Raw genomic sequence first — 112,788 nt, 5'->3', positions numbered from 1 at the left:
AGCTCCCCCGAAGAGCGGCAGGAGCTCGTGCAGGTGATTCACGACGAATCGCTGCGCATGGGACGACTGGTGAAGGATTTACTGGATCTGGCCCGGATGGAAGCCGGACATATGGAGATGAATCCGGTTCATGTCGACTTGTCGGCGCTGCTGCGCCGGGTTCACCGGAAGTTCAACGTGTATGCCAAAGAACGGGGCATCAAGCTGGAATTGTCGATGGACGAGGAAGAGCTGGATATCCAAGCAGGAGACGAGGATCGGCTGGAGCAAGTGCTGACCAACCTGTTGGACAATGCGTTGCGGCATACGAGCGCCGGGGCGAACATCCGACTGACTGGCAGCTATACCGTCCTGGAAGGCAAAAGCTGGGTGTCGTTAGGCATAGCCGATGAAGGCGAAGGCATTCCTGAAGAAGATTTGCCCTTCATCTTCGAACGCTTCTACAAGGCGGATAAAGCCCGCAAGCGCGGAGCTACGTCAGGCGGCGGTGGCACGGGGCTTGGCCTGGCGATCGTCAAGAACATTATCGAGGCGCATCGCGGCAAGATCGAAGCCCGAAGCAAGATCGGCCAAGGAACCACCTTCACGCTGCTGCTTCCTGTCGAAGCGACTTAGAATTTGTTTAAGCACACCGATTCGGTGTGCTTTTTTTGTTGAAGCAAGCCGACAAATCTTGTTCGGCCAAAACGTCGACACCAGCACCCCGACAAACTCTGCCACCATCCGGGCGGGGGGGGGGGGGGGGGGGGCGAATTCTCCGCTTGATATGTCAAAAAAGCGCCGTCTCGGAGGAGACAGCGCTCGGCACAATGCCATATGAAGAATTAGTAAAGAGTGATCTCTTTTGCTTTGTTCAAATCCGGCAATGCCGTAACTTCGGCGAGCAGTTCCTTCGGCGCCGCTTTGTCGACGGTGAGCACCATGATGGCGCTGCCGCCGGCGAGCTGACGGCCAACTTGCATCGTGGCGATGTTGACGTCGTTGTTGCCGAAGAGCGTACCGATTTTACCGATGATGCCCGGTTTATCGTTATGCGAGACGAGCACGAGATTGCCTTCCGGCGCGACGTCGACCGGGAACTTGTCGATTTGCACGACGCGCGGACCGTAACCGGTCAGCAGCGTCCCGGCGACAAGACGCTCTTCGGCCTTCGTGCGAAGGCTGACGGAGACCAAGTTCGTAAAGTCGCGCGATTCTTTCGTTTTGTTGACGATGATGTTGACGCTGCGTTCCTTCGCCAGGTGCATCGAGTTGACGACGTTTACCTGCTCGCGACCGAGGTGGTGAGCCAGCACGCCGCGCACGATGTAGCGGGTAAGCGGCTGCGTATCCACGTCCGCCAGTTCGCCGGAGTAGCTGACTTTAATCTCCGATACCGCGCCTTCCGTCAGCTGGGCCGCGAAGCTGCCGAGCTTCTCGCCGAGTGCGAAGTACGGCTGCAGCGTCTTCAGCAGCGTTGCGGGAATCGGAGGCATGTTCACCGCGTTCGTGAACGGCGCGTCGCGCAGAATGTTCAGCACTTGCTCGGATACGTCGATCGCAACGTTCTCTTGGGCTTCCACGGTAGAGGCGCCAAGGTGCGGCGTCACGATGATTTTCGGATGATTCAGGAACGGATGGTCGGCAGCAGGAGGCTCGACTTCGAATACGTCGAATGCCGCGCCGGCCACGATGCCTTGGTCGATCGCTTCCACGAGCGCGAGCTCGTCGATGATGCCGCCGCGCGCGCAGTTGACGATACGCATGCCCTTCTTCATGACTTCGAATTGGGCGCTTCCGATCATATGCCGCGTCTCAGGCGTGAGCGGCGTATGTACCGTCATGAAATCAGCGTTGCGGACGATATCGTCTACGGTGGAGAGGCGAATGCCCAGCTGCTCCGCGCGTTCTTCCGTCATGAACGGGTCGTAGCCCCAGATGTCCATGCCGAACGCTTTGGCCCGCTTGGCGACTTCGCTGCCGATGCGGCCCATGCCGAGTACGCCCAGCACCTTGCCGCGAAGCTCGACGCCGACGAACGATTTGCGGTCCCATACGCCGCCGACCGTCTTGAGATAGGCTTGAGGAATATGGCGCGCAACCGCCATCATCATCGCGAAGGTGTGTTCACAGGTCGTAATTGTGTTGCCATCTGGCGCGTTGATCACGATAATGCCGCGCTGCGTTGCCGCTTCCAGGTCGATATTGTCGACCCCGACGCCAGCGCGTCCGACGACCTTCAGCTGTTTGCCTGCTTCCATGACGCGGGCGGTTACCCGTGTTTGGCTGCGGACCAGCAGGGCGTCATATTCGCCGATAATGGCGATGAGCTCATCCTCGCTAAGGCCGGGTTTTTTGTCAACAGCGACGTCGGTAGCTTCCACAAGCTTCTGGATCCCGAGATCGCTGATCGGATCTGATACCAATACTTTGAACATGTGAACGTGCCTCCTGAGCGTTATTCCCGCGTCCCGGCATTGCTTTGACCGATTAACGATTTAAAGCAAGCGAGTCTGCGGATTGATTCGGGTGCGGCGGAGTCGCATATGCTAAAAACCCTCGCAAGCCGCTATGTAGAGCGGGGCGAGAGTCTGGCATGCTATCCACTTCAATCATGACCGTAAACTCGAACGTTTTGGCGAAAGATGCCGAGAATGTTCGATTTTACGAACACCGAACTGCTATGGTCTCTACTATTTTATAGCAACCTTGTGGATAAAATCAATGCCGAAACTTGCCCATTTGTGAAAATTTCGTTATGATCAAGGGCAAATGAAGGCTAAAAACCGAGGTGTTTCGCATGGCAGAATGGCTGCAAATCAGTTCTGAAAAATTTGTCGAATCGTTGGAAACGGGCGAAATCAAACGTTCGCGAATTATCGACGTACGCGAGAAAGAAGAATGGGATTACTATCATTTGGAACAATCGACTTGGATACCGATGCAGACGATCCCGGTCCGTCTTGACGAATTGGATCCGGAGGAAGAGTTATATATAATCTGCGCCCATGGAATCCGGAGCGACCGCGTCTGCGCTTATATGAGCGAAAAAGGCTACAGCCGCCTCCGCAACGTTGAAGGCGGAATGGCGGCCGTAGCCGAACTTCTGGGATTTCAATACGATTGAGCGATCCAATGCATCAGTTTTCTTCCGGATAGAAGAAGGGGAGCTGGGGGATCGTTTCCTTCCCGTATACTTTCGCTTTGCTGCTCAGGAAATCGCCTGAACGAACGGCGTTGGCGTTGACGAGCAAATCGACGACGGCATCGACCGATTTCATTTTCATTTTGGCCGCTTCGCCCGACATAATGTAGTCATCGACCGCGGATACCAGATCCTGCGGATAATACGACGTCATGAGCATTCTCGCTTTCATGTGATCGGCCATCAGCTTGTTCTTCACCGTAAGGGGGAGCGTTTTCCACTGGTTAATGCCGAGAATCGACGCAGGCTCGTAGGTAGCCGGAATTTTCTTGTTCACCGTGTTGCTCCAACGGAGCATGGACTGGTAGTAGTCCAGCTGGCCGGACATGAGTTGCTCGACGCCTTCCTTATAGTAGGAGTCTTTCTTGAGCGCGACGAGCAGCTCGTCCGTCTCGACGTCCTTGGACGACACGGCGCCGCGGCTTGCGGCTTCGCCGAGCAGCTTCAGCCCTTTCAGAATCTCGACCTGGGCTTGCTGCAGAAGCGGGGAAGAACTGGCGACGGAAGCCGTCTGGGCTTGCGCGTATTTCTGTTTGGCGAGGCTCGAGAGCTCCTTTAGCGCCGATGCCGGCTCGGCGAGCTGGCCGGAGTTCATCTTCTCCATCGTCTTATACCACTCGGATTGAAATTCACGATAAGGTAAAAATACAGTATGATAGAAGGAGACCAGATCTTGCTGAGGGTACGAGCCAGGCTTTGCCGCGGCGCCGGTGAGATGTTTCGCCTGCTCTACATACTTCGCTTCGGTCTTCTCGGCGCCGATCTTGGCTCCGTAGAAGAAAGCGCCCACGGCTACGACGAGCATAAAGATGAAACCGAGGCTAAAAATGAGTTCTGATCGGGTTAGTCGTTTCTCCATGGTAATCTCCTTCGTCCCAATTTTCGCCAAATTTCGCGGCAGCAATTGTCCTACTAGTATAGGGGAATTCAAATCAAAAGAAAATACGAACCTACTTAGACAGGCGGTAATGTATGAAAAAGCTGGACCTGAGCAAGTTCAAATTGCGGACCGTCTCCATTGACGACATCGACGACCGCATGCTGCTCATCAATTTGTACGCCACGCAAGCTGTTACTTTTATTATCGGTTTGATATGGGTATTTTTTCAGCGGGGAAACCCATTTTTATTATTTTCCAGTCCGGGTGCTTGGGATTTCCTTTATTGGGGAGCCGGCTTGGCCGCGGCGGTGCTCGTCGTCGATTTGCTCGTCTCGCGATTCGTCCCCGAAGAGGTTGGCGACGACGGCGGCGTGAATGACCGCATATTTAGAAACCGGGCGGTCTGGCACATCGTACTGCTGTCGTTTATTGTCGCCGTTTGCGAGGAAACCTTATTCAGGGGAGGCGTGCAGCATCTCATCGGTCCGTATTGGACCAGCATTGTATTCGCCGCTATTCACGTTCGCTATTTGCGGCATTGGATTCCGACAGGGCTGGTGTTCTCGATCAGCTACGGCTTAGGTTGGATTTACGAGCAGACGGATACGCTGTGGGCGCCGATAGCGGCGCACTTCCTGATTGATACTGTGATGGGTTTGATTATCAGGTTTCGGAGGGAACAGTAGGCATGAGCAGAGTGGAGAAATTCGGCAGGAAACGCCCGCTTGAACCGGAAACGAAGCATAGACAACGCCCCACGGATACGGAAGCATCGGCCGAGATCGCGGCCGCTTCCGCGGATCTGAACGGCTGGCAGGCGGAGGAAGGGGAACTCCCTTCGCGCCGCGACTTGTATCCGTCCCATCGTTACAAAATCACGTACTGGTTTTACCGTGTCCTTATCTTTTTGTTTATTATGCTGGCGGCAGGCCTGCTGATGTGGGGGAAGAAGCGATATGGTCTATAGCTTGGCGATTGCGGCCGCGACGGCTGTCATCGGGTTGTCGGTGGCGATTTATGCCATGTATCGATATGCGCATCGGTATCAAGTGGATGAGCAGACCATCTCGTCAAGCAGGCTGCCTGCCTCCTTTGACGGCGTGAAGCTGCTCTTCGTCTCGGATATTCACGGACACCGGATTCCGCAAACGGTCGTGGATGCGTGCACCCAATACGGCGATATCGGACTGGTGTTGATCGGCGGCGATTTGCGAGAAGGCGGGGTTCCGCTGGAAAGAAGCAGGGGCAATATTCGCGCGTTGCGGAATATCGCCCCTATTTATGTAGTCTACGGCAATCATGACTACGACGATGATATTCGTAGTTTGGAAGTGATGCTGCGGGAAGAAGGCGTACGGTTGCTGACTAACGAAGCCGTCTTGCTGGAGCAAGCGGAAGGCGGCGCGATCAGGTTGGCAGGCGTAGACGACCCGCGCACGAACCGAGAGGACGTTCGATTGGCGTTAGGCGGCGATGGAGCGAATGACGACTTGTTCACGCTGCTGCTGGCGCACGATCCCGTCATCGCGGATAGACTGCTCCCGGAACAGGCCGCCCGCATCGATTATATTTTGGCCGGACATACGCACGGTGGACAAATCGTCCTGCCAATTATCGGTCCGCTGGTCACATCCAAGAATGTACGGACGTATTTGAGAGGTTGGTACAACAACGGGGAAGAACGACGAACATCCGAGACGGCGTCGCCCCGGATGTTCGTCAGCTGCGGCTTTGGCACCTCGAAATTCCCGCTCCGTCTTGCGGCCCCTGCCCAGGTTCATATCGTTACTTTGCGGGCTTTGTCGTAGGAGTCGTGTCGATTGTGGCAGGATCGATGAAGGCATAGCCTTTGTTTTTGAGCTGCGTAAGCAAATTGTCCAACGCGTCCTTCGTCCAAGGCAGTTCGTGCATGAGGATGTTCGCGCCGGGATGGAGTTGTTCCATGACGTTGGCAATGACTTTCTCCGGCTTATCCTTCGTGCTCGCATCCCAATCCAACGACCCGTTAGACCAGGTCATGAACAACAGCTCGGATTCCGCGGCGATCTTCTTGACGAGATCGCCCCCGGAGCCGAAGGGCGGACGGAAGAATCGCGGCGTTAGACCCGTTGTTTTCTTGACGATTTGTTGAACGTCGCCGATTTGTTTGCGAACCGTCTTTTCGTCCTCTTTCTTCAGATCGACGTGATCCCAAGAATGGTTGCCGATTGTCTGGCCGCGGCTGGCAATCAGTTTCAGCAGCTCAGGCTTCGCTTTAACGCGGTAGCCATTGACGAAGAAGATCGCTTTCGTATGGTGTTTATCCAGCGTATCGAGCATCGCCTTCAGCGTCGTCTCGTCCTTCGGCCCATCGTCGAACGTGAGCAGTACGGCCTTCTTTGCAGCCTCGGATCCCGCGATGGGCTCGAACCGATATGCGGCATTCATGGTATATTGCAGCGTCGTCTGCTTCGTACCCTCGGGAACCTCAGGCTGAAGGGTAATCGTCTCTTTAGTGGAAGTGGGAGCGCCATCGCGAACCGGGTCATTACTCCTCGCGGCGTTGGAAGACGGCGTAACCGCGTTTGCATTTGACGGAGCCGCGCTGATTTCTTTGTTGGGTTCGGCGGAAGATGAGGCATTCGCGCGAGACGGGTCGACTGTCTGCTCGGCCGGGCTGCCGCAAGCGCTTAGAATCGCGACGAACGCGAGGATTGAAGTGAATTTACTCATATATGTAGGCATTTGCATGGTATATCCTCCCGAAATGCGATTTTTCGTGACAAGTTATTTTAATGGAATACCCGTTCGGCCCCTCCTTGTATCATATTTCGAAAATACGCGCGTATACGCGGGCGCTCCTTCCTGAATTTGTGGCGGATGCGCAGCTTTCCGCCGCGGTACACTAATCGCGTATCCCAGTTATCGAAGGAGGACTAGCGCAGATGAGAATGACGGGCTTTATTATCGGTACAATTACGGGCATGGCCGCAGCCGCATACTTGTCCAAGAAACGTCCGGGCATGGTCGCTTGGGCCGGTGCGGCAACGGGGGATATCATTTCATCCGTGAAAGGCAAAGCGATCGGCGCCGTGATGAACCGCAAATTCGGTCAATCCCAGTCTGTTCAGCCGACATCGGCAAGCAGCGCAGGAACGGCCAATTCCGCGGAATCTTGGGGACAGATCGAGATGCTCGTGAATAGCGATCCGGAATTGAAAAGACAGGCCGAAGAGATCGCCAGCGAGACGCCGACCACGCATTAAGCTTGTATAAAAGAAGAATCGTTAGGGCTGCTGCCGCGTAAGATAGGGCAGGGGCCTGGACGATTCTTTTTTTGTCCGAATTAGTGCATTCCCTGTACGAAAATGATAACATAGGTACATAGCACGAATTAAGCACACATTGCTCGCTGTTTCATACGCTGTTACAACAGATACTGCCGCGTTAAGCGCCATATAAGTAGCTGTTTGGTTCCGCGAAACGAAGCAGATGCTTTCGAAGAGGAGGATCCTAACATGAAAATCGAACGACTCAATCAAGACAAGATACGAATTTTTCTGACGTTCGACGACCTGCTGGAGCGTGGGATCCAGAAGGAAGACATGTGGCGCGAAATTCCCAAGGTGCACGAGCTGTTCAGCGAGATGATGGACCAGGCGTATACCGAGCTTGGATTCGATGCAAACGGACCGCTTGCGGTGGAAGTGTTCGCGCTGCCGGCTCAAGGCATGGTCGTCATCGTCACGCGGGGGAAAGTAGGCGCACGTCCCGAAGAACGAGCCATGGAGGAAGAAGAGAACGACGAGGACGTTTACGAGCTTGAAGTCACGATGGAACAAAGCGACGTCGTCCTATACGCGTTCCGTGATTTTGAAGACGTTATCGCAGCATGCAAACAATTGAACACGGCCGGTTTGTCCGAGGATGGACGGCTGTACGTATACAACAACAAATATATGCTGGCTTTCGAACCGGCTGGTTTGGAACTGGCGCGTTATCAGGCGCTGATCGCGCTGCTTGCCGAATACGGGGAAGCGGCATCCGTCACGACCGCGGTGCTGGACGAATACGGCAAAGTGATTATCCCCAGCAAAGCGGTTACGGAGATTTGCGTTCATTTTTAACCGAAACTGAAGGCTTCCGGAGCATCAAGCAGCGGGTCCACCGTTTTGCGGGATGCTCCTTTTATTGTGTCCGGGAATGCCGAACTTATGAGAATCTCGGCGACGGACGGCCATCCGCATAGAGAAGCGGGATCCCGCCCATATTATGCATTGAAAAGGTGGTGACGTTTCCAATGAGTGGAACAGAATCGCAGGATGTCCTGCTATCAACGCAAATCGTAATCGAGGAAGCGTTGCGCAAGCTCGGATATGCCGACGAAATGGTGGAGCTGCTGAAAGAGCCGATCCGGCTGCTTACCGTGCGCATTCCGGTCCGAATGGATGATGGGAAAACGAAAGTATTCCACGGATTCCGCGCCCAACATAACGATGCCGTCGGCCCGACCAAGGGCGGCGTGCGGTTTCATCCGGACGTGAACGAAGCGGAAGTCAAAGCGCTCTCGATCTGGATGAGCTTGAAATGCGGAATTGCCGACCTGCCGTACGGCGGCGGCAAAGGCGGCATTATTTGCGATCCTCGCAAAATGTCGTTCCGCGAGCTGGAACGGTTGAGCCGCGGCTATGTTCGCGCGATTAGCCAGCTTGTCGGCCCGACGAAAGATATCCCGGCGCCGGACGTGATGACCAACTCCCAAGTCATGGCTTGGATGATGGACGAGTATAGCCGGATTCGCGAATTCGACTCGCCGGGCTTCATAACCGGCAAACCGATCGTGCTCGGCGGCTCGCAAGGCCGGGAGACCGCGACTGCTCGCGGCGTCGCCATCATGATCGACGAAGCGATGCGGAAGAAAGGAATCGGGATTCAGGACGCCCGCGTCGTCATTCAAGGTTTCGGCAACGCCGGCAGCTACTTGGCCAAATTCATGCATGAAGCCGGTGCCAAAGTTATCGGTATTTCCGATGTGAACGGCGCGTTGTATAATGAGAAGGGACTCGATATCGAATACTTGCTCGATCGGCGCGATTCGTTCGGAACGGTGACGAATTTGTTCCGCGAGACGATCTCGAACGACGAGCTGCTTACGCTCGATTGCGACGTGCTCGTGCCGGCGGCCATCGAGAACCAAATTACGTCCGACAATGCCGAGCGTATCAAAGCTCAAATCATCGTCGAAGCGGCCAACGGGCCGACGACGCTGGAAGCGACTCGCATCGTCACCGAGCGCGGCATACTGCTCGTGCCCGATGTATTGGCGAGCAGCGGCGGGGTGATCGTGTCGTATTTCGAATGGGTGCAGAACAATCAAGGCTACTATTGGTCGGAAGCCGAAGTGGACGAGAAACTTCGGCGGATGATGATCCGCGGCTTCAATCAGGTGTATGAACAGCATCTGACCCGCAAAGTCGACATGCGCCTGGCCGCCTACATGGTCGGCGTGCGCAAGATGGCGGAAGCTTCGCGTCTGCGGGGCTGGGTTTAAAATACATCGGTAGCGCGTCCGCTGCCGCCAAATGGAGGTGAGAGATTAGAGGATGCTGCTATTATCGATATTGACGGCTGCCGTTGCACCGGGCATTTCTCTGCTCATGTACTTCTATTTGAAGGACAGGTACGATGCGGAACCGATTTCGATGGTCATTCGCGTGTTTTTGCTTGGCGTGCTGATCGTCCTGCCGATCATGGTCATCCAGCGGGGGCTGCTGATCTGGTTGGGCGATCACAATTTCCTCTTTGCGTTCGGGATTTCCGCGGGCGTCGAAGAGCTTGTCAAATGGTTTGTGCTCTACCACATCATTTATAATCATACGGAATTCGATGAACCGTACGACGGGATTTTGTACGCGGTCGCGATCTCGCTGGGCTTCGCCACGGTGGAGAACGTGCTGTACGCTATCTTCCAACCTGCCTCCTTCGGCTCATTGTTCGTGCGCGCCTTGCTGCCGGTATCGGGACACGCGCTGTTCGGCATCACGATGGGCTACTACCTGGGCAAGGCGAAATTCGCGCAGGGCGCCCGCGTCAAACAGTTTATTTTCCTGTCGTTATCGTTAGCGATTGTCGAGCATGGCGTGTACGACTGGATCATGGGCTCCGGCACGGTCTATTGGATTTGGTTCATCGTCCCGTTGATGGCGTACCTTTGGGTCAAAGGCATGCGCAAAATCAACCGGGCAAACGCCAGGTCGCCGTTCCGGTTGCTGCGTCGCGAGGAAGAGGTTAAGCTTTGATCGATCCGTCCATAATAAGGAAGTGGGTTCACGCGAGAATAGACCATTTCCTTTATGGAGGGACATCATGACGCCAAGGGTTAAAGTCACGATACGATGCAACCGGTGCGGCGAGAAATTCATTCTTCGGGGACGCCGGGAGAAGGGCAAGGTCGATACGGGATTCAAGCAATGCCTGTGCGACAACGCGAACGACTTCGAAGTGGAAGAGCTCGCGCTCTGACGGCCGCCGCGCCGAGGCAATTCCAGATGTTGAGGAAACATGCATAAAGCTCCTTCGGGCAAACCACACTAATGTCAGGGTTTGCATACGAAAGGAGCTTTTGCCTTATGTACCATCGATTAAGCGCCGTGCTGTTCCCCGTGATGACGCTGATGTTCATCGGGTCGATCTACTGGGGCTATCAGGAGCATCAAGAGAAGAACTCCATTCTCATCAAGGCCGAAAACCAATACCAGCGCGCGTTCCATGATCTCTCCTACCATGTGGAGCAGCTGCACAAAGAACTCGGCAGTACGCTGGCAGTCAATTCAACGTCGCAGGCGTATCAGCGCAAAGGCTTGGTGAACGTCTGGCGGTTAACCAGCCAAGCGCAGAACGAAATCAACCAGCTGCCGCTGACGCTGCTGCCGTTCAATACAACCGAAGAGTTTCTCTCGAAAATCGCGAATTTCGCCTATAAGGCATCGGTGCGGGATTTGGCGAAGCAGCCGTTGTCGGAGGACGAGTATAAGACGTTGAAGACGCTGTATAAGAACTCGGATGAAATCGCGGGCAATTTGTTGAATGTGCAAAGCAAGGTGCTGGCGAACAATTTGCGCTGGATGGACGTGGAGTCCGCGCTCGCGACGGAAAAATCGGCGCAGGATAACACGATTATCGATGGCTTTAAGACCGTAGACAAGAAAGTAAGCGAATATCCGGAGATCAACTGGGGACCGTCCGTGGCCAGCATGTATCAGAAACGTTCCGTTCAGATGCTGGGCGGCAAGAAGATGACGGCCGAGGAGATCAAGAAGCTGGCTGCCGAATTCGCGAGCATCAAGGACCCGTCCGTGATACGCGTCGTCGAGAACGGCAAAGGAACCGAGTACGAATCCTTTTCCGTCTCCGCGCCGATCGCCGGCAGCGACCGGATGATCCAGATGGATTTCACCAAGCAGGGCGGACAGCTCGTGTGGTACATGAATCCGAAGGACGTCGCCGCAAGCAAACTCACGGTCGACAAGGCCGAGAAGAACGCGACGCAGTTCTTGAACGCCCACGGCTACAAAGGGATGAAGCTAACCAATTACGACGAATACAATAACGTTGTCGCGTTCACGGCGGTCGGCTCCCAGCAAGGCGTATTGATTTACCCCGAGAAGCTGATCGTGAAGGTGGCGCTTGACGACGGGGAGGTCACCGGCTTGCAGGCGAACGACTACGTCTACGAGCATCACAAGCGCAAAATCGCCAAGCCGAAATTGTCCTCGGCGGAAGCGAGAAAAGCGCTGAACCCGGGCTTTAAGCGGACGAACGAAGGACTGGCGATCATCATGAACGATTTGGGCAAGGAAGTGCTCTGCTACGAGTTTTCCGGCAAAATAAACGGCGGCAAGTATCGGATTTACATCAACGCGGACAACGGGACCGAAGAATCGATCGAGCAGCTTCCCAAATAATATCGGTACAGTCGGGGCGGGGGGCGCAGGCATGCGCCTCCCGCTTTATTTTGTCGCCACGATTCGACAGCCTGTGCTATAATCGGGGGAAACGGGAGGAGTCACCATTATGCTGCCGAAAATCAATCAATTAATCTACTTGCAAGTTGCCTCCTCCGACGAAGAGGAAGCGTCTATCGAATACAAAACGCGCATTGCCGACGAAACCGAGGATGAAATGCTGATCGAACTGCCGGTCAGAGAAGGGACCAGCCGGTACAAGCGGCTGTTCATCGGCGACGAACTGAGCGCGTATTACGTGTCCTCCGACGGCGTGAAGCATTATTTCAACTCGCATGTCTTGGGATACAAAGAGGATGTAATCCGGCTCGTCCGCATCCGCAAGCCGGAACCGGACTCCATCACGAAGGTGCAGCGGCGTAATTTTCTTCGCGTCGGCGCCGAGCTGGAGATGGCGGTGCATTTCTCGGGCCTGCGTTTCTTGGTCGTGACGGATGACTTGGGCGGCGGCGGCGTATCGTTCCTGAGCGATGGCAAGCGTCCGATTAAGGACGGACTTGAGATGGAATGCTGGCTGCTGCTCCCTTACCGCAACGGCAGCGTCGATCACGCGCACTTTAAAGCGGAAGTCGTGCGCCTGAAGAAGCTGGAGTCCGGCAGATTGCAGATTATGTCGAAGTTTACGAGGATCTCGGAGAACGAACGGCAAAAAATCATCCGCTACTGCTTCGAACGCCAGTTCGAGCTGCGCAAGAATTAGTCCCACTTTCGGAATTCTGCACGTAAAGCGAAAACCGTGCCGGGAATCATGCATAAACGCGCGAATCATCGAAAACACTACTCCCAAGCAAGCGGAAAGGGAGTTGCAGGGATGAAGGTCAGCCAATGGTTTTCGCGAAAAAACAAGGTGTCCGGCGGTCGGACGAAACGTTTGATACGTATCTCGGACGAGGTGTCGAAATTGCTGCAAAAAATCGTAATCACGCTGTTGATTGCCGCCGTGTTAAGTCAATTGGCGCTTCAATCGGCCCCGATAAGAAGGTGGGTGACCGGCGTAGATCGGCTGGAAGGGATGCCTTTTCAGTAGATGTACGTTCTTTGCATCTGCCTCTTTAGTGTGGTATAATTTTCACATTCGCAGGCAGAGCCTGCTTTTTTCTTGACGACTTGGAGCTTTCCCTCTTTCTGGGAGCGGGGCATGCAGGTCAAGTATCGGTCCCCAAGGAGGTTTAACACCGTTGAGCAAGGATGAGAGGGTCCGCACGGAAAGAATGAATGTGGCAATCGACGGGCCAGCGGGTGCGGGCAAGAGTACGGTCGCAAGAAGAGTGGCCGGCGAACTCGGTTACGTATACGTGGATACCGGCGCCATGTACAGAGCGGTTACGCTCGCGGCGCTTCGCCAAGGCATTGAGCCTGACGAAGCGGACAAGCTGAAGGCGCTCGTCGCCTCGATCCGGATCGAACTGAAGCCGGGCGAGCAGGGACAAACCGTCTACTTGAACGGGGAAGACGTCACGGAAGCGATCCGCAGCCGGGAGGTCACGCTTATCGTATCGCCGCTCGCGGCGAACGAATCGGTGCGCGCGAAGCTCGTGGAATTGCAGAGAACGATGGCATCCGAGCGCGGCATTGTCATGGATGGACGGGATATCGGCACGCAAGTGCTGCCTGACGCCGAATTGAAGATCTTCCTTACGGCAAGCGTGCAAATTCGGGCGCAGCGCCGCTATCAGGAACTTCCCGAGGGACAGCGTATTCCGCTGACGCAGCTGGAGGCGGAGATCGCCGAGCGCGACCGAAGCGATGAACAACGCGAAATCTCGCCGCTCATTTGCGCGAAGGATGCGATCGTGGTCGATAGCAGCGAGCTTACGATCGATGAGGTCGTAGCCGTTATTATCGATCTAAGCAGATCCAAATTAGCGGAGGCGAAATAAGCGATGTTGTACGTTGTTGTCCGGGGCTTGCTCCGCATGTTTTACACGATTGTTTTTCGATTTAAGGCAGTAGGACTGGAGAATATCCCCTCAGAGGGACCGGTTGTGCTCTGTTCCAACCATATCAGCAACTTTGATCCGCCCACGGTTGGCATTAAGGTGCCGCGCAAAGTGCACTACATGGCGAAAGCCGAATTGTTCGATATTCCGGTATTCGGGCCGCTGATTCGAGGCCTGGGCGCATTCCCGGTCAAACGCGGCGGCGTGAGCAAAGACGCCATTCGCAGCGCGATCGCGCTTTTGGAGAACGGCGGCGTCATGGGGATTTTTCCGGAAGGCTCGCGCAAGGCTCCTTCAGGAATGGGCAAGAAGGGCGCGGCCATGATTGCCATGCGGAGCAAAGCAACTGTTATCCCGGTTGCGATCATAGGATCTTATAAGCCTTTCCGCAGAATGGTCATCCGTTACGGCCAGCCGATCGATATGTCGGCCTTTATTCAAGATTCTTCCTCCGATGTGCTGGAGCGGGTAACGGACGAAATTATGGCGAATATCCGGGATATGGTTCGCGAAGGCTATTAACAAATGTTTTAGGCGGTATGCGGGCCTTGGTGTTTCAAAGCGCTCGGATACGTTTAAATAAAGTTGGGGTATGAATTGAGGAGGTTATTTCAAATGTCAGAAGAAACAAAAGTGCAAGAAAATCAACAAGAGGCCATGGACAATCTTGTGTCCTTAAAGAAGGGCGATACGGTAAAAGGAACGATCGTCAAACTCGAAGACAACCAAGCTTTCGTAAGCCTTGGATATAAATACGACGGCGTCATTCCGCTTCGCGAGCTTTCCTCCATCCAATTGGATAACGCAGCCGATGCGGTTCAAGTGGGCCAAGAAATCGAGCTGAAAGTCGTATCCATCGATGACGAGAAAGAGAAACTCGTTCTTTCGAAACGCGCGATCGACGGCGAACGCGCTTGGGACGATCTGCAAGCGAAATTCGAGAGCGGCGAAGTTATTGAAGTCACAGTCGCAGACGTCGTTAAAGGCGGTCTGGTGGCTGATATCGGCGTGCGCGGTTTCATCCCGGCTTCGATGGTAGAGCGCCACTTCGTTGAAGATTTCAGCGATTACAAAGGCCGTACGCTTCGCGTGAAATTGAAAGAAATCGACCGTGAGAACAACAAAGTAATCCTCTCCGCGAAAGAAGTGCTTGACGCGGATTTCGAGCAAAACAAACAAAAAATCATGTCCGATCTGCAAGTCGGCCAAGAAATCGAAGGCACGGTTCAACGCCTTACGCCGTTCGGCGCGTTCGTGGACATCGGCGGCATCGACGGCCTGGTACACGTTTCCGAGCTTTCGTGGCAGCATGTCGCGCATCCGAAAGACATCGTGTCCGAAGGTCAAGCGGTTCGCGTGAAAGTACTGAAGGTCGATCCGGCTGCAGGCAAAATCAGCCTGAGCATGAAAGCTGCGGAGCCAGGTCCTTGGGAATCGGCTAACGGCAAATTCAACGCGGGCGACATCGTAACAGGTACAGTTCGCCGTATCGTAAGCTTTGGCGCATTCGTGGAGATCGCTCCAGGCGTAGAAGGTCTTGTTCACATTTCCCAGCTGGCGCACCGCCACGTGGCAACGCCGCAAGAAGTTGTGCAAGAAGGCCAAGAAGTCAAAGCGAAAGTACTCGACTTCAACCCAGCCGAGAAACGCGTCAGCCTCTCCATCAAGGAGACGGAAGAAGCGCCTGAACAACCAGCTAAATCGGAGCGCGCGCCTCGTGACCGCGACAACCGCGACCGTGGTCCAAAAATCGACAAAATCGATAATCCGAACGTTAGCTTGAGCGGACAAAGCATGAGCTTTACGCTGGCTGAGCGTTTCGGCGACAAACTGAGCAAGCTGAAATAATGATTTAACATTATAGACCGTTTACGATTCGCCTCAAGCGATTCGTGAACGGTCTTTTTCGTTTTACAAGAAAAACGACGTAAAGCGTGTCCGCGTAAGCGGACGTAGCGAAGGCCAGCACTAGAAGCCGGAAGGCGCGCAAAGCAGTAGAATACCACCAAGGCAAAACGTCATGAACGAAGCGCATACTCAGAGCTTTGTCCAATGGACAAAAGCGGGCCCGACTCGAAGGACACATCAATGACGGCCGCGTAGAAGGCTCGCTTACTTCGGGAACCAGAGGGACGAATCCCTCTGGTTCCCCTTCAATGGAGGGGCAATGCTGTCAGGTTAAGGAAAAACGGCTGGTGAAGCCAGCCGTTGCTATAGTTGATCGGCTTACGCACATGCATATGTCTTAGGACGAACTTCAAAACCCACTGAAGCTTTGTCCGTCAGGACAAAAGCGTGCCACACACAAGCCTTCCCGCCGACCACGAACAAACATGCCAGCACGAAAACTTGAGTCCAGAGGGCTAAGCCCTTTGGAGCCTCCTCGGCGGAGGAGGTGGGAGGAGGGAGCAACAAAAGTGGGGTCAAAAGGGCGGGGCCCTCTTAACCTGACAGCATTGCCTTAGGAGGGGGAAGGGGCGAGGACAAAAATAGGGATCAAAAGGGCGAAGCCCTTATTACTCCTTGGAATGTAAAGGAAACTTCCCGCGCATACTAAACCATCGAGCGAGGTGATCAAGATGGGGATGAATGGCGGAATAACGGCCATGTGGCTGCTGGCGATGGGAGGTATTCTCTATCTAACGGGCTGGCAAAGACAGGTGGCGGATGATGTGCCAGGCTGGAAAATCGTGGTCGTGCTGGCTGGAATTGTGCTGTTGCACCATTACCGAATTCCGATCGGCTGGAGAGGGATTGTGGTATACGGCAGCGCGGCATGGGCAATGGTCTGCGCGCTCGTCGCGTTGGCGGCATCGCGCAGCGTGACGCAGTCGTTATTCGCCTCGCTATGCGCATTGCTCTCCGGGACCGTATGGCTGTGGGTACGGTATATGTACGAGTCGGATCCGGTGTTCGTGTTTTTGCGTCCCGAACTGGATGGGCCGGTGCTGGCAGGTTTTTTGGCCGGTATGTTAACGGAGACGATCGGCATGCATCTATTCGTCGTCACGGCGGCGGCCGCGATCGCGCCGATGGCGGCGTTTTATTTACCTGCGGCCGCGGCGAGAATTGAAATCGGTTCGCTCGTCTGGTGGGATGGCATGGCCGTGTCGCTCGTTGGCGCGCGATTAACGTGGAATGTGAAGGACGGTTTACGGGCCATTGCCAAATGGCTGGGCGAAGGAAGATCCGGAGAGCGGGGAGGGAGCGTTTGAACATGTGGGATCATCATCATTTTGGCCAGCCGCATCATGTGCTGTACGGCATTTTGCTTGGCGTGGCGTTCGGGATTACGGCAAGGTTGCTGATGCTGCGGACGGATTATCGGCAATATCCGACCTATCCGCACGGGCGAATCATCCATATTTCGCTTGGCGTCATCGCGGCAGCGTTGGGCGCCGTGGCCGTGCCGGCTTTATATAAGAAAGACTACACGGCGATTACGTTTCTGACGCTGGCCGCGCAGCAGTTCAGGGACGTGCGTAACATGGAACGCAACACGCTGACGAAAATCGACAGTCTGGAGCTGGTGTCCCGAGGCGCGGCTTATATTGAAGGAACGGCCATGGTATTCGAAGGTCGCAATTATCTGGTCATTCTCAGCGCGCTGTTGACGTCGCTCGCCTCCATTTCGCTCGGGCTTCCTTACGGGGTAATAGCGGGCATTGGATCCTTGCTGATTGTCCGCGCTTTAAAATCGGGAAAGTCGATCTCGCATATTGCCAATGCCGTGATCGCGCCGGTGAAGGTGGATGGCCCGGATTTGTTCGTCGGCGACATCTACATCATGAACGTCGGCCTCTCCTCCAATCAGCAGCTGATCGCGGAACGCGGCATGGGCATTATTCTGGAGCCGTTTAATCCGAACGGCAAAGCGACGCTCAGCAATTTGGGGCAGCGCCAAGCGATTTTGTTCGATCTGTGCACGATATTAGGCGTTTATCGCGACGACGGCGAACCGGCGCTCATTCCAATGGCCAAGCTGGATATGAAAGACGGTCGACTGGCAATCTTTCTTCTTCCGCAGGAGCAGGATACGTCGAAGGCGCTGGCCGTCGTCCAGCGGGTGCCGATTCTCGAATCCGCCGTACGGATGCCGACGGAAGCCAGCGTGAACAAAGGAGAGAACAAGCAGCATGGCTAAAATCGTAGCCGTCGTCACGACCAAAGGCGATGCCGTCGCGGGCGGCGCCCCGATATTTGTGGAAGTCGACGCGGAAAAGCGCGAAATGACGGCTTTCTTGCTGGAAAAGATACTCGACGCCACGGCGCACGATCTGAAGAACGGGTCATTTATACTGGTCGATCACCGTGACTAATGAAATGTTAGCCAAGGCCGCTGTTTTTTGCTATGATGAAAGGCGTGAGTATTTTGATAAACAGACGTATGCATTACGTTGCGGCTGTTTACGCTTGAGGAGTGAAATCAATGTCTAAACCCATCATCGCCATCGTAGGGCGGCCGAATGTGGGGAAATCTACAATTTTTAATCGTGTCATTGGCGACCGGTTAGCGATTGTGGAGGACAAGCCTGGCGTTACACGTGACCGGATCTACGGCTCCGGCGAGTGGAACGGCACTGCCTTCAGTATTGTGGATACTGGCGGTATTGAAATTGACGGAGAAGATGAAATCATGAAGTCGGTCCGCATGCAAGCGGAACTGGCGGTTGAAGAAGCGGATGTCATCATTTTCATGGTCGATGCCAAAGCCGGGTTGACCCACGCGGACGACGAAGTCGCGCAGATGCTGCTGCGTTCGAGAAAGCCGATTGTCGTCGCCGTTAATAAAGTGGACAATTTTAACCGGCGTGACGATATTTATGAATTTTACAACCTGGGCTTCGGCGATCCGATCGCGATATCGGGCTCGCACGGCACCGGCATCGGCGATCTGCTGGACGCGGCCGTCGAGCTGCTGCCCGAACCCGAAGAAGAGGTATACGAAGACGACGTGATCCGCGTCGCGCTCATTGGCCGTCCGAACGTCGGCAAGTCGTCGCTCGTTAACGCGCTGCTTGGCGAAGAACGCGTCATCGTCAGCAACGTGGCGGGTACGACCCGCGATGCGATCGATACGCCGTTCGAGAAAGATGGGCAGAAGTACGTACTCATCGATACGGCGGGTATGCGCAAGCGCGGCAAAGTGTACGAATCGACCGAGAAGTACAGCGTCATGCGCGCCTTGAAGGCGATCGAACGCGCCGACGTCGTGCTCGTGCTCATCAACGGCGAGGAAGGCATTATCGAACAGGATAAGCATATCGCCGGTTATGCGCACGAAGCGGGCAAGGCGTCGATCTTCGTCGTGAACAAGTGGGACGTCGTCGAGAAAGACGACAAAACGATGCAGCAATTTACGAGCATGATTCGGGATCACTTCCTGTTCATGACGTACGCGCCGATCGTGTATTTGTCCGCGAAGACGAAGTCGAGGCTGCACAAGCTGCTGCCGGTCGTGAACCACGTCTCCGAACAGCATTCGCTGCGCATCCAGACGCATCTGCTCAACGACGTCATCTCGGACGCGATCGCGCTGAATCCGCCGCCGACGGACAAAGGCAAGCGGCTGCGCATCAATTACGTGACTCAGGTGGCCGTTAGACCGCCGACGTTCGTGTTATTCGCGAACGATCCGGAGTTGATGCATTTCTCGTATGAGCGCTATCTCGAGAACAAGATTCGCGGAGCGTTTAATTTCGAAGGCACGCCGGTTCGTATTTTCACCCGTCGGAAATCCGATGAAGATTAGGTCGACGATGCGTCGGCCTTCTTCTTTATGCAGGAGGCATCTTTTTAGACGGAGCCATGCGGCTTCCGCCCAAGCAGGAGGAAACCAGATATGTTAGAAGCAGCAGCCATTCTAATCAGTTATCTCTTAGGTTCGGTCTCATTCAGCATTCTTATCGCCAAATGGGTCAAGGGCATCGATATTCGCAATCACGGAAGCGGTAATGCGGGCGCAACAAATACGCTTCGCATCTTGGGCAAAGGACCGGCGATTGCCGTGTTCGCCCTGGATATCGCCAAGGGCGTGGCCGCCGTTTTGCTGGGCAAATTCATGGTTGGCGGTGACTGGCTGCCGGTGCTTTGCGGACTCGCGGCGATCGCCGGGCATAATTGGCCGGTCTGGTTCGGATTCAAGGGCGGGAAAGGGATCGCGACGACGGTCGGCGTAATCGCGACGCTCGCTTTTTTGCCGGCGCTGATCGCCGGTCTGATTGCCATCGCATCCATCGCGCTCACCAGGTTTGTATCGCTCGGCTCGTTAATCTTCGCCGCGCTGACGCCGATATTTATTTGGCTGATGGATCGCCCAATGGCCCTGCTGTGGGCGAGCTTGGTCATCTGCGTATTCGCCTTCGCCCGACACCGCAGCAATATCGTGAAGCTGATGCAGGGAAGGGAAAACAAACTCGGCGCTCGCAAAGGGTAAGGAGGCAGAAACATGACGACACGCAAAGCGGTCGTACTGGTCGCCGGCAGTTGGGGAACCGCGTTAGCCTCGGTGCTGGCCGACAATGAATATGACGTGCGCCTGTGGTCGCGTAACGCGGACCAGGTCGCGGAGATCAACCGATTACATACGAACAACCGGTTTTTGCCGGGGATTACGCTGCCGGAAGGCATCCGCGCAACGGATGACATCGCGGACGCCGTCACGGGCGCGGAGCTCGTCCTGTTCGCCGCGACTTCCGCTTCGATGCGGGAAGTGGCGGCGAAGGCGGCGTCTTACATATCGCCGGAGACGCTGATCGTGCACGCGACCAAAGGATTCGAGACGGGCACGCTGAAGCGCATGACGACGGTGCTCGCCGAAGAACTGCCCGTCGATCCGAAGCGCCTCGTTGTGCTGTCCGGTCCGAGCCATGCGGAAGAAGTCGTGAAGCGTCAGCCGACTACGGTCGTCGTCGCGTCGGAGTCGTTGGAAGCGGCGGAACACGCGCAGGATGCGCTGATTACTTCGTTCTTCCGCGTCTACACGAATCCGGACGTCGTTGGGGTGGAGGTTGCCGGCGCGATTAAGAATATCATCGCGCTCGGCGCCGGTCTCACCGACGGGCTTGGCTTCGGAGACAACGCGAAGGCGGCGCTCCTCACGCGCGGGCTGTCGGAGATCACGCGCCTCGGTATGGCGATGGGCGCGAATCCGCTTACGTTCTCCGGACTTGCCGGCGTTGGCGATTTGATCGTGACGGGGACGAGCAAGCTGAGCCGGAACTGGCGGGCAGGTTCGATGCTGGCCGAAGGCCTGCCGCTGCAAGACGTGCTGGATCGCATGGGCATGGTGGTCGAAGGCGTACGCACGACCAAGGCGGCCCATGAGCTGTCCCGCACGTATGGCGTCGTCATGCCGATCACGGAGCAGCTGTACCAGGTCCTCTTCGAAGGCAAACAGCCGCGCAAGGCGGCCGAGGACTTGATGGGACGTCTTCGCAAGCACGAAATGGAAGATATCGCCGCGCCGTAAGCCTACACCAATCCCGCTTTCGTCTCATATGATGCTAGCAGCACCATGATACGCGCCGTCCAAGGCGGCGGTCTTCTTGGCTAGCAAGCACGAGCGGGAGGGATGAACGACAATGGCGGACAAAAATATATCCAAAGATGTGCTGAACATGGTCAACAAAAAGACCGGCAAACCGATCTCCGAGAATGCCGTGAAAAAATTGGCCAGCGGCGTCACTTCAGATACCGTTCAGAACGAAACGGAATTGCGCAAGCTCATCAAGCAAGTCTCGACGATCGCGAACGTGCCGGTCTCGGAACAGACGATCAACGATATCGTGGGCGCGGTACAGAAGAGCGGACTCAACATGAACAACATGGAGACGCTAATGAAAATGATGATGAAGAAATAGGCAATCACGAACAGATGTAGGGGTCGCGTTCCTCTTTGCGGGTCGCGCGGCTCACGCATCTGTTCCTTTTTTGTGTCAAAATCGGTAACCCGCAGCCGCGAAGTAGCCGGGAATAGGCTCCGAATGTTATAATGGAACGAATATTTTGTGGGACAAGGCAGGTGGTCGGTCATGGATCCTATGACAAAGATGTGGGTATCGTTTATCGGTATCGGACTGATGGCAATATCGGCGGTGCTTATCACCGTAGCGAGATACAAGTTGAAGGGAATACTGAAAGCGGTGTTATCGGGGGTAGCCTTCGTTTCTTTAATCCTCGGCGCGTTGTTCGGATTTATCTCGGTTGCCTAGTCGCTAATTAGCCGGCTGGGATAACGGAAGCGCTACATAAGAAAGGGGTCGTTGTACGATGATTGAGTTGGTGACGCGGACGAGAACGGCGGAGGTAGAAGCGGAGGAAGGCATGTCGCTGCTCGACTTGGCTGTTAAGCATAAGGCGGATTGGTTGTTTTCCTGTACGCGGGGCACATGCGCCCGCTGCCGCTGCTTGGTAGAGGAAGGCGGGGAGTTTCTCGAAGAGGTGACCGACGCCGAGTGGGACCGCATGGAGCCGGAAGAGTTCGATCAAGGCTACCGGCTGGCATGCCAGGCGATCGTGAAGCCGGCGGCAGGCCGGATTAGAGCCGTGAACAAGCCTTATTTCTAGAAGGAAGGTGACGGCCGTGAGCGACGAAGAGACGGTCCGCCGGGCGCTGACGAGTGTCGCGGCAAGTATTGAGGGAACGGGAGCGAAGTGGCTCGTCGGCGGCAGCGCTGGTCTCATGCTTCGCGGCTTGCGGCTCTCGCAGCCGCCACGCGATTTGGATTTATATGCGGATTTGGGTGAAGCTCGGTTCATCCACGAAAGGTTGGAACGCTATGCGCTCGACCAACCGCACGAGAGCGTGACGGGCATGTACCGGTCCGTGCTCAGCCATTATGAGATCGAAGGCGTTGCCGTCGAGCTAGTCGGCGGGTTTGAAGTGCACGCGGGCGGAGGCAGTTATGTAGTGAAGATTAACGAGCTGCTGTATCGGCACCGGCACGTTGTCGCGTGCGGGGGATATCCGGTGGGGATCGTGCCGCTCGCGCACGAGCTGTGGTTCAACGTGCTGCGCGTCAGAGAGGACCGAACATCGTTGATCATGGAGGCGATTCGGCGCAATCCGGCGCCGCACATGGCGGGACTGCGTGCCGTGGAGCATGGCGGAAGTTTCAAGGACAGCATCGTCGCGGATGTACATCAGCAATTGAATTTGCCGGAATGGGGAACGTTCGATGAGCGCTAAAGTTCCCTTGACTTTTATGCCGGATAACAAAACGATTCAGGTTCGCGTCGGGATATCGGTTCTCGAAGCGGCGAGAAGAGCAGGGGTGCCGATTCGTACGCGCTGCGACGGGAAGGCAGCCTGTTTGATGTGCAAAGTCACGACGGACGGCCAAGGGTTATCTCTGATCCAACCGATGGAACAGCGTAAGCTGGCCGGATTGGACGCAGAGGGAGCGAGACTTGCCTGCCAAGCGCGAGTGAATGGTCCCGCCGTCGTTACCGTGCCGGAAGATCCGCTGCGCGCGGCGGTGCGCAAGCAACTGCAGCGACAGGAAGAGGAGCCGCTGTGGTAGCGGCTGGGCGGTGTGAAATGAAGGGAGGAAACAGACAGATGAATAGATGGAGGAGCTCGCGTCTAGCGGCCGTCATGGTCGTTATGGCGGTTCTGCTGTCCGGATGCTTGTATCCGGATGAGGAGCGCGCGGCGAGCCAATTGCCGGCCAAAGACGAGGTCATGAACGTGCAAACGGTCATCGACCAGTATCAGAAGGACACCGGCTTGCTGCCGATTATGAACAGCGAGCCTAATACGCCCGTATACGAGAAGTACCTGATCGATTTCGGCAAACTGACGCGCATGAAATATTTGAGCGATATCCCCCCTGCGGCGTTCGAGAAGGGCGGGAACTACTATTTTTTGATTATTAACGAGGAGACCGATCCTACGGTCAAACTAATGAATCTAGCGGTCTATCAGCAGGTGAACGACGTCCAACGTGAAGTTTCTTCCTATCAACGTACGAAAGGCGCGCTCCCGAGAGGGGAAGAGGTCTATCCGGGCTATTATCGGATCGACTATTCGGCGCTTAACGTTCGCGAGCCTAAACTCGTCAGCATATTTACCGGACAGACGCAGCAAACGATGATGGACGCGGGCGGCAATGTGTACGTCGATTATACGGCGGACATGATGCAGGCGATTCAGAAGTCGGGCGAGTCTCCTTCGCCGGATCAAGATTTACGGGAACTGCTCGCCAGCCGCTCCGATTTCGTGCCGGTGAAGTCGCCGGCGTATCGCTTTATTAACAACGAGCCGAAGCCGGTCGCGGCGAAGTAACGACCGGACTCTTCACGACGCAAAGACCTTTGAGATAGGCAATATGCTGCGTTTCCGTTCGGAAAAGCAAACCAATTGCCGTGGATGAATGCTGCGTTTCTTAACCGAAACGCAAGCCAATAATCCGTTGGCAATATGCTGCGTTTTCTTACCGAAACGCAAACCAAATTGCCGTTCCTAAAGGTTTTTTTGCGTTTTTCTCCTTTCCTGTCATACCCCTTTCCTTTCTCTCATATATCTCAATCTTGGAAGGAGCGAGTGCGGGGAAAGTACGGGGTTTAAAAGATTTCCTCGCGCGGTCGTCATAATCGCGGCTTTGGCCTAATAAGCTATTACTAGTCCAAATTCATGTACGAGTTGCGTCGCTTGCCTGCTCCGACCGGCGGATGGCGGCGAACCCTGACGACTACACAGCAGGAGGAAACGCGGCAGTAACGGTACGTCCATGTACTGGCGAAATACGATTGGGAGGGGATATCAGTGGAGAAAGTGGACATTTTCAAGGACATTGCCGAACGAACCGGCGGGGATATTTACCTCGGCGTCGTCGGCGCGGTCCGCACGGGCAAATCAACCTTCATCAAACGGTTCATGGAGACGGTTGTGCTGCCAAACATCACGAGCGAAGCCGATCGGGTGCGGGCAATCGACGAGCTCCCGCAAAGCGCCGCAGGCAAAACGATTATGACGACCGAGCCGAAATTCGTGCCGAACCAAGCCGTGCAGCTTCGCGTCGCGGAAGGGCTGGACGTGAACGTCCGTCTCGTTGACTGCGTGGGCTACGCCGTGGAAGGCGCGAAAGGTTACGAGGACGAGAACGGGCCGCGGATGATCACGACGCCATGGTTCGAGGAGCCGATCCCGTTCCAAGAAGCGGCCGAGATCGGCACGCGCAAAGTGATTCAAGAACATTCGACGCTCGGCATCGTCGTCACGACCGACGGTACGATCGCCGAAATTCCGCGCAGCTCCTATGTCGAAGCCGAAGAGCGCGTCATCAACGAGCTGAAGGAAGTCGGCAAGCCGTTCGTGGTCATCGTGAACTCCACGAAGCCGCGCAGCGAAGAGGCGCTTCAATTGCGCAGCGAGCTGCAAGCGAAATATGATATCCCTGTACTGACGCTCAGCGTTGCGCAAATGGGCGAGGAAGACGTGACGTCGGTGCTTCGCGAGGTACTCTACGAGTTCCCGGTTCACGAAGTCAACGTCAATTTGCCGAGCTGGGTCATGGTACTCAACGATAATCACTGGCTGCGCACCAATTACGAAAATTCGGTTCGCGATACGGTGAAAGATATTCGCCGTCTGCGCGACGTCGATCGCGTCGTCAGCCAGTTCGTCGAATATGACTTCATCGACCGCGCGGGACTGAGCGGCATGAACATGGGGCAAGGCGTCGCCGAGATCGATCTCTACGCGCCGGACGAACTGTACGATCAAATCCTGATGGAAGTCGTCGGCGTCGAGATCCGCGGCAAGGATCACTTGCTGCAGCTGATGCAGGAATTCTCGCATGCCAAACGCGAGTACGACCGCTTCCAAGAAGCGCTCGAAATGGTCAAGACGACGGGCTACGGCATCGCGGCGCCTACGCTGGCCGAGATGCAGCTGGATGAGCCGGAATTGATCCGACAAGGCTCGCGCTTCGGCGTCAGATTGAAAGCGACCGCCCCGTCTATCCATATGATCCGTGTAGACGTGGAATCCGAATTCGCGCCGATCATCGGCACGGAGAAGCAGAGCGAGGAGCTCGTCCGCTACCTGATGCAAGATTTCGAGAACGACCCGATCAAGGTATGGGATTCCGATATGTTCGGCCGTTCCCTGCATTCCATCGTGCGCGAAGGCATCCAAGGCAAAATCGCCATGATGCCGGACAACGCCCGCTACAAGCTGCAGGAGACGCTCGGGCGCATCATTAACGAAGGCTCCGGCGGGTTGATCGCCATTATTCTATAACGCCCAATCTCGAGAGACGCGCCATAGCGGCGCGTCTTTTGCATGCGCGCGCACCACTTTAGTGAAATTAACCAAGCCAGCCTCTTGAAATTCTAAAGGCCCTGTATTACTATAAGTTTGTTCGTTCTTTAACAGGGAATGGCTCCGCGATGGGTTGTAATCTACTGCGGCGACTGGCGTTTCGCTAGCTTCCATTCGCGAAATTGCCGATATATCCGGATGTTAGGTATATTTTTCGTCGTTTTGTGATAAACAGAATGATAATGAAGCGAGTTTACAATTGCTGTAAGGGGAGGTGAAAGATATGAACAAAACGGAACTTATCGCGAAAGTGGCAGAACTAACCGACCTTTCCAAGAAGGACGCTTCGAAAGCAGTAGATGCTGTGTTCGATGCGATCTCCGATGCGCTGCAAAGCGGCGACAAAGTACAACTGGTTGGCTTTGGCAACTTTGAAGTGAAGAGCCGCGAGGCTCGCAAAGGACGCAATCCGCAAACGGGTGAAGAGATCGACATCCCGGCAAGCAAAATCCCTTCCTTCAAAGCGGGTAAATCGCTGAAGGATCTGGTATCCCAAGAATAACACCGCGGCCTTAGCCGCTAACGTCCGGGCGAACTTGCCCCGGGCGTTTTTTAAAATACAAGCACGTATAAGCTTCACGCTTATCCATCATTTTGTATTTCTCGCTCGCTGAATGCTGCATTCCCAATCTTCCGATTGTGAGCGCAAACCTATCAGCTTATCCGGAATGGAACGCGCCTCGCCACCAAAGGAGGCGACAGCCGTTTCAACTTAATCAAAACGCTCCCGGTTTCTATTGACTTTGGGTAATAAATCCAGTAGAATACTTTTGCGGTTCCAGCGGCAGGTATCGATGATCCGATTCCGTGCGCTACCGCATCTCGGGTGTTAGCTCAGCTTGGTAGAGCGCTACCTTGGGGTGGTAGAGGTCGCCAGTTCAAATCCGGTACACCCGACCAAGAAAGACGCCATGACTGCTGCCCGGTTCATCGGTTGAACGGGCGGCAGTTTTTTTCGAATACGAACCAGGAAGAGGGGGAGACGAGGGTGAGCGAGAACAGCGAGTACATCGTCATCAAGGCGAAGGCGCAAGGCGTTCAGGTCATTGGACTGACGCGGGGCCAGGATACGAAGTTCCACCATACGGAGAAGCTGGATAAAGGCGAAGTGCTGATCGCTCAATTCACCGACCACACGTCCGCAATTAAAATCCGCGGGAAGGCGAGCGTCATTACGCGCCACGGCACGGTCGAAACCGACGAGTAGCTCCGGAACCGATTGCACGAAATCAATCATAAACGAGCGTCCAAGCAGGCATAGCCTGCTTTTTTTCTTTGTACAATAGAATAGCGAACGATTGTACAAGGAAGGCGGGATGGACATGACCGTGTGGAAAAGGCTGCTCGGGGCTGTGGGGGCGGCGCTCGTCGTAACGGCGCTGCTGACGCTGCTGCCGATCGCGGAGCGTAGAATGCAAAACTCGCAAGAGGGAATCGCGGTATTCCGCGCTTCGCCGATCCACAAACTCGAAACCCGTAATCTGGTCGATTCGATGATCGCCCAGAAATTAAAGCTGCCGATCCGGAAGGCGGACTGGAAGGAAGGGGTCTTATCCGTCGACCTAGCGGTGGACGGCATGCCGGGACGAATCGATCTGTGGATGCGCGATCTGCAGCAGCTGGCCGATTTGTCCTATGTCCAGACAAGCAACGTCAACCGGCTGCTCGTCCGATTCGTGAAGGCCGATGCAGCAGGCGGGCGATCGACCGTCATGCAAGCGGCTGCCGATATCCGCCGTACGGATGAATGGTTGGCTGGCGCGTTAACCGAAGTCGGAGGCGCGCGACCGGACCTGGATCCGGTGTGGCGAGAGCGACTGCGCATGTCCTTCGTCCGTTAATGGCCACGTTGCGCCGGTAAGAGAGAGAGACGAGGGCGCGGTTCTATGGCGGAATCAACAACGAGGTGCTATAATAATTTAGATTATGAACAGCAAGAGTTTTCGCTGCTGTGCCCGGAGGCTTGACCGATGAACGCTTACACAATTGCTGATATCGCCCGGAAATACGTGGATTACGATATGATCCAGTCGCATACGGAGCTGCCTTTCTATCCCGATTCACGGACAAGGCTGCTTTTCGCTTTTCTGGCGAATCCAAGCGCGCCGAACCCGCACGGCGAGCTTTATGCATTGGTCACCTCGCTCGTTCAGCTCGGCATGGACATTCATGACCGGATCGACAACGAATCCGGACCGCGGACCGAACGCGAGATGAGATCGCGTCAGCTGAAGGTGTTGGCCGGCGATTATTACAGCAGCCGGTTTTTCCATCTGCTGGCTCAGGCGGGGCAAGTTCACATGATTCGGCTGCTCAGCGAAGGCGTGTGCGAAGTGAACCGGCTGAAGATGAACTTCTATATGCGGATGAAGCAGCGGAAGTTGACGGCTGAACAATATTGGAGCGAACGCGTAGATATCTCGACCGAGTTGTTTACCGTTTTTACGGGCATCCTTGACGACAAGAGCGCCGGGTTATGGACCGAGCAGCTGCTGGAAGTCGGGCGATGCGAAGTCGCCGTATCCGAGCTGAGCCGCTGCGGACAACCCGAGCTTTTCGCGGAAAGCTGGGGGTATTGGCACGTTCTTGAAGCAGGTAGCGGCGAAGAAAGAAGCCGGCTTGCGGATATGAGCGAACCCGATTCGGCATTTATCCGGTCGCTTATCGAGAAGTACGACATTGTTAATTTGTTGCATGAGAAGCTGACGCAGTCCGCCCAACGCATACAACGGACAGCGGAGGGTCTCGGTTCCGGCATGCTCGCAAGCGAGCTGGCGGAGATCGGGGAATCGTTCCTGCTGCCGCCTGCGCCCGCAGCTTCGCTATTGGGCGAGAGAAGGTGAGAACACGATGCAGTCGAAACCGAAAGAACAGCATGTCCATTCCGTGTTTGAGAAGATCGCGCCCAAATACGATTTAATGAATGACTTGCTAAGCTTCCGCAGACACAAGGCATGGCGGAAGTTTACGATGAAGAAAATGAACATGAAGCCGGGCGATACGGCGGTCGACCTGTGCTGCGGCACTTGCGATTGGACGATCGCCATGGCGCAGGCCAGCGGGCGAGGGCATATCGAAGGACTTGATTTTAGCCAGAACATGCTGGCCGTCGGTCAGACGAAGATAAGCGAGCTGGGGCTGGACAAGCAGGTTACGCTGCATCACGGCAATGCCATGGCGCTGCCATTCGAGGATAACAGCTTCGACTACGCGACGATCGGCTTCGGGTTGCGCAACGTGCCGGACTTGGTCCAGGTGCTGAAAGAGATGCAGCGGGTCGTGAAGCCAGGCGGCAAAGTGGTATGCCTGGAATTATCCAAGCCGACGTGGCAACCGTTCAAATCGATTTATTTCTTTTATTTCGAACGGATCTTGCCAACCTTGGGCAAACTCTTCGCCAAGAGCTACGAGCAGTACAAATGGCTGCCCGATTCACTCAAAGCCTATCCCGACATGCATCGCCTAGCCGAGATTTACCGCGAGATCGGCCTCCGGGACGTGAACGTATATCCGCTGACCGGCGGAATCGCCGCGCTCCATATCGGCACGAAGGAGGCGGAGCGGGAATGAGATTCGGAAGGTTGGGGAAATTCGGCGTTTTCTTGGAAATGATCAAAATCGAACACACGATCTTCGCGCTTCCGTTCGCGTTCATGGGAGCGCTGCTTGGCGCGGTCGTCATGGAGAAGCGACTTCCCGAGTGGAGCGAGATCGGCTGGATATTATTGGCCATGATCGGCGCCCGCAGCGCCGCGATGGGGCTGAACCGGGTCATCGACCGGGCGATCGACAAGCGAAATCCGCGGACCGCCATGCGGGCCATCCCGGCGGGTCTGCTGCGCGTAAGAGAAGTTATTGTTTTTATAGCGGCTTCCTTTATCCTGCTCTTCATTGCCGCATCGCAGCTTGATCCGATTTGCATCGCGCTTTCGCCGATTGCCGTATTTTTCCTTGTTTTTTATTCGTTTACGAAACGCTTCACCTGGTTATGCCACGTCGTGCTCGGTCTTACGATCGGCCTTGCCCCGCTGGGCGCATGGGTTGCGGTTACCGGCGAATTCGGCACGGCGGCTTGGCTGTTGTATATTGCCAATGTATTCTGGCTTGCGGGTTTTGATATTATTTATGCCTGCCAAGATTTCGACTTCGATCGCGGCAACCGGGTGCATTCGATACCGGCGCGCTTCGGGCTTACGGGCGCGTTGACGCTCGCGAGGTTGTTCCATGTCATAACGGCGGTTTGCTTGCTGCTGCTGTTCTGGACGACGAACCTGAGCTGGATTTATCTCATCGGGACGATCGCGGCCGCCGCGTTCTTATTCTACGAGCATTGGATTGTTAAGCCGAACGACATCAGCCGGGTGCAGACCGCGTTCTTCACGATGAACGGCGCGCTCAGCACGGTCGTGCTCGCCGCGACGCTGTTCGACCTGGTGGTGCTTCACCGATGGTAAAGCCGAAACGGTCGAGATGGGCGGTCGGAATTACGGGAGCAAGCGGGGCGATCTACGGCGTCAGGCTGACGGAAGTGCTGCTGGCAAGCGATATTGACGTCCATCTCGTCGTGACGGATGCCGGCTGGAGAGTCCTCAAGGAGGAGCTCGGCTGGACCGCCTCCAAACGGCTAGACGAGCTGGACAACCGATTTCCCGGCATGCTGGCGAGCGGCCGGTTAACGTATCATCCTAACGCAGACATCGGAGCCTCGATTGCCAGTGGCTCCTTCTTCATTCAAGGCATGGTCATTATGCCATGCTCCATGGGCACACTAGCATCAGTCGCGCATGGCATCTCGGACGACCTGATGACCCGCGCGGCTGACGTCATGCTCAAGGAAGGGCGCACGCTGCTGCTCGTTCCGCGGGAGACGCCGCTTCATGCGATTCATCTGGAGAACATGCTGACGCTGGCCCGAATAGGCGTGAAGATCGTGCCGGCGATGCCGGCATTCTATTATGGGCCGCAGTCGCTGGCCGACATGGTCGATTTTCTGGTCGGCAAAGTGCTGGATGGCATTCATATCGAACACGATTTGTACAGAAGATGGGGAGATGATTCATATGGGGCTGCAACGCCCGATCACCATCGGACGGATTGATTACGCGAACGCATGGCCGCTTTTTCATTTCACGGACCAAACCTTGCCGGAAGACCGATTCACGATCGTCAAGCGTGTACCGTCGCTGCTCAATCAAGCTATGCGCAAGGGCGAGCTTGATTTAACGGCGATGGCCGCTTTTGCCTATGCGCAGCATGCGGACGATTATCTGCTGCTTCCCGATCTGTCCGTCAGCGCCCGAGGCCGGGTCAATTCGATCCTGCTGTTTCTGAAAGCGCCGCTCGAAGACGTGTTGAACGGCGGGACGATTGCCGTGACGAACACTTCCGCGACTTCGATCAACCTGCTGAAAATCATTATGGGTCTTTATTACGAAGCTTCGCCGGTTTACGTCACAACCGAGCCGAACCTGGACGCGATGCTGGAGCATGCCGACGCGGCGCTCTTGATCGGCGACCCCGCCATTCAGTCGTCATGGGATTGCAGCGGGCTAACCGTCTTGGATTTAGGCGAACTGTGGCGCAGTTGGACCGGCTTCGGGATGACGTTCGCGCTCGTCGCCGTTCGCAAAGAAGTGGCCGCCGCGGCGCCGGCCGAGGTCGCCGCCGCATGGAAGGCGATGACCGATAGCAAGCGCGAGAGCTTGCGGCATCCGGAGGTGCTCGTGGATAAGGCATGCCGGGAACTGGGCGGCACGCCTGAATATTGGTCACGCTATTTTCGGGAATTGCATCATGACTTCGGTCCCGATGAACAAGCGGGTCTTGCATTATACTTCGAATACGCCCATCGGTTAGGTTTGCTGGAGAACCGCGTCCAGATGAACTTTTTCGAAGCGCATTCCGCGCTGCAGGTGAATGAATGAGACTACTCGATATTTACGCCAAAATGAAAAGTGACCTCGAGGTCATCGAAGAACGTCTGGCCCGCAGCGTTTCGTCGGATCATTCGCTGCTGACGGAGACGTCCACGCATCTGCTAAAGGCAGGCGGCAAGCGGATACGGCCCGTGTTCGTTCTGTTGTCCGGCAAATTCGGCCAGTATGATCTGGCCACGCTCGAGCGGGTCGCGGTTCCGCTCGAGCTGATTCATATGGCGTCGCTCGTGCACGACGACGTTATCGACGATGCCGCCACGCGCCGGGGGCAGCTAACGGTGAAGGCCAAGTGGGACAATCGGATCGCGATGTACACCGGCGATTATATTCACGGGAAGGCGCTCACGATCGTAACGGAGCTGCCCAATCCGCTCATCCACCAAATTTTAGCCAAAGCGATGGTTCAAATGTGTATCGGCGAGATGGAGCAAATTCGCGATTTTTTCAATACGAAACAGACGATTCGCGATTATTTGCTGCGGATTCGCAGGAAGACGGCGCTCTTGCTCGCCATCAGCTGCCAGCTTGGCGCGGTCGCGGCCGGCGCGGACGCGGCGACCTATAATCGATTGTACCGTTTCGGGTATAATGTCGGTATGGCGTTTCAAATCGGCGACGATTTGCTCGATCTGCTTGGTACGGAGAAGCAAATCGGCAAGCCGCCGGGCTCCGACATCCGCCAAGGCAACATCACGCTTCCGGTGCTGCTCGCCTTGAACGATCCGAACGTGAAGGACGCGCTCCTGTCGGAAATTCATCACATTCATGCCGAGGGCGGAGCAGGGGATACCCGCGCGGCGTTGAAGTTAATACGTAAGAGCGAAGGCATCAAGATAGCCGAAAACCTGGTGAGCCGCTACATTTTCAAGGCGATACAAGCCTTGGAAGGGCTTCCGGCGATTACAGCAAAGAAAAACTTAACGGATATCGCTCATTTCGTCGCAAAGCGAAATTACTAGCTTCGTGATTGTCGGGAGGAGAAACCGTAGATGGAGAGAACATTTCTGATGGTGAAGCCGGACGGTGTCCAACGGGGACTGATCGGTGAGATTGTATCGAGATTCGAACGTAAAGGATTAAAGCTGGCCGCGGCGAAATTCATGCGATTGACGCCGGAATTGGCCGAGAAACACTACGCGGAACATGTGGGCAAGCCTTTTTACCCGCCGCTTGTCGATTTCATTACTTCTGGACCTGTATTCGCCATGGTATGGGAAGGGGATAATGTAATCGCGCTTACCCGCGCCATGATCGGCAAGACCGACGCGTTGGAAGCCTATCCGGGGACGATTCGCTCGGACTACGCGGTACATACGAATTTTAACCTGATTCATGGTTCCGACTCCAAGGAGAGCGCCGAACGCGAAATCGGCATTTATTTTAGACCGGAAGAGCTAGTGGATTACGAGCATTTGATGCAGCGTTGGATCTAAAATACTTGTGAACAGCAGCAGGGGGACCCGCAGATGGATGATCAGGATTTCTTGCAGTTCGTCAAACGGATCAAGGAAAAAACCGCAATCGACCTGTCGCAGTACAAAGAAGCGCAAATGAAACGCCGTCTGACGACGCTCCGGCAGAAGCACGGCTTCGGCACCTTTGCCGCCTACTGGGATTCGCTCTCCAAAGATAAGAAGCTGATGGACGAGTTCCTCGACCGGATGACGATTAACGTCTCCGAATTTTGGCGGAATCCGAGCCGGTGGGATGCGTTGGAGAAACGGTTTTTGCCCGAGATGGCGAAGTCCGCGGGCAAGCTCAAGATTTGGAGCGCGGCCTGCTCGACCGGAGAGGAGCCGTACACGCTGTCGATGATCGTCGACAAGCTGGGATTTTCCGATCGCGCTTCTATCCTTGCCACCGATCTCGATCAGCAGGTGCTGCAGAAGGCCATGCAAGGCCAGTATCAGGATCGCTCTATACGGGATGTGCCGCCCGCTTACGTTTCCCAATATTTGGTGAAGAAAGACGCGGACACCTTTGAAGTGAACGCGAAGCTGAAGCGCATTATTACGTTCAAACAAGGTAATTTGCTGCACGATACGTTCGAAAGCGGCTTTGATTTAATCGTGTGCCGCAACGTCATGATTTACTTTACCGAAGAGGCGAAACAGCTGCTTTACCACAAGTTCTCGAAGGCGCTCAAGCCTGGCGGGTTGCTGTTTGTCGGAAGCACAGAGCAAATTTTCAATCCCGCGCAGTACAATTTCGACCCGGCGGAGACGTTCTTCTACCGGAAAGTGTAAAGACATGTATAGCCAATTCCAACTTATCCAATACTACAGATATTCGTGTGAATCTGGGCTGGAGGGTATGTATGGACAAGCGTAAAGTAATTGCAGCTTACCGGCGCGGCATGATTAACGTGCAGGAATGCGCGCAAATACTAGGTATCGACATCGGGCAGATTTCGCGGCTCGTGAACGATCCGTATTTGGCCGTTGATCCGCAATTACGGCAAAACAAACAATCCGTGAACGGGTAACGCCGGACGGAGGGAGAAAGTCGTTTTGGCTAAACCGTTATCGGTTGGCCGAGACGGCTTTTTTTACATATAGGAAATGTATAAGTTTCACATCTATACAGCAGCCTCTATGTCTCCGGATTGAAAAGCGCATCGCCACAAAAGACGGCGCGGCCGTTCCACCTTGCTATGCGGGAACCCTTGAGGCGACGTTGTAATTCCTTGTCAAACCGACGAAGGCTGTACTATAATGAGCAAAGATGTTTAGGCAGAATATTTAGGAAATGAACCGATACGGCTGGACAAGCGGGTAGCGGGAAGGGACGGATGGCGGCATCTCTGACGCTCCTCTCGGCCTGCCGCGTTGTCAGCCGTTTTTCTTTGAGAGGGGTTGGCCGCATGGGATTGCGTTATTTAACGGCGGGCGAGACCCACGGTCCGCAGCTAACGGCGATTATTGAAGGTATTCCAAGCAACATGAGCATTGATTTCGACGAGCTGAACGTGCAGATGGTTCGGCGCCAGAAAGGATACGGGCGAGGTCGGCGGATGCAGATCGAACAGGATTCGGCCTCTATCGTCGGAGGCGTTCGCCACGGACGGACGACCGGCGCGCCGATCGCGATCGTCGTGGAGAACAAGGACTGGACGCATTGGACGAAGATTATGAACATCCAGACGAACGAGCATACCGAAGAGGAGAAGCGGCGGATTCGCCGGCCGCGTCCGGGCCACGCCGATCTGAACGGCGGACTCAAGTACGATCAGCGCGATCTGCGCAACGTGCTGGAACGGTCGAGCGCGAGGGAGACCGCGGCGCGGGTCGCCTGCGGAGCTATCGCGCGGCAGCTGCTGGCGGCATTCGGGATGAAGGTCGGCGGACAGGTTATCCGTATCGGCGATATTTCGGCACCGCCGAACAACCTGTCGCTGGATGAGCTTATCCCGTTGACAGAGGCATCTTCGGTCCGCGTCGTCGACAAGGAAACCGAAGCGCGAATGGAAGCGTACATCGACAGCGTGAAGGCGGATGGCGATTCACTGGGCGGCATCGTCGAATGCATCATCGAAGGCGTGCCGGTCGGGCTGGGCAGCCACGTCCATTGGGATCGGAAGCTGGATGGCCGGATCGCGCAGGCGGTCGTCTCGATCAACGCGTTCAAGGGCTGCGAGATCGGCATTGGCTTCGAGGCTGGCATGCTGCAGGGTTCTCAAGTGCATGACGAAATCATGTACAACGATGAGCGCGGGTTTCATCGGGCAACGAATCGGATGGGCGGCTTCGAGGGCGGGATGACGACGGGCGAGCGCATCGTCGTGCGAGGCGTCATGAAGCCGATTCCGACGCTGTACAAGCCGCTGCGCAGCGTCGATATCGACACGAAGGAGCCGTTCACGGCGCAGATCGAGCGGGCGGATGCCTGCGCGGTACCGGCCGCGAGCGTCGTGATGGAGAACGTCGTCGCTTGGGAAGTCGCCAAGGCGTTCCTGGAGAAATTCGGCGGCGACTCGATGGAAGAGATTCGGGCGAACTACAAGAACTACTTGGAGAGGGTGAGGGCTTACTAATGGGGGAGAAACGCGAATTAACGGTTGAACTGGGAGAGCGGTCATACCCGATTTATATCGGAGAGGGCATTCTCGCGGAAGCGGGCAAGCTGTTCGCGCAGCATGGCATCAGCGCCAAATCGCCGGTCATGATCGTGTCCGACGAGGCTGTGGCGAAGCATCATCTGCCGCAGCTTCAGTCCGTCTTGAAGGAAGCTGGCTTCTCGATCGTGACCGCGATCGTGCCGTCCGGCGAAGGATCGAAATCGCTGGCCGTCTTCGAGGATTTGGTCGGTCAGGGGCTGAAGGCGGGGATGGATCGCAAATCGACGATCGTGGCGCTGGGCGGCGGCGTCGTCGGGGATTTGGCGGGTTATGTGGCGGCTGCCTATATGCGCGGCATCAAATTCGTGCAAGTGCCGACGACGATTCTTGCACATGACAGCAGCGTAGGCGGCAAGGTGGCGGTCAATCACCCGCTGGCGAAGAACATTATCGGCGCCTTCCATCAGCCGGAGCTCGTCCTTTACGATCTGAACACGCTGCAGACGCTGCCGCAGCGAGAGGTCTCCGCCGGCTTGTCGGAAGTGGTCAAGCACGGTTTGATCTGGGATGCCGAGTTTGTCACCTGGTGCGACGAAAACGCGGACCGTTTGCTTGCGCTCGACCCGGACGCGCTCGGCTACGCGTTGTACAAAGGCTGCAGCGTCAAGGCTGCCGTCGTTTCGCAGGACGAACGCGAGAACGATTTGCGCGCCATATTGAATCTTGGCCACACGATTGGCCATGCGCTTGAAGCGGTGGCGGGCTACGGCGAGCTGCTCCACGGCGAAGCAATCTCGATCGGCATGGTTGGCTCCGCGATGCTGGCGGTTCGTTTGGGCGCGCCGGAAGAGATTTACACGGTGACGAAGCACGTGCTTCGCCGCGTCGGTCTGCCGACCAAGCTGCCGGAACACCTGGACACGGAAGCGATCATGGACGCGATGATGCACGACAAGAAGTTCCAAGAGGGTACGATGGTGTTCATCGTCCCGGTGGCGCTCGGCCGAGTCGAGATCAACAAGACCGTCTCATCCGCTTTAGTGCGGGAAATAGTCGAAGAGTTAAAGCGGGAGGAATAGAGAATGAGTGTACGCGGCGTACGCGGTGCCATCACCGTGGAAGTGAACGAAGAAACACCGATTTTGCAAGCGACGACGAAGCTGCTTCATGAGATCGTCAAGTCGAACGGCATCGTGCCGGATGATATTTGCAGCGTGCTGGTAACCGTTACGGGCGACTTGGATGCCACGTTCCCGGCCCGGGCGATTCGGGTCATGGAAGGCTGGGAACTTGTCCCGCTCATGTGCGCGCTGGAGGTGCCGGTCAAGGGAAGTCTAGAGAAATGCATCCGGCTGCTCGTGCACGTAAATACCGTGAAGTCCCAACGCGAGATCGAACACGTCTATCTGGGCGGCGCGCAAGTGCTGCGTCCTGACCTTACCAAGAGCTGAGGCAACGGGCCGATCGAAGCTGGAAAAACAAAGCCAAATACGGTTGACGCGGGAAGCGGCGCTGGTGTATAGTGAGGTCAGACTTGTTGATGAGCGTAACACGCAAGAGAAGAGCCGAGAGCAGTTTAGAGATTGTCAGTTGAGTAGAGATGAGCAGAGTAGAGCTGAGAAGAGCGTGCGTTTTGCGCGAGAGGTGCCGAATCCGTTTAACCATGGGTAGTTTACGTCTGAATAAGCGTAGATACACTTGGGTCTAAGCGTTGCTTCGTGTTATCTGTCAGCACTCATTTTCTATCTTTTGACTTTCACAACTCCTGCTGCGGCGGGAGTTTTTTTATTTTTCATAAAAAGAGGAGCGATTCGCATGAATCATGAGCTGCAGCAGATCATTCGATTGGCCGGGACCTACAATTTGATTCCGATCGTCCGTCACGTGATGGCGGATACCGAGACGCCGATCCGCGTATTTCAGCATTTCTACCGGGAGAGCCACGCGTTCCTGCTAGAAAGCGTGGAGGGTGGCGTCAAGTGGGCGCGCCACTCTTTCATCGGGACGGATCCGTTCATGATGATCCAGGGCAAGCACGGAGAAATCGTCATCGAGCGCAAAGGCGAGAAGACGGTGCTGCGCGACAATCCGATCGAGCTGCTGAAGGCGCATCTTCGCGCTTACCGAAGCCCGTCGGTTCCCGAGCTTCCGCCGTTCACGGGCGGCGCGATCGGATTTTTCGGCTACGATCTGCTGCAGTACTACGAGAAGCTCCCGGCGCATCGTATCGATGATCTGAATATGAACGATATCCAATTCATGTTCTGCGACCAAGTAATCGTGTTCGATCATTTCAAGCAGCAAATTCAGGTTATCGGCAATGTGCACATTCCCGAGGCGGCGACGGACGGCGAGATCGAAGCGGCTTATAACGAGGCGGTGGCGCGGATAAACGCGACACTAGAGCGGATTCAACAGCCGCAGCCGACGCTGCTCATGCCGAGCGGCGCCGTGCCGCTCGATCCGGAACTCGGCGTCATCGACTCCAACGTGACGAAGGAGCAGTTTATCGCGAACGTCGACCAAGCGAAGGAGTATATCCGTTCCGGCGATATTTTCCAAGTCGTGTTATCCCAGCGATTCAGCGTCGAGACGGAGGTCGATCCGCTGCATGTGTATCGCGTGCTGCGCACGATGAATCCTTCGCCTTACATGTACTATTTGAAGATGGGCGAAGAGGTCATCGTCGGCACGTCGCCGGAAGCGCTCGTGAAAGTCAACGGCGAACGCGTCGAGACGAGGCCGATCGCGGGCACGAGACCGCGCGGCAAGACGCCCGAGCATGATGTTGCGCTCGAGAAAGAGCTGCTCGCCGACGAGAAGGAGCGCGCGGAACATCTAATGTTGGTCGATCTGGGCCGCAACGATATCGGCCGCGTATCCGAATTCGGCACGGTGCGATGCGACGCATATATGGAAATCGAGCGGTACTCGCACGTCATGCACATCGTCTCGAACGTCTCCGGCAAACTGCGCGAGGACAAGGACTTCTTCGATGCGTTCCTCTCCTGCCTGCCGGCCGGCACCGTTTCCGGCGCGCCGAAGCTTAGAGCGATGGAAATCATCGCGGAACTGGAGAACGAAGCGCGCGGCGCTTATGGCGGCGCGATCGGTTACCTCGGATTCGGCGGCAGCATGGACACGTGCATTACGATTCGTACGATTATTTTCAAGAACGGCAAAGCCTATGTGCAAGCGGGAGCCGGTATCGTATGGGATTCGGTGCCGGAGAGCGAGTACCAAGAGACGGTTAATAAAGGCATGGCGATGCTGAAGGCGATTCGCGCGGCGGAAGCGGTGTTTCCGGCGCAGAAGCGGACGGCAAGCATGATCAATAGCGATTATTTCGCGAATGCGAGAGGGTGAGGGGAACGATGACGAACGAGACGATGACGATGCAGCGGGCGCTGGCCCGACTGACGAGCGGCGCTCATTTGACCCGGGAAGAAGCGCGGGATGTCATGAATATCATCATGAGCGGCGAAGCGACCGGCGCGCAAATCGGTTCGGTCATCACCGCCCTCCGCATGAAAGGCGAGACGAAGGACGAGATTACGGGGTTCGCGGAGACGATGCGCGCGTTGTCCAGCCGGGTGCAAACCGAGCAGGAAGGACTGCTCGATACGTGCGGCACGGGCGGTTCGGGCATCCATAAATTCAATATTTCCACCGCGTCGGCGATGATCGCTTCCGCTGCTGGGGTACGTGTCGCCAAGCACGGCAACCGCGCCATGTCCGGCAAAGCGGGCAGTGCCGACGTGCTGGAAGCGCTCGGCGTCAACATCAACCTGACGGCCGAGCAGGCAGCTTACTGCCTAGAGGCGATCGGCATTTGTTTCATGTTCGCGCAGCTGTATCATCCGTCCATGAAGCACGCGGCCGGACCGAGGCGCGAGCTGGGCATCCGCACCATTTTCAACATGCTCGGCCCGCTCACGAATCCGGCCGGCGCGGATCGCCAACTGCTCGGCCTGTACGACCGTTCGCGCACGGAGACCGTCGCGGGCGTGCTCGGCGAGCTCGGTCTTCGCCGGGCGATGGTCGTGAGCAGCCATGATGGCTTGGACGAAATCAGCATCTCGGATTCGACCCAAATTTCGGAGCTAGCGGGAGGCACGGTCCGCACGTTCGATATTACGCCAGAGGAGCTCGGATTGACCCGACGCCCGCTGAGCGAAGTGATCGGCGGCGACGCGGCCGAGAACGCGGCTATCATCCGCCGGATTTTCGGCGGCGAGGAGCAAGGCGCTTACAGGGATATCGTACTGGCGAACGCCGGCGCCTGCATCTACGTGGGCGGGCAAGCAAGCTCGCTTCGGGAAGGCGTGGAAGCGGCGGCTACCATCATCGATACCGGCAAGGCGCAGCAGAAGCTGTATCAATTGATTGAAACGACGGGAGAAGTGGCGCATGTTTCTTGATCGCATCGTAACAACGAAGAGGCAGGAAGTCGCCTCGCTGGCAGAGACGTTCTCGCTCGCGGAAGCCGAGCGTACGATAGCGGGCTTGCCCGCGTGCAAGGGGTTCGAGCGGGCCGTCACGACGGGACGCAACCGGGCTATGGGCCTGATCGCGGAGGTGAAGAAGGCTTCGCCTTCCAAAGGACTGATCCGCCCCGATTTCCATCCGGTGGAGCTGGCTCGGACGTATGAGGCGGCAGGAGCGGACTGCATCTCGGTTCTAACCGACGAACAATATTTTCAAGGAAGCAATGCTTATCTAAGCGCGATTCGCGATGCGGTGAACGTGCCGCTGCTGCGCAAAGATTTTACGATCGATTACCGTCAAGTCTACGAAGCGCGCCTCATCGGCGCGGATGCGGTGCTGCTCATCGCCGCGATCTTGAAACCGGCCGAGCTGGCGGAGCTGCACGATGTCGCCAAGTCGATCGGGCTGGACGTGCTCGTCGAAGTCCATAACCGCGTGGAGATGGAAGATGTCCTATCGCTCGGCAAGGCAACGCTGATCGGCATCAATAACCGGGACCTGCACACGTTCGCGACCGACCTTGCGACGACGGAACGACTTATCGGGCTCGTTCCGCCGGACACGTCCGTCATCAGCGAGAGCGCGATCGCATCGACCGATGATATCGCGTACTTAACGGAAGTCGGCGCCAAGGGCGTCTTGATCGGCGAACATTTCATGCGTCAACCGGATGTGGGGCAAGCCGTAGAGGACCTGCTCGGTCCGCTGGTGAAATCGTGAGCGATAAGCGGGTAGGTCGGGCACGGGTGAAAATATGCGGTCTTCGGGACGCCGGGACGATTCGGGCGATGGACGGTCTTGCGGTCGACGAGGTCGGCTTCGTATTCGCGAAGAGCCGCAGGCAAGTCGAACCCGAGACGGCGGCCTCTCTGATCGCGGAAGTCAAGCGGCTGAGGTCGCCGCAAGGCGATGCGCCTAAGACGGTAGGCGTGTTCGTCGGCGCCTCGCTTGAAGGGTTGCGCGAATTGCTGGCTGTTGCGCCGCTCGATGTTGTGCAGCTGCACGGAGACGAAGATCCTGAATTATGTTCGTCCGTCAGAGACGAGCTAGGCAAAGAAGTATGGAAGGTGTTTTCCGTAAGCGGCGAAGATGCGGCAGGTACAGGTCACGAGAGACTGTTTCCTTTCCAGGGGACGATCGATGCGGCGCTTATCGACACGGCCGGCGGCGGGACGGGGCAGACATTCGGCTGGGAGGCCATTCCGCGCTATGCGGCGGCGGCCAAAGCGATAGGCGTGCCGCTCTATGTTGCCGGCGGGCTGCATCCCGACAATGCATCCGAGCTGCTGGGTAATAACGAAGTGGACGGCGTTGACGTCTCGAGCGGCGTGGAGACGGACGGCGTGAAAGATATCGAGAAGATTCGAGCATTCGTAGAAAGGGTGAAAGCACGATGATCAGTCAAGTACCAGACGAAAGCGGGCGCTTCGGGAAGTTCGGCGGCCGTTACGTGCCCGAGACGCTAATGAACGCGTTGTTGGAGCTGGAGGAAGCATATCGCCATTATTCGAAGGATCCGGAATTTATCGCGGAAGTGAATTATTTGCTGCACAAATATTCGGGGCGTCCGACGTCGCTGTATTATGCTGAGCGGCTCTCCAAACATTTGGGCGGGGCGAAGATCTTCTTGAAGCGCGAAGACCTGAACCATACGGGCGCGCACAAAATCAACAACACGATCGGCCAAGGCGTGCTCGCCAAACGGATGGGCAAAACGAAAATCATCGCCGAGACGGGGGCGGGACAGCACGGCGTCGCATCGGCGACGGTGGCGGCTTTGCTGGGGCTGGAGTGCAAGGTGTTCATGGGCGAAGAAGATACGAAGCGTCAAGAGCTCAACGTATTCCGGATGAAGCTGCTCGGCGCCGAGGTCGTGCCGGTGCTTTCCGGTACCCGCACGCTAAAGGATGCGTGCAACGAGACGCTTCGCTACTGGGTCAGCCACGTCGAGGATACATATTATATCCTCGGTTCCGTTACGGGTCCGCATCCATATCCGATGATCGTGCGCGATTTCCAACGCATTATCGGCGACGAAGCCAGAGAGCAGATTTTGAAGGAAGAAGGCCGTCTGCCAGATTATGTCGTGGCGGCGGTCGGCGGCGGCAGCAACGCGATGGGTATCTTCTACCCGTTCGTCGATGACGAATCTGTACGTCTGATCGGCGTGGAAGCGGCAGGCAGAGGCGTGGAGACGGAAGAGCATGCGGCGACGATGACCAAAGGGCGTCACGGCGTATTCCAAGGCTCGCTTAGCTACGTGCTGCAAGACGATTTCGGACAGGTTCAGCCCGCGCATTCGATATCGGCCGGACTCGACTATCCGGGAATCGGACCGGAGCATGCCTATTTGAAGGATACGGCTCGCGCGGAATATTTCCCGATCACCGACGCCGAAGCGCTCGAGGCGCTGCAGCTGCTCTCCCGCACGGAAGGCATTATTCCGGCGCTAGAATCGGCACACGCCATCGCGCAGGTGATGAAGTTGGCGCCGACGCTCGGCAGCGACAAGACGATCGTGGTGAGCTTGTCCGGCCGCGGCGATAAAGACGTGCAGGCGATTATGGGCTATCTGGGAGGGAACCAAGCATGACCAACCGCATCGACGCGGCATTCGAACGACTTCGCCAAGAAGGCGGGACGGCGCTTATTCCCTTCCTGACGATCGGCGATCCCGACGTGGCGACGTCCGTTGAGATTATTAAGGTGCTGGAGCAGGCGGGCGCGGACATGGTAGAGCTTGGCGTGCCGTATTCCGATCCGCTCGCGGACGGCCCTGTTATTCAGCGAGCTTCAGAGCGGGCGCTCAAGCACCGCGTGACGATCGAGGACGTGATTCATGCGGCGAGCGACGCGCGCGAACAAGGCGTGCAGATGCCGTTCATTTTGTTCACGTACTTTAATCCGGTCCTGCAATACGGGCTGGAGCGCTTCTTCAAGCTGGTCGTCGACAAAGGCATTAGCGGACTCATCATCCCGGATCTGCCGATCGAAGAGGACGAGGAAGTACGCGCCATGTCCGCACAGGCGGGCATTCACCTCATTCCGCTCGTGGCGCCGACCTCGAACGATCGGGTGAAGCGGATCGCGGCCAAGGCGCAAGGCTTCGTGTATTGCGTCTCCTCGCTCGGCGTAACCGGCGTACGCTCCGATTTTCATCAGGCCATTGACGAGTTCCTGCAGACGGTGCGGGAAGCGACGACGCTCCCGGTCGGCGTCGGCTTCGGCATCTCCAGCCGCGAGCAGGTCGAGCGGTTCTCGAAGCAAGCCGACGGCGTCATCGTGGGCAGCGCGATTGTGCGCAAGATCGAAGAGGCGCTGCCGCTTCTGGGCAATGCCGATACGAAGCTTGAAGGGTTGGAACAAATCCGCGATTTCGTCGCGGGTTTGAAAGCGTAGGGCGTCGAGGACCAATTCTTTCCGTGTAAATCAAGGCTCTTTCTCCGGATTTGGAGATGGAGCCTTGTTTTGTATGTGGCAAGAATGTGCTTTAACGCGCTTGCGCGCTAAAATTGATGCTTTCAAACCGGTTCAAGTTGTGAGACAATATGCAGGTAATGTTGTCTAACTTTAACTAGTCATTAATAAATGAGGTGAATGCGGGATGCAACCCAAGAACAGTATTGTACATTTGCCTGTCTACCAGCCTGGCAAACCGCTTGAAGAAGTGAAACGCGAGCTTGGCCTGACGGAAGTCGTCAAGCTGGCTTCGAACGAGAATCCGTTCGGCTGCTCGGAGGCGGCGAAAGCGGCGATCGTCGCGGAAGTCGCGAACGCGAGCATTTACCCGGACAGCTTCAGCACGGCGCTGACGGAGGCCGTCGCGGACTACTTGAACGTCGACCGCAAACAAATCATTTTCGGCGCGGGTTCCGACGAGGTCATTCTGATGCTGGCAAGAGCGTTCTTCGTGCCGGGCGACGAAACGATCATGGCGGACGAGACGTTCCCTCAATATAAGCACAACGCGGAGATCGAAGGCGCGGTCTGCGTCGAGGTGCCGCTCAAGGAAGGCAAGCACGATCTTCCCGCCATGCTGGCGAAAGTGAACGAGCGGACGAAGATAATCTGGATCTGCAATCCGAACAATCCGACGGGCACGATCGTAGGAAAGGACGAGCTGGACGCGTTCTTAAGCCAGGTTCCGGACAGCGTTATCGTCGTGCTGGACGAGGCATATATCGAGTACGTGACCGACAGTTCGTTCCCGAACAGCCTGGACTATTTGAAAACGTACAAGAACGTCATCCTGCTTCGCACCTTCTCCAAAATCTACGGTCTGGCTTCGCTGCGGATCGGTTATGGCGTCGGCCATGCGGATGTGATCGGACTTGTGAACCAAGTGCGCGAGCCGTTCAACACGACTCGCTTCGCGCAAGCGGCGGCGCTGGCGGCAGTCCGCGATACGGCGTTCGTTGAGAGCTGCCGCGATCGCAACGCGGACGGGCTGAGCTACTTGACCGGGGAATTCGAACGTCTTGGCTTGCCGTATTTCGAGCCGCATGGCAACTTCGTCATGTTCGATGCCAAGCTGCCTTCCGCGCAAGTGTTCGACGGGCTGCTGAAGCGGGGCATCATCTCCCGCGCGCGCTGGAGCCATTATCCGACCTACATTCGCATCACCGTAGGCAGCCGGGAGCAGAACGAGAAGTTCATCGCGGCGTTGGAGCAGGTCTTGCAAGAAGCGGCGGTGCACGGATAATATCATGACGAGAATCGCGATATTCGGCGTCGGCTTGATCGGCGGCTCGCTCGCGCTTTGCTTTAAAGGCAAGCCGGGCTTGACGGTCGTCGGTTATGACGTGCGCGAATCGTCCGCGGCCAAATACGTAGAGAGGGGCGTCGTCGATGAAATGGCGGCGTCCCTTCGCGATGCGGCCGAATCGGCGGACGTGATCTTTTTGTGTGTACCCGTTGGCGTGCTCGATCAATACGTGCGAGAGATTAGCGAGCTTCGGCTCAAGACAGGCTGCATCATCACCGATGTCGGCAGCACGAAGTCGTCCGTCGCGCGCACGGCGGCCGCGCTGCGGTTCAGCGGCGCGACGTTCATCGGCGGCCATCCGATGGCGGGCTCCGAACGCTCCGGCGTCGAAGCGGCGTCCTCGCATTTGTTCGAGAACGCCTTTTACGTATTGACGCCGGAACCGGATGCCCCCGCTGAAACCGTTGATCGGTTGTCCGATTTGCTTAAAGCGACGAAAGCGCATATCGTGCACGTCCATCCCGATGAACATGACGAGATCGTCGGCGCGATCAGCCATCTGCCTCACATCATTGCGGTCGCGCTCGTCAATCAGATCAGGGGCTATAACGAGTCAAACCCGCTGTACAGCGTGCTGGCGGCCGGAGGTTTTCGCGATATTACGCGGATCGCCTCGAGCGATCCGGTCGTCTGGCGCGATATTTTAATTAGCAATCGAGACGTCCTGCTCAATCTGCTGGAAGGTTGGAACGCGGAGACGCGCAAATTCATCCGGATGTTGGAAGGGAAGGACGCGGAGGGCATTCAGGAAGCGTTCAAGCAAGCGGGCGCGTTCCGGAGCCAGCTCCCCGAGCGGCGAAAGGGCATGATTCATTCCATTTACGAATGTTACGTCGACGTACCGGACCATCCCGGCATCATCGGCAGAATCGCGACGGAGCTCGGCAACGCAAGAATCAATCTGAGCAATCTCCAAATCATCGAGAGCCGCGAGGACGTACCAGGCGTGCTGAGATTGTCTTTCCGGACCCAGGACGATTTGGATCAAGCCGTGGAAAAGCTAAACCATACCGGCTATTCTGTCCATTTTTAAAAATGATCCATAAAAAATGAAAACGCTTATTGACAGAATGAAAACGGATACATATAATAAAGGTACAGTATGGTTTCTCTCCACTCCTATCCAAATCCAACGCACGATGTGCGGGCCACCTTTCGAGGTGGTCTTTTTTTTGTTTGAAACAAGGCAAGGGTAAATCTTTTATAAAAAAATTTTAAGACACGGAGAAAGAGGGACTGTGCTACAATAGGGGTGTTGAATGTAAAAATCTGGTTTGCGTTGAATTTGTCGAATCTAGCAGGAATTTGCTTGTTTATCCCGAATTCAATATAGCTTGTCCTTTTGCGCGATGTTAGACGTCCCTTTGTTTGGAACGGCGCGCAACTTTTTCGAACCCGCTCGGTACAATGTTATAACCGGGCAGGGAACACTCCGGAATCCAAGGAGGGTCGCCCGCAATGACCGATTCCCAGTTAATCCGCGAAATCAAAGACGGTAACGTTCAGCTTTACTCGGAATTGATGCGGCGATACCAGCGCAAGATCCTTGCGTTCATCTTTCATATGCTCAAGAGCGCGAAGATGGAACTGTTGGCGGAGGATTTATGCTCCGAAACATTCTATAAAGCATATCGAAGCTTGCATTCCTTCCGGGAAACGGATGCTACGTTCTCGACTTGGCTGTACACGATCGCCCGCAATACGGTGCTTAGCGAGCTGCGTAAGCAGAAAACCGGCAGCGTGTCGCTCGATGAAGTCAATGTGATGCCGGTCGCACCGCCCGATAGCGTGCCCGAACATCGGCTTCTGCAGAACGAGCGGATGTCGATGGTGCGCGAAGCGATTAACAATTTACCTGAAAAACAGCGCTCCGCCCTTATTCTTAGAGAATACGACCAGCTGGATTATCAGGAGATCGCGAGCATACTCGGTCAGACCGTCAGTTCCGTCAAGTCGCTGCTATTCCGAGCGCGCAATAGCGTGAAGATGCAGCTTGAACCCTACTTCGGCGAATCACCGGTGCTGGAAGAATTCGAGGGGATGAAGATGCGATGAAATGCCTGAAGGTACGCGAGACATTCGGCGTCTATTGGGATCTTGCCGAGAACGACCCGGAACGGATGGCCGTTGACCATCATCTGGTCCACTGCGACGATTGTCGGGAAGAATTTCGGCTATGGGAAGAAAGCGAGCAGTTAATCCGCAGCCTGTCGGAGCTGGACGAAGCGATCGGACCGATCGAAGTCGACCATGTCAACCGCGGCGTCATGGAGCGGATCTATGCGGAGGAGTCCTGGTATATGCCGGTTCCGAGCCGCAGCTATCAATTCTCGAGGTCATTCCGCCGTAATGCGGCCGCTGCGATTGCATGCTGCATGGCGATGTTCATATGCGGTTTGTTCTATATGTTGATCGGCAATCAGGACGCTTCATCCGTCGAGATGGCGAAGTTGACGGGACTGATCGAGACGGCGAACGCGGCCGAGAATACCGGGCTGATTACAGCCGATTTTTATGCGGATCTGCCCGTGGCCAGTATCAGCGATCCTTTAGTGCTGAACGTCGTGCCGACGTTCCCGCAATATTGGATTGCACTGTCCATCTTGGGCATGATTATGGCATTGCTTATTTTGAACTGGCTGTCGCGCACGAGACACTAAGCGAGTGCGTTACCCTTGCTATTGACCATCATCGACTTGAAATCTCCAGCCCGTGCACTGGAGATTTTTCATGAAAGGGGAGAAAAGTTATTCGTATCGGATTAATCCGCCACGGGAAGACCGATTGGAACGCCCTCGGCAAAATTCAAGGGCAAACGGACACGCCGCTAAACGAAGAAGGCATTCGGCAAGCGGGCGCTTTGGCGCAGCGGCTTCGGAGGGACGACGAACGTTGGGATGCAATCGTAGCGAGCGATCTCTCGCGCGCCGACGAGACGGCGAATATTATCGCGCAGACGCTGGGCATCCCGCAGCTTCCGGGCGACCCGAGATTGCGGGAGCGGTATTTCGGCGAGATTGAAGGGACGACGGAGGAAGAGCGATTAACGCGATGGGGAGCCGATTGGCGGTCCCAGAACCGTGGTCAGGAAACCGACGACGTGCTGCGCGGCAGAGCGATGGCGTTCGTTGAGGATCTTGTCGCGCAAGGGCTGGATAATCGCCGAATTCTCGTCGTGACGCACGGAAGCTTGCTCGCGCAGCTGCTGAAAGGACTTTGCGCGGAATTGGCGGATAAGCTGATCGACAATGTCTCCCTCAGCATTTTCGAGCGCGAACCGGAGCGGTGGAAGCCGCTGCTGCACAATTGCACGCTGCATTTGGACGACCTGGCGCGAGCCTAGTTTTCTGCGCAGGGCTGAATGCTGCATTCTCAATCTTTGGATTGAGAACGCAAACCAATCAGCCCAGTTGCTTCTATAATATAAGGATAATTTGAACCTGCGTCGTTTCTCGCGAAACGACGCAGGTTTTTTTCATAGGCTGGTTATTAAATGCTCCGAATCTTCCCATAATGGTACTAGTTAAACGAAGAAACGAGAGATCGGAGGATTGGACATGAACTTGGCGGATATGCTCAGCTATGCCGATATCGTACAGCTCAGCCGAATTGCGAACACATATCAGTGCGAATGCAACGGCCATTCCAAGAATGAGCTGATCCAGTCCATATTATCAACCGTGAACCGGCGAGATGTATTCGAATCGCAAATCAAATCGATGCAGCTGGAAGATTTGCGGTTCATGAATTCGCTGCTATTCGACTTGAGAGATACGTTCTCGCTGGAGGAGCTCCTGGCGCGCGCCGAGCAGAGCAGGTTCGGGGCGGAGCCGGACAAGCCTGATTATGTGGAGCCGACCCGGCTTACTGAGAACGCCGAGACTAAGAAGCCGTCCAAGCGGACGAAGGCGCAAAAGCCGGCGCCGCCGGTCGAGAGCGGACCGCGGGCGACGATCTCGCGGTTTAAACAATACGGCTGGTTGTTTAATGGGATTTCAGGGCCGAACCGTTATTTATTCCAGGTGCCGAATGATTTGAAGCGCAGATTCAAGGACGCCATGGAGCGGAGATTCGCTTCCCAACTCACGTACGCGGACGAAGAGCCGCAAGCCTACCGTGACGAACAACAGCTGCTCGGCGAGGACGTGAAAGAGCTCCTGACCTTTATTCATCACAACGAAATCCAGCTTACTTCCGACGGCGCCATGTATAAAAGAAGCGTGCTGCAGATTATGGACCGTCTCGGCGTAAAGGAACAGCTGCCGGGTAAGGGCGAGTGGCGGTTCGGTTACGGCCGCCGGATGAAAGATTATCCGAACCGGATGTCCCTCATCTATGATTATTGTTATTACAACGGTTGGATCGCGGAAGGCGAGAGCGAGCTGACGCTGACGCCGGCAGGGCTCGAGCGCCAGACTTCGGGTGCCCCGGAAGGAACCGACAAGCTGTACCGGTTCTGGCTCCGTTTATATAAGAATGCCATGCCGAACTTGCGGTCGCTCGTCTATTGGACCGACAAGCTATCCGAACAATGGGTGACGGCGGATTCGCTTAAGCATGCGCTGATACCTTACATCAGACCGTTCTATTATGACGATTCCGAGACGCTGTTCGAACAGCGGATCGTCGGGATGATGCTGCACTTGGGTCTTCTGAAAATCGGGGAACATGCGCAGTTCGGCAAGGTCATTCGCGCCACTCCGCTAGGGAGAGCGGTCGTTGCAGGATTGAATTTGGAGGACGAGGACGCCATCGTATTGGACTAGCTTCTATTAATAGGCCGCAGCACATTCCGGCAGGGCAAGGGCAAACGCAGGATACGGCCGTGCGCGCCGCGGAATATGATTTACTAGAAGCGGATAATGTTTACGCCTATCGCTTTCGCTTGAACCGCTGCGAAATCGCCTTGTGAACCCGATTGAGAAGGCATGCAAGAGCATCATGCGGACGATGAGAGACAGTTCGGCCAGGGGAATGAGTATAGGATATCTTTGAACGAAAGCTTGGAGGTGTATCCTATGGACAAAATGAAAGTATCGTATGAAGCCATGCTCGGGCTTGCGGCCGAGATGGTGTTGGATAAGGCAGTGGTGGAATTTCGGACGAAACGATTGTATCAAGCGATCGATAAAGCGCTGGCTTCGGGAGACAAGGATACGTTTCGCAGATTGACCGATGAATTAAAGACGCTGCACGCTTAAACGTGCGCCCGCGAACCTTCGCGCGAAGAGCTTCCGAGCTTTCTCGCCGCGAAGGTTTTTTGCGTGCAAACCGTCTGGGGCCGGAGGCTGTGCGGGCAAAGGGATCAGGTTAAGGATGAGAACCCCGGATGCATCGTTTCTTACCTGGCAAGATTATGGTAGGATAAAGGGATGTTTGGTGAAATAGGAAGCTATTCGCGAAGGGGAAAGCAAACGATGAAATTCAGTGAACTGACGCCGGACCAATGGGCGGAGCTTGCGCCGTATCTCGATACGGCCGTACTGCCGGTTACCGGCTTGATCGGCAACGAACTGCCTTTTGAAGCGACCGAAGCGCTGGAGCGGCTGCGGGACGTGCTTGACCGGATCGAGCAGCCTTTCAAGGGGCGGATCGTGACCTACCCGTCTTGCCAATATGCCGATCGTAGCGACGGTGCGGAACAGGTGGAACAGATCTGCGCGAATTTGAAGGCGGCTGGTTTCAAATATGTTTTCCTGGCAGCAGCGTTCAATGCCGAAGCGTGGATCGGCAAGCTGGCCAGCGCCGATTTGATCGTGGGAACCGATGCGCAGGGCAATCCGCCGCAAGCGGAAGAAGTTAGCGCCGCTGTTCGCAAATTATGGCTGGGGCGATAAGCGACGGCGTCCTTTTTCCGCCGGAATCGACAGCAACTGCATAAGGCGAAACCGATTTGGGAAAAACAAATGCCATAGCAGGTCAATTGTGACAAAATCGTAACAATTTCAAAATGGGCATTTGTTCCGTCCAGCAAAACTTTGGCAGTATTCTTGACGCTCCATATGACCTAGGCTATTATAGGAAATGTCCTAAGTTCGTCATACGTTTTGCCGTTGCGGCAAGACGCAAGATATGGTTGGCAAAGGGGGTAGAACAAGATGAGTAACCACGATCAGAACGCACATCGACCGGTGAAACGCAACGAAATGTCCCGACGTCAATTTTTGTCATATACGCTCGGAGGCGCAACGGCTTTCATGGCTGCTGGCGTAGCGCTGCCAATGGTTCGTTTCGCGGTTGATCCGATTCTTAAAAAGAAAAGCGGCAGCACCTTGATCAAGGTTGTTGAAGAATCGAAAGTAACGAACGAACCGCAGGAGTTCAAGTTCAAGATTCACCAGATCGATGGCTGGTACGTGAGCGATCCGGAACAAACGGCTTGGATCAGAAAGGACGAGCAGGGGAAGTACTATGCCCTTTCTCCGGTCTGCAAGCATTTGGGCTGTACGATCGGCTGGAATACGGAGAAGAACAACGAATACGTATGTCCATGTCACGGCGCGCATTACACGATCGAAGGAAAAGCGCTTTCCGTTGCGCCGAAGCCGCTTGACGAGTATGAATTGGAAGTCAAGGAAGGCTGGATTTACCTCGGACCGATCAAAGAGAATACACGGGTTTAAGGAGGGCGTAGGCTCAGATGTTGAAAAATGTGTACAACTGGATTGACGAACGTCTTGATATTACGCCGCTGTGGAGGGATGTTGCGGATCATGAAGTGCCGGAACACGTTAACCCGGCCCACCACTTCTCCGCATTCGTGTACTGCTTTGGCGGATTAACGTTTTTCATTACGGTCATCCAGATTTTGTCGGGTATGTTCCTGACGATGTATTTCGTCCCGGATATTTTGAACGCTTACAAGAGCGTCGACTACCTGCAGCATAAAGTCGCTTTCGGCGGCATCGTGCGCGGTATGCATCACTGGGGCGCAAGCCTTGTGCTTGTCATGATGTTCTTACATACGCTTCGCGTCTTCTTCACCGGTTCCTACAAGGCGCCGCGCGAGATGAACTGGGTTGTCGGCATGCTGATCTTCTTCATCATGCTCGGTCTTGGCTTCACGGGCTATCTGCTGCCGTGGGATAACAAAGCTTATTTCGCCACGAAAGTAGGCATGCAGATCGCGGACGCCGTACCTTATGTCGGACCTTACATTAAACAATTGCTGCAGGGCGGCGACATTATCGGCGCCGAGACGCTGACTCGCTTCTTCGCGATCCACGTGTTCTTCCTGCCAGGCGCGCTGCTTGCGTTGCTTGGGGCTCACTTTATCATGATCCGCCGTCAAGGCATTTCTGGACCACTCTAAGCCGAAGGGAGGTAATTCGCGAATGGCACATGGTCACAAATCGAACGAAAAAGTAATTTATGTCGGCGACTCCCGGGTGAAGAAACCGAAGAGCGTCGGCAGCGATACGATCCCGCCGGACTACACTGCATTCCCGGGCAAATCGGAAGCGTTCATTCCGAACTTCCTGTTGAAGGAATGGATGGTCGGATGCGTGGCATTGGTAGGTTTTCTTGTTCTGACGATTGCGGAACCGGCACCGCTCGGTTACCCGGCAGATCCGACGAACGCGGCATTCATTCCAATGCCGGACTGGTACTTCCTGTTTATGTATCAATTCCTGAAATATCCTTATGCTTCCGGCGATTACGTGGCATTCGGTATTCTCGGCGTGCCAGGTATCGCATTCGCGGCGCTGCTGCTTGCTCCGTTCCTGGACACGGGCAAAGAACGCCGTTTCTACAGACGTCCGATCGCATCGGCTTTGATGCTGCTCTCGCTGTTCTCGTTGTTCTACTTGACGAAAGTATCTTGGGATCACTACGAGCACGAGCTTGAAATCACGAACACGATTCCAGAGCACCATGTCCGTGAAGAGAAAGCCCGCGAAGCATGGGAAGAAGCGCAAGCGAACGGCGGCGTTCCGGTCGAGGAAGCCGTTATTCCGATCGTGGACGAGGATGACCCGGTTATGGAGATCGTCAAAGCCAACTGCGTAGGTTGCCATGCTACCGATCTTAAAGGGAACGAAAGCGCGAACGTGCCTGCATTAAGAGGCGTGGGCGACGATCACACCAAAGAAGAACTGGTGGAGATCGTAACCAACGGCTTGGGCGGCGGAAGAATGCCGGCATTCGGGGAGAACCTGAGCGCCGAGCAGATCGACCAGCTGGCTACATGGCTCGCGAAACAGAAGAAAGCTGAATAAATCATGAAGAACCTGATCGTTTCATCGCGATCAGGTTTTTTTTGAACATAATCGGGTTAGAGGTAGAGGAAGGAGCAATGAGTCGTGTCGCTTATTTCATTTTTGGTGAGTCGTTCCGTGCTGTTGGATCGCCGCGTGCTGTGGCTGCTGTTCATCGTCAATGCGATAGGAACTGTGTACGGATACTATTGGTATGGCGATCAGCTGATCGACACGTCGCAGACGCAGCCGGCCTGGCAGCTGGTATTCGTGCCGGACAGCCCGACGGCGAGCTTATTCTTCACATTGGCACTAATCTATTTGCTATTTCCGCTCTCGCCTAGCGCGGGGCCGGTGGCACGGGGAATTCGCATGATTATTGAAGCGCTGGGCGTGGTGACATCGGTGAAATACGGGATCTGGGCGGTCGTCATGATCGTAGCGGGCGCGATGAAAGGCGACCAACTCGTATGGCAGCATTATATGTTGATCGTATCGCATTTAAGCATGGCGGTAGAAGGACTGTTGTTCGTGCGCTTCTTCACGTTTGGGCGATGGGCCGCGTTCGCAGCGGGCTGTTGGTTGTGGTTGAACGATACGATGGATTACACGTATTCCATCTATCCATGGCTGCCTGAAGTATTGGATCGCATCGTGCAAGCCGTTCGCAACTTTACGTTTGGTCTGACGTTATTCAGCTTCCTGATTACGCTGCTTTTTCTCCGGCTTGGCCGCAAAGCAAGACGAATCGAAGCATAAGTTGGGACATCCCCCCATACATTTAGAGTAGTGGGGGGATGCGTGTGAGGAGAACAATCGGCGCGACAATCGTATTGGCGGCGATCTTGATGATAACGGCAGGCTGCGCAAGCGACTGGGCGCGGACGACTTCGGTCCATGAGTCGGCCCAAACCTATTCGCGTAACGCCGTTGGCGGGGATAAAGCCATTAAGATAGCGGACGAGCTCTATAGCGCCGCGAACAAAGGAAACCGTCAACTTGCGTATACGGCGCTCGTTCAGTTGGAACGGGAGTCTAAGCGAGGCGAAGTACGGGCGATGGGCACGCTGAAGGGATGGCAAGCATTCGATGCAAGCATCCAATCCGCTAAGAAAGCCTTTGCACAGAGGCCGAACGGGGGAGAAGCGTACCTTCAAGCGGCGCGCTTGAAGTTGGCGATAGACGCGCTGTATCGATCCTCGCCGCTATGGCTTCAATATCAGCATGTCATACAAGAAGATTTGGAACGGTTACGCCAAGCGTGGGTAATCGAGTGGGAGGATCGCTCTTCGGCCGAGCTAGCCGCGCTGAACGTACTGCGCATTCATGCCGAACGTTTCGAAGTGGCGGCGTTATTGGAGCGACCGGAAGCGGATGTGACGCAATTTCAGGATTTGATGAACCGGATGGAGTATGCGATCGTGTACGCGGCGAAGAGCAGCGGCACGAAAGAGAGGAATCGTAATTTGGATCGCGTGTGGTTGGAGTTGCAAAACTCGGTGGACGTGCTCTTCAACGACAACGCCGCGACGAAGGCGGCTTCGGGAGAACTTCCCGATGCGGCCGCAGCAGGACCGGCACCAACTCGGATCAAGCCGATGGTGCCCGCCGCGCCGGTCCGAGAACAGCTTGCGACGATGTTTATCGCCGCCTTCGTCATGGGCGTGCTTGCTTTCGTAGGATGGCAACGGTATAAATTCGAGGAAAGTCACGGCGCGTCCTATCCGCCGCCCAAATCGCCTTGGGAGCGCGATTCGTAATTATTCTTCCTTAAATCCTTCGCCGAGTACGTCGTGTACGTCGGAGATGACGACGAATGCCCGCGGGTCGATGCTGCGAATGATCGTTTTGAGACGCCGGATTTCATGGCGCGCGATCACGCAGTAAACGACCTGTTTTTTATTGCCGGAATAGGCGCCCTTCGCGTCGAACAACGTAACGCCCCGTTCCATTTCCTTCGTAATTAGAGCCGATATTTCCGGACCGTGGTCGGTGAACACCTGGAAAGCTTTTGCGGCATAAGCCCCTTCTTGAATGAAATCGATCACGCGCGCGGCGATGAATACGATAACGAGGGTGTAAAGCACTTTCTCCTTCGATATATATAGAAGCGAAGCTCCTATAATGAAGGCATCCAGCGTGAGGATAACTTGTCCCATGCTCCAGCCGCGCGTCTTCGAGGCAATGCGCGCGATAATGTCCGCGCCTCCGGTCGTGCCGCCGAAACGGAAAACGATGCCTAGACCTGCGCCTGTCGTAACCCCTGCGTACAGCGCGGCCAGTATGTAGTCGTGCGACGTTTGGAAGGGTTCGATCCATCCGGCTTTCACGCCTTTCTCGGTGATCCAGAGGAAGAACGAGAGCGAAACCGTACCGTAGATGGATAGTCCCATCTGGCTTTTGCCGAGCACCTTCCAACCGATGATGAAGAGCGGAATGTTCAGCAAGAGCGTGGAGATCGAGAGCGGGAGACCCAGCGCGTAATTCAGCAAGACCCCGATGCCGGTTACGCCACCCTCCATAAGCTGGTTCGGAATAATAAAGTACTGTAAGCCGAACGCGTAAATGGCGGTGCCCAGGGTGATAAGCGGCACCTGACGCAGCAAGGCGGAGAGCCGTGCGTTCATGATGTAAAACTCCTTTCTGCCCAAAAACTAAGGTTGCCTTGTCTAGTATGGCTGATTTGAGCGCTTTCGAAAAGCATTGTTTTCACGGACGCTTTACGATAACATATGGAGTGAACCCGAGGGAAGGATTGGATTAACGCGATGAACGAGAAGGGCTCCGAGAAGTCGCTTGCCGAAGTGCAGCGCGAAGTGGACCGATATATTTCGCAGTTTAAAGAAGGTTATTTCAGCCCGCTCTCCATGCTCGCCCGCATGACCGAGGAAGTTGGCGAACTGGCTAGGGAAGTTAATCATCGGTTTGGCGAGAAGCCGAAGAAGGCGGATGAAGCGGACAACTCCATCGAAATGGAGCTCGGCGATATTTTGTTCATCGTCATTTGTTTCGCGAATTCGCTGGGCATCGATCTTGCCGAAGCGCATGACCGGGTTATGCATAAATTCAATACGCGCGACGCCGGCCGCTGGACGCCAAAAAACATCGAACCGTAACCGCGCCTCCGTCATATGCTGTTACCATCAACCTTAAGACAAGGAGGGTGGGCGGATGGATGGAGAAAGCTGCATAAAAAAAGCTTACGAAGCCATCTTGAACGGCGATTACGAGCAGGCGATCGGTTGGTTCGAACATGCGATCGAGCTGGAACCGGATCACGCGTCGCATCATTATAAATGTTCAATCACATGCTTGCGGAGCGGCAAGTCGCAGAAGGCGTTATATCACGCGGAGCGGGCCGCGGCGCTAGATCCGGGCTCGGACGAATACCGGTTCCAGCTGCAGACGGTGCAAGCCAAGCTGCTGGTGCGGGAAGTCGAAGCGCTGCTCGGCAGAACGCCGCCGGAGACCGACAGCGCGATCGAGAAGCTGAAATTCGCCTCGACGCTAGATCCGCTTAATGTGGAGGTGCTCTTGCTGCTCGGCGCGGTTTATGCTTCGCAGGATCGTTACGAAGAAGCGGCGGAGTACGCGAGAGAAGCGATGAAGCTCGACCCGCATCATTCGGCCGCGCAGCGGCTGCTTGCCGACGTGAACCGCAAATTGCGCGGAACGTTTCGCACGATAGTACGGAAGAAGAGAAGATAAAGCAGACAGGTGGTTAAGTACGCTATGACTGAACGAATCAAAGTGGCGGTTGCGGGAGCTCGCGGCCGGATGGGACGCGAAGTCGTCAAAATGGTCCTTCAAGACGAAACGCTCGAGCTGGTCGCAGCCGTCTCTCCATCTGCCGGCGGCGTGGATGCTGGCATCCTTGCGGGAGTAGCGGCTTGCGGCGTCATCGCTGCGGCGGATCTCGAATCGGCGCTGTCTTCGGCCAAAGCCGATGTGCTCGTCGATTTCTCGATTCCGCAGGTCGGATACGAGAACGCAAGGATTGCCATCATGCACGGCGTGCGCCCGGTCATCGGGACAACCGGCATTAACCAGGATCAAATGCAAGAGCTGGACAAGCTGTGCCAGGAGCGGAGAATCGGCGCTTTGATCGCGCCAAACTTCTCCATCGGCGCCATACTGATGATGAAATTCGCGGCCGAGGCATCCAAGTATATGCCTCATCTGGAGATTATCGAATATCATGGCGACCAGAAGCTCGATGCGCCGTCCGGCACTTCCATCAAGACGGCCGAGCTTATTTCGGAAGCGCGCGGCGAGCTTCGCCAAGGCAACCCGAACGAGGAAGAAATTATCGAAGGCTCGCGCGGCGGCTATTATAACGGGTTTCGCATACATAGCGTTCGTCTGCCGGGCGTATTCGCCCAGCAGGAAGTGGTGTTTGGCGCATTCGGCCAGACGCTGAAAATTCGTCACGACTCTTACGACCGCGCGGGTTATATGCCCGGCGTCAATCACGCGGTGAAGAAAGTCATGACCTATGAGGGACTAATTTACGGTTTCGAGCACATTATGGAATAGAGAGCCGGTTACCGGGATAACGGGAGAGGAGAACACAGCATGAATATCGCGTTTATCGCGCATGACCGCAAGAAGGACGAAATGGTGAACTTCGTGACGGCGTACGAACCTGTCTTCGAAGGCCATACGCTGTATTCGACGGGGACGACGGGAACCCGTATTATGGAACAAACGTCGCTTTCGATCAATCGATTCATGTCGGGACCGCTCGGCGGCGACCAGCAGATCGGCGCATTGGTAGCCACGAACGAGATGGACCTGATCATTTTCCTGCGCGATCCGCTCATGGCGCAGCCGCACGAGCCGGACATTATCGCCCTCCTTCGCCTATGCGACGTGCAGGGTATTCCGGTCGCGACCAACGTGGCGACGGCCGAGCTGCTCGTCAAGGCGCTGCAGCGCGGCGATTTTGCTTGGCGGGAACTTGTTCACAAATATAAACCGGAGTAGGGAGAACCATGACATATTCGGTTGATATATTGGCGTTCGGCGCGCACCCGGACGACGTGGAGATCGGCATGGCCGGCACGTTGGCCAAGCATGCGCTGGCAGGCCGCAAGACGGCGATTTGCGATTTGACCGAGGCGGAGATGTCTTCGAATGGCACCGTGGAATCGAGGCGGCAAGAAGCCGCCGAAGCTTCCGCGGTGCTTGGTCTATCTGAACGTTCGTGTCTTGCGCTGCCGGATCGCGGGCTGAACGGCTCGCCAGAGCAGATCGAGGCGATCGTTCGAGAAATCAGAAGATTGCGGCCGCGTCTCGTATTCGCGCCGTATTGGGAAGACCGTCATCCGGATCATGTGGCGTGCAGCCGATTGGTCGAGGAAGCGGTTTTTAATGCCAAGCTTCGCAAGTATGCGCCGGACATGCCCCCGGTCAATGTCGAACAACTCATTTTCTATTATATTAACGATACGGCGGGGACGACGCTCATGGTGGACGTCAGCGATAGTTACGAGCGCAAGATCGCTTCGCTTCAAGCGTACAAATCGCAGTTTAATCCGGCGAGTCTTAGTCAAGATCATGTTAACACGCCGCTGACCGATCGCTACGTCGAACGGGTGGCGGCAAGAGATTTGCTGCTGGGCCAGTCACGCGGCTGGGGATACGCGGAAGGATTTACGACCAAGCATCCGCAGCCCATTGCATTATTTTAACGCCAGTTTTCGTCACATCATGCATATCGTTATCTAAACAACGCACCAGGAGGTGGTAACCGTGGCGAGACCTCTCAAAATCGGAATTACCTGTTATCCGACGCTCGGCGGGTCCGGCGTCGTCGCGACGGAGCTGGGCAAGCTGCTGGCCGAGAAAGGGCACGAAATTCATTTCATTACCCACAGCATTCCGTTTCGGCTCGGTCAATTCAAGAAGAATATTTTCTTTCATGAAGTAGAGGTTAACGATTATTACGTTTTTCGGTATCCGCCGTATGACTTATCGCTGGCGAGCAAAATGGCGCAGGTCGCCAAAATGCAGCAGCTGGACCTGCTTCATGTTCATTACGCCGTCCCGCACGCCATCTGCGCCCTGCTCGCCAAACAAATGATCGGCGGCGATATCAAAACCGTCACGACGCTGCACGGGACGGATATAACGGTGCTGGCGCAGGATGAATCGCTCAAGGACCTCATCCGGCTGGCGATCAACTCGAGCGATGCGGTGACGGCCGTCTCGCAAGACCTGATCAACGAAACGAAGGAACTGCTCGACATCGACAATCCGATCGACCTGACCTATAACTTCGTCGACAAGCGGGTTTATTACCCGCGAAGCTGCGCTAACTACAGAAGCGATTTCGTGCGCGACGGCGAGAAGATCTTGATGCATATCTCGAACTTCCGTCCCGTCAAGCGCGTCGGCGACGTGGTGGATATTTTCGCGAAAGTTGCGGGGGAAGTGCCGAGCCGGCTGCTGCTCGTCGGCGAAGGACCGGATCTGCCGAAGATTCAGCATAAAATCCGTTCGATGGGACTTGCGGACCGCGTTCACTTCCTCGGCAAGCAGGATGATGTGGCGCATGTCATCTCGATTGCGGACTTGATGCTGCTCCCGTCGGAGAAAGAGAGCTTCGGCTTGGTCGCGCTGGAAGCGATGGCTTGCGGCGTGCCGACGATCGGTTCGATTGCCGGAGGAATCCCCGAGCTCGTCACCCACGGGGAAACGGGCTTCCTGGCGCCGATTGGAGATACCGACACGATGGCAGAGCACGCAATCGCGCTCCTTCGCAACGAAGCGATGTACCAGAAATTCCGGGAAGCTTGTCTGCACCGGGCTAGAACGCGATTCTGCAACGACTTGATCACCGCGGAATACGAACGGATTTACTATCGCGTGCTGGGGATTGAAGCCGACCTGCCGCAGCCGATCTGCAGCGAATAGCAAGCCAAGGAGGGAGCGCGGGATGAAGCTGGCGCAAGAGATGACTCGGGCGCTTCCCGTCATTGAGACGCTGCAGGCGCACGGGTACGAGGCCGTGTTCGTAGGCGGCTGCGTACGGGATACGTATATGGGTCGCCCAATCAAGGATGTGGATTTGGCGACATCGGCGACGCCCGAACAAGTGATCGCCTTGTTTCCGAACCATATCCCGACTGGTCTCAAACACGGCACGGTGACGGTCCTAATGGTGGATACGCCATACGAGGTGACAACGTACCGAACGGAGTCGGAATATGAGCAATTTCGCAGGCCGCAAGCCGTGCAATTCGTAACGAGTCTCGAGGCGGATCTGCTCCGCCGAGATTTCACGATGAACGCGATGGCGGTGCGCGCCGATGGGACGCTGGTCGACCCTTACGGCGGTGCCAAGGATATAGACAGCGGCATCCTCCGCTGCGTAGGCGACGCCGACGCGAGATTTCAAGAGGATGCGCTGCGGATGGTGCGCGCGGTCCGGTTTGCCGGAGAATTTCGGTTGCGGATCGCGCTGGGCACCTGGCGGGCGCTGCGGCGGCACGCCCCATTGCTGCGGCATGTCGCGATGGAGCGGATCGGCGCGGAGGCCGATAAAATGATGAGCGGCAGCCACCCTCGGCGGGCTGTCGTTTTGTTTGCCCGGAGTGGCTTGCTCGCGCATGCGAAAGAACCGCTGCCCCTCCGGTTAACGACCGCCGAGACGTCTAATCCGTATGTGCCCTTCGTGAGTTTCGAAGAGACGCATGACGAATTTACGATCGATTCGGACAAGCCAAGCGACCTGAATTGGCTGCGTATTGGTCTGGTTCGGGGACTTTCGTCCGCGGATGCCGAACAGCTGTTTGAAGCGTTAAAGTATGCCAACAGCCGAAGAACGAATTTCAGTTTGACGATGAGCTTGGCAGAACGAATGAATGTGTGTATTAGGCGGTTCACGTCCGGAGAAGAATCCGTTTATGATGCCGATAGGCTTCAATACTTGAAGCATGACTGGGTTGACGCCGTCTTGTCGCACGGCGCGCCGATCGCGGACAATTGGCTGTTTGCGTTGGAGCATTTTCCCCTTGCGAACTTGGATAACGGGACTTATGCCGATGCCGATTTCTACAGGATGCTTCCTGCGCTGCTTCGCGGATTTCGGGAGGGCATGGCGGTAACGGATATGCGCGGGCTTGCGGTGTCGGGCGGCGATGTCATGAGACATCTTAGTCAACCTAGCGGTCCTTGGCTCGGCGAGCTGCTGAAGAAGCTGCTTAGCGAAGCCGCACACGGAAGAGTGGACAACGTGCCTGAGACGCTGCTGCAGTTGGCGGAGGCGCTGGAGAGTCAGAGAGAAAGCAGAGGCGAAACACGATGAGCAACCGCATATTGACCATGCTAGAGGAGAGCGGCAAGCATTACATATCGGGAGAGCTGCTCAGCCGCGAACTGGGTATTAGCCGCACGGCCATCTGGAAGCAGATTCGGAAGTTGGAAGCGCAAGGGTATACGATCGATGCCTCTCCCCGCCTGGGCTATCGTCTGGCTGGCCGGCCGTCCCGCTTGACGATGCCGGAGCTGCTCGGCAAGCTGCAAGGCACGACGCTCGTGTCGGGCATCAAATTATACGAGTCCGTCGACTCCACGCAAAATCTCGCCCACAAGCTGGCCGAGGAGGGCGCGGATGAAGGGACGCTCGTCATCGCGGAGCAGCAGACGAGCGGACGCGGCCGTATGGGCCGCAGCTGGGTGTCACCTGCAGGCAAAGGCGTCTATATGAGCATGGTGCTCCGTCCAAATCTGCCGCTTCAGTTCGCGCCGCAGCTCACCTTGCTGACGGCGGTTGCGCTATGCCGGGCATTGAAGGAGCTTGTTCCGGCGGAGATTGGGATTAAATGGCCGAACGATCTGCTGATCGGCGGCAAGAAAATTAGCGGCATTCTGTTGGAATCGTCGGCCGAAGATGAACGGATCCGGCATGTCATTATGGGGATCGGCATCAGCGTGAATTTGACAGAAGAGGATTATCCTGCCGATCTGGCGGAGATCGCGACGTCGCTGCGAATCGCATCGGGCGAGACGGTCGACCGGGCCGACGTGATCGGAGCATTCGTTAAGCAATTCGAGCATCTTTACCGGTTGTACTTGCGGGAAGGCTTCGCGACGATCCAATCGCTATGGGAGGCGCTGGCGGTGACGCTGCATAAGCCCGCGAAGTTGATGACGCCGGGCGGAGCGGTCGAAGGCGTGCCGATCTCGCTCACGGACAGCGGCGCGCTGCTCGTGCGGCTTGCGGACGGAACGGAGCTTCCCGTCTTCTCCGCGGAAGCGGTACGGCCGTTGGATGCCCGTTCATAGACGATTTCGGGTGCGATCTGGTATAATAAAGGTAACTGAAAACCGTTTTCTGGGCGGTATCGCGGATGGGGCGAACTGCACCTGAACCGGGCGGTCTTCAGGAGATTGGCCAATATTTGCATGGCAGTGCGTATTCTGCTCTGAGCCGTTAGGGACCGAGACAGAAGGAAGCTTGCGTAAGCAGCGAAAGACGCTCCTTTTCGATTTGGGACCTTTTTAGCGGCGGCTAAAAGGTTTTTTTGTGTTTACCCTAATCCTTAAAGGAGGATGACGACATGAAACAGGCGCTTACGATTACGAAGATGAAAAAAATGAAGCAGCAAGGAGAAGCGATCTCCATGCTGACGGCTTACGATTACCCATCCGCCAAGCTTGCCGAAGAAGCGGGCATCGACATTATTTTGGTCGGCGACTCGCTCGGCAATGTCGTGCTTGGTTACGATACGACGATTCCGGTCACGCTCGACGACATGGTGTACCATACGCGCGCGACGGTGCGCGGAGCCGCGAACACGTTCGTCGTGGCCGATTTGAGCTTTATGACGTACCGGCTTAGCGTGGAGACGACGCTGCGCAACGCCGCCCGTTTGATGCAGGAAGGCCGCGCGCACGCGGTGAAGATGGAAGGCGGCACGGATATCGCAGACGAGGTGGCCGCGCTCGTACGCGCCGGCATCCCGGTTATGGGCCATATCGGGCTGACGCCGCAATCGGTTCATCAACTCGGCGGTTATAAAGTCCAAGGGAAGCTCCCGAAAGAGGCGCAGCAGCTGATCGATGATGCCAAAGCGCTGGAAGCCGCCGGCGCGTTCGCGATCGTGTTGGAGCTGGTCACCGAACCGCTGGCAGCGGCGATCACGCGGGAGCTGTCGATCCCGACGATCGGCATCGGTGCGGGACGGGGGTGCGACGGCCAAGTGCTCGTCTACCATGATTTGCTGAAATACGCCTCGCCGTACAGGGAGAAGAAGTTCGTCAAAACCTATGCGGACATCGGAACAACCATTCGGGAGGCGATCTCGTCTTATGTAACAGAGGTCAAATCGCGCGCGTTCCCGGCGGAGCAGCATGCGTTCGGCGTGCAGGAGCAATCGGAAATCGCCAGCCTGTACGGCGGCCAAGAGCAAGCGGCGGCGGCCTCCGAGTCCCCCGCCAAAGAACTGCTGCATCAAGGAGGCGCCAGAACGTGATTATCGCCGAGACGATCCAGCAATTGCGCGCTGCACTACGCGAGCGGCGTGAAGCTCGCCTCGAGCAGCGAATCGGCTTCGTGCCGACGATGGGCTTCTTGCACGAAGGACATGCGAGCTTGATGAGAAGAGCGAAGGAAGAGTGCGGCTATGCCGTGCTCTCCATCTTCGTCAATCCGATGCAGTTCGGGCCGAACGAGGATTTCGACCGTTATCCGAGGGACGCCGAGCGAGATATCCGGATCGCGGAGCAGAACGGCATCGATGTGGTTTTCATGCCTTCTGTGGCGGAGATGTACCCGAAGAAGCCGGTGACCAAGATTCTGATAAGCGGCGTGACGGAGCGGCTGTGCGGTGCTTCACGGCCCGGGCATTTTGACGGCGTTGGGCTGGTCGTTAGCAAGCTATTCAACCTCGTTCAGCCGGATCGCGCCTACTTCGGCATGAAAGACGCCCAGCAGGTGGCGGTCATCGCGCGGATGACGGAAGATTTGAATATCCCGGTCGAGATCGTGCCGTGCGAGACGGTTCGCGAGGCCGACGGACTTGCACTAAGTTCCCGCAACGTTTACTTGAGCGAAGAAGAGCGCGGCCAAGCCGTCATTCTGTCCCGGACGTTGGCCCTTGCCAAGGAATGGGTGAAATCCCCGGGCATGACGAATCGCGCGCTTTCGGATAAAATAAAAGAGTCGATCGGACAAGCGGCGCTGGCGGACATTGATTACGCCGAGGTGCTGACCTATCCCGACTTGGAACCGTTGAACGACGAAGCCGAGCTATCGGCTTACGACGGGGAAATTCTCGTCGCGCTAGCCGTGAAATTCGGCCGAACGAGACTGATCGATAACCGCTTGATGGAACTGCACGGAGGTGGCGACCATGTTTAGGACGATGATGAAATCGAAAATTCACCGCGCGACCGTGACGGAAGCGAATTTGAATTATGTGGGAAGCATCACGATCGACGAAGACCTGATGGAACTGGCCGATATTTGGGCGAACGAGAAGGTCCAGATCGTCAACAATAATAACGGGGCGCGCCTGGAGACTTACGTCATTACGGGTCCTCGCGGTTCCGGCGTCATCTGTCTGAACGGCGCCGCGGCGCGTCTCGTGCAGCCGGGCGACAACATTATTATTATTTCGTACGGTATGATGACCGAGGAAGAAGCCCGGCAGTACAAGCCGAAGATCGTGCTGATGGATGCCGGCAACAAACCGGTTGACGCTCATTATGAAGAGGTGCACGGCGTCACCGTTTAATTCGACTGGCTGGTTTGTGTAACGAATGCCATGGAGTATGAAAAGCATCCCCCGCGCAAAGAATGAGCATAACATTTCACTCAAATTCGACGCGTGAAAGTGGGGATGCAGGCGATGTTCCAGCATGTATTCGCAACGATGCACGAACTGCTTGACGAAATCTTGATCCATTTTGGCAGCGCCGAACTCGATCAAAAGAAACGGTACTTCGAGCAATTATCCATGCTAAAATCAATGAGCGACACGTTTATCGAAGAATGGCTTCTCTTCGAGGAGAAGCTGGCCGAATTCCGAGACACCTACCGGGACGCGCCGGACGGGGACAAACCGCCCGGCGCTCCGCCCGCGGCCGTCGATCCGGCCTCCGCGCCAATCGGCAAGCCCGTTGCCGAGAAACCGGCGAACGAGCCGAAGTCCCAGTCGGCCGTGCCGAAACAGGCGCAGCCGATCATGCAAGATCCCGGCCTCGAAACGGGATTAATGGTTAAAGGGCAAGGGTACTTCAAATTATTCATGTTCAAAGAGGCCGCCGACCACTTCGAGCAAGCGGTGGATGCAGCCCCGGAGAACAACATGGCGCGCTTGTTCCTTGCGATGACGCATATGCATCTTCAGCAATGGCAGGAGGCGCAAAGACATTTTCAACTGCTCGTCGAGCTGACCGATCACCCCAAGTGGCAAGCGCTCGGATATAACGCGCTTGGTTGTATTCAAGCCGTACGAATGAATTTGGAGCAGGCGGAACGTTATTTCTTGAAGGCGCACGAGACTGACCCGGCATTTACCGACCCTTTATCGAATTTGAAATCATGTCAGAAGCAAGACGGGCACTTATCTCTTTATTTCGGTAGCGGGCAGCTTTAGTTTGCGGAGAGGATCGAGTAGCGGAAGATGAACTATGCGGTTTTGGATCTAGAGACGACCGGCCATGGGGCCGGCGATGAAATTATACAAGTCGGACTGGTGCTGCTTGACGAGGAGATGCAGACGATTCGGTCGTACAGCAGCTTCGTCAAGCCGACCATTCCGATTCCGGTTTTTATAACCCAGCTTACGGGCATCGATGACGAGATGGTGGCCGAGGCGAAGCCGATCGACGAAGTGCTGCTTGAAGTCATCCCGCTGCTGGACGACGCGGTTCTGGTCGCGCATAACGTCGGTTTTGACGCCGGCTTCTTGAACCAGGCGCTGGACCGAAGCGGATATATGACCTTCGACGGCCGTAAACTGGATACGATCGACATGCTACGGATTCTATATCCGACGCTCACGTCGTATCAATTGGGGTCGGTTACGGAGCATTTCGGCATCGTGCACGATCAGCATCACAGGGCCGATAGCGACGCGATGGCAACCGCCGAACTGTTCGCGGAATGTTACCGCAAGCTGGAACGATTGCCGTTGTTAACGCTGCAGCGCATTGCATCGCTGCTTGGAGATGCCATCGACGATACCGGCTGGTTCGTGAACGAGATCGCGATCCGTAAGGAGACAATGTCTTCCGTGGATTCGGATGCCTATCAATATTTTAGGCAATTCGCGATGCAAGCGGGCGATTGGACGGAAGAACAACCGCCGCGCGAAGGCGTTGACATCCCCGTAGCGGACTGGACGTTCGACCAATTTCTCGGCGGATTAAAAGAGAATATCAAGGCGCTCATCCCCGGTTACGAGGAACGGGAGCCTCAAAATATAATGTTCGATGAGGTGCTGGCTGCGCTCGAGCAGAATCGGCATTTACTCATTGAAGCGGGAACGGGAACGGGCAAATCGCTCGGTTACCTGATCCCCGCTCTATTTTATGGTATCCAGCAGGATAAGAAGATAGTCGTTAGCACGCATACGATTAATCTGCAGGAACAACTGCGCCAGCGGGACCTGCCTTTATTGCAGCAGGTGATGCCCGCTCCGTTCCGTGCGGCGATCTTCAAAGGCCGAGGTAATTACTTGTGCCTCCGCAAATTCGAAGGCAAGGTGAACATGCACGATTTTGCTTCGCCGACGGAAGACCGGATTACGGCTTCGCAAATGGTCGTATGGCTGTCGGAGACCGGACACGGCGATCAAGAGGAACTGAATTTCGGCAATAAAGGGTCGGAATTCTGGGGGACTGTCGCCAGCGACGCGGACTCTTGCCTGAATCGGAGCTGTCCTTGGTTCAAGCGTTGTTATTATCATCGCGCGAAGCAGGAAGCGAATTTGGCGGACGTCGTCATAACGAACCATTCTATGCTATTCACCGACATCCGGGCCGATCATCGGCTTCTTCCGGGCTACGAGCAATTGATCGTGGACGAGGCGCATCATCTCGAGGAAGTGGCAGGCAAACATCTCGGTACGCAGATTTCGTATTTATCCGTGCAGCATCCCCTTGTTCGATTGGCCAAGGACGCGCGCAACGGGCAGTTAGTCAGCCTCATTCATAAGCTGGCAGGAGAACCTTCCGACAAATCGCTCGCGTGGAGAGAGAAAATCGATGATATTCTCCCCGACTTCGGCGATCTTCGCGACGACTGGGACCGGTTGTACGAGCTGCTGTACGCGATGATGGGCAGCGGCCAGTCCGATTCCGCGGAGACGGGGCAGCTAGTGCTCCGACTGCGTCACGGTAATTTGCCGAAAGGTTGGGGCGACGCGCAAATCGTGGAAGAGAGCGTTCACGGACATTTGAGCAAAATCGTGCGGACGCTCGATAAAGTGTTCAGCGAAATAAAAGAAGATGTCGACGATACGACGATCGCCGCAATGGTGACGGATTTGAGCGGAACCGTCAAGGATTTAACCCGAGCACGCGACGAGCTGCGCACCTTCATGAAAGCGGATAAGGCCGATACGGTGTATTGGCTGGAAGGAAATACGAATTTCAGGGCAAAATCCATCCATCTGTACGCCGTGCCGGCCGATGTCAGCGAGCAGCTGCGTAGCCACTTCTTCGATGCGAAGAAGAGCGTCGTGCTCACGTCCGCGACGTTATCGGTGCAGAAATCGTTCCAGTATGCGGCGGAGCAGCTTGGACTTGCGGAAGACGAGAAGAACGGGCGTCTCAAGACGGTTCAGCTGCCTTCTCCGTTCAACTATCGGGAACAGGCGCTCGTCGTTATCCCGCGTAATTTGCCCGTATTGAAAGGGGCCGCCGGCGATCCTTACTTTAACGAACTGCTAATCAAGTCGCTAGCCGATACGGCCGTGGAGACCAAAGGACGCATGCTCGTGCTGTTCACCTCGTACCGGATGTTGAAGCAGGTGTACGATCCGCTGAAGGAATTGCTGGCATCAAGCGGCATTCAGCTCATCGGGCAAGGCATCGACAGCGGCAACCGGAGCAAGCTGACCAAGCGGTTTCAACAGCAGGCCAAATCCGTGCTGCTGGGGACGAGCAGCTTCTGGGAAGGCGTCGATATCCCCGGCGATGCGTTGACATGCCTCGCCATCGTCCGGCTGCCGTTCCAGCCTCCGAATCATCCGCTAATCGAAGCGAAGTCGGAGCTGTTGCAGCAGCAGAAGCAGAACCCGTTCATGAAGCTGTCGGTGCCGCAAGCCGTCATCAAATTTAAGCAAGGCTTCGGCCGGCTCGTGCGCACCTCGAAGGACAAAGGCATCGTGCTCATCTACGACACGCGCGTCATCGATACGTATTACGGAAAGTATTTCCTTTATTCGCTGCCGGGGCCGAAGATCGAGACGATGCATTTGGATCAAATCGTGCCGCGCATCCGCGATTGGCTATCCACCGAAGCAGGAGAGGAGGTTCGCACATGACGAAGACGTTCAAAATTTCCGAAGCCGTCGTGCGCCGGCTGCCGGTCTATCTTCAAGTGCTCGGCGAATTGCACAAGCGCGACATCCAGACTGTTTCCTCCCAAGAGCTGGGCAACAAGCTGGATTTGAATCCGGCGCAAATCCGCAAGGATTTGGCTTATTTCGGCGAATTCGGGCGCAAAGGCATTGGTTACGACGTTTCGTATTTGATCGAGAAAATCAGGCAAATTCTGAAGTTGGATCAGCCGCTGAGCGTCGGATTGGTAGGCGCCGGTAATTTAGGCCGCGCGTTGTGCAATTATAATACGTATTTGAAGGATAATATGAAGATAACGGCGGTATTCGACGCGCATGCGCCGATCGTCGGCACGAAGATCAACAGTTTGACCGTACTGCCGATGGACAGTCTGATCGAGAAAGTGCAAGAACTGAACATCCGAATCGGCATCATTACGGTACCGGCATTCGAAGCGCAGAACGTAGCGGACCGGTTCGTGGAGGCAGGCGTCGAAGGCATATTGAACTTCGCGCCTGTTATTCTGCGCGTGCCAGAGCATGTCCGCATTCACTATGCGGATTTTACGCGGGATCTGCTCAGTTTGGCGTACTATTTGGAGAAAGAAGGAGAGACCGAGAATGAACCGGTTGTGGATTGAGAACGGCACGTTCGTCACGATGGACGATAATCAGCCTTTGGTGAAAGGCCATATGGTCGTGGAGAACGACCGCATTACATACATAGGCGAGGCAGCTCCGTCGCCAGTTCCCGAAGGGGCGGAACGAATCAACGGCCAAGGTCTGGTCTTCATGCCGGGCCTGATCAATACGCATGCGCATTCGGCGATGTCGCTCCTGCGGGGATATTCGGACGACGAAGCGCTGCAAGTGTGGCTGCAGGACAAAATGTGGCCGATGGAAGGGAAATTCGGCGACGAAGACGCGCACTGGGGTAATGCTCTGGCCGTGATCGAAATGCTGAAGTCCGGTACGACGACGTTCGTAGACATGTACGACCGGATGCCGATCTTGGCTAAAGTGGTGGAACAATCGGGGATGCGGGGCGTACTAACGCGCGGCGTGATCGGACTTTGCTCGCCGGCGGAGCAAACCGCGAAGCTCGAAGAAGCGAAGCAGTTCGCCAAAGAGTGGAACGGTCAAGCAAACGGACGGATTCGCACGATGCTTTCGCCGCATGCGCCTTACACGTGTCCGCCTGATTACATCGAGCGGATCGTAGCCGCGGCGCATGAGCTGGACGTGCCGCTTCATACCCACATGTCCGAATCCGCGGCAGAGGTGCAGCAGAACGTCAACGATTACGGCACCCGCCCCGTAGAGCATCTGGATAAGCTGGGCTTCTTTTCGCGGCCGTCGCTCGTGGCGCATGCCGTGCACTTGAACGATGACGAGATCGCGCTGCTGGCCGAACGCGGCGTAGCGATCTCTCACAACCCCGCATCGAACCTGAAGCTGGCGAGCGGAGTCGCGCGCGTACCGGATCTGCTGAAAGCGGGCGTGACCGTATCGCTTGGCACCGACAGCGCTGCTAGCAACAACAACCTGGACCTGTTCGACGAGATCCGCATCGCGGCGCTTATTCACAAAGGCGTCTCCGGCGATCCGACGGCGGTTCCTGCCATGGAAGCGCTGCGGATGGGAACCGTCTACGGCGCTCGGGCGATTTGGCAAGCGGACGAAATCGGTGCGCTTAAAGCCGGCATGAAAGCCGATTTCATCGCCATCAACACGGAACAGCCGCATTTTTACCCGCAGACGGAAATCGTCTCGCATCTCGTGTACAGCGGTTCCGGACGCGACGTTGCGCATGTCTGGGTTGATGGCCGTCAGGTCGTCAAGTCCGGCGTGTGCACGCTGCTCGACGAGCAGAAGATTATGGCCGAGGCCCAACGCGCGTTCGAAGGGCTGCTCGCCCGTTAATGCGTACGGTACGTCGCAAACGTCTTCCGTTTTGGACGCCGGTGCGGATTGCGTTATTTTCAGCGGTCGTCCTGGTGACGCTGCTGGTCGGCCTTAACGCTTATTACATGCACGTTCAAGGCCCAAGGTGGGAGGAAGAGAACCAGGCGAAGTGGCAGGCGAAACATATTGCCGGCCTCGTATCGACGAAGGATGCCTACAAGTACGTATGGGATACGACGGCTTGGGTCGTCGAGGGGAAAGATGGGGACGGCGACGACGCCGTCGTCTGGCTGACCGGCGAGAAGCTGGATCAGTATATCGTGCGCAAGAAGAAGGATAGCGTCATCAGAGCCCAGCTGAAGGAGCAATTTTTCCAAGGAAAGCCGGATGCCGAGCTGAAGCATATGCAGCTTGGGATTCTGGAGGGTCAGCCGGTCTGGGAGTTGTTCTACGCCCGCGATCAATCCGGCGAGCTCTTGTATTATTATGATTTCTATCGGTACAACGACGGCGGTTATATCATTACCTACAACTTGCCGAAGCAATAACCGACGTAAGCCGCTGCAGCCGCAGCGGCTTTTTTTGCTCTCAGCGGAATAATGCGTGGAACATTGTGCCGTGGAACATTTTGATTCATGAATAATCACGCGGGATGCGTTAAACTAAGTTCAGGTTAAGGAATCGCGAATGGACAGACAAAAAGGCTGCGAAGAACACTGCCAACGCTGCCAGCACTTACACGAGCGTTCGCTCATCCATATGTGATATGCTTTACTTTAGAAATTCATTATTTATATCGGAATAGATGGATAATTGTCCGAATCTGCGAGAGGGGGCTTTTCAGCCATGAGAATAAAAGTCGTTCCAACGGTGATGACCGCCGTATTATCCGCATCTTTGCTTGTCGGGGGATGGTATGCATACCGTAACGTGGCGACGGTCCAGCCTTTGGAGCAGATCGTGAACGAAGTGCCGGGCGTGACCGCGGCTACGCCGGTCGTCGGCCGCGAGAACGTGACGGTCCAGTTGACGCTGAAGCCGGACGCGAACATTCGCAAAGTGTATGACACCATTGCGGAGAAAGGCGATACGGTCATCGGCGATCGCACGCTTGAACTTCAAATTGAGAACAAGCAGGCGGACGAGACATTGAACGATATTTGGTCGGCTAAGCTGTTCGATATCGCGCAGGCGATGGAGAATCGGCAATATGCGCAAATTCCGGCCGCTATGGCCGCGATCGAACAAGAATATAAAGGCGTTACCGCTACGTCGGAGATGGACGATAAGAACGTGTACATTACCTTGAAGGATGGCGAGGCGGTCAAACACGTGATTTTGCCTCGTACGCCAAATCAATTGGGGGTGTGGCCTAATGCGTAATTATTCGAAGGAAATCGCGATTGGCTTTATTCCGGTCCTGATTATTTTCCTTCAGTTCGTCGCGCATATTAATATTATGCCGCTCGTGCTGTCCGCCGCGATCTTGACGGGCGTCATCTATGTGGCGCGATCGCGGGGCAACCTGGCCGCCATCGGCGGCGACAAGAGAACGAAGGTGCGCCCGACCACGCCGCTGTCCTTCGAAGAGATTGGCGGACAAGACCGCGCGAAGCAAGAGCTGATCGAAGCGCTCGATTTTCTGGTTCATGAAGAGCAGATCACGAAGATGGGCATTCGTCCGCTGAAGGGCATCTTGTTGACAGGCCCTCCGGGAACGGGCAAGACGCTGCTTGCCAAAGCAGCGGCGTATTATACGGACTCCATCTACGTAGCCGCCTCGGGCGCGGAGTTCGTCGAGATGTACGTCGGCGTCGGCGCGAGCCGCATCCGCGACCTGTTCAAGGAAGCGCGTCAGAAGGCGATCAAAGCAAACAAGACGAGCGCGGTCGTCTTCATCGACGAGATCGATGTTATCGGCGGCAAACGCGACGGCGGCCAGCATCGCGAATACGATCAGACGCTGAACCAGCTTTTGACGGAGATGGACGGCATTCATACGACGGAATCGCCGCGGATCCTGCTTATCGCGGCCACGAACCGGAAGGAAATGCTCGATTCGGCGCTGTTGCGCCCGGGTCGTTTCGACCGCCATATCACGGTCGACTTGCCGGATAAGAAAGGCCGCTCGCATATTCTGAGCATTCATGCCCGCAATAAACCGCTGGCGGAAGAGACGGATTTGGAGAAAGTCGCGTCGGAATCGTTCGGTTTCTCCGGCGCCCAGCTTGAGAGCGTCATGAACGAGGCCGCGATCTATGCGCTGCGCGAAGAGAGCGACACGATCTCGAACCGCCATCTGTCGATGGCGATCGATAAAGTCATGATGGGCGAGCGCACCGACCGCGAAGCGACGAAGGAAGAGCGCGAGCGCGTCGCGCTGCACGAGCTGGGCCACGCGATCACGGCAGAACTCGTACGTCCGGGCAGCGTGTCTCAAGTCGCGTTGTCGCCTCGCGGTCAGGCGTTAGGATATGTGCGTCACAATCCGCAACAGGACCGTTATTTGTACACCCGTGCCTTCCTGGAAGGCCAGATCATGGTGGCGCTTGGCGGCGCCGCCGCGGAAGAGTTGTTCTATGGCGAACGCAGCACCGGTTCTCGCGGCGACTTCGATCAAGCGATGAGCATCGTCCGCTCCATGGTGGAATCCGGCCTGACCGAGATGGGCATCGTCGACAACTCGATGATGACGCCGGATAAGTGGGCGCACGTGAACGCGGCGATTCTCGACGAATTAATGAACCGCGTGAAGCTTATGCTCAATGAACAACGTCATGTCTTCCTGCAATCGCTGGACGTTCTGATCCTGGAAGAGACGATCGACGGAGACCGTTTCCGTTCCCTGCTCGGCAATAGCCTGATCGAACCGACGACCCAATCGGCTTAACCGAACGATGCCGTACAGCATATGCTGTACGGCGTTTTTGCGTCGCCGCCTCAAGACGCGCCAGCCGTTTCACCTTGTTCAGCCAGCTATATGACGTGCCGATAAGCCGAATAATCCGCCGAAAAGTTCATTGACGCCGAATTCATCTGAACGAACCTGTTCGGACGGCCTATCGAATAAGCTAATATTGCCTAACAATTGCGACTTTGTTCACAATAATGTCTCAAAAGCGCCTTCGGGGAACAACTAGCCCGAGGGGTTCAAAACGGCTATAATATAGAGCGGATAGATAGCGGATCATCACTTATACTACAAATATACCGATCTGCTGCAATGGAGGATGAAACGTTGAACATACGTAAAGTTGGCGTCATTGGCGCTGGAACGATGGGACAAGGCATCGCGGAAATGCTCGCCTTTAAGGGGCTGGACGTGTACGTGACCGAGCAATCGGCCGATCGCCTCTCGCAGGCGATGAGCGCGATCGAGCTCAGCTTGGATAAGCAAATCGAGAAGTGGGCGTTGACGCAAGCCGAGAAGAAGCTCGTGCTCAACCGGATTCACCCGATTCAGAAGCTGTCGGATCTGTCGGGCTGCGAGTTGGTCATCGAGACGATCACCGAGGACTTGGACAGCAAAAAAATCGTGTTCGACCAACTTGACCGTCTTTGCGGACCGAACGTGATCCTGGCGAGCAATACGTCGACGCTCAGCTTGACCGAACTTGCAGGCGTGACGGCTTATCCGGAACGCGTCATCGGCATGCACTTCGTCTACCCGGTCATGAAGACCGATCTGGTGGAAATCGTGCGCGGACTGAAGACGAGCGACGATACGTTCAACAAAACGAAGGAATTCGTCGAAGACGTCATTCAGAAGAAAGGCGTCATGGTATTCGAGTCGCCGGGCTTCGTGACGACGCGTCTGATTTGCCTGTTCATTAACGAAGCGCTGCACGTGCTCGAGGAAGGCGTCGCCTCCGCCGAGGACATCGACAGCGCGATGCGGATCGGCTACTCGTTCCAGCACGGACCGTTCGAGATGGCGGATCGCTTCGGCCTGGACTCCGTTCTTGCCGCGCTCGACCGGATGTTCCGCGAATACGGGGAACTGAAGTACCGCCCTTCGATCGTACTGAAGAAGATGGTGCGCGCCGGACACTTGGGCATCAAGACCGGCATCGGATTTTTCAATTATGATAAGGACGGGGACCGCATATGATCGTATTAGTCATGAACGCTGGCAGCTCGTCGCTCAAGTACCAGCTGTATAATATGAAGAACGAAGCCGTGCTCGCGCAGGGCCGCGTCGAACGGATCGGCATGGATTCCTCCATCGTGACCCACGAACCGACGGACAAGCCGGAAGTCCGCCAAGTGAGCGAAATTCTGGACCACAACACGGCTGTGCGCAAAGTCATCGATCTGCTGACGCATGCGGAGCATGGCGTGCTGAAGGCGATGACCGAGATCAAAGCGGTCGGCCACCGCGTCGTGCACGGCGGCGAGAGCTTCAAGCAGTCGACGGTCGTTACGCCGGAAGTGAAGCTCGAGATTCGCAAGCTGTTCGACTTGGCGCCGCTGCATAATCCGCCGGCGATGATGGGCATTCTGGCCGTCGAAGCGAATCTGCCGGGCGTGCCGCAAGCGGTCGTCTTCGATACGGCGTTCCACCAATCGATGCCGCAGGAATCGTTCTTGTATCCGATTCCGATGGTGCTGTACCGCCGCCACAAAATCCGCCGTTACGGTTTCCACGGCACATCGCACGATTATGTCAGCCACAAGGCGGCAGAGGTCATCGGCCAACCGCTCAAGTCGCTTAAGTTGGTCACGTGCCACATCGGAAACGGCGCAAGCTGCACCGCGATTCTCGAAGGCAAATCGTTCGACACGAGCATGGGCTTGACGCCTCTCGAAGGGCTCATGATGGGTACGCGCAGCGGCGACATGGACCCGGCGATCGTACCGTTCACGATGAACAAGGAAGACTTAACGCTGAGCGAAGTCAGCTCGATGCTGAACAAGCACAGCGGCCTGCAAGCGATCAGCGGCCTGAGCAGCGACATGCGCGAGATTACCGACGCGATGAAAGAGGGCGACAAGAACGCGAAGCTCGCTTTCGACATGTATACATATCGTCTGCGTAAGTACATCGGCGCGTATGCAGCGGCAATGAACGGCATTGACGCGATCGTGTTCACGGCCGGCGTGGGCGAGAATTCATCCGTCGTGCGCAAAGCCGTCGTGGACGGCATCACGTTCCTCGGCGCGGAGCTGGACGATGCGCGCAACGACGTCCGTTCGAAGGAAGCGCGGTTCATATCGACCGACGCCTCCCGAGTAAAGGTGCTCGTGGTCCCGACCAACGAGGAGCTGCTCATCGCGCGCGATACGTATAATCTCGTGAAAACCAAGTAATAACGATAAAGAAGCATCAGGAACACCAAAGGAAGGAAGCGTTGCCCATGAGAACATTAACGACGATTAAACAGATTGGCGGGCATGCGGGTCAGTCCGTCTGGATGGGCGGCTGGATCAACAACAAGCGCTCCAGCGGCAAAATTCAGTTTTTGCAGCTGCGCGACGGTACGGGATATATTCAAGGCGTTATCGTGAAGAGCGAAGTTTCCGAAGAAGTGTGGAACACGGCCAAGTCGCTGACGCAGGAATCCTCGGTTTACGTGAAGGGGATCGTGCGCGAAGAGCCGCGCAGCCAATCCGGCTACGAGCTGACGGTGGAGGACATCGAAGTCATTCAGCTAACCGAAGAATATCCGATCACGCCGAAGGAGCACGGGGTCGACTACTTGATGGATCGCCGCCACCTGTGGCTCCGCACGCCGAAGCAGCGGGCGATCATGGTCATCCGCGCCGAGATCATCCGCGCGATCCAGCGTTTCTTCGACGAGCGCGATTTCACGCTGGTCGATCCGCCGATTCTAACGCCTTCCTCTTGCGAAGGCACGACGAATCTGTTCCATACCAAATATTTCGAAGAAGACGCGTACCTGACCCAGAGCGGTCAGCTGTACATGGAAGCAGCGGCGATGGCGCTCGGCAAAGTGTATTCGTTCGGACCGACGTTCCGCGCCGAGAAGTCCAAGACGCGCCGACACCTGATCGAATTCTGGATGATCGAGCCGGAGATGGCGTTCGTCGACCATGAGGAGAACCTGCGCGTGCAGGAGCAATTCATCAGCTATGTCGTGCAGTCCGTCTTGACGAACTGCCGCAAGGAGCTGGAAGCGATTGGCCGCGACTTGTCCAAGCTGGAGGCGATTCAAGCGCCGTTCCCGCGGATCACGTACGACGACGCGATTAAGTTCTTGAACGAGCAAGGCTTCGACATTCCATGGGGCGAAGATTTCGGCGCGCCGCACGAGACGGCGATCGCCGAGAACTACGACAAGCCGGTCTTCATCACGCATTATCCGGCGTCGTTCAAGGCGTTCTACATGAAGCCGGACCCGAATCGTCCGGAAGTCGTGCTGTGCGCGGATATGATCGCGCCGGAAGGCTATGGCGAGATCATCGGCGGTTCCCAGCGGATCGACGATCCGGAGCTGTTGGCAGAACGCTTCAAGGAACATGAATTGTCCGAAGAGGCGTACCAATGGTATCTCGACCTGCGCAAATACGGCTCCGTGCCGCATTCGGGCTTCGGACTCGGTCTCGAGCGCACGGTCGCGTGGATCTGCGGGCTGGATCACGTGCGCGAGACGATTCCGTTCCCGCGGATGCTGTATCGTCTGTATCCGTAATCGCCGGTTGGCTAGCGGGCGAAGGAAGAGGGGAAGCGGATGAGTAACGAGATGTGGAAAGCCTACGCCAGGGGGATGGCGTCCGCCATGAACGGCGGCAGCCTCGTTGTGCCGGCCGGCTTGCTCCGCGCTTATCATGGCATCGGACTGTCCGATACCGAATTTCTGCTGCTGCTCCAGCTAATGTCGTTCCGTCAGCTGGAAGGCGTCGACTTTCCGACTCCGGAGCAGCTGGCGGACCGGCTTGGCGTCACGCCGAAGACCGCCCATCAGATGTTAAGCCGCCTCATGAAGGAAGGCTTCCTGACCATCGACGAGCACTTCGATCAACTGACAGGCGTGCAGTCGGAGTGTTATAACTGGGACGGTTGGGTAATCCGCTCGGCCGAGTGGCTGTCGGACGGTACGCGCGAATCGATGCAGGCAAGCCGGGCGGAGCGGGCGCCTGAGGTCAAGGCGACCGATCTATTCTCGGTCTTCGAGCAGGAATTCGGGCGGCCGCTCTCGCCGATGGAATGCGAGACGATCAGCATCTGGATCGACCAGGACCGGTATTCGGACGAGCTGATCCGCTTCGCGTTGAAGGAAGCGGTGTTCGCGGGAAAAGTGCATCTGCGCTATATCGACCGCATTTTGTTCGAATGGGGCCGCAACCGGGTGACGAACGCGGAAGAAGCGAGAGCATACACGCAGAAGTTTCGCGGGCCGCGATAAAAAGGCTGGCAATTTTGTCCTCGTCTGCTATAATAGGCGAAGCAACGACTTTCATATAACAGGGGGAGCTGGATGTATGGCCGGCTGAGAGGGGATCCCGATGCGAATCCCGACCCGTAACCTGATCTGGATAATGCCAGCGTAGGATTGCAACGCCCGTTCGGCCGCGAACATGTCACGCCGGATTATGGGTATTTTCGAAGCAATAATCGAAGCGTCTTCCTGACTGGGAAGGCGCTTTTTCTTGTGCTGGAATTGACAGAAGGGGAGATAAGTCGCAGGCGAGGAGCACGAGAGAGGAGCAGATGACGAAGATGAGCAGGAAGATCAGACGAGGCGCGATAGGGGTAATGGTGCTTGCATTGGCATTGTTGGCGTTGACGGGGTGCGGAACGAAGAATAATAATCAGGCGGGCAACGCCGATGCGGGGGCGGCAGGCGGCAACGCGGCGGCTAACGAATCGGCCGGCACGAATGCCGATCAGCCGCCGACGAAGGTGAAGGTCGTGCTCGACTGGACGCCGAATACGAATCATACGGGCTTATACGTGGCGCGCGACAAAGGCTTCTTCCGCGAGCATGGGCTTGACGTGGAGATCATTCAGCCCACCGAAGCGGGCGCGGACAAAATGATCGCCTCCGGCGCGGCGGAATTCGGGGTCAGCTATCAAGAGGGGATTACGCAGGCGCGTATCCAAGGCGTGCCGCTCGTCTCGCTGGCCGCGGTCATCCAGCATAATACGTCCGGCTTCGCGTCCCCGGCGGACAAAGGCATCAAGACGCCGAAGGATTTCGAGGGCAAGACGTACGGCGGCTGGGGCTCGCCGGCGGAGCAGGCGGTCATCGAATCGCTCATGCAAGAGGAGCAGGCGGACGTCTCCAAGGTGACCAACATCAGCATCGGCGACGCGGATTTCTTCACGGCCGTCAAGCGCAACATCGACTTTGCCTGGATCTACTATGCGTGGACCGGCGTCGAAGCGGAGCTGCGCGGCGAGAAGCTGAACATGGTGTATTTGACCGACTATAGCGATAAACTGGATTATTATACGCCTGTGCTCGCGACGAGCGAGAAGATGATCGCGGAGAAGAAGGACCTCGTGCAGGCGTTCGTCGCGGGAGCGGCCGAAGGCTACCAATACGCGATCGAGAATCCGGACGATGCGGCGGAGGTGCTGATCAAGGCCGAGCCGGATTTGAACGCGGAGCTCGTGCGCGCCAGCCAGAAGTGGCTCAGTCCGAAATATCAGGACGACGCGCCGCGTTGGGGCGAGCAGAAGCTGGAAGTGTGGCAGAATTACGCGCAGTGGATGTTCGACCATAAGCTCCTCGACAAGGAGCTGGAGGCCGAGCAGGCATTCACGAACGAGTTCCTTCCGCAATAACGAATACGAAATAACCAATAACGCGACCAAGAAGAAAGGCGGTGCCGTCCATGGCCAACGCACTCGTAAGCATTCAAATTTTACCGACGACGCCCGGCGGCGAGAGCGTCATCCCGTATGTGGACCGCGCGATCGACATCATCAAATCGGCTGGCGTGCCATACCGCGTCGCCCCGCTCGAGACGACGATGGAAGGCGAGTTGACCCAGCTGCTGGAAGTCGTGCGGCAGATGAACGAAGCGATGACGGAGATGGGCTGTCTATCGGTTATCTCGCAGATCAAAATCTACTATAACCCGGAGAACGGCGCTTCTATGGGACGTCTTCTCGAGAAATATCCGGATGGGCAATAGCCGGAGCTTTCGCAAAATAATCCCTCCGGCCGCCTGCCTCCTCGGCTTCCTCGCGCTTTGGCAGGCGGCGGTGTCGTTGTTTGCCATCGAGGCGTGGATTCTGCCTTCGCCGCTGGCGATATTTCAAGAGATGGCGGCGGAATGGCCAAGACTGATGGGACACGCGGCGGCGACGGTTCGACTGACGCTGCTCGGATTTGCGGCAGGTACGGCGGCGGGCCTTGGGCTCGCCGCTTTGCTGCATTTAATTCCGGGCGCTCGCGCCGGGCTTTATCCGCTGCTCGTGCTGACGCAGAACGTCCCGGTCATCGTCCTTGGCGATCTGCTCGTCATCTGGTTCGGGTTCGGCGTGCTTCCGAAACTTATCCTGCTCATCTTGGTCTGTTTCTTCCCGGTCAGCGTCTCGATGCTATCCGGACTACAGCAGGCGGATCCGAAGCTTATTCACTACATGAGGATGATCGGAGCGGACAAGCGTCAATTGTTCTGGAAGCTGGAACTTCCGGGCGCGCTCAGTCATCTGTTCTCGGGGCTGAAGATCGCGGCCTCCTACTGCGTGATCGGAGCCATCTATGCGGAAGCGCTCGGATCGAACGAAGGGTTGGGCTTCTACATCCGGCTCTCGTCCAACGGTTGGGAGACGAGCCGCGTGTTTGCGGGCATTCTGATCATCGTCCTGTTCAGTCTGCTTCTGTTCGGCGTCATCGCGCTCATCGAGCGATATTCGATCCGGTGGAAGGTACGGAAGGAGGGAGGCGTCTAATGACGGATTTCGCGTTGGAAATAACCGGCATCGGGAAGACGTTCTCGGAAGGACGAGGCGCGAAGCGTGTTCTAGGCGATGTTTCGTTTCACGTGAAAGAAGGCGAGTTTGTCTCCATTATCGGTCCTTCCGGCAGCGGCAAATCGACGCTGTTTCATCTGATCGGCGGGCTGGAGCGGCCGACGAGCGGGGAAATCCGCATGGACGGCCGGCTCGTCACGGGCGAGCGCGGACGCATCGCGTATATGCCGCAGTCCGCATCGCTCTTGCCGTGGCTGACCGTTCGGGCCAATATCGTCATGGCGCTGACAATCGCCGGCCTCGACCGGCACGAGGCCGAATCGCAAACCTCCGAATGGCTGGCTCGCGTCGGGTTGGCCGGGGAAGCCGATGCTTATCCCGATACGCTGTCGGGCGGCATGCAGCAGCGCGTATCGTTCCTGCGCGCGCTCCTCTCCCCGCAGCGGCTCATGTGCCTGGACGAGCCGTTCGGCGCGCTGGACGCGCTGACCCGGCTGCATATGCAGACATGGCTGCTGTCGCTCTGGGAGGCGGACCGCCGCTCCGTGCTGTTCGTGACGCATAGCATCGAGGAGGCGCTGCTGCTGTCGGACCGGATCCTCGTCTTATCGCCTTCGCCCGCTTGCGTCGCGAGGGAGATCGAGGTGCCGTTCGCGCGTCCGCGCAGCGAGTCGCTATGGACCGACCCGCTGTTCAACGAATTGAAGCTCGAGATCTACGATATGCTGAAGCCGACAGACGGACGAAGTCCGTTGACGGGGAAGAGGTGAGCCGAGGTCATGAATGAAATGGATAACAAGATTAATGCCCAGTCTCTCTATATCGACGCGCATCTTCATGTGGACCATTATGAGACGGCGGAGCAGCGACCGCTCCTGGAGGAAGCATTCCGCGAAGGCGTAGCTGCCGTGGTGGCCGTGTCCATGCATCTTAACTCTTCGCGCACCGTGCGCGAATGGGCGATGCGAATGCCGGAGAGGGTGATGCCCGCATACGGGTATCATCCGGAACAGCCGCTGCCGGCGGACGAGGAACTCGAAGAGCTGTTTGCCTGGATGCGGGCGCGCGATACGGCCGGAGAACGATTCGCGGTCGGCGAGGTCGGGCTGCCTTATTACATGCGAACCGAAACGGAATCGTCCGGAACGGCATTCGACGAATCGGGTTATATGGATTTGTTGGAGAAGTTCGTCCGTTTCGCCGCGGAGACGGGACGGCCGATCGTCCTTCACGCCGTGTATGAAGACGCGGACAAGGCGCTCGACTTGCTGGAGATGCACCGCGTGACCCGCGCCCATTTTCACTGGTTCAAAGGCGCTGCCGCCACGGTAGAGCGAATGATCGCGCTGGGCTGCGTGGTCTCCGTGACGCCCGATGTGCTATATGAGCCGGAGATCCGGACGCTTGTCCGCGCGTATCCGCTTGCGCTGCTCATGACGGAGACGGATGGGCCGTGGCCGTTCGAGGGGCCGTTCGCGGGACGCGCGACGAAGCCGGGGATGGTTCGCGACGTGGCGAACGAGATCGCGGCGATCAAAGGCATTCGGCCCGAAGAAGCGGCCGAAGCGTTATACCGCAACGCCGTCAGGTTTTATGGCCTGTAAAGCTTGCGCCGCGAATGAAGATCATGTTCGAGCAAACAAAGACCACGAACCTCCGATGCGAATCGAGGATGCGTGGTCTTTTTGACGATCCGCCCGAACTTAAGCAGGATCGAATAATCTTGCGAAAGGCTAGATGAGGAACATCGCGACGACCGTCGTCGCCGCAAGCCCGATCAGCACCGGCTTCAAGTTGCGGCGGGCAAGCTCGAACGGACTGACGCCGCAGATGGCGGCCGCCGGGATGAGCGCCCATGGAATGAGCGTGCCGCCGCCGACCCAGATCGCCGCGACTTGGCCAAGCGCGGTCAACGTAGCCGCGCCGGAGCCGATCGCGGAAGCGAACAGCTGGGCGATGGAGCCGGCCAGCGAGATGCCGGAGAAGCCGGAGCCGTCGAGACCCGTGATCGCGCCCGTAACCGTCACGGTCACGGCGCTGACCGCTTCGTTCAGCGGCACATGATGGGCGAGCCCAACCCCTAGATCGTTTACGATGCCGTGAGAGGTTTCGGGCAGCGTCGGTCCGAACAAGGCCGTGAAGCCGGCGTCGCCAAGATAGAAGAAGGCGGCGATCGGTATGACCGGGCCGAACACCTTGAATCCGAACTGGAAGCCTTCGATCAGATAGGCGGTCGTTTGCTCAAGCCCCTTGTTCCGGTGCGCAAGAAGCGTAACGGCGGCCAGAATGAGCACGGCCGTTCCGCCGACGAGCGCGGTCGCGTCGCCGCCCTGCAGATTGAGCGCGAACATCGCGGCGACGTCGGCGGCGAACAGCAGCGGAATGATGACGGCCAGCGACTTCCGGATATTGGCCGGCAGGACGATCTGCGTTTCGCTCGCGGCTGCCGCGCCGCCGCCCGCCACGAGTCCGTCGAGCCATGTTCCCCGTTTCATATCCCTCCGCATATACCAGAACGCGGCAACCGTCGTGACGACGCCCATGACCGCGACGAGCGGGATGCTCGCTTCCATGACGGCGGAGACGGGCAGGCCGGCGGCATCGGCGGTCAGCTTGGGCGCGCCTTGAATAATATAATCCCCGGATAGCGCGATGCCGTGACCGAATAAATTCATGGCGACCGCGGCGCCAAGCGCGGGCAGGCCGACGCGCGCGGCCACGGGCAGCAGCACGGCGCCGATGAGGGCAACGGCCGGAGACGGCCAGAAGAACAGGGACGTCACCATCATGATGAGGCCGATTCCCCAATACGCAAGCGTCGGCGTGCGAAGGAAGCGGGTGAGCGGACGCACCATCGTTTCGTTTATGCCGGTTATGATGAGCACGCGGCTCATCGCGACGATAATGGAGATAATGAGGATCGTGCCGATTAACTCTTTGATCGCATAGATAAAGCTGTTGAATATGCCGCTGACGGAGCCGCTAAGCGTCTCGGTCGCGATTACGCCGAGGGTGAAGATCCCCGCGACGCAGATTAGCGTCGTATCGCGGCGTTTAATCAAAAGCGCAAGAATAAATACGATGAACGCCAAATACACCCAATGAAGCGCGGTAAACTGGACTTCCACGGCAGCACCTTCTTCTTCCTTACGGATAGTGCTATATCGTATGCGTCCGCCGTGCCGGGCGTGTGCGCCGGTCTGAGAACGTTGTCACCCGCCAAAAACGGGCGGTGCCTATATTTCGGCAGCTGTGTGCTCGTCCAGACTTTCAACGCTGCCGTGCATACATTAGAAGGAAACGGAATGCGTTCGTACAGGAAGGAAGCGTCTTAAGACCGGCTGGACAATCGGCTGGCCGGACAGAGGGAGGGATTGCAGATGGCCTTGACACGGGAACAGTTTATCGACGCCCTGGCGCCGATGGCGCAGGCGGACGAGCGCCAGAGCGGCGTTCCGGCCTCGATTACGATCGCGCAGGCGATTCTGGAGTCGAACAGCGGGAACAGCCAGCTGGCCGTGGAAGGCAATAATCTGTTCGGGATGAAGGGGACGGGACCGGCGGGCAGCGTCGTGCTGCCGACCAAGGAGCAGCGTACGGACGGGTCCGTCTATACGGTGAACGCCGTTTTTCGTGCCTATTCAAGTTGGCAGGAGAGCGTGAGGGACCACTCGGAGCTTATCGCGAGGGGCGTATCCTGGAACCGTGCCTTATACAGTGGAGCACGCCATACAGACGGTCGTTCGGCGGCAAAGGCGCTGCAGGAAGCCGGTTACGCGACGGATATACGTTATGCGGATAAGCTCATCGCGATCATCGATCGTCATGAGTTGGACCGTTACGATCTGGTGAAAGGGGATGAGCCGATGACGGCGGAGGAGAAAGCGGCGTTCGAAGCGCTGGAAGCGAGCATCAAGCAGCTGTCCGGGTTGGTGACGGCGCTTACGAACGAGCAGGGAGCGGCGAACGCGACGGTGGCGTCTTTAAGCGGACGGGTGCTGGCGCTCGAGGCGGAACGAGCCATTGCCGCGCCGGCGTGGTTCGTGCAGGAGTTTGGATCCGACGATTTGGGCGGCGTAATTCAGCTCAAAAGCGGATCGCTTGAATTTTGGCGGACGCTCGCGGTCGTGCTGCGGCTTGGCCGGGCAGGCGTGCTCTAACGAGCGCTAGGGCAGCAAGGGGAGTTGACATACAGACGGGCTGCGCGGGTCGCGTTGACGGGACGGGCGTTTTCTGGAATACTAGTCCTTGTTGGTTTCAAGAACGAGCATGGACAGGAGAGTCAGACATGAAGAAGAGAAGCGCCTTCTACGCGGTTGCCCTGGCGATCGCCGCGATGTATTTTTGGAAAGCGTTCACGATGCAGGACGACGGTCAGGGGACGCGGCAGCCGAGCGGTCGGGAAACCGTCCAGGCGGAGGTGACGCTGACGTTCCCCGCGGATCAATATCCCGAGACCGCCGCGCATATGAAAGAAGCGATCGCAGGCGGCAAATCGGCGATCTGCACGATTGACCGGGACGGCGCGGATGCGAACCGTCAAGAGGCGCTGAAGGACGTGCCGGTCAAAGAAGGCTTCGACCGCGACGAGTGGCCGATGGCCATGTGCGCCGAAGGCGGCGCCGGCGCGGATGTCGAGTACGTGAAACAAGGCGACAACCGGGGCGCGGGCGCCTGGATCAGCAATCAATTGGAAGCGTACGAGGACGGCACGCAGGTGCGGTTTATCGTGGAATAACGACGCGGGGGGAAGGATCGGCCATCAGCCGGTCCTTTTGTATCCTCGGCAACCGGGACCACGCATGCGGCCGGACAATCTTGTTCAATCCGGGTAATAGGAATTAGCGCGTTCGAGGCGAAATGATAGGGAGACCGGTAAGTCCATGGCGCGTCCGCGCTTTTTTTTCCAATAACGGAAATGAAGGCGAACGATTCGGGTCAAGCTAATCCTGACGCATAGTGTAAAGGGGAGAGAACGATGGCACTATTTCATAATTTTCCGCTCATGGCCGCGCTGCTGTCGATCGTGCTGGCGCAAATCGTGAAAGTGCCGATCAAGCTGATCGCTACGCGTTCGTGGGATGTAGGCCTCGGCTTCAGCACCGGAGGGATGCCGAGCTCCCATTCGGCCGCCGTCGTATCGCTCGCGACCGCCATCGGCATCGTCGAAGGCGTCGACTCGTCGGCATTCGCGATCGCGGTCATCGTCAGCGCGATTACGATGTACGACGCGATGGGTATCCGCCGACACGCGGGCATGCATGCCTCGCTCATTAACCGGATCGCCCGCACGATTCCGCTGCTGCATCACGACGCGGAGTCGAAGAAGCCGCGCGAAGAGCTGAAGGAGCTGCTCGGCCATCGGCCGATCGAAGTGTTGGCGGGGGCGGTGTTCGGCGCCGCGGTCAGTGTGGTTTACTATTGGATCGTGTACGGGTAACGGCCGGAACGATCACGGAAAGAACAAGCTAAGAACGAACAAAGAGCGTCCGACCTGCGTCGAACGCTCTTTGTTATTGTCCCTTATAAAAGCAGCATGCCGGCCAGCGCTCCTGATGGAGCGGCTGATTGCGCTGCAGGATACGCCATACATATTGTTCGAAGCCAAGAGCAAGCGACTAGGCAAAACGGTGCTGCCCGATATTCTGATAAACGCGAAGGAGAGCGGCACGCCGCTCCGAATCGAGATGCCGATGGAGTCGAGGGTCATTCGGATTATGGAAGACTATCCGACCGCGTATAAGGCCGAGTATCAAGAAGGCTTCCACCGCATCAAATCGCGCTCCCTACGCCGATCGCCGCCGAGATCGAAGTTTGCTTGCAGTCCGATCGCATCGAGCCGGCCGTTCGCATTGCTCGAATCTTATTACGATCCGCGTTACGCATACACGGGCGATCAATACGGCGCGGATCCGGAGTGGACGGTTTCGGTTCGAACGCTGGACGAAGCGGTGCAAGGGGTTAAAGCATACTTGGTTCGCGTGGAATAAGTGGAAAATTTCGTTCGACCGTTTTCGCTATCGGGAAGCGGTCGTTTTTGTTTTGGGAAGAAGGACAAGCGTGCAAGCGAACTGGGGGAATAAAAAAAACCGGGACCCCCTTTCGGGAGTCCCTTTCATGGGAGAGGAGAAACCGGACGAAGAGCTTATGGGGAAACGTAAGTCTTCTCCGCGGTTGTCTACGGCATCTCTCGACGCCGATATCTTAAGGATTGCCAGTTTGGCCATCGTTATACATGGCAGCCGAATTATTTTTTGGACGTGCTGTACGGTGCCGAAATTGCCCTTGTTCCCGGATAATCCTTCCCAGGCAGCTTCGAATGCGGTCAATTATCGGTTTCCCTATCCTTTTCGAGGGACGGATCGGGTATAATATGGATATTTGGCAAAGCAAAAGGGGTGAACTTGATACATGAACATTGTCGTGCTGGACGGGTTCACGCTGAATCCCGGCGATTTGAGCTGGGCGCCGTTTGAAGCGTTAGGCAGCTTGACCGTATACGACCGAACGCCGCCGGAGCTCGTCCAGGAGCGGGCGAAAGACGCGGACGCGGTGCTGACGAATAAGACGGCGCTGACCGCGGATATAATTTCCTCACTTCCGAACCTTCGTTATATCGGGGTGCTGGCGACCGGTTATAACGTGGTGGCCATCGAGGCTGCGGCCGAGCGCGGCATAACGGTGACGAACGTGCCGGACTACAGCACGTATTCGGTCGCCCAGCTCGTCTTCGCGTTCGTGCTGCGCCATTGCCATCACATCGCGGAGCATGACAGGGCCGTGCGCGGAGGGCGTTGGTCGGCCGGACCGGATTTCACGTTCTCCTTGTACCCGCTGCAAGAACTGCATGGCAAATCCGTCGGCATCATCGGTTTCGGCGGCATTGGCCGGCAGGTCGCTCGCGCGGCAATTGCTTTCGGGATGGACGTGCTCGTGCATACGCGAACGCCGAAGCGCGATCCGGAGTGGGCGGCAGTCCGATATGTGGAACTGGATGAGTTGCTGCGCGAGGCGGACTACGTCACGCTGCATTGCCCGCTTACGCCGCAGACGAGCGGCTTGATCAACAAGCGGACGATCGGACTCATGAAGCGCGGCGCGTATTTGATCAATACGGCGCGCGGGGGGCACGTCGTGGAAGCGGACCTGGCCCATGCGCTTCGGGAAGGCCGCATCGCGGGAGCGGGGCTCGACGTGTTGTCGGCAGAACCGCCGCCGGCCGATCACCCGTTAATCGGCGCGCCGAACTGCACGATTACGCCGCACGTTGCGTGGGCGACGGCGGAGGCGCGCGGCAGGTTGCTGAAGATAGCCGCGGACAACTTGTTTCATTTTGCGCGGGGAGCCGTTAAAAATAAGGTTGGTTAACTTTTTATCTTCTCTTAAGGTACGACTTATAAGCATCTGTTATATTAATGTCATTGAGAGTCAAGCCAATAGCGCCATGCGCGTATATGCTGAAGGGAGTTTTATCATTGAGCGACAAAGAACAGCAGGACAAAGGCATACCTACGGGGAACGAGCAAGAGAATGACGGACAAGGCGAGGTCCGCGGTCAAGAAGAAGGCGCGCCGGTAGAGAACCCGGTAACCGGACAGGCTCAGCCGAGCGCCGATCAAGCCGAAGAGATCCAAGCGGACGAACGGGATTTGGCAGAAGAAGCCGAGCTCGCGGACGAAGAAGAGCGGACGGCGGCGGCTGTGCGGCCTGAGGCGGACAAGCCGAAGAGCGGCAAAGGGTGGATGTACGTCGCGATCGGCCTGGCCGTCGTGCTCATCGTCGTGCTGGCGATTCCGAAGTTCGGCGGCGGTTCCGGCGAGACGATGGCGACGGTGAACGGCACCAAGATCTCGAAAGATCAGTTGTATGACGCCATGCTCGAGCAGGGCGGCGAATCGACGCTGAACAACCTCATCTCGGACGAGCTGCTCAATCAAGAAGCCGAGAAAGCGGGCGTTACCGTTACGGATGCCGACGTCGAGAAAGAAATCGCGAACATTAAGAAAAACTTCCCGTCCGAAGAAGAGTTCAACGCGGCGCTTGCGCAAAACGGAATGACGCTGGAATCGTTCAAGGAACAGGTTCCTCCGCAAGTCAAGCTGCGCAAAATTTTGGAGCCGAAGTCGGGCGTAACGGACGAGCAGGTCAAGCAATACTACGAGGATAACAAAGCGAGCTACGATACGCAGGAGCAAGTGCAAGCGTCCCATATTCTCGTCGCGACGAAGCAAGAAGCGGAAGCGATCCTGAAGCAGCTGAACGAAGGCGCGGATTTCGCGACGCTGGCGAAGGAGAAATCGACCGACACAACGTCTGCGGTGAACGGCGGCGATCTGGGCTTCTTCCAGAAAGGCATGATGGTCGCGGCGTTCGAACAAGCGGCGTTCGCGCTTAAGAACCCGGGCGACTTGAGCCCGATCGTCGAGACCGAACATGGCTTCCACATCATCAAGCTGACCGAGCATAAAGCCGCGAAGCAATCCACGTTCGAAGAGAACCAGACGGCCATCAAGGATCAGCTCGTGAACCAGAAAGTATCGGAGATTGCCAGTACGTGGATCGAAGAGATCCGTGCGAAGGCGACGATCACGAACAAACTGGAAGACGAGAAGAAAGCGGAAGAAGAAGCGGCGACCGAAGGCGATGCGGCTAAGCCGGCGGAAGGCGCGGGTAACGCGGCGACCAAGACGGAGTAAGCAGCACGGCGCCCGAATTTCGAGCGAGCTTCGAGCAATATAGACAGACATAACGAAGAACTCCGGACCCGATCGGGCCCGGAGTTTTTTGCATGCGCACCCCGTGTTGTTGGCCGCCCGCAGGCGGAGACGGGAACGCGGGAAGAATTATAAGATGCGCTCCCCGGCAAAGGATGCGGCAAGCTCGACGGCGAGCCTCGCCGTCCGTTGGCCGTTATCGAGCAGGGGATTGACCTCCACAAGGTCCGCCGAGGTGACGACGGCCGCCTCGTGCAGCATCTCCATCGCCAGATGCGCTTCCCGATAGTTCAGCCCGCCGCGCACGGGAGTCCCCGTTCCGGGCGCCTCGCCGGGATCGACGCTGTCGATGTCGAAGCTTAAGTGAACGCCGTCGGTACCATCGGAGACGACGCGGATGGCGTTCTCCATGACGCGCGCCATGCCGTAGCGGTCAATATCGTGCATCGTGAAACAGGCAATGCCCAGCTCGCGGATCAGCTCCTTCTCCCCAACGTCGAGTTCTCTTGCGCCGACAAGCGCGATATGGCCCGGATTCAGCTTGGCGCCGGGTCCGCCGATACCCGTGAAGCGCGGGTCGCCCAGCCCGAGCAGCGCGGCAAGCGACATGCCGTGAATATTGCCGGAGGGCGACGTCTGGGGGGTGTTGAGATCGCCGTGGGCGTCGATCCACAGCACGCCGATCCGTCGGCGGGCCTTTGCCGCGGCGGCGACGGTGCCGATCGCCAGACTATGGTCGCCGCCGATAGCCAGCGGGAACGTGCCGGCGCGCATGGCGGCGGCCGCTTCGAGCGCCAGCGCCTCGTTCATCGTCTGCACCCGTCCCCAATGCTTGAGCTTGGCGGACGTCCGCCGGTCGGCGTCGGTATTGGGCAAATAGTCGTCGGAGCGCAGCTGCACCCGGCAGCCAAGCTTCTGGAGACGCCGGACGAGTCCGGCTTGCAGCACCGCTTCGGGACCGCTCGCGGCGCCGCGGCGCCCGGCCCCCCAATCGAACGGAACGGGCAGGATGGTGATCGGGAGCTGCTCTTTCATGATTGCCGCCTCCTTGCTAGCCGCGTGTGAACAGACTTTTCACGATGAACGTGACGTTGGCGGGACGCTCCGCGAGCCGCCGCACGAAATACGGATACCAGCTTCGCCCGAAAGGAACGTAGCTGCGAACGGTATACCCCTCGCGGGCGAGCGACTCCTGAAGCGGCGTTCGAATGCCGTAGAGCATCTGAAACTCGAACGCGGTTCTCGGAATTCGGCGCGACCTCGCGTATGATTTGACCCAGCGGATGATCGTCTCGTCGTGGGTGGCGATCGCCGTATATTCGCCGCTTTCCAGCCGGGTCCGAATGAGCCGTCGCATATTGCTGTCCACATCTTTTTTTGCGGGGAAAGCGATGCTGGCCGGCTCCTTGTAAGCGCCTTTCACGAGCCGCAGGTTCACGCGCTCGGCGCTGAGTTGCTTCACGTCCTGCACGCTGCGGTACAAATAGGCCTGAATGACCGTCCCGACGTTTTTCAAGCCTTCCGCGTGAAGCCGCCTCACGATATCGATCGTGGCATCCGTCCATGGACTGTCCTCCATGTCCAGCCGGACGAACAATCCGAGCCGGTCTGCTTCGCGCACAACGGTGCGAATGCTGTCGTAGCAGCTGTCCGGATCGAGCGCAAGCCCGAACTGCGTCGGTTTTAGCGAAACGTTGCCGTTTATCTGATCGCGATCTATAGCCTGCAGTAGGTCGACGTAACCGAGCTCGCTTGCTTTGGCTTCTTCCAGCGATTGAATGCTTTCGCCAAGCAGGTCGAGGGTGACGGCGATGCCGGCATCGTTCAGCCGTTTGGCGTGCTTCAGCGCGTCCTCCATCGTTTCTCCGGCGACGAAACGGCCGGCGCCCAGCCGCATGCCGTACCGTTCGGAGAGCTTGCGCGCCGCGCGGTTGCCGGCCAGGCCGAGAAGGGCGGTTCGGAACAATCGCGTTCCGGCGTCCATAACATTCACGCTCCTAAGGTGGTTTGCATATCCAACCAAAGTTGGATATGCAGCATTCCGCTAATGATTGATTTGCGTACTGCGGATTGTACGACTGCGTAAGCGATGTTAGGGATTATCGTCTACTCATATATAGGCGGAGGTGTATGGCATCATGCCTAAAATGATCGAACCGCGGTTTGGCGCGTCGGTTTAACAAGAGCGAAGTTGTATGGTACGATAGCAGCAGTCCGGTTGTAATCAGAAAGGGGAAACAGCAAGTGAGAGTCATCGCAGGGACGGCGAAAGGCCGCCCGCTGAAAGCGGTACCAGGGAGCAACACCCGCCCGACGACCGATAAAGTGAAAGAAGCGATTTTTAGCATGATCGGTCCTTATTTCGATGGAGGCTTGGCGCTGGATCTGTTCGCCGGCACCGGCGGCTTGGGCATCGAGGCGTTAAGCAGGGGCATGGAACGGGCCGTGTTTGTCGACATGGAACGGTTAAGCATAGAAGTCATCAAGCAGAACGTGCAGGCGGCGGGTCTGACGCAGCAGGCGGAGATTTACCGCAACGAGGCGGGCAGGGCGATCAAAGTGTTGGAGAAGCGGGGGGAGCGGTTCGCGCTCGTCTTCCTCGATCCGCCGTACCGGATGAAGGAAATGGACGCGATGATGGGCGAACTGGCGCAGCGGGGACTGCTCGAGGATGGAGCGCGCGTCGTCGTCGAGCACGACGCCGCCCACCGCTATCCGGAGCAGTTCGCCTCGTACATCCAATTGAAGCATGCTCGCTACGGCGATATCGCCGTCACGGTGTACCGGTACGAGCCGGAAGCCGGCGAGCTCCAGACGGAGGAACTATAATATGTCGGTTATTGGCAAACGCATCGCCGTGTATCCGGGCAGCTTTGATCCGGTCACGCTAGGGCATTTGGATATTATACAACGGGCGTCCAAGCAATTCGATCACGTAATCGTCGCGGTGTTGAACAATACGAGCAAGAGCCCGCTGTTTACGGTGGACGAGCGAAAGGAGCTGTTGGCCGAAGCGATCAAGGAATTGCCGAACGTGTCCCTCGACAGCTTCCGCGACCTGCTCGTGCGCTTCATGCGCTCCCGCGACGCCCATGTTATCGTTCGGGGAATCCGCTCGGTGACGGACTTCGAATACGAGCTGCAAATGGCGTCGACGAATCATCAGCTCGACAGCGAGATCGAGACGATTTTCATGATGACGAACCCGAAATTCTCGTACTTGAGCTCTAGTATCGTGAAGGAGATCGCCAAGTTCAAAGGCAATGTCAAGGACCTTGTTCCGCCGGGCGTCGAGAAGGCGCTGATTGAGAAATATAACTAGAGGCGCGGCGTCGACTTGTTGCGGGCCATGTCAGTTTTTGCGCGGTAAGCCATAGGACAGAAGCGCCAGCAGGCCGATCGCAGCGGCAAATGCGGCGACCATTATCGGAGCATAACCCCATAATGCGGGTAGCTGGGATATCCGGTAGCCGATTGCGGATGGCAGGCGGTCTCCCTGCTGCAAGACCGGCTGGGCGCTCGTCAGCAGCGGCGCGAGAAGCCTCGAAGCCGGATCGGCGATGATGAGCGTGATGCCGAATGCGAGCACGGCTTGGATTAGCCGGTTGAGCGCCAGCCGCCAGATGCTGAGGTCGACCGTACCGAGCGCCCCCCCGGCTTGAAGAAGCGCCGTGATGCCGCCGAAGCTTAACGCGGCCGCAACCGCGGCCGCATTCCAGGTCATGCCGGAGTACGGGGCGGTCGACGTCGCATAAGCGCCGATATGGCTTTCGATGACGGCGGGCAGCAAAGCGGGCGGCAGCATTCCCATGAAGAGCGGCGTCGCCAGCTGCACGGCGACCGAACCGAGAATCATGAAGCCGCCGACGGCCATCAATTTGGCGACCGAAGCCGTCACCGCGTCGCCCAGCGCTTTGCCGAACGTGCGCCCGTCCAGCCGGCGGGCTTCCTTCATGGCGCGGGCGGCGCGCCGGAGCACGCCGATTTCGGCTTCCTCGCGATCGGACTCATTTCGCTCCGGGACGAACAAGCCATGGGCCAGTCCGACAAACAGTCCGGCCGTCCAGATCGAAATCAGAATGGCGGCCCCAAGTCCGGGCCGATGCAGGAAACCGGCGCCGACGACGAGCAGCACGAACAACGGATTCGGCATATGCGCGAGCGCGAGCAGCCGCTGTCCTTCGCTGCGGGATACCGCGTTACGCTTGCGAAGCGCGCCGGCCGCTTCGGCGCCTGCCGGATATCCGCCGCTCCAGCCGATCGCGACGGCGACGCCCGCTTCGCCGGGGAGCTTGAACGCGCGTCGCATGAGCGGGTGCAGCAGTTGTCCGATGCCATGCACCGCTCCGAAAGCCAGCATGAGCTCCAAGAGGGTCAAGAAAGGGAGCAAGCCCGGGAACACGATGTTCCACCAGACGGAAAGACCTTGCAGGGAAGCCTGAAAGGCGCCGCCGGGACTTGCGATGATTGCGACTACGACGAGCAATGACAAGCCGGACAGTATCAGCGTGCGTACCATATGTTCCATCTCCCGGTAAATGTAGTGGTTCTGTTCGGGTGACACCGCCCGCAGGACGGTAAACAGCACTAAAGTGTACGCTTGTCTCGTCAAGGATAGACCTAGATTCGCGAAGGCGGTGAGAGGGATGGACGCGAGGAAACTGCTGACAGGCGGAGGGGCGGCCGGGACGGCCGTTCGCTGGGGGCTGCTGACCGCCGCGGTCATGGCGCTGCTGCTCTACGCGCCGACGCCTTACGCCGCCTACGAACCAGGCCTTGCTTTCTATACGAAGCCGCTCGTACGCGCCTCGAACCCAGACGAACCGGGTACGGGCGCCTTCATGTTGACGACCGTCCAGCTTTCGGACGCGAACGCGTGGAAGACGATTCGTTCGTCCTGGGACGGCAATCTCGAATTGGTTCGCAAGCGGGATTTGTTCCAAGGCGGTTCGCAAGCGGATTTCATGGAGATGCAGACGGTCGTCATGCGCGGCTCGCAGACGGATGCGGTAGAGGCGGCGTACGAGGAAGCGGGAGTGGCCTACGAGATTGCGTCTTACGCCCTTGTTGTTTCCGACGCGGGCAGCTCAAGCGGCGCGTTCCATACGGGAGACGAGATCGTCTCCTTCGGCGGGCTGCCTGTGACGAGTCTGCGCGAGCTGTCTCTCGCGCTGAACCGGGAAGCGGCTGCCGGACAGACGCAAGTTTCCATCGTCCGCCAAGGGCGAACGCTGGAGCTTGCAATCCGGCTGCCGGCGGAAGTGATTGCCGATCAGCCGGCCCTGATGGTCGGAGTTCGCAAGTTGACCGAGCTTCGCCGAATACAGCCCGCTAACGCGGAAGATGAAGTCGACATTCAAGCCGGAGAGATTGGCGGGCCGTCCGCCGGACTTATGTTCGCGCTTCAGACGCTGGACGAGCTGACGGACGGGGATTTAACGGCGGGCATGCGCGTCGCAGGGACGGGGACGATTAATGCGAAGGGGGAAGTCGGCGCGATCGGAGGCGTCTCCCACAAGGTCGTGGCGGCCGACCGGGCCGGAGCGGACGTATTTCTCGTACCCGAGGAGAATGAGCAGGAAGCGATCGCGAAGGCGGCCGATATCGGAACCGCCATGCGCGTCCTTGGCATCGGAACGCTCCGCGAAGCGAAACAGGCGCTGGAGGAGGCCGGCGGCTGACCGGCCGACATTCAGCGCTCCAACATGACGGGCTTGCCGTAATAATCTCGGAATAGCATCTTGGCGTCGGTATTGGGCTCGGCTAATGCATAGACGGAAGTCGCTTCCACGTCCATTTGCAGATAGCGTGAAGCCGATCGCGCGTCCGCCGCGCTGAGCAGCACCGGCAGACGGGCATCTTTTCGCATTCTTTTGAGCAGCTCGCGACCTTTGGGCGTAAAGCCGAGCACGCGGATATACTCGACGCCGGTCGTCAGCCGCTCGCGGGTCATGTCGGTCTTGCGGTGGCCGAGCAAAATCGCCAGCAGCGCCCGCTGCAGCTTCGTGCGCGTATAGCGTTTCGTCTTGAGCGCCTCCAGCAGCGCTTCGAACGTGAGAGCGGGAAGGGACGGCAGCGCGTTTTTGATTCGGTGCTCCAGACCCTCGGTTACTTCATGATAAGCGGCGAGCATCTCCGCGGGTTCGGAGAGCAGCTTATGGAACAGCGACCGTTCGTACAGCCGCCAGCTTACGCGGGCTTCCGCGCGCGAGCTCCCGGCAAGAAGGTCCAGCGTTGTGAAGGGAATGAAAGGGGCAGCCGCATCCGGCGAGCCTTGTTCCAGAATGAGCTTGCGGATGGCGGTCGCGCTTGCGATTTGGGTATCGGTAATATCGGTTTGCGAATAGCCGGCTTTCTCGCGTTTGATCGTATACGGCGTCATCGGGCTGACAAGTCTCTCCAGCGCGAGCAGATAATGCAGCCCGAGCGTATTGTTCGGCTGGTCGAACGCGAAGGCGGCTGCATCCGCGTCTCCTTTCGCGCTCATATATGCCTTTACGGCGGCGCCGTAAGCCGAAGGATAACTGACGCCATCGGCCAGCTTGTCCGCCAGCAGCGAGGCGAAGGGAGGGCTCTCGGACGCGAGCTCGCGGGCGACGCGCCGCATGGGCGCAAGGTCGCCGCCTTCGCTGCCGAAGCACAGCGCGTCCACGACGCCCGTCGCGTCAAGCGTGGCGACCGCGCCGTAGGCGAACCATTCCGCAGCCTGCGCGGAGTAGGCGACGGGCAGCTCCAGAACCAGATCGCAACCGCCGCGAAGCGCCATTTCCGTCCGCGTCCATTTGTCCGCGAGCGCCGGTTCCCCGCGCTGCAGGAAGTGGCCGCTCATGACGGCGACGACCGCATTCGCTTCCGTTATTTTGACCGATTGCTGCAAATGATAGAGATGTCCATTATGGAATGGATTGTATTCCACGATTAGTCCGACAGTGCGCACGATTGTCCCTCCAACGTTTTCCAATGTAATTTCACTATATCACGCGAGTGAAAATGTTGACAAAACGATTTAAACGTCGATATAATAAACTTTGTTTGTTTGGAGTGATGATATGGAGATTCATGTTCAGGAACTGGCAAAAGCAAACGCCCGGGTGCCGTTGAAGGCCGACCTTAATACCGATTGGCTGCAGGAAGTCCGCAAAGACGTTCTGAAGTCCGGTCCGATCAAGGTAGCGCTCGAGGCATATGGACAAGTCGGCATCGCGCACATCGAGGGAGAACTTTCCCTTGATTTGGAGATGGCCTGCTCACGCTGTTTGGAGCCGGTCCATGAGACGATTGTCGTTCCGTTCCACGAACGCTTTAAGCCCGCAAGCGCCAAGCACGGCGCCGAGGACGAAGAGATAATCGTCGTGGAAGAGGACAAGGTGGACCTGGAGCCGCTCGTCGAGGAGACGATGCTGCTTGCGCTTCCTTTCACCCCGATGTGCCGGGAGGACTGCAAGGGGCTTTGTCATTCGTGCGGCGCCAATTTGAACGAATCGGCATGCGGCTGTCAGACCGAACGCATCGATCCAAGACTGGCCGCTTTGAAAGATTTATTCAAGGACGACAAGTAGCGCTTATGGGCGCTGCCCAATTCTGTGAAGGAGGTGGGAAACATGGCAGTACCACAACGTAGAACGTCGAAAACCCGTCGTGACAAACGCCGTACGCATTTCAAGCTGGCTGTACCGGGTATGGTAAAATGCGAGCAATGCGGAGAGCTTAAACTGGCTCACCGTGTATGTAAAGTATGCGGAACGTATAAGGCGAGAGAGATCATTAAACAATAGTTTCAACTTACAAGTAGTACTTCATCCCGTGATGAGGTGCTATTTTTTTTGTCCAGATCATGTTGCGCAAGCCCGATTCTCCGTCGAATAAGCGGGGGTGATTGATTCGGGACGGCTTATTCTATATACTAGTTAGTACCAGGTTATAATATCTGCTTGTAAGTTTGGCGCAGCGCACACGGCTATCATAAGTTCGTTTGTGCCCGCAACCCGTCAACTTCGCGGGCGGTTTCCGCTGCAAGGCGTTACATACTGGCTCAACATTACGGCAAAGGCGGTGCGGGCCATCGAACGCGTTCCGAAGCGGCAGCGGCATCAGCAATTATCCAAGTTAATCGAAGAGAATCCATTTATTACCGATAGGGAATTAACAAGGCAGCTCAAGGTCAGCATACAGACCGTGAGGCTGGACCGGATGGAACTCGGCATTCCGGAGCTCCGGGAACGGATGAAATTAATGGCGGAACGTTCGTACGACGCGGTCAAATCGCTTCCGCTCCACGAGGTCATCGGCGATATCGTCGACCTGCAGTTGGACCGGAGCGGCATCTCCATTTTCGAAATTCGCGAGGAGCACGTGTTCTCGCGGACCGGCATCGCCCGCGGCCATCATGTGTTCGCGCAGGCGAACTCTTTGGCCGTCGCTGTCATTAACGACGAGATCGCGCTGACGGCTACAGCCGACATTCGTTTCGTGCGTTCCGTCAAGTTAGGCGAGAAATGCATTGCGAAGGCGTACGTGCGATCGATATCGGGCGAGAAGAGCAAGGCGAAAGTGGAAGTGTTTTCGTACGTTGGCGACGAAATGGTATTCCAGGGTCACTTCGTCATTTACCGGTCCGCGGGAGAGCCAATCATCGAAGGAGGGAACTGACTTGCGGGTCGCTATTGATGCAATGGGTGGTGACCATGCGCCGTCCCAGATTGTGAAGGGGGCGCTGGCCGCCGCGAGAGAATGGTCCGACACCGAACTGCTTCTGGTCGGGGATACGGCGCAGATCGAACCTCTGTTTGAGGGTAACAAGCCGGCGAACGTTACGATCGTGCATGCGGACGACGTCATCGGACCGGACGACGAGCCGGTGAAGGCGGTTCGTCGGAAGAAGAGATCCTCCATGGTCGTCGCGGGCACGTTGGTACGCGAGGGCAAAGCGGACGCGATGCTTTCGGCGGGCAATACGGGCGCGCTGATGACGACGGGGTTGCTTATCGTCGGCCGCATTGACGGGATCGAACGCCCGGCGCTGGCTCCGATGCTCCCGACGATGGACGATGTCGGCATGTTGGCGCTCGATTTAGGCGCGAACATGGACGCCAAGCCAGAACATCTCGCCCAGTATGCGGTTATGGGCAGTATTTACCGCGCAAAGGTGCACGGCATGAATAATCCGCGCGTCGGTCTGCTTAACGTCGGCACCGAGGCGATGAAGGGCAACGAGTTAACGAAGGCGGCGTATACCTTGCTTGAGCAGGCGCCGATCAATTTTATCGGCAACGTAGAGTCGCGCGACGTCCTTCTGCGCAACTGCGACGTTCTCATCTGCGACGGATTCGCCGGCAACATTATGCTGAAGACAATGGAAGGCACGGCGAGCGTCGTCATGCGAGGCGTCCGCGACGCCATCATGAGCTCGTTCCTGACGAAGCTTGCGGGCGCGATCATTAAACCGAAGCTCGCGTCGATGCGCGCTAAAATGGATTACAAAGAGCATGGAGCCGGCCCGCTGCTGGGCGTGAACGGTTTGGTGCTGAAATGTCACGGATCGTCGAACGATCAGGCGGTCAAGAACGCGGTCGGGAAAGCCCGTACCGCGATTCAGAGCCGGCTCGTCGAAGCGATCGCATCGGAATTCAGCAGGAAGTGAGTGAGCGGCATGCAATTATATCCGGTAGGTATTATCGGCACGGGCAAATACGTCCCTGAACGTATTTTGACGAATCATGATTTGGAACAAATGGTGGAGACGAACGACGAATGGATCGTCAGCCGCACCGGAATCCGGGAGCGTCGAATCGCGGCGCCGGAACAAGCGACCAGCGACCTGGCCTACCATGCGGCGGAGGCTGCGCTTCGGGCGTCCGGCGTGGCGGCGGAAGATTTGGATTTGATCCTCGTCGCGACGATCACGCCGGATATGTTTTTCCCTTCAACCGCCTGTCTGGTACAGGAGAAGCTGGGCGCGAAGAAAGCGGCCGCATTCGACTTGTCGGCGGCATGCTCCGGATTCATATACGGGTTGGCGACAGCATCGAACATGATCGCTACGGGCATGTACAAACACGTGCTCGTCATCGGCGCGGAATGTTTGTCTCGTATTACGGATTATACGGATCGCAATACATGTATCTTGTTCGGCGACGGCGCCGGAGCCGTCGTGCTCGGTCGCGTGCCGGAAGGACGGGGCTTCAAGTCGTTCGAACTCGGAGCCGACGGAAGCGGCGGCGAGCTCCTTAATGTGCGCGGCGGCGGCTCGAGGCTGCCGTCAACCAAGGAATCGGTCGACAGCAAAGCGCATTATTTGTTCATGGCCGGCAACGACGTGTTCAAGTTCGCGGTGCGCATTATGGGCAGCGCGGCGGAAGAAGCGCTGCGCAAAGCGGGCATGGATAAGAGCGAGATCGATTTGCTTGTCCCGCATCAAGCGAACATCCGCATCATCCAGTCGGCGCTGAATCGTTTGGATTTGCAGGAAGAGAAAAGCATGATCAACCTGGACAAATACGGCAATATGTCGGCGGCGTCGATTCCGGTCGCGCTGGCGGAAGCGGTCGAGGAAGGTCGTGTCCAAGAAGGCGACAAGCTCGTATTGGTCGGTTTCGGCGGCGGCTTGACTTGGGGCGCGAGCGTTCTCGTCTGGTAGGCCGAATTTATCGTGGAGGTTGAGAGTATGGGTAAAATCGCATTCGTATTTCCCGGGCAAGGCGCGCAAGCGGTCGGAATGGGCAAGGACGCTTACGAGAGCATCGAAGCGTCCCGCGCGATCATCGACCGCGCCGACGAAGCGCTAGGTTTTTCGTTAAGCTCGATTATTTTCGAAGGGCCGGAAGAAACCCTGAAGCAAACCGCGAACACGCAGCCGGCGCTGTTGACGGTAAGCGTTGCGCTGCTCGAAGCGTTCAAGACGCGCGGCGTCGAGCCGGATTTCGTGGCAGGCCATAGTCTGGGCGAGTACAGCGCATTGGTCGCGGCCGGCGTGATGTCGTTCGAGGATGCGGTCCGCACGGTCCGTGCGCGCGGCGAATTCATGGAGCAAGCTGTACCGGGCGGGCAGGGAGCCATGGCTGCGGTGCTGGGCGCGGAACGCGAAGCGCTTGCCGCATTATGCGCGCAGGCAAGCGGGGAAGCGGGCGCGGTAGAGCTGGCGAACGTGAACTGTCCGGGGCAGATCGTCGTCTCCGGCACGGCGGCGGGCGTTCAAGCCGTCATCGAACGGGGGAAGGAGGCGGGAGCGAAGCGGGTCATTCCGCTTGAAGTAAGCGGTCCGTTCCATTCTTCCCTGATGAAGCCAGCCGCCGACCGCCTCTCGGGCGTGTTGTCGGAGCTCTCGCTCAACGATGCGGCCGTTCCGGTCGTGGCCAACGTTACGGCCGAGGCGGTCGCCGGCAAGGACGACATCCGGCGCTTGCTCGCCGAGCAGGTGTACTCGCCCGTGCTTTGGGAAGACAGCGTCCGGTATTTGATCGCCCAAGGCGTCGATACGTTCTATGAAATCGGCAGCGGCACGGTGCTGGCGGGACTAATCAAGAAAATCGATAAGTCGGTTACGGTTATTTCCATTAATTCCGCGACTTCGATCGAGGCGGTACCGGCTGTGTAAGGCAGATTGGTTTGCGTGTACAACCGGAAGGTGGGACATGCAGCATTCTGCCGGAGCAGATTGGTTTGCGTGTACAACCGGAAGGTGGGAGATGCAGCATTCTGCCGGAGCAGATTGGTTTGCGTGTACAACCGGAAGGTGGGACGTGCAGCATTCTGCAGCATCCGAAGCCAATCGTAAAGGGGGATATCCACTTGTTTGCATCTCTAACAGGCAAAACGGCATTGGTCACCGGCGCTTCCCGCGGGATCGGACGGGCGATTGCGATCGCCTTGGCCGAAGCAGGCGCGGACGTCGCGATCAATTACGCGGGAAGCGAGGCGGCAGCCGCCGAGACGGCGAAAGCGGTCGAGGCGCTCGGGCGCCGTTCCTTGCTCATTCAAGCGAACGTAGGCAAATCTTCGGAATTCGAAGCCATGGTCAAGCAGGTCGTCGACACGTTCGGCGCCATCGATATTTTGGTGAACAATGCCGGCATTACGCGCGATAACCTAATCATGCGGATGAAGGAAGAAGAGTTCGACGAGGTAATCGAGACGAATCTGAAGGGCGTGTTCAACGGCACCAAGGCCGTGACGCGGCCGATGATGAAGCAGCGTTCGGGCCGGATCATTAATATTTCCTCGGTCGTAGGGGCGCTCGGAAATCCTGGGCAGGCTAACTACGTGGCGGCAAAGGCTGGCGTCATTGGACTTACGAAATCGACCGCGCGGGAGCTTGCTTCCCGAGGCATTACCGTCAACTGCGTCGCGCCAGGATTTATCCAGACCGACATGACGGACAAATTGCCGGAAGAAGCCCGTGTCAAGCTATCGGAAGGCATTCCGCTCGCAAGACTGGGGCAGCCGGAAGATATCGCCAACGCGGTTCGTTTCCTCGCATCCGGGGCGGCTTCTTACATGACCGGCCAAACGATACACGTCGACGGCGGCATGTACATGTAGCCGAAGCCGCGGGGGCTTAAACGCTTTCAGGTTGAAGCCGTGTCGCGTATGGCATTTTGTCCTCAATTCTCGTATAATACTTTGGAGGAGGTGAACCGGATGTCCGATGTATTGGAACGTGTGAAGCGCATCGTTATCGACCGCCTTGGCGTTGACGAGTCTGAAGTTACGCTTGAAGCGTCGTTTAAAGACGACCTCGGCGCTGACTCTCTTGACGTCGTAGAACTCGTCATGGAGCTGGAAGATGAATTCGATATGGAAATCTCTGATGAAGATGCAGAGAAAATCACGAGTGTGGGAGAAGTTGTAAACTACATACAATCTCATACCTAAGAATTTGGACGAGTCCCGTTGTAACAGACGGGACTTCTCTCCATCTTGCGCTTCATTTTTTATCCTAGCCTACCCGAATATCAGCAAGCGCTTATCGCGATTTTCATAGATTACATACAGCGCATCACCGTGTTAGCAATAGCAGTTCAACCAAGAGGTGAAGAGAATGAAGCATAGAGTCGTGGTGACGGGCATGGGCGTAATGACAGCGCTCGGCTCCGAGTTGCAGCAGTTCTGGGGCAATCTGATGGAAGGCAAATCCGGCGTTTCGCACATTGAAGCGTTCGATGTCTCCGAATATCCGACCCAGATCGCGGCGGAAGTGAAGAATTTCAATCCCGAAGATTACGGGATCGATAAGAAGGAAGCGCGCCGGATGGACCGTTTCGTCCAATTTGCCGTCGTCGCGAGCCAATCGGCCGTGAAGGACGCGCAGCTTGCAATTGGGGAGAACGTCGATCCCGAGCGCGTAGGCGTCATGGTCGGTTCGGGCATCGGCGGTCTTGGCACGTGGGAAGACCAGCACAACATATTGCTCGAGAAAGGCCCGAAGCGCGTCAGTCCGTTCTTCATCCCGATGATGATCGCGAACATGGCATCCGGTCAAGTCTCAATGGCGACGGGAGCTAAAGGTCCGAATAGCACGGCCGTTACGGCATGCGCGACGGGAACCCACTCCATTGGCGATTCCTACAAAATGATCCAGCGTGGCGACGCGGACGTCATGATCTGCGGCGGCGCGGAAGCGACTATCCGTCCGACGGGGCTTGCGGGCTTCTGTTCGATGCGCGCGATGTCCACGCGCAACGACGAGCCAGAGAAGGCAAGCCGCCCGTTCGACTCGGGACGCGACGGATTCGTCATGGGCGAAGGCGCAGGCGTGCTTATTCTGGAATCGCTGGAGCACGCGCAGCAGCGCGGCGCCCATATTTATGCGGAAGTCATCGGTTATGGCATGAGCGGCGACGCCCACCATATGACCGAACCGGATCCGGACGGCGCGGCCCGCTGCATGATCCGCGCATTGAAGGACGGTGGTCTTGAGCCTTCCGAGATCGATTATATCAACGCGCACGGCACGTCGACGCCGGTAGGCGACAAGTCCGAGACGAGCGCGATCAAGAAGGCGTTCGGCGATCACGCGTACAAATTGGCTGTCAGTTCGACCAAATCGATGACCGGCCATCTGCTTGGCGCAGCCGGCGGCGTTGAAGCGGTCATTCTCGGTCTGACCTTGCAGAACGGCATTATCCCGCCAACCATTAACCTTGACGATCAGGATCCGGAATGCGATCTGGACTATGTTCCGAATACGCCTCGTCAAGCCGACGTTCGCATTGCGCTTTCGAATTCGTTCGGTTTCGGCGGCCACAACGCGACGATTATTTTGAAGAAATATGAAGCTTGATGCATTCGAGGAGCTGCAGCAGCGTCTGCAGCTCCGCTTCCGCAAACCGCGCCTGCTCCGGCAGGCGTTCACCCATACGTCTTATGTCAACGAACACCGGAAAAGCAGCGCGGAGCACAATGAGCGACTGGAGTTTCTCGGGGACGCGGTTCTTCAATTGACGGTATCCGAGTATTTGTACCGTACGTTCCCGGAACGCCCGGAAGGACAATTAACTCGTATGCGTGCATCGATCGTTTGCGAGCCGTCGTTGGCGCGGTTTGCGGAAATGCTCGAACTAGGCGCCCATGTACTGCTCGGTCGCGGGGAAGAGCAGTTAGGCGGTCGCCAAAGGCAAGCCTTGTTGGCGGACCTGTTCGAGTCGTTCGTCGGCGCGATTTACCTCGATCAAGGGCTGGAGACGGTTCAGGTCTTTCTGAGAACGTATATGTTCCCTTACATCGACGGCGACGGCGGTCTGCTCGTGAAAGACTACAAGTCGATGCTTCAAGAGAAGGCGCAGCATAACAGCATGGGACTGATCGAATACCGGATCGCGGAAGAGCGGGGGCCAGCCCATGACCGCGAATTCGTCGCGGAGGTATCGATCGGCGAACGCGTGCTCGGATCCGGCATCGGACGGACGAAGAAGGAAGCGGAGCAGCAAGCGGCCGCGGAAGCCTGGCGCAAGCTCGGCAGCGAAGCGTAACGCGTTATCCTTATATTGCCTGCAAGATCCCGGTCTGCCCAGCAAACCGGGATTTTTAGCGCCCGGGCGGCGTCGCACCAGTGAAAACAACCTGTCCTTTTCAGACAAGTATGGTACAATAATCGTTGAGGTGAAGGCATAAGCTATGTTCCTGAAAAGGATAGAACTTGCGGGTTTTAAATCGTTCGCCGATAAGACGGAGCTGGAATTCGTCCGGGGCATTACAGCGGTTGTCGGCCCGAACGGCAGCGGAAAAAGCAACATCAGCGACAGCATACGCTGGGTGCTTGGCGAGCAGAGCGCCAAGAGCCTGCGCGGCGGGAAAATGGAAGATATTATTTTCGCCGGCAGCGACGCCCGCAAAGCGGTCAACTTCGGGGAAGTGTCGTTAACGCTTGATAACAGCGACAATGCGCTTCCGCTCGAATATAACGAGGTCACCGTTACGAGACGCGTTCATCGGAGCGGCGACAGCGAATATATGATTAACAAGCAGCCGTGCAGGCTGAAAGATATTACGGAACTATTCATGGATACGGGAATCGGCAAGGAGGCCTACTCGATCATCGGACAGGGCCGAATCGAAGAGATTTTGAGCACGCGTTCGGAAGATCGCAGGGGCATTTTCGAAGAGGCGTCCGGCATCGTGAAATATAAATCGCGCAAGCGCGAAGCGCAGCGTAAGCTGGACGATACCGAGCAGAATTTGCTGCGCATTCACGACCTGGTATCGGAGCTCGAGGATCAGGTCGAACCGCTGCGGGAGCAATCCGAGAAAGCCCGTCTGTACAAGGAACTACGCGAACAGCTGAAGAGCTCGGAAATTTCTATGTACGTGCACAATATCGAGACGGTTCATCGCTCATGGACGGAAGCGAGCGAGAAGCTGAAGAAGCTGGAGAACGAACAACTCTCCCTGACGACAGTAGTCAGCAAGCATGACGCCCTGCTCGAGAAAGACCGGTTGAAGCTGAGAGAAATCGAGGAAACGCTCGATCGTCTTCATGAATCGATGCTCCAGTACAGCGAAGAATACGAGAAATGCGAAGGCTACGGCGAGGTGCTGAAGGAACGGAAGAAGAACCTCGAGCAGAATCGCACGCAGCTGGAAAGCTCGATCGGAGCGTTGACCGAGCGTATCGCGACGCTCACGAAGGAAGAAGCCGAGTTTCGCGGCAAAGCGGCATCATTGGAAGCAGAACTAACCGATTTGCGCGGACGCTTGTTATCGGAGGAAGCGCGTATGCTTGGCGCGGCGGCGGCGAATTCGGGCGAGGCGGAGGAGTCGCTCAAGAGCGAGCTTCTCGAGGTCATGAGCGCCATGGCGCAGCTTCGCAACGAAATCCGATACGCGGGTCAACAGGAAGAAGTGCTTCAACGGCGCATGGAACGGTTGTCCGAGGAGCAGTCCAAGTGGCAGGAGCAGCATGGCAAGTTGGAGGCGCGAAGAGCAGACCTGAAGGCGAGACTTGACGCGACGATAGCCGATATCGCCGGCGCCCGCGAGAAATACGCGGCCGAGCAAGAAGGGCTGCAAGCGGGACAGAAGCTGCTCGAGGAAGCGCAGACCGCCGCCAGGAAGTGGGAACAGAAGCTGGAAGCGCTTCGCTCGCGGCGCGATACGATGAAAGAGATGCAGGACGGCATGGATGGCTTTATGCAGGGCGTACGTGAAGTACTCAAGGCTTCGCGGCGCTCAAGCGGCGGGTTGGATGGCGTACATGGCGCGGTAGCGGAACTCATTCGCGTGCCGGCCCGAATCGAGACCGCGGTTGAGACCGCGCTCGGCGCCGCGCTGCAGCATATCGTCATGACGGACGAGCGTACAGCGAGAGCCGGAATCGCGTTCCTGAAACAACGGCAGCTTGGCCGGGCGACCTTCCTGCCGCTTGACGTTATCCGCGGACGCAGCGTGCCGGAGCAAGATAAACGCATGGCGGCAAGCATAGAAGGTTTTGTCGGCGTGGCCGCGGATCTCGTGGACAGCGAACCGCGATATGCCTCCATCGTCGACAATTTGCTCGGCAACGTGCTTCTGGCGGAGACGCTGGAACAAGCGAACCGGATCGCGGCGAAGTGCCAATACCGGTTCCGCGTCGTGACCCTTGAAGGCGACGTCGTCAATGCCGGCGGTTCGATGACCGGCGGCAGCCTGCAGAAGAAGGGGGCGAGCCTGCTCGGCCGGACGCGTCAAATCGAAGAGCTGGATGCCGAAGTGAAGACAACGGACATGCAGTTGGTCAAGCTGAGAGACAAAATTTCCGATTTGCGTAAAGAACAATCGATCCGTAGTCAGAATATCGACGAGCTTCGCAGCTCGGGTGAACAGCTCCGCATCGACGAGCAGCACCTGCGCGCCGAACTGCAGCAGATGGAGAACGAGAACCGTCACTTGACCGAACAGCGGCAGTTGTTCGAATCCGACAGCACGGGTCACCGCTCCGAACGCGAACAGCTGCAAGCATCCGCGGCCGAGGCGGAGCGTAAGCTGCAAGAGATGACCGCGCAGGAGACGAAGCTGCAGGCAGCGATCCGGATTGCCGAGGAGCAGCGCAAGGCGAACGAATCCGCGAAGGAGCAGCTGCAGGATCAGTTGACCGACCTGAAGATCGCGGTGGCGAAGGCCGAGCGCGAGAAGCAAGCGTTCGAAGATCAGGCTTCCCGCGTCCGCGCGGACGTTACGCGTTCCAAGCAAGAGCTGTCCGGGCTGCGCGACATGTTCGCCAGACAGAACGAGGACGGTACGCAGCATGCCGACGAGAGCGTTCGCCAGATCGAACAGCTGAACGCGCTTCGCATCCAGAAGGATAAGTGCGCGGAGCAGACCGATCTGAAGCGGGCCGAGCGGGCGGAGATGATGCGCGAGCTCGAGCAAGGCGAGAGCGAGACGAAGGAGCAGCGGACGCAGCTTCGTCAGGTTGAAGAACAGATGCGGCAGACCGAAATCGCCTCGAATCGTCTCGACGTCGAGCTTGATAACCTGCTGCGCAAATTGAGCGAGGAATACGAGCTCAGCTACGAGCTGGCGAAGTCGAAGTACCCGGTGCCGGAAGACGTGCCGGCGCTGCAGAACGAAGTGCGCGACTTGAAACGCAAAATCAGCGCGCTGGGCGAAGTGAACTTGGGCGCGATCGACGAGTACGAGCGCGTCAAAGAACGCTACGAATTCCTAGACGAACAGAAGAACGACTTGATCGAAGCAAAGACGACGCTGTATCAAGTCATTCGCGAGATGGATGACGAGATGTCGAAACGTTTCAGTACGACATTCGAGGCCATACGCGGACACTTCGTCGTCGTATTCGGGAAACTGTTCGGCGGCGGCCGTGCGGATTTGGTCATGGTCGATCCCGACCGGGTACTGGACAGCGGCATCGATATCGTCGCCCAGCCGCCGGGGAAGAAACTGCAGAATTTGCAGTTGCTATCCGGCGGCGAGCGGGCTCTGACGGCAATCGCGCTCCTTTTCGCGATTTTGCAGGTGAAGCCGGTTCCGTTCTGCGTGCTCGACGAAGTCGAAGCGGCATTGGACGAAGCGAACGTCGCGCGGTTCGCGCAGTATTTGCGCGAATTCTCCTCGCTCACGCAGTTCATCGTCGTCACGCACCGCAAAGGCACGATGGAGGAAGCGGATGTGTTGTACGGCGTCACGATGGAAGAAGGCGGCGTTTCGAAGCTCGTCTCGGTCAGGCTGGAAGAAGAGGATCCGTTCTCCGCGGAGAGCGCTTAAAGCGGAGCGGGACGATCATGGCCAAACGGTCGGCATAGATAGACGAAAGCGGCGGCGGATCGGTAATAGCGGATCCGCTGCTTTACGCTTTCGGCACCAATGGATGGAGGGATAACGTGAGTTTTTTTAAGAAACTGAAAGAAAGCATTTCGCAGAAAACCGAGACCGTTACCAATAAATTCAAGGAAGGGTTGACCAAGACCCGTACCGCGTTCGTCGAACGCGTCGAGGAGCTTATTCTGCGACGCAAAAAGATCGATGAGGCGTTCTATGAAGAGCTGGAGGAAATCCTGATAGGGGCGGACGTCGGCGTAAACACGGTGATGACGCTAATCGACGAATTGCGCGTCGAGGTGAAGAAGCGGAAGATCGAGGACGCTTCCGAGCTGCAACCGGTACTGTCCGAGAAGCTGATCGGCCTGTTGAAGGGCGACGAGGACAACAAGCTGCACATGGAGCCTAGCGGATTGACGGTCATCTTGTTCGTCGGCGTTAACGGCGTCGGGAAGACGACGACGATCGGCAAGCTTGCGCACAAGTTCAAGAGCGAGGGCAAAAAGGTGCTAATGGCCGCTGGCGACACGTTCCGCGCGGGCGCGATCGAGCAGCTGGAAGTGTGGGGACAACGCGTCGGCGTAGACGTGATTAAGCAATCGTCGGGCGCAGATCCTGCCGCGGTCATGTATGATGCCGTGCAAGCGGCCAAACAACGCGGCGTGGACGTGCTGCTGTGCGATACGGCCGGACGTCTGCAGAACAAGGCGAATCTGATGGAAGAGCTGAACAAAATTTACCGCGTCATCCAGCGCGAAGTGCCGAGCGCGCCGCATGAAGTACTTCTCGTGCTCGACGCGACGACGGGGCAGAACGCGCTAAGCCAAGCGAAGCTTTTCGGCGAGAAGAGCGGCGTTTCGGGACTCGTATTAACGAAGCTCGACGGTACGGCGAAGGGCGGCATCGTCATCGCGATCCGCAACGAGCTGCAGCTGCCGGTCAAGCTGGTTGGACTTGGCGAGAAGATGGACGACCTGCAGGAATTCGATTCCGAACAGTTCGTGCACGCGCTGTTCGCGGGTCTTATTCAGTCGGCGGAAGGCGAACAATCGGATTCGTAAACGTGACAAGGGAAATTGCTTGACAGCGGTATGTCGAATAGGCTATGATAAACGTCGTGGTTAAGACGTGTAAAGGTCTTGCCCTTGACGGAGGGGGAATAACGGTGGCCGTACAAGGACCCGATGCCCTTGCTAAGACGACCCGGATCAATATGTTGTTCGATTTTTACGAGCCGCTGCTGACCGAGAAGCAACAAACTTTTCTCAAATATTATTTTCACGACGATTACTCCCTCGGGGAAATCGCCTCCGAATTCGAAGTGAGCCGCCAAGCCGTGTATGAGCACATCAAGCGCGCGGAGACGGTGCTGGAAGGCTACGAGAGCAAGCTTAAACTGTTGGCGAAGCATAATGCGCGTCAGCAATGGCTGAGTAAGCTGGAAGCCTTCGCCGCAGAAGCGGACGTCATGTTCAATCAGCGGCTAACCGCTATCTCGGCGGGATTGCGCGCGATCGAATCCGGCGGGATGGAGACGAACGGGAACGAATAAGTATTACATATAAGCATTAAGCGAGGTGACGGTCATGGCATTCGAAGGATTAACAAGCCGGCTGCAGAATGTGTTCGGCAAGCTGCGCGGCAAAGGCAAGCTGAGCGAGGAAGACGTAAACGAAGCGATGCGCGAGGTGCGCCTTGCCTTGTTGGAAGCCGACGTCAACTTTAAAGTGGTTAAAGATTTTATCGCGAAGGTGAAGGAACAAGCCGTTGGCGCGGAAGTGACGAAGAGCTTTACGCCCGGCATGGTCGTCATCGATATCGTAAACAAAGAGTTAACCGAACTGATGGGCGGCACGCAGAGCAAGCTGGCGAAGTCGAACCGTCCGCCGACGGTCATCCTGATGGCGGGTCTGCAGGGCGCCGGCAAGACGACCTCTTCCGGCAAACTGGCCAAGATGCTGATGAAGGACAAGCACCGCCCGCTGCTCGTCGCCTGCGACATTTATCGTCCGGCCGCGATCAAGCAGCTCCAAGTGCTCGGTGAAGGCATTGGTGCCCCGGTGTTCACGATGGGCGACAAGACGTCGCCGGTCGAGATTGCCCGCGCGGGCTTGGCCCACGCGAAGGAGCACGGCAACGACTACGTCATTATCGATACCGCCGGCCGACTGCACATCGACGAAGCGCTCATGGAGGAGCTTCGCCAGGTGCACGAGGTCGCGAATCCAGACGAAGTGCTGCTCGTCGTCGACGCGATGACAGGTCAAGAGGCGGTCAACGTTGCGCAGAGCTTCCATAGCCAGTTGGAGCTAACGGGCGTCGTGCTTACTAAGTTAGATGGCGATACGCGCGGCGGTGCCGCTTTGTCGGTCAAGGCCGTGACGGGCACGCCGATCAAATTCGTCGCTACGGGCGAGAAGATCGAGCCGCTCGAGCCTTTTCATCCGAGCCGGATGGCTTCCCGGATTCTCGGCATGGGCGACATGCTCTCCCTCATCGAGAAAGCACAGTCGAACATAGATGCCGAGAAAGCAGCCGAGATGGAACGCAAAATGCGTACGGCCGAATTCACGTTCGAGGATTTCCTCGAGCAGATGGAGCAGGTACGCAACCTTGGACCTCTCGATCAGCTGCTCGATATGCTCCCGGGCATGGGCAAAATGAAGGATATGAAAAACGTCAAGGTGGACGAAAAACAGATCTCCCGCGTCGAAGCGATCGTCAAGTCGATGACGAAGGTCGAGAAGCAGAAACCGGAAATCTTGAACCATAGCCGCCGCAAGCGGATTGCTGCCGGCAGCGGCACGTCGATCGCCGAAGTCAACCGTTTGATCAAGCAGTTCGACGACATGAAGAAAATGATGAAGCAGTTCTCGTCCATGATGGGACCGAAAGGTCCGAAGGGCGGCATGAAAGGCTTGAAGGGCATGAAAGGGATGCTGGGCAAGGGGATGAAGTTCCCGTTCTAATATTCCCGTTCTACTATTGTAAGGAGGTGAAACACAATGGCAGTACGTATTCGTTTGAAACGTATGGGTGCGCACAAAGCGCCTTTCTACCGCGTAGTCGTATCCGACTCCCGTTCCCCGCGTGACGGTCGCTTTATCGAAGAGATCGGTACTTACAACCCGGTTGCACAACCGGCACTAGTGACGATTGACGAAGAGAAAGCACTGAAATGGCTGAACACCGGAGCGCAAGCTTCCGATACGGTTCGCAACCTGCTCTCTCAAGCAGGCGTTCTGAAAAAGTTCCATGAATCGAAGCTTCAGAAATAATATTTCTTAAGCGGAGGCCGCTGCATGAAAGAGTTAATTCTTGTCATCGCGAAGGCTCTTGTGGATCACCCCGAGGACGTGCGCGTCGACGTGAAAGAGGACGATCGCGGCACCGTCTATCGGCTTACCGTTCACCCCGGCGATGTCGGCAAAGTGATCGGTAAGCAGGGACGGATTGCAAAGGCGCTCCGGACGGTCGTTTCCTCGGCGGCCGTTAAGACGGACAAGCGCGTCATGGTCGATATCGTTTCATAGCGATCGTACATCGAAGCAGGGTTAGGATACCTTATCCTAGCCCTTTTTCGATGGAACAATAAGCATGCAGGGAAAGGGGCAGTCTCATCATGAACGAACAAGATATGCTTACCGTAGGCAAAATCGTGAACACGCATGGCATCAAGGGGGAGTTGAAGGTCGTCTCGCAGACGCACTTCGCCGATGAGCGATTCGCGCCGGGCAGCAAGCTCGTCATCGAACATCCCGAGACGAAGCAGCGACTCCACATCGAAATTACCGGCGCGCGCGAGCATAAGGGCATGTTTATGATCAAGCTGGCCGGTTACGATAATATTAACGATGTCGAGAAGTATAAGGGCTGGGAAATCAAGATTTCGAAGGACTCGCTCGGGGAATTGGAAGAGGGCGAATATTATCACTACGAGATCGTCGGCTGCAAGGTCGTAACCGAAGAGGGACAGGAGCTTGGCACAATCACCGAAATTTTGAGCCCAGGCGCGAACGACGTGTGGGTGGTCAAGCCCGCCAAAGGCAAGGAGCTGCTTATTCCGGTCATCGACGACGTTGTCCTTAACGTGGACGTCGCGTCGAAGACGGTGACCGTCCGGCTGATGGAAGGATTGATCTAATCGTGCGGATCGACGTGTTGACCTTGTTCCCGGAGATGTTCGACGGCGTCTTCGGCGCCAGCATCTTGGGCAAAGCCCGGGACAAAGGC

126 protein-coding genes and 1 tRNA gene (2 of these 127 running past the window's edge) are annotated in these 112,788 nt (G+C 56.8%); 118 read left to right on the top strand and 9 right to left on the bottom strand.

Annotated features, from left to right (window positions below; translation table 11 throughout):
* Positions 1-615, top strand: partial view of an ATP-binding protein gene (locus tag BCM02_RS06715; RefSeq protein ID WP_148928291.1) — the end only. It extends 837 nt beyond the left edge of the window; the window shows 615 of its 1,452 coding nt (coding positions 838-1,452); its start codon lies off the left edge, out of view; its stop codon occupies positions 613-615.
* A 209-nt stretch (positions 616-824) separates the two neighbouring features.
* On the opposite strand, the gene serA is transcribed toward BCM02_RS06715, so the two are convergent.
* Positions 825-2,417: a phosphoglycerate dehydrogenase gene (serA, locus tag BCM02_RS06710; protein ID WP_148928290.1), complete on the bottom strand. Its 1,593-nt coding sequence runs from the start codon at positions 2,415-2,417 to the stop codon at positions 825-827.
* A gap of 362 nt (positions 2,418-2,779) precedes the next feature.
* Between serA and BCM02_RS06705 the strand changes: the two genes are divergently transcribed.
* On the top strand, positions 2,780-3,106 hold the full coding sequence (locus BCM02_RS06705) for a rhodanese-like domain-containing protein (protein WP_148928289.1): 327 nt from the start codon (positions 2,780-2,782) through the stop codon (positions 3,104-3,106).
* A 13-nt stretch (positions 3,107-3,119) separates the two neighbouring features.
* Here the strand turns inward: BCM02_RS06705 and BCM02_RS06700 are convergent, their stop codons facing one another.
* The gene (locus BCM02_RS06700) at positions 3,120-4,043 is read right to left on the bottom strand and encodes a hypothetical protein (RefSeq protein WP_148928288.1); all 924 of its coding nucleotides are present in this window, start codon (positions 4,041-4,043) and stop codon (positions 3,120-3,122) included.
* Positions 4,044-4,156: 113 nt separating this feature from the next.
* On the opposite strand from BCM02_RS06700, the gene BCM02_RS06695 reads away from it, so the two are divergent.
* From BCM02_RS06695 to BCM02_RS06685, 3 genes are read left to right on the top strand one after another with little or no spacing between them, the layout of a single operon-like run.
* Positions 4,157-4,750, top strand: coding sequence for a CPBP family intramembrane glutamic endopeptidase (locus tag BCM02_RS06695; RefSeq protein ID WP_148928287.1), 594 nt, complete (start codon positions 4,157-4,159; stop codon positions 4,748-4,750).
* Positions 4,751-4,752: 2 nt separating this feature from the next.
* The gene (locus BCM02_RS06690) at positions 4,753-5,031 is read left to right on the top strand and encodes a hypothetical protein (RefSeq protein WP_148928286.1); all 279 of its coding nucleotides are present in this window, start codon (positions 4,753-4,755) and stop codon (positions 5,029-5,031) included.
* Positions 5,021-5,872: a metallophosphoesterase gene (locus BCM02_RS06685; RefSeq protein ID WP_148928285.1), complete on the top strand. Its 852-nt coding sequence runs from the start codon at positions 5,021-5,023 to the stop codon at positions 5,870-5,872. Before BCM02_RS06690 ends, BCM02_RS06685 begins: the two co-directional genes overlap by 11 nt.
* Here the strand turns inward: BCM02_RS06685 and BCM02_RS06680 are convergent.
* On the bottom strand, positions 5,850-6,788 hold the full coding sequence (locus BCM02_RS06680; protein ID WP_148928744.1) for a polysaccharide deacetylase family protein: 939 nt from the start codon (positions 6,786-6,788) through the stop codon (positions 5,850-5,852). The two genes, BCM02_RS06685 and BCM02_RS06680, sit on opposite strands and share 23 nt — an antisense overlap.
* Positions 6,789-6,988: 200 nt before the next feature.
* Here BCM02_RS06680 and BCM02_RS06675 point away from each other — a divergent pair, with 200 nt between their 5' ends.
* The 59 genes from BCM02_RS06675 (at position 6,989) to BCM02_RS06395 (ending at position 55,539) form a co-directional block, all read left to right on the top strand.
* Positions 6,989-7,309: a hypothetical protein gene (locus tag BCM02_RS06675; RefSeq protein ID WP_148928284.1), complete on the top strand. Its 321-nt coding sequence runs from the start codon at positions 6,989-6,991 to the stop codon at positions 7,307-7,309.
* Positions 7,310-7,561: 252 nt separating this feature from the next.
* Positions 7,562-8,170, top strand: a complete 609-nt coding sequence (locus BCM02_RS06670; RefSeq protein ID WP_148928283.1) for a genetic competence negative regulator — start codon at positions 7,562-7,564, stop codon at positions 8,168-8,170.
* A gap of 173 nt (positions 8,171-8,343) precedes the next feature.
* On the top strand, positions 8,344-9,594 hold the full coding sequence (locus BCM02_RS06665) for a Glu/Leu/Phe/Val family dehydrogenase (RefSeq protein ID WP_148928282.1): 1,251 nt from the start codon (positions 8,344-8,346) through the stop codon (positions 9,592-9,594).
* Positions 9,595-9,646: 52 nt separating this feature from the next.
* Complete coding sequence (prsW, locus tag BCM02_RS06660) at positions 9,647-10,342, top strand: glutamic-type intramembrane protease PrsW (protein ID WP_148928281.1); 696 nt, start codon at positions 9,647-9,649, stop codon at positions 10,340-10,342.
* 67 nt (positions 10,343-10,409) lie between these two features.
* Positions 10,410-10,565, top strand: a complete 156-nt coding sequence (locus BCM02_RS35160; protein ID WP_187434055.1) for a hypothetical protein — start codon at positions 10,410-10,412, stop codon at positions 10,563-10,565.
* 107 nt (positions 10,566-10,672) lie between these two features.
* Positions 10,673-12,007, top strand: coding sequence for a germination protein YpeB (ypeB, locus tag BCM02_RS06655; RefSeq protein WP_148928280.1), 1,335 nt, complete (start codon positions 10,673-10,675; stop codon positions 12,005-12,007).
* A gap of 109 nt (positions 12,008-12,116) precedes the next feature.
* The gene (locus BCM02_RS06650) at positions 12,117-12,767 is read left to right on the top strand and encodes a flagellar brake protein (protein ID WP_148928279.1); all 651 of its coding nucleotides are present in this window, start codon (positions 12,117-12,119) and stop codon (positions 12,765-12,767) included.
* A gap of 111 nt (positions 12,768-12,878) precedes the next feature.
* Entirely contained in the window at positions 12,879-13,094 is a 216-nt protein-coding gene (locus BCM02_RS06645; RefSeq protein WP_148928278.1) for a hypothetical protein, read from the top strand.
* A 151-nt stretch (positions 13,095-13,245) separates the two neighbouring features.
* Entirely contained in the window at positions 13,246-13,947 is a 702-nt protein-coding gene (gene cmk, locus BCM02_RS06640; protein WP_425466152.1) for a (d)CMP kinase, read from the top strand.
* Between the two features lie 3 nt (positions 13,948-13,950).
* The gene (locus BCM02_RS06635) at positions 13,951-14,529 is read left to right on the top strand and encodes a lysophospholipid acyltransferase family protein (protein ID WP_148928277.1); all 579 of its coding nucleotides are present in this window, start codon (positions 13,951-13,953) and stop codon (positions 14,527-14,529) included.
* A gap of 93 nt (positions 14,530-14,622) precedes the next feature.
* Entirely contained in the window at positions 14,623-15,855 is a 1,233-nt protein-coding gene (gene rpsA / locus BCM02_RS06630) for a 30S ribosomal protein S1 (RefSeq protein WP_148928276.1), read from the top strand.
* A 731-nt stretch (positions 15,856-16,586) separates the two neighbouring features.
* Complete coding sequence (locus tag BCM02_RS06625) at positions 16,587-17,222, top strand: YphA family membrane protein (RefSeq protein WP_148928275.1); 636 nt, start codon at positions 16,587-16,589, stop codon at positions 17,220-17,222.
* A gap of 2 nt (positions 17,223-17,224) precedes the next feature.
* Positions 17,225-18,151, top strand: coding sequence for a YIEGIA family protein (locus tag BCM02_RS06620; protein ID WP_148928742.1), 927 nt, complete (start codon positions 17,225-17,227; stop codon positions 18,149-18,151).
* On the top strand, positions 18,144-18,326 hold the full coding sequence (locus BCM02_RS06615) for a capping complex subunit for YIEGIA (protein WP_148928274.1): 183 nt from the start codon (positions 18,144-18,146) through the stop codon (positions 18,324-18,326). Before BCM02_RS06620 ends, BCM02_RS06615 begins: the two co-directional genes overlap by 8 nt.
* A gap of 110 nt (positions 18,327-18,436) precedes the next feature.
* Positions 18,437-19,759 carry a ribosome biogenesis GTPase Der gene (gene der / locus BCM02_RS06610; RefSeq protein ID WP_148928273.1) on the top strand — a complete coding sequence of 441 codons (1,323 nt, stop codon included), beginning with the start codon at positions 18,437-18,439 and terminating at the stop codon, positions 19,757-19,759.
* Between the two features lie 90 nt (positions 19,760-19,849).
* Positions 19,850-20,443, top strand: a complete 594-nt coding sequence (gene plsY, locus BCM02_RS06605; protein ID WP_148928272.1) for a glycerol-3-phosphate 1-O-acyltransferase PlsY — start codon at positions 19,850-19,852, stop codon at positions 20,441-20,443.
* Positions 20,444-20,455: 12 nt separating this feature from the next.
* Positions 20,456-21,478, top strand: coding sequence for an NAD(P)H-dependent glycerol-3-phosphate dehydrogenase (locus BCM02_RS06600; protein WP_148928271.1), 1,023 nt, complete (start codon positions 20,456-20,458; stop codon positions 21,476-21,478).
* A 112-nt stretch (positions 21,479-21,590) separates the two neighbouring features.
* The gene (locus BCM02_RS06595; protein WP_148928270.1) at positions 21,591-21,869 is read left to right on the top strand and encodes a stage VI sporulation protein F; all 279 of its coding nucleotides are present in this window, start codon (positions 21,591-21,593) and stop codon (positions 21,867-21,869) included.
* A gap of 171 nt (positions 21,870-22,040) precedes the next feature.
* A complete protein-coding gene (locus tag BCM02_RS06590; protein ID WP_148928269.1) occupies positions 22,041-22,220 on the top strand; it encodes a DUF2768 family protein in 180 nt (59 codons plus the stop codon).
* 58 nt (positions 22,221-22,278) lie between these two features.
* A complete protein-coding gene (locus BCM02_RS06585; protein ID WP_148928268.1) occupies positions 22,279-22,575 on the top strand; it encodes a 2Fe-2S iron-sulfur cluster-binding protein in 297 nt (98 codons plus the stop codon).
* A gap of 16 nt (positions 22,576-22,591) precedes the next feature.
* Positions 22,592-23,197 (top strand): nucleotidyltransferase family protein, encoded by a 606-nt coding sequence (locus BCM02_RS06580; protein ID WP_148928267.1) that lies wholly within the window; start codon positions 22,592-22,594, stop codon positions 23,195-23,197.
* The gene (locus BCM02_RS06575) at positions 23,187-23,531 is read left to right on the top strand and encodes a 2Fe-2S iron-sulfur cluster-binding protein (protein ID WP_148928266.1); all 345 of its coding nucleotides are present in this window, start codon (positions 23,187-23,189) and stop codon (positions 23,529-23,531) included. Before BCM02_RS06580 ends, BCM02_RS06575 begins: the two co-directional genes overlap by 11 nt.
* A 38-nt stretch (positions 23,532-23,569) precedes the next feature.
* Positions 23,570-24,295, top strand: coding sequence for a hypothetical protein (locus BCM02_RS06570; RefSeq protein WP_148928265.1), 726 nt, complete (start codon positions 23,570-23,572; stop codon positions 24,293-24,295).
* A gap of 480 nt (positions 24,296-24,775) precedes the next feature.
* Positions 24,776-26,254, top strand: a complete 1,479-nt coding sequence (gene spoIVA / locus BCM02_RS06565; protein ID WP_148928264.1) for a stage IV sporulation protein A — start codon at positions 24,776-24,778, stop codon at positions 26,252-26,254.
* Positions 26,255-26,558: 304 nt separating this feature from the next.
* A complete protein-coding gene (locus BCM02_RS06560; RefSeq protein WP_148928263.1) occupies positions 26,559-26,837 on the top strand; it encodes an HU family DNA-binding protein in 279 nt (92 codons plus the stop codon).
* A 321-nt stretch (positions 26,838-27,158) separates the two neighbouring features.
* Positions 27,159-27,235, top strand: a tRNA-Pro gene (locus tag BCM02_RS06555).
* An 88-nt stretch (positions 27,236-27,323) separates the two neighbouring features.
* On the top strand, positions 27,324-27,542 hold the full coding sequence (mtrB, locus tag BCM02_RS06550; RefSeq protein WP_187434054.1) for a trp RNA-binding attenuation protein MtrB: 219 nt from the start codon (positions 27,324-27,326) through the stop codon (positions 27,540-27,542).
* Positions 27,543-27,657: 115 nt separating this feature from the next.
* Positions 27,658-28,176, top strand: a complete 519-nt coding sequence (locus tag BCM02_RS06545) for a hypothetical protein (protein ID WP_148928261.1) — start codon at positions 27,658-27,660, stop codon at positions 28,174-28,176.
* Positions 28,177-28,305: 129 nt separating this feature from the next.
* Positions 28,306-29,178, top strand: coding sequence for a heptaprenyl diphosphate synthase component 1 (locus BCM02_RS06540; RefSeq protein WP_148928260.1), 873 nt, complete (start codon positions 28,306-28,308; stop codon positions 29,176-29,178).
* A 7-nt stretch (positions 29,179-29,185) separates the two neighbouring features.
* A complete protein-coding gene (locus BCM02_RS06535; protein ID WP_148928259.1) occupies positions 29,186-29,905 on the top strand; it encodes a demethylmenaquinone methyltransferase in 720 nt (239 codons plus the stop codon).
* Positions 29,902-30,789, top strand: coding sequence for a UbiA-like polyprenyltransferase (locus BCM02_RS06530; protein WP_148928258.1), 888 nt, complete (start codon positions 29,902-29,904; stop codon positions 30,787-30,789). Before BCM02_RS06535 ends, BCM02_RS06530 begins: the two co-directional genes overlap by 4 nt.
* Positions 30,783-31,433 (top strand): UbiX family flavin prenyltransferase, encoded by a 651-nt coding sequence (locus BCM02_RS06525; RefSeq protein ID WP_148928257.1) that lies wholly within the window; start codon positions 30,783-30,785, stop codon positions 31,431-31,433. The genes BCM02_RS06530 and BCM02_RS06525 overlap by 7 nt, the downstream gene beginning before the upstream one ends.
* On the top strand, positions 31,396-32,259 hold the full coding sequence (locus BCM02_RS06520; RefSeq protein WP_148928256.1) for a menaquinone biosynthetic enzyme MqnA/MqnD family protein: 864 nt from the start codon (positions 31,396-31,398) through the stop codon (positions 32,257-32,259). Before BCM02_RS06525 ends, BCM02_RS06520 begins: the two co-directional genes overlap by 38 nt.
* Positions 32,256-33,230 (top strand): polyprenyl synthetase family protein, encoded by a 975-nt coding sequence (locus BCM02_RS06515; RefSeq protein ID WP_148928255.1) that lies wholly within the window; start codon positions 32,256-32,258, stop codon positions 33,228-33,230. The genes BCM02_RS06520 and BCM02_RS06515 overlap by 4 nt, the downstream gene beginning before the upstream one ends.
* A gap of 30 nt (positions 33,231-33,260) precedes the next feature.
* Complete coding sequence (gene ndk / locus BCM02_RS06510; RefSeq protein ID WP_148928254.1) at positions 33,261-33,704, top strand: nucleoside-diphosphate kinase; 444 nt, start codon at positions 33,261-33,263, stop codon at positions 33,702-33,704.
* Between the two features lie 33 nt (positions 33,705-33,737).
* Positions 33,738-34,517 carry a CheR family methyltransferase gene (locus tag BCM02_RS06505; RefSeq protein ID WP_148928253.1) on the top strand — a complete coding sequence of 260 codons (780 nt, stop codon included), beginning with the start codon at positions 33,738-33,740 and terminating at the stop codon, positions 34,515-34,517.
* 71 nt (positions 34,518-34,588) lie between these two features.
* A complete protein-coding gene (locus tag BCM02_RS35155; protein ID WP_187434053.1) occupies positions 34,589-34,756 on the top strand; it encodes a hypothetical protein in 168 nt (55 codons plus the stop codon).
* A gap of 378 nt (positions 34,757-35,134) precedes the next feature.
* Entirely contained in the window at positions 35,135-36,304 is a 1,170-nt protein-coding gene (aroC, locus tag BCM02_RS06500; protein ID WP_148928252.1) for a chorismate synthase, read from the top strand.
* Entirely contained in the window at positions 36,304-37,407 is a 1,104-nt protein-coding gene (aroB, locus tag BCM02_RS06495) for a 3-dehydroquinate synthase (protein WP_148928251.1), read from the top strand. The genes aroC and aroB overlap by 1 nt, the downstream gene beginning before the upstream one ends.
* 3 nt (positions 37,408-37,410) lie before the next feature.
* Complete coding sequence (aroH, locus tag BCM02_RS06490) at positions 37,411-37,779, top strand: chorismate mutase (protein ID WP_148928250.1); 369 nt, start codon at positions 37,411-37,413, stop codon at positions 37,777-37,779.
* A 364-nt stretch (positions 37,780-38,143) separates the two neighbouring features.
* A complete protein-coding gene (gene trpE / locus BCM02_RS06485) occupies positions 38,144-39,694 on the top strand; it encodes an anthranilate synthase component I (RefSeq protein ID WP_148928249.1) in 1,551 nt (516 codons plus the stop codon).
* 8 nt (positions 39,695-39,702) lie between these two features.
* A complete protein-coding gene (gene trpD, locus BCM02_RS06480; protein WP_148928248.1) occupies positions 39,703-40,749 on the top strand; it encodes an anthranilate phosphoribosyltransferase in 1,047 nt (348 codons plus the stop codon).
* Entirely contained in the window at positions 40,739-41,536 is a 798-nt protein-coding gene (gene trpC / locus BCM02_RS06475; protein WP_148928247.1) for an indole-3-glycerol phosphate synthase TrpC, read from the top strand. Before trpD ends, trpC begins: the two co-directional genes overlap by 11 nt.
* Entirely contained in the window at positions 41,533-42,213 is a 681-nt protein-coding gene (locus BCM02_RS06470; protein ID WP_281288149.1) for a phosphoribosylanthranilate isomerase, read from the top strand. The genes trpC and BCM02_RS06470 overlap by 4 nt, the downstream gene beginning before the upstream one ends.
* Positions 42,210-43,409 carry a tryptophan synthase subunit beta gene (gene trpB, locus BCM02_RS06465; RefSeq protein ID WP_148928245.1) on the top strand — a complete coding sequence of 400 codons (1,200 nt, stop codon included), beginning with the start codon at positions 42,210-42,212 and terminating at the stop codon, positions 43,407-43,409. Before BCM02_RS06470 ends, trpB begins: the two co-directional genes overlap by 4 nt.
* A complete protein-coding gene (gene trpA / locus BCM02_RS06460) occupies positions 43,406-44,215 on the top strand; it encodes a tryptophan synthase subunit alpha (protein WP_148928244.1) in 810 nt (269 codons plus the stop codon). The genes trpB and trpA overlap by 4 nt, the downstream gene beginning before the upstream one ends.
* Before the next feature lie 205 nt (positions 44,216-44,420).
* Positions 44,421-45,518: a histidinol-phosphate transaminase gene (gene hisC, locus BCM02_RS06455; protein WP_148928243.1), complete on the top strand. Its 1,098-nt coding sequence runs from the start codon at positions 44,421-44,423 to the stop codon at positions 45,516-45,518.
* Positions 45,519-45,522: 4 nt separating this feature from the next.
* Positions 45,523-46,614, top strand: coding sequence for a prephenate dehydrogenase (locus BCM02_RS06450; RefSeq protein WP_148928242.1), 1,092 nt, complete (start codon positions 45,523-45,525; stop codon positions 46,612-46,614).
* A 425-nt stretch (positions 46,615-47,039) separates the two neighbouring features.
* Complete coding sequence (locus BCM02_RS06445) at positions 47,040-47,636, top strand: RNA polymerase sigma factor (protein WP_148928241.1); 597 nt, start codon at positions 47,040-47,042, stop codon at positions 47,634-47,636.
* Positions 47,633-48,241 (top strand): anti-sigma factor family protein, encoded by a 609-nt coding sequence (locus BCM02_RS06440; protein WP_148928240.1) that lies wholly within the window; start codon positions 47,633-47,635, stop codon positions 48,239-48,241. Before BCM02_RS06445 ends, BCM02_RS06440 begins: the two co-directional genes overlap by 4 nt.
* An 89-nt stretch (positions 48,242-48,330) precedes the next feature.
* On the top strand, positions 48,331-48,924 hold the full coding sequence (locus BCM02_RS06435; RefSeq protein WP_148928239.1) for a histidine phosphatase family protein: 594 nt from the start codon (positions 48,331-48,333) through the stop codon (positions 48,922-48,924).
* Between the two features lie 214 nt (positions 48,925-49,138).
* Positions 49,139-50,347 carry a hypothetical protein gene (locus BCM02_RS06430; protein ID WP_148928238.1) on the top strand — a complete coding sequence of 403 codons (1,209 nt, stop codon included), beginning with the start codon at positions 49,139-49,141 and terminating at the stop codon, positions 50,345-50,347.
* Positions 50,348-50,599: 252 nt separating this feature from the next.
* Complete coding sequence (locus tag BCM02_RS06425) at positions 50,600-50,782, top strand: IDEAL domain-containing protein (protein ID WP_148928237.1); 183 nt, start codon at positions 50,600-50,602, stop codon at positions 50,780-50,782.
* Positions 50,783-50,998: 216 nt separating this feature from the next.
* Positions 50,999-51,418 carry a DUF2487 family protein gene (locus tag BCM02_RS06420; protein WP_148928236.1) on the top strand — a complete coding sequence of 140 codons (420 nt, stop codon included), beginning with the start codon at positions 50,999-51,001 and terminating at the stop codon, positions 51,416-51,418.
* 261 nt (positions 51,419-51,679) lie between these two features.
* Complete coding sequence (locus BCM02_RS06415) at positions 51,680-52,204, top strand: QcrA and Rieske domain-containing protein (RefSeq protein ID WP_148928235.1); 525 nt, start codon at positions 51,680-51,682, stop codon at positions 52,202-52,204.
* Positions 52,205-52,221: 17 nt separating this feature from the next.
* Entirely contained in the window at positions 52,222-52,893 is a 672-nt protein-coding gene (gene qcrB / locus BCM02_RS06410; protein ID WP_148928234.1) for a menaquinol-cytochrome c reductase cytochrome b subunit, read from the top strand.
* 22 nt (positions 52,894-52,915) lie between these two features.
* The gene (locus BCM02_RS06405; protein WP_148928233.1) at positions 52,916-53,800 is read left to right on the top strand and encodes a menaquinol-cytochrome c reductase cytochrome b/c subunit; all 885 of its coding nucleotides are present in this window, start codon (positions 52,916-52,918) and stop codon (positions 53,798-53,800) included.
* A gap of 84 nt (positions 53,801-53,884) precedes the next feature.
* Positions 53,885-54,538 (top strand): DUF1405 domain-containing protein, encoded by a 654-nt coding sequence (locus tag BCM02_RS06400; protein WP_148928232.1) that lies wholly within the window; start codon positions 53,885-53,887, stop codon positions 54,536-54,538.
* Between the two features lie 44 nt (positions 54,539-54,582).
* Positions 54,583-55,539, top strand: a complete 957-nt coding sequence (locus tag BCM02_RS06395) for a sporulation protein YpjB (protein ID WP_187434052.1) — start codon at positions 54,583-54,585, stop codon at positions 55,537-55,539.
* Here BCM02_RS06395 and BCM02_RS06390 read toward each other — a convergent pair whose 3' ends face one another.
* Positions 55,540-56,406, bottom strand: coding sequence for a YitT family protein (locus tag BCM02_RS06390; RefSeq protein WP_148928230.1), 867 nt, complete (start codon positions 56,404-56,406; stop codon positions 55,540-55,542). It lies immediately after the preceding gene.
* Positions 56,407-56,547: 141 nt separating this feature from the next.
* Between BCM02_RS06390 and BCM02_RS06385 the strand changes: the two genes are divergently transcribed.
* From BCM02_RS06385 to BCM02_RS06255, 27 genes are all read left to right on the top strand, one after another.
* Positions 56,548-56,895 carry a nucleotide pyrophosphohydrolase gene (locus BCM02_RS06385; RefSeq protein WP_148928229.1) on the top strand — a complete coding sequence of 116 codons (348 nt, stop codon included), beginning with the start codon at positions 56,548-56,550 and terminating at the stop codon, positions 56,893-56,895.
* A 55-nt stretch (positions 56,896-56,950) separates the two neighbouring features.
* On the top strand, positions 56,951-57,487 hold the full coding sequence (locus tag BCM02_RS06380) for a tetratricopeptide repeat protein (protein WP_148928228.1): 537 nt from the start codon (positions 56,951-56,953) through the stop codon (positions 57,485-57,487).
* Positions 57,488-57,511: 24 nt separating this feature from the next.
* The gene (gene dapB, locus BCM02_RS06375) at positions 57,512-58,315 is read left to right on the top strand and encodes a 4-hydroxy-tetrahydrodipicolinate reductase (RefSeq protein WP_148928227.1); all 804 of its coding nucleotides are present in this window, start codon (positions 57,512-57,514) and stop codon (positions 58,313-58,315) included.
* Between the two features lie 39 nt (positions 58,316-58,354).
* Entirely contained in the window at positions 58,355-58,765 is a 411-nt protein-coding gene (mgsA, locus tag BCM02_RS06370) for a methylglyoxal synthase (protein WP_148928226.1), read from the top strand.
* Positions 58,766-58,773: 8 nt separating this feature from the next.
* Positions 58,774-59,472: a bacillithiol biosynthesis deacetylase BshB1 gene (bshB1, locus tag BCM02_RS06365; protein WP_148928225.1), complete on the top strand. Its 699-nt coding sequence runs from the start codon at positions 58,774-58,776 to the stop codon at positions 59,470-59,472.
* A gap of 61 nt (positions 59,473-59,533) precedes the next feature.
* The gene (gene bshA, locus BCM02_RS06360) at positions 59,534-60,697 is read left to right on the top strand and encodes an N-acetyl-alpha-D-glucosaminyl L-malate synthase BshA (protein WP_148928224.1); all 1,164 of its coding nucleotides are present in this window, start codon (positions 59,534-59,536) and stop codon (positions 60,695-60,697) included.
* A 22-nt stretch (positions 60,698-60,719) separates the two neighbouring features.
* Complete coding sequence (locus tag BCM02_RS06355) at positions 60,720-62,090, top strand: CCA tRNA nucleotidyltransferase (protein WP_148928223.1); 1,371 nt, start codon at positions 60,720-60,722, stop codon at positions 62,088-62,090.
* The gene (locus BCM02_RS06350) at positions 62,087-63,070 is read left to right on the top strand and encodes a biotin--[acetyl-CoA-carboxylase] ligase (protein ID WP_148928222.1); all 984 of its coding nucleotides are present in this window, start codon (positions 62,087-62,089) and stop codon (positions 63,068-63,070) included. The genes BCM02_RS06355 and BCM02_RS06350 overlap by 4 nt, the downstream gene beginning before the upstream one ends.
* A gap of 275 nt (positions 63,071-63,345) precedes the next feature.
* Positions 63,346-64,260: a 3-methyl-2-oxobutanoate hydroxymethyltransferase gene (gene panB, locus BCM02_RS06345; protein WP_148928221.1), complete on the top strand. Its 915-nt coding sequence runs from the start codon at positions 63,346-63,348 to the stop codon at positions 64,258-64,260.
* The gene (gene panC / locus BCM02_RS06340) at positions 64,257-65,147 is read left to right on the top strand and encodes a pantoate--beta-alanine ligase (protein ID WP_148928220.1); all 891 of its coding nucleotides are present in this window, start codon (positions 64,257-64,259) and stop codon (positions 65,145-65,147) included. The genes panB and panC overlap by 4 nt, the downstream gene beginning before the upstream one ends.
* On the top strand, positions 65,140-65,523 hold the full coding sequence (gene panD / locus BCM02_RS06335; protein WP_148928219.1) for an aspartate 1-decarboxylase: 384 nt from the start codon (positions 65,140-65,142) through the stop codon (positions 65,521-65,523). Before panC ends, panD begins: the two co-directional genes overlap by 8 nt.
* 114 nt (positions 65,524-65,637) lie before the next feature.
* Positions 65,638-66,387: a tetratricopeptide repeat protein gene (locus BCM02_RS06330; protein ID WP_187434051.1), complete on the top strand. Its 750-nt coding sequence runs from the start codon at positions 65,638-65,640 to the stop codon at positions 66,385-66,387.
* 27 nt (positions 66,388-66,414) lie between these two features.
* A complete protein-coding gene (gene dinG / locus BCM02_RS06325; RefSeq protein WP_148928217.1) occupies positions 66,415-69,282 on the top strand; it encodes an ATP-dependent DNA helicase DinG in 2,868 nt (955 codons plus the stop codon).
* Positions 69,279-69,938: a redox-sensing transcriptional repressor Rex gene (locus tag BCM02_RS06320; protein WP_148928216.1), complete on the top strand. Its 660-nt coding sequence runs from the start codon at positions 69,279-69,281 to the stop codon at positions 69,936-69,938. The genes dinG and BCM02_RS06320 overlap by 4 nt, the downstream gene beginning before the upstream one ends.
* Positions 69,919-71,220 (top strand): amidohydrolase, encoded by a 1,302-nt coding sequence (locus BCM02_RS06315; protein ID WP_148928215.1) that lies wholly within the window; start codon positions 69,919-69,921, stop codon positions 71,218-71,220. The genes BCM02_RS06320 and BCM02_RS06315 overlap by 20 nt, the downstream gene beginning before the upstream one ends.
* Positions 71,220-71,750, top strand: a complete 531-nt coding sequence (locus BCM02_RS06310) for a cell wall elongation regulator TseB-like domain-containing protein (protein ID WP_148928214.1) — start codon at positions 71,220-71,222, stop codon at positions 71,748-71,750. The genes BCM02_RS06315 and BCM02_RS06310 overlap by 1 nt, the downstream gene beginning before the upstream one ends.
* Positions 71,751-72,048: 298 nt before the next feature.
* Positions 72,049-72,585, top strand: a complete 537-nt coding sequence (locus tag BCM02_RS06305) for a hypothetical protein (protein ID WP_148928213.1) — start codon at positions 72,049-72,051, stop codon at positions 72,583-72,585.
* On the top strand, positions 72,578-74,092 hold the full coding sequence (locus BCM02_RS06300; protein ID WP_148928212.1) for an AAA family ATPase: 1,515 nt from the start codon (positions 72,578-72,580) through the stop codon (positions 74,090-74,092). Before BCM02_RS06305 ends, BCM02_RS06300 begins: the two co-directional genes overlap by 8 nt.
* 348 nt (positions 74,093-74,440) lie before the next feature.
* Entirely contained in the window at positions 74,441-75,313 is an 873-nt protein-coding gene (locus tag BCM02_RS06295) for a 3-hydroxyacyl-CoA dehydrogenase family protein (RefSeq protein ID WP_148928211.1), read from the top strand.
* Positions 75,310-76,512 (top strand): acetate/propionate family kinase, encoded by a 1,203-nt coding sequence (locus BCM02_RS06290; RefSeq protein WP_148928210.1) that lies wholly within the window; start codon positions 75,310-75,312, stop codon positions 76,510-76,512. Before BCM02_RS06295 ends, BCM02_RS06290 begins: the two co-directional genes overlap by 4 nt.
* A gap of 47 nt (positions 76,513-76,559) precedes the next feature.
* On the top strand, positions 76,560-77,855 hold the full coding sequence (asnS, locus tag BCM02_RS06285) for an asparagine--tRNA ligase (protein ID WP_148928209.1): 1,296 nt from the start codon (positions 76,560-76,562) through the stop codon (positions 77,853-77,855).
* Positions 77,856-77,894: 39 nt separating this feature from the next.
* Positions 77,895-78,569, top strand: coding sequence for a DnaD domain-containing protein (locus BCM02_RS06280; RefSeq protein WP_148928208.1), 675 nt, complete (start codon positions 77,895-77,897; stop codon positions 78,567-78,569).
* A 314-nt stretch (positions 78,570-78,883) separates the two neighbouring features.
* Complete coding sequence (locus BCM02_RS06275; protein ID WP_187434050.1) at positions 78,884-79,954, top strand: ABC transporter substrate-binding protein; 1,071 nt, start codon at positions 78,884-78,886, stop codon at positions 79,952-79,954.
* A gap of 50 nt (positions 79,955-80,004) precedes the next feature.
* Positions 80,005-80,307 carry a thiamine-binding protein gene (locus BCM02_RS06270; protein WP_148928207.1) on the top strand — a complete coding sequence of 101 codons (303 nt, stop codon included), beginning with the start codon at positions 80,005-80,007 and terminating at the stop codon, positions 80,305-80,307.
* Between the two features lie 70 nt (positions 80,308-80,377).
* On the top strand, positions 80,378-81,070 hold the full coding sequence (locus tag BCM02_RS06265) for an ABC transporter permease (protein WP_342791300.1): 693 nt from the start codon (positions 80,378-80,380) through the stop codon (positions 81,068-81,070).
* Positions 81,070-81,861 carry an ABC transporter ATP-binding protein gene (locus tag BCM02_RS06260; protein WP_148928205.1) on the top strand — a complete coding sequence of 264 codons (792 nt, stop codon included), beginning with the start codon at positions 81,070-81,072 and terminating at the stop codon, positions 81,859-81,861. The genes BCM02_RS06265 and BCM02_RS06260 overlap by 1 nt, the downstream gene beginning before the upstream one ends.
* 9 nt (positions 81,862-81,870) lie before the next feature.
* Positions 81,871-82,695, top strand: a complete 825-nt coding sequence (locus tag BCM02_RS06255) for a TatD family hydrolase (protein ID WP_148928204.1) — start codon at positions 81,871-81,873, stop codon at positions 82,693-82,695.
* A gap of 129 nt (positions 82,696-82,824) precedes the next feature.
* On the opposite strand, the gene BCM02_RS06250 is transcribed toward BCM02_RS06255, so the two are convergent.
* Entirely contained in the window at positions 82,825-84,219 is a 1,395-nt protein-coding gene (locus BCM02_RS06250; RefSeq protein ID WP_148928203.1) for a hypothetical protein, read from the bottom strand.
* Positions 84,220-84,471: 252 nt separating this feature from the next.
* Between BCM02_RS06250 and BCM02_RS06245 the strand changes: the two genes are divergently transcribed.
* The 6 genes from BCM02_RS06245 to BCM02_RS06215 all read left to right on the top strand — a co-directional run bounded on the left by BCM02_RS06245 (position 84,472) and on the right by BCM02_RS06215 (position 89,787).
* Positions 84,472-85,251, top strand: a complete 780-nt coding sequence (locus tag BCM02_RS06245) for a glycoside hydrolase family 73 protein (protein WP_148928202.1) — start codon at positions 84,472-84,474, stop codon at positions 85,249-85,251.
* A gap of 128 nt (positions 85,252-85,379) precedes the next feature.
* The gene (locus BCM02_RS06240) at positions 85,380-85,829 is read left to right on the top strand and encodes a NucA/NucB deoxyribonuclease domain-containing protein (protein ID WP_148928201.1); all 450 of its coding nucleotides are present in this window, start codon (positions 85,380-85,382) and stop codon (positions 85,827-85,829) included.
* 240 nt (positions 85,830-86,069) lie between these two features.
* The gene (locus tag BCM02_RS06235) at positions 86,070-86,531 is read left to right on the top strand and encodes a divergent PAP2 family protein (protein ID WP_148928200.1); all 462 of its coding nucleotides are present in this window, start codon (positions 86,070-86,072) and stop codon (positions 86,529-86,531) included.
* A gap of 115 nt (positions 86,532-86,646) precedes the next feature.
* Positions 86,647-87,081, top strand: a complete 435-nt coding sequence (locus tag BCM02_RS06230) for a tRNA 2-selenouridine(34) synthase MnmH (RefSeq protein ID WP_148928199.1) — start codon at positions 86,647-86,649, stop codon at positions 87,079-87,081.
* A 421-nt stretch (positions 87,082-87,502) separates the two neighbouring features.
* The gene (locus tag BCM02_RS06220) at positions 87,503-88,459 is read left to right on the top strand and encodes a D-2-hydroxyacid dehydrogenase (protein ID WP_148928197.1); all 957 of its coding nucleotides are present in this window, start codon (positions 87,503-87,505) and stop codon (positions 88,457-88,459) included.
* A 107-nt stretch (positions 88,460-88,566) separates the two neighbouring features.
* On the top strand, positions 88,567-89,787 hold the full coding sequence (locus BCM02_RS06215; protein WP_187434049.1) for a peptidylprolyl isomerase: 1,221 nt from the start codon (positions 88,567-88,569) through the stop codon (positions 89,785-89,787).
* A gap of 147 nt (positions 89,788-89,934) precedes the next feature.
* On the opposite strand, the gene rocF is transcribed toward BCM02_RS06215, so the two are convergent.
* Both rocF and BCM02_RS06205 read right to left on the bottom strand, forming a co-directional pair.
* Entirely contained in the window at positions 89,935-90,840 is a 906-nt protein-coding gene (gene rocF / locus BCM02_RS06210) for an arginase (RefSeq protein ID WP_148928195.1), read from the bottom strand.
* A 16-nt stretch (positions 90,841-90,856) separates the two neighbouring features.
* Positions 90,857-91,789: a proline dehydrogenase family protein gene (locus BCM02_RS06205; protein WP_148928194.1), complete on the bottom strand. Its 933-nt coding sequence runs from the start codon at positions 91,787-91,789 to the stop codon at positions 90,857-90,859.
* Between the two features lie 239 nt (positions 91,790-92,028).
* On the opposite strand from BCM02_RS06205, the gene rsmD reads away from it, so the two are divergent.
* Complete coding sequence (gene rsmD, locus BCM02_RS06200; RefSeq protein ID WP_148928740.1) at positions 92,029-92,634, top strand: 16S rRNA (guanine(966)-N(2))-methyltransferase RsmD; 606 nt, start codon at positions 92,029-92,031, stop codon at positions 92,632-92,634.
* Position 92,635: 1 nt separating this feature from the next.
* Entirely contained in the window at positions 92,636-93,127 is a 492-nt protein-coding gene (coaD, locus tag BCM02_RS06195; RefSeq protein ID WP_148928193.1) for a pantetheine-phosphate adenylyltransferase, read from the top strand.
* Positions 93,128-93,157: 30 nt separating this feature from the next.
* On the opposite strand, the gene BCM02_RS06190 is transcribed toward coaD, so the two are convergent.
* Positions 93,158-94,324 (bottom strand): nucleoside recognition domain-containing protein, encoded by a 1,167-nt coding sequence (locus BCM02_RS06190; protein ID WP_148928192.1) that lies wholly within the window; start codon positions 94,322-94,324, stop codon positions 93,158-93,160.
* Between the two features lie 127 nt (positions 94,325-94,451).
* Between BCM02_RS06190 and BCM02_RS06185 the strand changes: the two genes are divergently transcribed.
* Entirely contained in the window at positions 94,452-95,486 is a 1,035-nt protein-coding gene (locus tag BCM02_RS06185) for a YlbL family protein (protein WP_148928191.1), read from the top strand.
* An 11-nt stretch (positions 95,487-95,497) separates the two neighbouring features.
* Here the strand turns inward: BCM02_RS06185 and BCM02_RS06180 are convergent, their stop codons facing one another.
* Positions 95,498-96,742 carry a nucleotidyltransferase gene (locus BCM02_RS06180; RefSeq protein ID WP_148928190.1) on the bottom strand — a complete coding sequence of 415 codons (1,245 nt, stop codon included), beginning with the start codon at positions 96,740-96,742 and terminating at the stop codon, positions 95,498-95,500.
* Positions 96,743-96,854: 112 nt separating this feature from the next.
* On the opposite strand from BCM02_RS06180, the gene BCM02_RS06175 reads away from it, so the two are divergent.
* The 18 genes from BCM02_RS06175 to trmD form a co-directional block, all read left to right on the top strand.
* Positions 96,855-97,364 (top strand): YceD family protein, encoded by a 510-nt coding sequence (locus BCM02_RS06175; RefSeq protein WP_148928189.1) that lies wholly within the window; start codon positions 96,855-96,857, stop codon positions 97,362-97,364.
* A gap of 42 nt (positions 97,365-97,406) precedes the next feature.
* A complete protein-coding gene (gene rpmF, locus BCM02_RS06170; protein WP_006211382.1) occupies positions 97,407-97,580 on the top strand; it encodes a 50S ribosomal protein L32 in 174 nt (57 codons plus the stop codon).
* A 286-nt stretch (positions 97,581-97,866) separates the two neighbouring features.
* Entirely contained in the window at positions 97,867-98,454 is a 588-nt protein-coding gene (gene fapR / locus BCM02_RS06165) for a transcription factor FapR (protein ID WP_187434096.1), read from the top strand.
* Between the two features lies 1 nt (position 98,455).
* On the top strand, positions 98,456-99,445 hold the full coding sequence (gene plsX / locus BCM02_RS06160) for a phosphate acyltransferase PlsX (RefSeq protein WP_148928188.1): 990 nt from the start codon (positions 98,456-98,458) through the stop codon (positions 99,443-99,445).
* A 9-nt stretch (positions 99,446-99,454) separates the two neighbouring features.
* Positions 99,455-100,441 carry a beta-ketoacyl-ACP synthase III gene (locus tag BCM02_RS06155; RefSeq protein WP_148928738.1) on the top strand — a complete coding sequence of 329 codons (987 nt, stop codon included), beginning with the start codon at positions 99,455-99,457 and terminating at the stop codon, positions 100,439-100,441.
* A 27-nt stretch (positions 100,442-100,468) separates the two neighbouring features.
* Positions 100,469-101,398, top strand: coding sequence for an ACP S-malonyltransferase (gene fabD / locus BCM02_RS06150; RefSeq protein ID WP_148928187.1), 930 nt, complete (start codon positions 100,469-100,471; stop codon positions 101,396-101,398).
* A 194-nt stretch (positions 101,399-101,592) separates the two neighbouring features.
* A complete protein-coding gene (gene fabG, locus BCM02_RS06145) occupies positions 101,593-102,342 on the top strand; it encodes a 3-oxoacyl-[acyl-carrier-protein] reductase (protein WP_148928186.1) in 750 nt (249 codons plus the stop codon).
* A 99-nt stretch (positions 102,343-102,441) separates the two neighbouring features.
* Complete coding sequence (gene acpP / locus BCM02_RS06140; protein WP_148928185.1) at positions 102,442-102,675, top strand: acyl carrier protein; 234 nt, start codon at positions 102,442-102,444, stop codon at positions 102,673-102,675.
* A gap of 166 nt (positions 102,676-102,841) precedes the next feature.
* Positions 102,842-104,083: a beta-ketoacyl-ACP synthase II gene (gene fabF / locus BCM02_RS06135; RefSeq protein WP_148928184.1), complete on the top strand. Its 1,242-nt coding sequence runs from the start codon at positions 102,842-102,844 to the stop codon at positions 104,081-104,083.
* Positions 104,073-104,771: a ribonuclease III gene (gene rnc, locus BCM02_RS06130; protein WP_148928183.1), complete on the top strand. Its 699-nt coding sequence runs from the start codon at positions 104,073-104,075 to the stop codon at positions 104,769-104,771. Before fabF ends, rnc begins: the two co-directional genes overlap by 11 nt.
* A 145-nt stretch (positions 104,772-104,916) precedes the next feature.
* A complete protein-coding gene (smc, locus tag BCM02_RS06125) occupies positions 104,917-108,501 on the top strand; it encodes a chromosome segregation protein SMC (protein WP_148928182.1) in 3,585 nt (1,194 codons plus the stop codon).
* A 116-nt stretch (positions 108,502-108,617) separates the two neighbouring features.
* Complete coding sequence (gene ftsY / locus BCM02_RS06120; RefSeq protein ID WP_148928181.1) at positions 108,618-109,616, top strand: signal recognition particle-docking protein FtsY; 999 nt, start codon at positions 108,618-108,620, stop codon at positions 109,614-109,616.
* A 152-nt stretch (positions 109,617-109,768) separates the two neighbouring features.
* Positions 109,769-110,107: a YlxM family DNA-binding protein gene (ylxM, locus tag BCM02_RS06115; RefSeq protein ID WP_246183271.1), complete on the top strand. Its 339-nt coding sequence runs from the start codon at positions 109,769-109,771 to the stop codon at positions 110,105-110,107.
* Between the two features lie 34 nt (positions 110,108-110,141).
* Entirely contained in the window at positions 110,142-111,524 is a 1,383-nt protein-coding gene (gene ffh / locus BCM02_RS06110) for a signal recognition particle protein (protein WP_148928179.1), read from the top strand.
* Between the two features lie 36 nt (positions 111,525-111,560).
* Entirely contained in the window at positions 111,561-111,833 is a 273-nt protein-coding gene (gene rpsP, locus BCM02_RS06105) for a 30S ribosomal protein S16 (protein ID WP_148928178.1), read from the top strand.
* Positions 111,834-111,857: 24 nt separating this feature from the next.
* Positions 111,858-112,088 carry a KH domain-containing protein gene (locus BCM02_RS06100; RefSeq protein ID WP_148928177.1) on the top strand — a complete coding sequence of 77 codons (231 nt, stop codon included), beginning with the start codon at positions 111,858-111,860 and terminating at the stop codon, positions 112,086-112,088.
* An 89-nt stretch (positions 112,089-112,177) separates the two neighbouring features.
* Positions 112,178-112,699, top strand: a complete 522-nt coding sequence (gene rimM, locus BCM02_RS06095) for a ribosome maturation factor RimM (protein WP_148928176.1) — start codon at positions 112,178-112,180, stop codon at positions 112,697-112,699.
* Between the two features lie 2 nt (positions 112,700-112,701).
* A protein-coding gene (trmD, locus tag BCM02_RS06090; protein WP_148928175.1) for a tRNA (guanosine(37)-N1)-methyltransferase TrmD crosses the window boundary here: on the top strand, positions 112,702-112,788 show its 5' end (the start). Its footprint extends 654 nt past the window's final position; 87 of the gene's 741 nt are visible here — the first part of the coding sequence; the start codon lies at positions 112,702-112,704; its stop codon lies beyond the right edge, outside the window.

It is taken from the genome of Paenibacillus methanolicus, from assembly GCF_008124765.1.
Classification (GTDB): Bacteria; Bacillota; Bacilli; order Paenibacillales; family Paenibacillaceae; genus Paenibacillus_Z; species Paenibacillus_Z methanolicus.
This window is presented reverse-complemented; position numbering and strand designations above follow the sequence as displayed.

Coding starts and splice junctions, on each gene's coding strand:
- serA (WP_148928290.1), bottom strand. CDS start 2,417: ATGTTCAAAGTATTGGTATCAGATCCGATCAGCGATCTCGGGATCCAG.
- BCM02_RS06705 (WP_148928289.1), top strand. CDS start 2,780: ATGGCAGAATGGCTGCAAATCAGTTCTGAAAAATTTGTCGAATCGTTG.
- BCM02_RS06700 (WP_148928288.1), bottom strand. CDS start 4,043: ATGGAGAAACGACTAACCCGATCAGAACTCATTTTTAGCCTCGGTTTC.
- BCM02_RS06695 (WP_148928287.1), top strand. CDS start 4,157: ATGAAAAAGCTGGACCTGAGCAAGTTCAAATTGCGGACCGTCTCCATT.
- BCM02_RS06690 (WP_148928286.1), top strand. CDS start 4,753: ATGAGCAGAGTGGAGAAATTCGGCAGGAAACGCCCGCTTGAACCGGAA.
- BCM02_RS06685 (WP_148928285.1), top strand. CDS start 5,021: ATGGTCTATAGCTTGGCGATTGCGGCCGCGACGGCTGTCATCGGGTTG.
- BCM02_RS06680 (WP_148928744.1), bottom strand. CDS start 6,788: ATGCCTACATATATGAGTAAATTCACTTCAATCCTCGCGTTCGTCGCG.
- BCM02_RS06675 (WP_148928284.1), top strand. CDS start 6,989: ATGAGAATGACGGGCTTTATTATCGGTACAATTACGGGCATGGCCGCA.
- BCM02_RS06670 (WP_148928283.1), top strand. CDS start 7,562: ATGAAAATCGAACGACTCAATCAAGACAAGATACGAATTTTTCTGACG.
- BCM02_RS06665 (WP_148928282.1), top strand. CDS start 8,344: ATGAGTGGAACAGAATCGCAGGATGTCCTGCTATCAACGCAAATCGTA.
- prsW (WP_148928281.1), top strand. CDS start 9,647: ATGCTGCTATTATCGATATTGACGGCTGCCGTTGCACCGGGCATTTCT.
- BCM02_RS35160 (WP_187434055.1), top strand. CDS start 10,410: ATGACGCCAAGGGTTAAAGTCACGATACGATGCAACCGGTGCGGCGAG.
- ypeB (WP_148928280.1), top strand. CDS start 10,673: ATGTACCATCGATTAAGCGCCGTGCTGTTCCCCGTGATGACGCTGATG.
- BCM02_RS06650 (WP_148928279.1), top strand. CDS start 12,117: ATGCTGCCGAAAATCAATCAATTAATCTACTTGCAAGTTGCCTCCTCC.
- BCM02_RS06645 (WP_148928278.1), top strand. CDS start 12,879: ATGAAGGTCAGCCAATGGTTTTCGCGAAAAAACAAGGTGTCCGGCGGT.
- BCM02_RS06635 (WP_148928277.1), top strand. CDS start 13,951: ATGTTGTACGTTGTTGTCCGGGGCTTGCTCCGCATGTTTTACACGATT.
- rpsA (WP_148928276.1), top strand. CDS start 14,623: ATGTCAGAAGAAACAAAAGTGCAAGAAAATCAACAAGAGGCCATGGAC.
- BCM02_RS06625 (WP_148928275.1), top strand. CDS start 16,587: ATGGGGATGAATGGCGGAATAACGGCCATGTGGCTGCTGGCGATGGGA.
- BCM02_RS06620 (WP_148928742.1), top strand. CDS start 17,225: ATGTGGGATCATCATCATTTTGGCCAGCCGCATCATGTGCTGTACGGC.
- BCM02_RS06615 (WP_148928274.1), top strand. CDS start 18,144: ATGGCTAAAATCGTAGCCGTCGTCACGACCAAAGGCGATGCCGTCGCG.
- der (WP_148928273.1), top strand. CDS start 18,437: ATGTCTAAACCCATCATCGCCATCGTAGGGCGGCCGAATGTGGGGAAA.
- plsY (WP_148928272.1), top strand. CDS start 19,850: ATGTTAGAAGCAGCAGCCATTCTAATCAGTTATCTCTTAGGTTCGGTC.
- BCM02_RS06600 (WP_148928271.1), top strand. CDS start 20,456: ATGACGACACGCAAAGCGGTCGTACTGGTCGCCGGCAGTTGGGGAACC.
- BCM02_RS06595 (WP_148928270.1), top strand. CDS start 21,591: ATGGCGGACAAAAATATATCCAAAGATGTGCTGAACATGGTCAACAAA.
- BCM02_RS06590 (WP_148928269.1), top strand. CDS start 22,041: ATGGATCCTATGACAAAGATGTGGGTATCGTTTATCGGTATCGGACTG.
- BCM02_RS06585 (WP_148928268.1), top strand. CDS start 22,279: ATGATTGAGTTGGTGACGCGGACGAGAACGGCGGAGGTAGAAGCGGAG.
- BCM02_RS06575 (WP_148928266.1), top strand. CDS start 23,187: ATGAGCGCTAAAGTTCCCTTGACTTTTATGCCGGATAACAAAACGATT.
- BCM02_RS06570 (WP_148928265.1), top strand. CDS start 23,570: ATGAATAGATGGAGGAGCTCGCGTCTAGCGGCCGTCATGGTCGTTATG.
- BCM02_RS06560 (WP_148928263.1), top strand. CDS start 26,559: ATGAACAAAACGGAACTTATCGCGAAAGTGGCAGAACTAACCGACCTT.
- BCM02_RS06545 (WP_148928261.1), top strand. CDS start 27,658: ATGACCGTGTGGAAAAGGCTGCTCGGGGCTGTGGGGGCGGCGCTCGTC.
- BCM02_RS06540 (WP_148928260.1), top strand. CDS start 28,306: ATGAACGCTTACACAATTGCTGATATCGCCCGGAAATACGTGGATTAC.
- BCM02_RS06535 (WP_148928259.1), top strand. CDS start 29,186: ATGCAGTCGAAACCGAAAGAACAGCATGTCCATTCCGTGTTTGAGAAG.
- BCM02_RS06530 (WP_148928258.1), top strand. CDS start 29,902: ATGAGATTCGGAAGGTTGGGGAAATTCGGCGTTTTCTTGGAAATGATC.
- BCM02_RS06525 (WP_148928257.1), top strand. CDS start 30,783: ATGGTAAAGCCGAAACGGTCGAGATGGGCGGTCGGAATTACGGGAGCA.
- BCM02_RS06520 (WP_148928256.1), top strand. CDS start 31,396: ATGGGGCTGCAACGCCCGATCACCATCGGACGGATTGATTACGCGAAC.
- BCM02_RS06515 (WP_148928255.1), top strand. CDS start 32,256: ATGAGACTACTCGATATTTACGCCAAAATGAAAAGTGACCTCGAGGTC.
- ndk (WP_148928254.1), top strand. CDS start 33,261: ATGGAGAGAACATTTCTGATGGTGAAGCCGGACGGTGTCCAACGGGGA.
- BCM02_RS06505 (WP_148928253.1), top strand. CDS start 33,738: ATGGATGATCAGGATTTCTTGCAGTTCGTCAAACGGATCAAGGAAAAA.
- BCM02_RS35155 (WP_187434053.1), top strand. CDS start 34,589: ATGGACAAGCGTAAAGTAATTGCAGCTTACCGGCGCGGCATGATTAAC.
- aroC (WP_148928252.1), top strand. CDS start 35,135: ATGGGATTGCGTTATTTAACGGCGGGCGAGACCCACGGTCCGCAGCTA.
- aroB (WP_148928251.1), top strand. CDS start 36,304: ATGGGGGAGAAACGCGAATTAACGGTTGAACTGGGAGAGCGGTCATAC.
- aroH (WP_148928250.1), top strand. CDS start 37,411: ATGAGTGTACGCGGCGTACGCGGTGCCATCACCGTGGAAGTGAACGAA.
- trpE (WP_148928249.1), top strand. CDS start 38,144: ATGAATCATGAGCTGCAGCAGATCATTCGATTGGCCGGGACCTACAAT.
- trpD (WP_148928248.1), top strand. CDS start 39,703: ATGACGAACGAGACGATGACGATGCAGCGGGCGCTGGCCCGACTGACG.
- trpC (WP_148928247.1), top strand. CDS start 40,739: ATGTTTCTTGATCGCATCGTAACAACGAAGAGGCAGGAAGTCGCCTCG.
- trpB (WP_148928245.1), top strand. CDS start 42,210: ATGATCAGTCAAGTACCAGACGAAAGCGGGCGCTTCGGGAAGTTCGGC.
- trpA (WP_148928244.1), top strand. CDS start 43,406: ATGACCAACCGCATCGACGCGGCATTCGAACGACTTCGCCAAGAAGGC.
- hisC (WP_148928243.1), top strand. CDS start 44,421: ATGCAACCCAAGAACAGTATTGTACATTTGCCTGTCTACCAGCCTGGC.
- BCM02_RS06450 (WP_148928242.1), top strand. CDS start 45,523: ATGACGAGAATCGCGATATTCGGCGTCGGCTTGATCGGCGGCTCGCTC.
- BCM02_RS06445 (WP_148928241.1), top strand. CDS start 47,040: ATGACCGATTCCCAGTTAATCCGCGAAATCAAAGACGGTAACGTTCAG.
- BCM02_RS06440 (WP_148928240.1), top strand. CDS start 47,633: ATGAAATGCCTGAAGGTACGCGAGACATTCGGCGTCTATTGGGATCTT.
- BCM02_RS06430 (WP_148928238.1), top strand. CDS start 49,139: ATGAACTTGGCGGATATGCTCAGCTATGCCGATATCGTACAGCTCAGC.
- BCM02_RS06425 (WP_148928237.1), top strand. CDS start 50,600: ATGGACAAAATGAAAGTATCGTATGAAGCCATGCTCGGGCTTGCGGCC.
- BCM02_RS06420 (WP_148928236.1), top strand. CDS start 50,999: ATGAAATTCAGTGAACTGACGCCGGACCAATGGGCGGAGCTTGCGCCG.
- BCM02_RS06415 (WP_148928235.1), top strand. CDS start 51,680: ATGAGTAACCACGATCAGAACGCACATCGACCGGTGAAACGCAACGAA.
- qcrB (WP_148928234.1), top strand. CDS start 52,222: ATGTTGAAAAATGTGTACAACTGGATTGACGAACGTCTTGATATTACG.
- BCM02_RS06405 (WP_148928233.1), top strand. CDS start 52,916: ATGGCACATGGTCACAAATCGAACGAAAAAGTAATTTATGTCGGCGAC.
- BCM02_RS06390 (WP_148928230.1), bottom strand. CDS start 56,406: ATGAACGCACGGCTCTCCGCCTTGCTGCGTCAGGTGCCGCTTATCACC.
- BCM02_RS06385 (WP_148928229.1), top strand. CDS start 56,548: ATGAACGAGAAGGGCTCCGAGAAGTCGCTTGCCGAAGTGCAGCGCGAA.
- BCM02_RS06380 (WP_148928228.1), top strand. CDS start 56,951: ATGGATGGAGAAAGCTGCATAAAAAAAGCTTACGAAGCCATCTTGAAC.
- dapB (WP_148928227.1), top strand. CDS start 57,512: ATGACTGAACGAATCAAAGTGGCGGTTGCGGGAGCTCGCGGCCGGATG.
- mgsA (WP_148928226.1), top strand. CDS start 58,355: ATGAATATCGCGTTTATCGCGCATGACCGCAAGAAGGACGAAATGGTG.
- bshB1 (WP_148928225.1), top strand. CDS start 58,774: ATGACATATTCGGTTGATATATTGGCGTTCGGCGCGCACCCGGACGAC.
- BCM02_RS06355 (WP_148928223.1), top strand. CDS start 60,720: ATGAAGCTGGCGCAAGAGATGACTCGGGCGCTTCCCGTCATTGAGACG.
- BCM02_RS06350 (WP_148928222.1), top strand. CDS start 62,087: ATGAGCAACCGCATATTGACCATGCTAGAGGAGAGCGGCAAGCATTAC.
- panB (WP_148928221.1), top strand. CDS start 63,346: ATGAAACAGGCGCTTACGATTACGAAGATGAAAAAAATGAAGCAGCAA.
- panD (WP_148928219.1), top strand. CDS start 65,140: ATGTTTAGGACGATGATGAAATCGAAAATTCACCGCGCGACCGTGACG.
- BCM02_RS06330 (WP_187434051.1), top strand. CDS start 65,638: ATGTTCCAGCATGTATTCGCAACGATGCACGAACTGCTTGACGAAATC.
- dinG (WP_148928217.1), top strand. CDS start 66,415: ATGAACTATGCGGTTTTGGATCTAGAGACGACCGGCCATGGGGCCGGC.
- BCM02_RS06320 (WP_148928216.1), top strand. CDS start 69,279: ATGACGAAGACGTTCAAAATTTCCGAAGCCGTCGTGCGCCGGCTGCCG.
- BCM02_RS06315 (WP_148928215.1), top strand. CDS start 69,919: ATGAACCGGTTGTGGATTGAGAACGGCACGTTCGTCACGATGGACGAT.
- BCM02_RS06310 (WP_148928214.1), top strand. CDS start 71,220: ATGCGTACGGTACGTCGCAAACGTCTTCCGTTTTGGACGCCGGTGCGG.
- BCM02_RS06305 (WP_148928213.1), top strand. CDS start 72,049: ATGAGAATAAAAGTCGTTCCAACGGTGATGACCGCCGTATTATCCGCA.
- BCM02_RS06300 (WP_148928212.1), top strand. CDS start 72,578: ATGCGTAATTATTCGAAGGAAATCGCGATTGGCTTTATTCCGGTCCTG.
- BCM02_RS06290 (WP_148928210.1), top strand. CDS start 75,310: ATGATCGTATTAGTCATGAACGCTGGCAGCTCGTCGCTCAAGTACCAG.
- asnS (WP_148928209.1), top strand. CDS start 76,560: ATGAGAACATTAACGACGATTAAACAGATTGGCGGGCATGCGGGTCAG.
- BCM02_RS06280 (WP_148928208.1), top strand. CDS start 77,895: ATGAGTAACGAGATGTGGAAAGCCTACGCCAGGGGGATGGCGTCCGCC.
- BCM02_RS06275 (WP_187434050.1), top strand. CDS start 78,884: ATGAGCAGGAAGATCAGACGAGGCGCGATAGGGGTAATGGTGCTTGCA.
- BCM02_RS06270 (WP_148928207.1), top strand. CDS start 80,005: ATGGCCAACGCACTCGTAAGCATTCAAATTTTACCGACGACGCCCGGC.
- BCM02_RS06260 (WP_148928205.1), top strand. CDS start 81,070: ATGACGGATTTCGCGTTGGAAATAACCGGCATCGGGAAGACGTTCTCG.
- BCM02_RS06255 (WP_148928204.1), top strand. CDS start 81,871: ATGAATGAAATGGATAACAAGATTAATGCCCAGTCTCTCTATATCGAC.
- BCM02_RS06245 (WP_148928202.1), top strand. CDS start 84,472: ATGGCCTTGACACGGGAACAGTTTATCGACGCCCTGGCGCCGATGGCG.
- BCM02_RS06240 (WP_148928201.1), top strand. CDS start 85,380: ATGAAGAAGAGAAGCGCCTTCTACGCGGTTGCCCTGGCGATCGCCGCG.
- BCM02_RS06235 (WP_148928200.1), top strand. CDS start 86,070: ATGGCACTATTTCATAATTTTCCGCTCATGGCCGCGCTGCTGTCGATC.
- BCM02_RS06230 (WP_148928199.1), top strand. CDS start 86,647: ATGGAGCGGCTGATTGCGCTGCAGGATACGCCATACATATTGTTCGAA.
- BCM02_RS06220 (WP_148928197.1), top strand. CDS start 87,503: ATGAACATTGTCGTGCTGGACGGGTTCACGCTGAATCCCGGCGATTTG.
- rocF (WP_148928195.1), bottom strand. CDS start 90,840: ATGAAAGAGCAGCTCCCGATCACCATCCTGCCCGTTCCGTTCGATTGG.
- BCM02_RS06205 (WP_148928194.1), bottom strand. CDS start 91,789: ATGGACGCCGGAACGCGATTGTTCCGAACCGCCCTTCTCGGCCTGGCC.
- coaD (WP_148928193.1), top strand. CDS start 92,636: ATGTCGGTTATTGGCAAACGCATCGCCGTGTATCCGGGCAGCTTTGAT.
- BCM02_RS06190 (WP_148928192.1), bottom strand. CDS start 94,324: ATGGTACGCACGCTGATACTGTCCGGCTTGTCATTGCTCGTCGTAGTC.
- BCM02_RS06185 (WP_148928191.1), top strand. CDS start 94,452: ATGGACGCGAGGAAACTGCTGACAGGCGGAGGGGCGGCCGGGACGGCC.
- BCM02_RS06175 (WP_148928189.1), top strand. CDS start 96,855: ATGGAGATTCATGTTCAGGAACTGGCAAAAGCAAACGCCCGGGTGCCG.
- rpmF (WP_006211382.1), top strand. CDS start 97,407: ATGGCAGTACCACAACGTAGAACGTCGAAAACCCGTCGTGACAAACGC.
- BCM02_RS06155 (WP_148928738.1), top strand. CDS start 99,455: ATGCAATTATATCCGGTAGGTATTATCGGCACGGGCAAATACGTCCCT.
- fabD (WP_148928187.1), top strand. CDS start 100,469: ATGGGTAAAATCGCATTCGTATTTCCCGGGCAAGGCGCGCAAGCGGTC.
- acpP (WP_148928185.1), top strand. CDS start 102,442: ATGTCCGATGTATTGGAACGTGTGAAGCGCATCGTTATCGACCGCCTT.
- fabF (WP_148928184.1), top strand. CDS start 102,842: ATGAAGCATAGAGTCGTGGTGACGGGCATGGGCGTAATGACAGCGCTC.
- rnc (WP_148928183.1), top strand. CDS start 104,073: ATGAAGCTTGATGCATTCGAGGAGCTGCAGCAGCGTCTGCAGCTCCGC.
- smc (WP_148928182.1), top strand. CDS start 104,917: ATGTTCCTGAAAAGGATAGAACTTGCGGGTTTTAAATCGTTCGCCGAT.
- ylxM (WP_246183271.1), top strand. CDS start 109,769: ATGTTGTTCGATTTTTACGAGCCGCTGCTGACCGAGAAGCAACAAACT.
- ffh (WP_148928179.1), top strand. CDS start 110,142: ATGGCATTCGAAGGATTAACAAGCCGGCTGCAGAATGTGTTCGGCAAG.
- rpsP (WP_148928178.1), top strand. CDS start 111,561: ATGGCAGTACGTATTCGTTTGAAACGTATGGGTGCGCACAAAGCGCCT.
- BCM02_RS06100 (WP_148928177.1), top strand. CDS start 111,858: ATGAAAGAGTTAATTCTTGTCATCGCGAAGGCTCTTGTGGATCACCCC.
- rimM (WP_148928176.1), top strand. CDS start 112,178: ATGAACGAACAAGATATGCTTACCGTAGGCAAAATCGTGAACACGCAT.